A 115,343-nucleotide genomic window follows, 5' to 3' on the forward strand; every position below is an offset into this window, starting at 1 on the left:
CCGCCGACCAAGCGGTCGAGGACGCGGATGGGGTTGAGCAGTGACCATGGCCGCGGGAGCAGGGCCGTCCCCACGAACAGGGCGCCGAGCGCGCTCCAGTGCACCAGGCTCCGGGTGAACTCCGAGGCGATGCGGCCCGACAGCCAGGCTCCCCAGGCACCGGCTGCCGCGCCGACCGTCGCTGTGAGCACGCCCGCCCAGACCACGATCGCCAGCGCCGCACCGCGCAGCGCGACGGCGAACACCACCACGGGCAAGGCGATCAGCACCAGGTAGAGGGCGTACAGCGTTCCGGAGAGTGCCTTCCCGGCGGCGATGGTCCTGACGGGAAACGCCGAGAGCACGAGGTCGGGAACGCCCTTCTCGCCGTCGGCTGCGACCTCGCCCGAGGCGAACGCCGAGGTGAGGTAGGTCACCGCCACCAGCTGGGCCGCCAGCAACGCCAGCACAAGGTGGGCGTCGCGCAGCTCGAACCGTCCGACCTCCGGCGGCAGCGACAGGAACAGGAACGCGCTGCAGAGCACCAGGTAGAGCGTCTGCAGCGTGCGGCCACGGGACGAGCCCAGCCGGGCGCGCAGGTCGCCGCGGGTCACAGGATTCAGGTCTCGCGTGACGACCCCCCCGGCCCCGCCGGGCCAGCCGGCGCGGTCACCCGGCAGGCCCGCTGCGCAGGCGGCTCAGTCGGCCACACCCAGCGGCGCCAGCACGAGCTGCCAGGGCACCTCGACGCGGCCGTTCCACCGGAGGCTGAACGCCGGATCGCGCATCCAACCCAGCAGCCAGGCCGGGTGTGCCTTGAGTATAGCATCGGACTCCAGCAGGGAGAACGCCCACACCAGCAGCGCGTGGTTGGGCTCCGTGCGGGCCAACCGGTCCCGGGTGGTCCACCGGGATGCGTCGAGCGCGAGCACCGCGCGCCCCGCCACTGCCGGCAGGGGATGCACACGGCCGGTGGCATGGATCCATGCGCGCTCCAGCCGGAGGCCGTTGGCCAGTTGGATGACGGCGCGCGTGTACGCGCGATCGATGGTCCCGCGCACGCGCCCGGAGCCCATCGCATGCACCACCAGCCGCGCGCTGTCGGCCCCGATCACGTCGGCGCCGTCGGGACGCCTCACCACGGTCAGGCCGATCGGCGTCGCCGGTCGCACCAGTGCGCCGGCGGCCAGGTGCAGGACGTAGGTGCTCCCCGGCGCGGCCACGGTACGCACGACGGCGAGCACACGCGCGCTGTCGGTCCCGGGCAGGTGCTCCACCACGACCGACGCCACGGGGCCGGACGCGGCGCGGCGCGCGATCCCCGCCAGCACCAGGGCACCGGCGGCGGCCAGGAGCGTCACCGCGCACGCGGTGAGCAGTCCCAGTGCCCCGCGCCCTGCCGCCAGGGAGCTCAGCCGGCGCACCGCCACGATGTAGGCCAGCACGAGCGCCGCGGCGCCTACCTGGACCTGCAGCGGCAGCGGCCTGGCCGGGGGTAGCGTACCCTCCAGCTCTGGTGGCACCGCGGGGGCCGCCGCCTGCAGCATCGCCCCGGGCGCGCCACCCACAGCGTCCGCAGGCGTCGGGCGACTGCCATCCCACTCCCACAGGACCACGTGGCCACGGCCGCGCACGGCCCACACCACGCGGGCGCCGGGAGGCCCATCGACCCGCGCGCCGGCCACCGGCCGCACCACGATCTCGCCGCGCGGTCCTGTCCGGACCACCGCCGGCAGCAGCGGGCGCAGCGTGGGGCCCGCAAGCACCCGCACGTCGTCGTCCGACGGCATGGCCACCAGCCGCCCCCCGGCCAGCACCCACTGGTGCAACGCGCGGCGCTGGTCGTCGTCGACGCGGCGCTCGTCGAGGTCCCGCACGACGACGAGGCGCACCGCCTCGTAGGCCTGCCACACCGGCGGGAGGTGCTCGGCGGGCAGGTAGACCACCTCCGCGCGCGCCGCCCCGGCCAGCCATCGCGCGCCGTTCAGCGGCGCGCGGGACAGGGCCAGCACGACCTCGTCCACCGGACGCAGACGGGGCAGCGCAACGCGCGCGAGGTGACCGCCTCCGGCGTCGTCGAGGGTGAGGACGCCGGGCGCCCGCGCGTTGTGGAACACCGCGGGCAGGAACACGCGGACGGTAGCGCCGGGACCCGCGCGCACCGGCACGGCGTACCGCGTGGCCACCCCGCCGGCCGGCGACGCGGTCGTGACGGTGAGCGTGCCATCCAGCCCCTGCGCCGGCGCCACGACCTCGACCCACACCGGTGTCCACGCGCCGGTGCGTGCGCGGCCATCGAACCCGACCGTCACCGTCACGATGCTGCCACCTGCGGCCGCACGCGACGGCGCGGACGCGAGCAGCGCGACGGTGGCCGCCAGCACAAGGCGGCGCAGTACCGCCCTGCAGGCTGAGGGGCTCAGCGAGACGACGGCGCGGACGACGACGGTGCGCCGGTCGACGACGTCCCGGTGTCCTTGGCGGACCCGCCGGTCGACGTGGCGGACGCGCCGTCACCGTCGGCGCGGGCGGGCTTCCGGTAGTCGGTCGTGTGGAACCCGCTGCCCTTGAAGATCAGGCCCACCGACGAGTAGACCTTGCGGGTCTCCCCGCCGCACCGCGGGCAGACCGGTGCCGGTCCGCCCACGGGCTGGTACTGCTCGAATTGGTGGCGGCACTGGCTGCAGCGGTACTCGTACACGGGCATGGCGGATCCTCCAGCAGTGCACCTGCCCCGCCGGTAATAGCGGGTCAATCAACGGTACTTATTATGCGCGCCCCCGCACGGGCAGTGTCAATCCCGCGCGATGCGCGCCAGCCAGACCGGACCCGCCAGCGCGCCCGTGTTCGTGCCGTAGGCCAGGTAGCCGTCGTCGGGCGCCCACGCCAGCGCGAGCGCCGCCCCTGGATCGGGGAACTCGAGCCGGTAGGTGAGCAAACGGCGCGCGGGCCCACCGGGCGTGGTGACGAAGATCTCGGCGTGGCCGTCGTCTACCAGCACGGCGTAGGCCAGCTTGTCGCCGGCGCGCGCCCACGCCAGCCCGGCGATCCGCGGCGCGGGCGCCGAGACGGCGCGCATGGCCGATCCGTCCGGCCGTACCACGAACACCTGGTCCCCACGGTCGGCGGCGGCCACGAACGCCACCCAGTCACCGCCCGGGGCGAGCGCCACCTCGCGCGCTGGCGGGTCGCGCCGCTGCAGCAGCCGCACGTCGGGGTAGGCGATGCGCACCTTCCACCACTCGGCGCTGCCCCCGGTGCCCTCCAGCGGCACGAACAGGTACAGCGCGTCCGGGAACCACCCCAGGCCGGCGATCGGACGCGGCGGGGTCCACAGCACGTGCCGCAGGACGTTGCCGGCCGCCCCGGTCCACCACAGCTCGAAGCGCGGCGGCTGCCCCGGCACGCGCACCACAGCCGCCAGCCGGTCGCCAACCGGCGCCCACGCCACCGCGGTCACGGGACCGGGAAGCGTCACCCGGCGGCGGCCACTGCCGTCCGGGCGGACGACCCACAGGTCGCCACGGTCGACGTAGGCCAGCGCTTGCGCCACCGGCGCCCACGCCGCCGCGGTCACCACCTGGCCGGGCGCCACCCGCACGGCGGCGTCCCCATCGACGCGCTGCACCCACAGGCCGTCGCGCGCGCCGAAGGCGAACCGCCGGCCATCGGGCGCCCACGCGACGGGGCTCAACGCAGACTGCTGGGTGGCGCGGGTGACCCCCTCGACCCGCAGGAACGCCAGCCCCACGGGCGGGCGCTGCCGGCGCACCTCACACCCGGTGGCCAGCAGTGCCACCGCCGCCAGCGCCGCTGCGGCCCGGCGCACTGCCGGCCGGTCACCAGACCGGGTGCAGGCCGCTGGCGAGTTCCTGGGTGAGGGCGGTGATGTTGGCGAACTCGTCGTCGAGCACCTCGCGCACCCTGCGCTCGACGATCCGGCGTCGCGCGTGCCGGGCCAGCACCACCTGGGCGGCAGCGACCTTCGGCTCGTCGATGGGCGCGCCGATCTGGCTGAGCATCCAGACGTAGACCTCGCGGATGCCCGGCACCTCGCGGTGGATGCGCTCGGCCGCCTTCTTGGTGAGGATCGTGTAGATCTTGCCCACGTGCGAGACGGGGTTCTTGCCCGCTGCGGCCTCCGTCCCCATGGGCCGGTTCAGGGAGATCAGGCCGTTCACCCGGTTGCCGCGGCCCACCTGGCCCGAGTCCCCGCTCTCGGCAGAGGTACCCGTCACCGACAGGTACATGCCGCCCAGCCCGCGGCTGGGCGCATCCAGCGTGTTGAGGTCGAGCTGCACCGTCTTGAACTCGGTGCGGCCGTTGAGGAAGCTCATGATGGCGTCGCGCAGCATGCTCTTGCGCTGGAAGTATGTCTGCTCGCTGTCGATGAACCGATCCACGAACGCCACCGCGGCGGTCAGGTGCAGCGCGTCGCCCCGCCGGTAGCCCATCACCTTCACGTCCTCGCCCACCTCCGGGAACTCTTGCTTGAACTCGCGGCCGTTCAGCAGGCGCTCGACGTCCAGCACCACGCGCTCGGTGGGCGAGAGGGGGGCGAACCCCACGGCGGCGGACGTGTCGTTGGCCACGGGGCGATCCCGCTGGAAGATGTCCACCAGTTCGGGCGAGCCCGGCTTGATCTGCACGTCGTAGACCACGTGCCGCTCGGGGTCCACGAAGCGCAGGTTGTCGCGGATCCAGGCCTTGGCCGTGCGCACCGCGATCTCCTCCACCGGCACCCGGCGCCCGTCGCACACGGCCGTGGCGCGGTCGCCGAAGATCAGCCGCATCGGCTCGGTGACGACGCCCCCGCCCAGCCGCACGTCGGCGCTGCCCGCCACCAGGAACGCCTTGTCGATGTTGTGGTGGAGGACCCGCCCGCACGCCCGCAGGTACTCGCGGCTCAGCTCCACCGAGACCTGCTCCATGATCGCATCGCAGATGGAGTCGGGGTGGCCGATGCCCTTGCGCTCGACGATCTCCACCTGCTGCTCGGGCACCGGCGTCCTGGTCAGGATGTCCACCACGATGTTCCGCATGGGCCCCTCCTGTGCACCGTCCGCCACGCGCCACACTATAGCAGACCCCGCCGGGGCGTCCAAGCACCGTCCGCGGGCGCCCGTGCGGTCACCACCAGCGGGGCGTGCGCCGGCGCCGGGCGAAGACGCCCACCAGCGCCATGCCGGCGACGAAGCCGCCGATGTGCGCCCACCACGCCACCGTGGTCACCCCCGGCGCGCCCAGCGCGGCCATGCCCTGCACCAGCTGCAGCAGGAACCACAGCGAGAGCACCAGCAGGGCCGGGAGCTCCACGAACCGGATGAAGACCCCGACGACCATCAGCGACAGGATCGACGCCCGCGGGTAGAGCACCAGGTAGGCGCCCAGCACGGCGGCGATGGCGCCGCTGGCGCCCACCAGAGGCACCGGCGAGGTGGGCTGCGTCGCCACGTGGGCGAGCCCGGCGAGCACGCCACTGGTCAGGTAGAACACCAGGAACCGCCCGTGCCCCATGGCGTCCTCGACGTTGTCCCCGAAGACCCACAGGTAGAGCATGTTGCCGCCCAGGTGCATCCACGAGCCGTGCAGGAACATCGAGGTGACCAGCCCGCGGGCGCCCGCCAGGCCCGCCGTGACCTCCGCCGGCACCGCGCCGTAGCGGAGGAAGAAGGCCGTTCGCACCGTCTCGCTCTCCAGCCCCACCGTGTAGAGGAAGACGACGACGCACGTGGCGATGAGGGCGTAGACGACGATCGGCGTGGACCGGGACGGGTTCAGGTCTCGCAGGGGGAGCATCGCCTAGGCTTCCCAGCGGGCTTCGTCCACGCCCTCGATCTCCCCCAGCGCCACCAGGACGTCGCCCCGGGTGACCCTGGCCGGCAGGCGCAGCGTCATGTCCAGCGTCACCCGATCCTCGGTCTTGCCGGTGAACTCCACGCGGTCGATGTTGACGCCCAGCAGGCCCAGGGCGGTGCCGATCTTGCCCAGTTGCCCGGGGACGTCGGCCATCTGCACGACGCAGTGGCCGATCCCGCGCCGGGGCAGGAAGCGCTCGACGCTCTTCATCAGCGTGAGCACCACGATGACGATGGTGGTGGCGCCCAGCGCGCCGGCGTAGTAGCCGATCCCGCACGCCGTGCCGATGGCGGCCACGGTCCACAGCGTCGCGGCCGTGGTCAGGCCCTGCACGCCTCCGCCGGTGCGAAAGATGGTCCCGGCCCCCAGGAAGCCGATACCGACCACGACGTTGCTGGCCACCCGGGCCGGGTCGGCGCCTGTGCCGAAGAAGCCGGCGGTGGACAGCAGGGCGAACAGCGCGGCGCCGACGCAGACGAGGATGTTGGTGCGGAACCCGGCGGGCTTGTCGACGCTCTCCCGCTCGAACCCGATGACCCCGCCCAGCGCCACCGCCAGGACCAGGCGCGCCAGCGCTTCCCACCACGGGATCATGCCGGCCCCGAGCCTGCCGCGGTGGTGCCGGTGCCGCTCCCGGCGGCGGCGGGCGTCGGTGCGGCGACGCCGTACCGCTCCCGCGCCACCCGCCAGACGTGCGCCATCAGCTCGTCGACGAGCCGGTCCTCGGGCAGGCTCGCCACGATCTTGCCGTCCTGGAAGATCAGGCCCATGCCGCGGCCGCAGGCGATGCCGAGGTCGGCCATGCGCGCCTCGCCTGGCCCGTTCACCGCACACCCCATCACGGCGACCTTCACCGGCGCCGGCACGTCCCGCAGCCGTCGTTCCACCTCTCGCGCGATCTGGATGATGTCGACCTCGGCGCGCCCGCACGAGGGACACGCCACGAACTGCACCCCGCGGGTCCGCAGGCCGAGGCTCTTGAGGATCTCGTACCCGGCGCGCACCTCCTCGACGGGATCGGCGGCCAGCGAGACCCGGATGGTGTTCCCGATGCCACGCGCCAGCACGGCGCCGATGCCCACCGCCGACTTGATGCTGCCCGCCCAGGCGGTGCCCGCCTCGGTGACGCCCACGTGCAGCGGGTAGGGCACCAGCTCGCTGATCATCGTGTAGGCCTCGATCATCATGGGCACGTCCGAGGCCTTGACCGAGATGACGATGTCGTGGAAGCCCAGGTCCTCCAGGACCTTGACGTCCTCCATCGCCGAGTCCACCAGCGCCTCGGGGCACGGCCGCCCCCACTTGCGCAGCGTGGCCTTGGCGAGCGACCCGATGTTGGCCCCGATGCGGATGGGCACGCCGCGCGCGGCCGCTTCGCGCGCGACGATGCGCACGCGCTCGCGGCTGCCGATGTTGCCGGGGTTGAGGCGCAGCTTGTGGACGCCGGCCTCCAGCGCCGCCAGGGCCAGACGGTGGTCGAAGTGGATGTCGGCCACCACGGGCAGGGGGCTGCGCGGCGTGATGGCGGCCAGGGCCGCCGCCGCCTCCCGGTCGGGGACGGCCAGCCGCACGATCTCGCACCCCTCGGCGGCCAGCTGGTAGATCTGCGCCAGGGTGGCGTCCACGTCCCGCGTGTCGGTGATGGTCATGGACTGCACCGAGACGGGTGCCTGGCCCCCGATCTCGACCTTCCCGACCCTGACGGTGCGCGTCTGCGTCCGGTGCATCGGTCCGCTCCCCTACTCGAAGAGCCGCCGGAGGTCGCGCAGGGTCACGGTGGCCAGCAGCAGCAACAACAGCGCGAGGCCCACGGTGTGCACCAGCCCCTCGCGCCGGGCGTCCAGCAGCGGCCGCCGGCGCACGGCCTCGGCGACCAGGAACGCCAGCCGGCCGCCGTCCAGCGCGGGAATCGGCAGCAGGTTGAAGAACCCGATCAGGATGCTGAACTGGGCGGTGATGTGCAGGAAGACCTGGAACCCCAGCGCCGCAGCCTGCCGGAGCTGGTCGCCGGCGGCCAGCGGTCCGCCGAGGTGCTCGAGGAACCGGCCCTCGCGAATCAGGCGCTCGACGATCCCGGCCAGCACCACGATGTAGTGCCCCGTCTGGCGCACGCCCCACACCAGCGCGGCCGCAGGATGGAGGCGGGTGAAGATGGGGTCGGGCGCGAACCCGATGCGGCCTACGCCGCGCGCGGGATCCAGGCGGGGCGTGACCGCCACGGTCAGGGCCTGATCGCCCCGGTGCACGTCCAGCACCAGCGTCCGGCCCACGCTGCGGTTGATCGTCTCGATCAGCTGGTCGGTGCCCATGGGCTGACCGTCGATGCCGACGATGCGGTCGCCCGGCCGGAGCCCGGCGGCCTCTGCCGGCCAGCCCGCCTCGAGGCTGCGCACCCGGGTGCTGGTGGCGACACCACCGGTGACCGCCGCCAGCGTCAGGATCAGGACCGCCATGGCGAGGTTCATCAGCGGGCCCGCGGCGATGATGGCCATGCGGGCGCCCACCGGCTGAGCCTGGAAGCTGCCCGCCCCCGCGCCGCCCTCCTCACCCTCCATGCGCACGTACCCGCCGAAAGGCAGCAGGTTGATCGCATACCGCGTCTCGCCGCGGGTCCAGCTCGCCAGCGCCGGCCCGAACCCGATGGCGAAGGCGTGCACGCGCACGCCGGCACGCTTGGCCACCAGGAAGTGGCCCAGTTCGTGGAAGAAGATCATGGCGCCAAAGGCCGCCACCGCGGCCAGCACGTCGGGCACCGCCGTCACCTCGTCACGCGGGCGGTCCGGGCGGCCTCCTCCCGCGCCCAGGCGTCCGCGGCGACCACGGCGTCCAGGGTCGGCGCAGGGCGTGGGGTGTGCCGCGCGAGCACCGCGCGCACCGTCTCCACGATCTCAGGGAACCGAATGGTCCCGGCCAGGAACTGCGCCACGGCCACCTCGTTGGCCGCGTTCAGCACGGCGGGCGCGGTCCCCCCCGCGCGCAGCGCCTCCCGGGCCAGGTCGAGGGCGGGAAACCGCGCGGGGTCCGGCGCCTCGAAGGTCAGCGCCAGGCGGTGCCAGTCCAGCGGCGCCACCAGGCCGGGGCGGCGCCGTGGCCCGGTCAGGGCGAACTGGATCGGGCCGCGCATGTCCGGCCGGCTCACGTGGGCCAGGACCATGCCGTCGGCGAACTCCACCAGGGCGTGCACGATGCTCTGCGGGTGGATGAGGACGTCGATCTGTTCCGGGGCGACGTCGAACAGCCACCGGGCCTCGATGATCTCCAGCCCCTTGTTCATCAAGGTGGCCGAATCGATCGTCACCTTCTTCCCCATCTTCCACGTGGGGTGCGCCAGCGCCTCCTCCACCGTGACGCGCCACAGGTCGTGCGCGGGCCGCCGCAGGAACGGGCCGCCCGAGGCGGTCAGGATCAGGCGTCGGAGCCCGGCGCGGTCCTGGCCGAGCAGGCACTGGGCGATCGCGGCGTGCTCACTGTCCAGTGGGAGCAGCCGGGCGCCCGACCGCGCCGCGGCGGCAGCCACCAGGTGCCCGCCCGCCACCAGCGCCTCCTTCGTGGCCAGGGCCACGTCGCGCCTGGCACCCAACGCGGCCAGCGTGGGCGCCAGGCCGGCGATGCCCACCACCGCCACCAGCACCAGGTCGACGCCGTCCAGCAGCGCCAGCGCGGTGGCGGCCTCCGGGCCGCACAGCACGCGCGTGCCGGCCGGAACGGCGTCGCGCAGTGCCGCCCCCGCCGCAGGATCCTCGACCGCGACCGCCCGCACGCGGAACCGGCGCGCCTGCTCGGCCAGCAGCGCGTGGTGACGCTGCGCGCCCAGCCCGACGACCTCCACGTCGCCGAGCGCCGCGGCCACGTCCAGCGCGGCGCGGCCGACGCTGCCGGTGGAGCCGAGCACCACGAGCCGCCTCACCGCATCCACCCCACGAGATAGTACCCGACGGGAATCCCGAACAGCACCGCATCGAAGCGGTCCAGGACGCCGCCGTGGCCGGGCAACCAGGCACCCGAGTCCTTCACGCCCGCGGTGCGTTTCAGCGCCGATTCCCACAGGTCGCCGACCACGCCGGCGCCCGCCACCAGCAGGCCGCCCACGGCACCCATCGTGGCCGGCCATCCCACGAGACCGCTCGTCGCCACGGCCACGGCCGCGGCAACCGCCAGGCCGGCGACGAGCCCCTCGATGCTCTTGCCCGGGCTCAGCGCCGGCGCCAGACGCCGCCGGCCCCACCGCAGGCCGACCAGGTACGCCGCGACGTCGCCGGCCCACACCACGGCCAGCAGGCCGAGCACGGGCCCCGGTCCATAGGCCGCCCGGGCCAGCACGAGATATGCGAACAGCATGCCCACGTACACCGCGCCCAGCACCGCCGCGCCTGCGTGGGCGAGCACTGCGGTCCGGCGCGCTGGCACCAGCCCTGCCGCCGCGGCGGCGGCCAGCAACGCGACGACCAGCGTGCCCGCATGCGCCCACAGTCCCCACGCTGCCAGCAACGGAAACCCCAGGCCCCCGCCAAGCACGCTCCCGGGGGGATGCAACCCCGCGGCGCGCGCGAGCCGCGCGTACTCGGCCAGCGCTGCCGCCACCAGCACCAGCACCGTCGCCAGCAGGACGTGCCCCCCGGCCCAGACGGCCGCGACCAGAAGCGGCACGCCCAGGGCGACGGTGGCAACCCGCGCGGGCAGCGCCCGGTCGGGCCACGTCCGCGCGCTAGTCACGGAGGGCGCCGAAGCGGCGCTGCCGGTGCTGGTAGTCGGCAATGGCCGCCAGGAGGTGGTCGCGGTCGAAGTCGGGCCAGAACACGTCGGCAAAGTACAACTCGGCGTAGGCCGCCTGCCACAGCAGGAAGTTGGACAGGCGCTGCTCCCGGCCCGTCCGGATCAGCAGATCGGGGTCGGGCAGGCCGGCCGTGTAGAGCGCGCCGGCCACTGCCGCTTCGTCGATCTCGTCGAGGCGGCGGTGGCCCGCACACACCTCCGCCGCCAGCTGCCGCACGGCGCGCACGAGCTCGGCCCGGCCCCCGTAGTTCAGGGCGATGTTGAGCACCATGGCCTGGTTCTCGCGGGTCAGCTCCTCGACCTGCGCGATCTCCCGGCGCAGCGCCGGCGCCAGCCCGTCCAGGTCACCGACGACCCGGACGCGGATCCCGACCCGGTGCAGCTCGTCGGCCTCCTCCAGGAGCGCCTCGTGGAGCAGGCGCATCAGCGCCTCCACTTCCTCGGGCGGCCGCTGCCAGTTCTCGGTGGAGAAGGCGTACAGCGTCAGCACCTGCACGCCCAGCTCGCGACAGGCCTCGACGGTGCGCCGGATCGCCTCCCGGCCGGCACGATGGCCCTCGGACCGCGGCAGTCCCCGCGCGCCGGCCCACCGCCCGTTGCCGTCCATGATGATGGCGACGTGGACGGGCACCCGGGTCCGGTCGATCGCGACCGAGGTGGCGTCGGGGCGGGCGTGGCTCACGCGCCTCTGGGCCGCGGTACGTACCGCTCGTGGACGACCACGAGCCGCGCCGTCCCGCTGGCGAACGTCTGCCGCACCACGCGCAGCGGGCCCACCAGCTGCACGTCCGGACGCGGCGGCCGCGTCTCGCGCACCTCCACGGCGTAGCCCTCGGCCTCGAGCAGGGCGCGGGCCTGGTCCAGCGACTGGCCGAGCAGGTCGAGCATGCCCGCGGGTCAGACCTCCATGATCTCCTTCTCTTTAGCGGCCAGCAGGCGGTCCAGCTGCGCGATCATCTCGTCGGTGAGCTGCTGCAGGCGGTCGATGGCGCGGCGTGCCTCGTCCTCCGAGACGTCGCCCGCCTCTTCCAGCTCCTCCAGCATCTCCTTGGCTTCGCGCCGCACGTTGCGGATGGCCACGCGCCCCTCCTCGGCGTGCCGGCGGGCCACCTTCACCAGCTCGCGCCGCCGGTCCTCGGTGAGCGGCGGAATGGGCAGCCGGATCACCACCCCGTCGCTGCTGGGGGTCAGCCCCAGATCGCTCGTGAGGATGGCGCGCTCGATCGCCTTCACGATGCTCTTGTCCCAGGGCTGGATGACCAGCAGCCGCGGCTCGGGGACGGAGATGGTGGCCAGCTGGGTGATGGGGGTGGGCGTCTGGTAGTAGTCGACGCGGATGTGCTCGAGGAGTGCCGGGCTGGCCCGCCCCGTGCGCAGCGCGGCGAACTCGCGCCGCGTGGCCTCGATCGCCTTCTGCATCCGCGCGCGGGCATCGGCCAGGACCTCGTCGGTCATGGACCCGCGGCTCACCGCCGGCCGCCCCCCACCAGGGTCCCGATCGCCTCGCCCAGCACCGCCTTGGTGATGTTCCCGGGTCGGGTGACGTCGAAGACCACGATGTCCATGTTGTTGTCGCGACACAGCGCGGCGGCCGTGGCGTCCATGACGCGCAGGTCCCGGTTCAGGATGTCCATGTAGTCCAGGTGGGTATACATCACGGCGTCGGGATGCTGGCGCGGGTCCTTGTCGTAGACGCCCGAGACGCCCCGTTTGGCCATCAGCAGCGCGTCGGCCTGGATCTCGATGGCCCGCAACGCCGCCGCCGTGTCGGTGGTGAAGTACGGGCTGCCCGTGCCCCCCACGAAGATCACCACGCGGCCCTTCTCGAGGTGGCGGATCGCCCGCCGGCGGATGTAGGGCTCGGCCACCTGGTGCATCTCGATGGCGGACATCACGCGCACGACCAGGCCCAGGCGTTCCATGGCGTCCATGAGCGCCAGGCCGTTGATCACCGTGGCCAGCATGCCCATGGTGTGGGCCGTGACCTCCTCGATGCCGAGCCGCCGGCTGAGGTCGGCGCCCCGCACGATGTTGCCGCCGCCGACCACGATGGCCACCTGCACACCGCGGGCCTGCACGTCGCGCACTTCGGTGGAGACCAACTGCAGGACGGCGGGGTCGAGCCCCCCGCCGCCCTCGCCGGCGAGGGCTTCACCGCTGAGCTTCAGCAAGACCCGGGTGTAGCTCGGGCGCCCTGCCGCCGCGTCCATCGTCTCCCTCCGGCCGGTCCCGGCAGCCACCGGGGGCCGCGCCCGCAGCGCAGCCACGTCCCCGATCGATGCCGCTCACTCCCCCAGCTTGAACCGGGCGAACCGGCGCACGCGCACGTGCTCGCCGACACGGGCGGTCACGTCGGCCACGAGATCGCGCACCCGTCGCCCCGGATCGCGAATGTACGGCTGTTCCAGCAACGCCACTTCGGCGATCCACTGCGCCAGACGCGCCTCGACCTGCCCGGCGCCGTCCCCTTCCCGCGCGAGCTCGGCCCGCCGCGCGGCCAGGACCTCGGCGGGGATCTCGTCGGCCGACACCCACTGCGGCGTCGTCGCCGCCACCTGCATGGCGAGCTCGCGGGCCAGTGCCTTGAACTCGTCGGTGCGCGCCACGAAGTCGGTCTCGCAGTTCACCTCGACCAGCGCGCCCAGCCGCCCGCCGGCGTGGACGTACGCCTCCACCACGCCCTGGGAGGTCTCGCGGTCAGCCCGTTTGGCCGCGGCGGCCAGTCCCCGGGCGCGCAGCAGCTCCGCCGCCCGCTCGAGGTCGCCGCCGGTCTCCTCCAGGGCCCGCCGGCAGTCCATCACGCCCGCGCCCGTGCGCGCCCGCAGCGCCTTGATCAGCTCCGTCGTCACCGCCATCGCACTTACCCTCGCGCCTCCACGGTCGTCTGCCCGAACTCGTGCTCGCCCACCTCGGGCAATGCCCCTTCCTCCTCGTCCTCCTCCCCGGTGGCCCCGGTCGCGCCGACAGCCGCCGCGGCGGGCGCCTCCTCGACGACCTCGCGCTTGCGCCGCTCCTCCAGGCCCTCCAGGCAGGCGTTGGCGATCCGGTTGGTGATGAGGCGGACGGCGCGGATCGCGTCGTCGTTGCCCGGGATGGCGTAGTCGACCTCGTCGGGATCGCAGTTGGTGTCGAGGATCGCGATGACCGGGATGCCCAGCTTGCGCGCCTCGGCCACGGCGATGTGCTCCTTGCGCGTGTCCACCACGTAGACCGCCGCGGGCAACCGGGTCATCTGCTTGATCCCGCCCAGGTACTTCTCCAGGCGGGCGGCCTCGTCCAGCAGACGCGCCTGCTCCCGCTTGGGCAGCACCTCCAGCGTGCCGCGCGCACGCATGTCCTCGATCTCCTTGAGGCGCTCGACCCGCCGGCGAATCGTCTGGAAGTTGGTCAGCATCCCGCCCAGCCACCGCTGGTTCACGTAGGGCTGCTTGGCGCGTGTAGCTTCCTCCTGGATCGCATCCTGCGCCTGCTTCTTGGTGCCCACGAACAGGATGTCGCCGCCGTTGGCGACCGCCTCGCGGACGAACCGGTAGGCCTCCTCCAGCAGCGGCACGCTCTTCTGGAGGTCGATGATGTGGATGCCGTTGCGCTCCGTGAAGATGTAGCGCGCCATCTTGGGGTTCCACCGTCGGGTCTGGTGCCCGAAGTGGACCCCGGCCTCCAGGAGCTGCTTCATCGTGACGACTGGCACCACTGTCCTCCTCTGGGGCCGGGCCCGCCGGCCACCATCCGTGTTCGCCCTCCGCGCCCGTCACTCCCGCAACTCGGGCCGAGGTCCCGCAGGGGCACGCTCTCGGCGGGTCGGGGCGCGTGTGGACTCGCAGATCGCGCAGGACGCCCGGCATGCAAACCCCGCAAAATCGCGCACGACTTTGCGGGGGAACGAGCGCGGTATGCCGCGTTCCTGCGACAAATCCTGCGGTAGTATACCACGGGCCTTCACGCCAGGGAAACCCTGCGGCGCAGCCGCCGCAGGGCGGTGACGCGGGCGCGCCCTGCTATGCCCGGGGATGGGCCTGGGCGTAGACGCGCTGCAGGTGCGCGCGGGAGACGTGGGTGTACACCTGCGTCGTGACCAGGCTGGCGTGGCCCAGCAGCTCCTGGACCACCCGCAGATCGGCGCCGCCGTCGAGGAGGTGCGTGGCGAACGTGTGGCGCAGCACATGCGGGGTGACGCGCTGTTGCACCGCGGCGGCGCGCACCCAGCGGGCCACGACGAGCTGGACGGCGCGTGCCGTCAGCGGGGTGCCCCGCGCGCTCACGAAGACCCGATCGGTCGGTCGCCGCACCAGCCGCGGCCGGCCGTCGCGCAGGTAGCGGGCCAGGGCCTGCGCCGCCTGGGCGCCGATCAACACCACGCGGTCGCGCCCGCCCTTGCCGCGCACGCGGAGCTCGTCGCCCGCCAGGTGGCCCAGCTCGAGCCCCACGAGCTCGCTCACCCGCAGGCCGCCGGCGTAGAGGAGCTCGAGGATCGCCCGGTCCCGCAGGCCCGTCGGCCGGTCCAGCGGCGGCGCAGCCAGCAGCGCCGCCACCGCCTCTGGCGGGATCGCCCGGGGGAGGCGGCGCGGCACCCGGGGCGATGCCAGCAGCCGCAGCGGGCTCGCCGCGATCCGGCCGGTCCGCCGCAGGAACCGGAAGAATGTGCGCAGCGCGGCCGTCGTCCGCGCCACCGACGCGCGAGCGTGCGTGCGGTGCCGCGCCGCCAGGTACCGGCGGACGACGGCGAGGGTGACGTCTTCCCAGCGGCGGACGCCGTCCCCGACGAGGAACCGCGCCACGTCCTCCAGGTCGCGCCGGTAGGCCGCCAGCGTGTGCGGGGAGGCCGCGCGCTCGGCCTCCAGCGCCTGCAGGAAGGCCTCGAGGTCCCGCGCCAGCGCCGCAGCCACGGGCGGTGCGCCCGCCCCCTGCGCGCGCCGGCCCGTGCCCCGCCGCCTCACGGGACGCCGGCCGGCGCCGCGAGGGGCTCGGCGGCAGGCTCGCGGTGCCCGCACGCCTCGTTCGTGCACCGCAGCTCGTCGCCGCGCCGTGTGCTCTTGACGACCATCAGGCCGCCGCAGGCCGGACACCGGCGGGGGCTGGGACGGTCCCACGACGTGAAGTCGCAGGCGGGGTACGCGCTGCATCCATAGAAGATGCGCCCGCGCCGGGTCCGCCGCGCCACCAGCTCGCTGCCGCACACAGGACAGGCCACCCCCACGCCCAGCGGCCGCGTGTACCGGCAGGCCGGGAAGCCCGAGCACGCGATGAACTCGCCGAACCGGCCGTGCTTGCGCACCAGCGGCTGCCCGCACTGCGGGCAGGGCTCGCCGATCTCGACCGCGGGGAACTCCGTCACCGGGATCTTGGCCTCGGCGCGCTGCAGTGTGCGTTCGAACGGCTCGTAGAACTCGCGGACGATCTGCTGCCAGTCGGCCCTGCCCTCCTCCACGCGATCCAGCTGCTCCTCCAGGCTGGCCGTGAAGTCGATGTCCACCACCTCGGGGAAGTGCTCGACCAGCAGGTCGGTAACCATGCGTCCCAACGGCGTAGGCACCAGGCGCCGGTCGCGACTGGTGACGTAGCCGCGCTTCTTGATCGTCTCGATCGTCGGGGCATAGGTGCTGGGCCGGCCGATCCCCTTCTCCTCGAGGGCGCGCACCAGGGCCGCCTCGGTGTACCGCGGCGGTGGCTGGGTGAAGTGCTGCGCGGGTGCCACGTCCACCAGCGTCAGCGCCTCGCCCGCCGCCAGCGGCGGCAGCCAGCCCTCCGGGTCGGCCTCGCCATCGTCGCCGGCCTCCCGGTACAGGATCAGGAATCCGGGGAACTTCACCCGGCTGCCCGTGGCGCGGAACAGGAACGGCCCCCCGACGACGTCCACCGAGAGCGTGTCGAGCACCGCTGCGGCCATCTGGCTGGCCACGAACCGTTCCCAGATGAGGCGGTAAAGGCGGTACTGGTCCGGCCGGAGGAAGGGTTTGACGCGCTCGGGCGTGCGGGCGACGCTCGTGGGCCGAATCGCTTCGTGGGCGTCCTGGGCGTCGCGCCGCGACCGGTACTGGCGCGGCCGCTCGGGCACGTACGCGTCGCCGAAGGTCCTGGTCACGAACTCCCGGGCCTCGGCCTGCGCCGACGCCGCCACCCGCACCGAATCGGTGCGCATGTACGTGATCAGGCCCACGGTGCCCTCGTCCCCCACGTCGAGGCCCTCGTAGAGCTGTTGCGCCACGGCCATGGTCCGGGCCGCGGAGAACCCGAGCCGCCGGTTGGCCTCCTGCTGCAACGTGCTGGTGGTGAACGGGGGCGCGGGGTGGCGCAGCTGGTCGCGCCGCCGTACCTCGCCCACGGTGTAGCGCTGGGCCTGGACCTGGGCGACCAGCGCGCGGGCCTCGGCCTCGGTGCGGATGACCGTCGCGCCCTCGTCGGTCGGCGTGCCGATCCGCGCCCCATCGCGGGCCACGAGGCGCGCGGGAAACTCCTTCCCCTCCGCCGTCTGGAAGGTGGCGGTGATCGACCAGTACTCCTCCGGGGTGAAGGCTTCGATCTCGCGCTCGCGGTCGACCACCAGGCGCAGCGCCACCGACTGCACGCGGCCCGCCGAAAGCCCGCCGCGGACCTTGCGCCACAGCAACGGGCTCAACGAGTACCCCACCAGGCGGTCGAGCACGCGCCGGGCCTGCTGCGCGTTGACCAGGTGCTGGTTGATCTCCCGCGGGTGCTTGAGCGCCCGCTGCACGGCGTCCTTGGTGATCTCGTGGAACTCGATGCGCCGGATCGCGGGGTTCACCGGGCTCAGCAGCTCGGCCAGATGCCAAGAGATGGCCTCGCCTTCCCGGTCGGGATCGGTGGCCATGTAGATCGCCGAGGCCTTCCTGGCGGCGTCCTTGAGTTCCTTGATGATGGGGCCCTTGCCCTTGATGACGATGTACCGGGGAGCGAAGTTCTGGTCGACGTCGACGCCCAGCTGGCTCTTGGGCAGGTCCTTCACGTGGCCCATCGAGGCCTTGACCTCGTAGGACCGCGCAAGCAGCCTGGACAGGGTGCGGGCCTTCGTCGGTGACTCGACGACGACCAGCACTTTCTGCGTTGCCACTCGTCACCTCCGCACGCGTCGCTGGAGCGCTGCCTGCGCGCGAGGCTCCTTCCCGGCACTCTCCCAGTACCCGGCCGGCCCCGCGGCCAGACGTGGTGCGCCCCGCCGCGCACCGACGCCGCCGGGACCGTCAAGTTCATCCTTTACGTTAGCACGGGCTGTCAAGGCGGCCGGGGTTGACGTGCAGCGTCGGGGCCGACGCACACGGCCGCGGCCACGTGGGGCGCGCCCGCGGCCCGGCTTCCTCGGCCACTGCGGTCCTGCGCCCCGCCTGCCTCCCACCACGTCACGGGTCGCGCGGATCTGCTGCCGCGATGCGCTGCGGGGCTGGGATCGGTCACGATTCGCGCCGACGGTCTGCGCGCACTGTCACCACCTGTCCGGGATGCACCTCCACGGCTCCCTGCAGTTCCAGCGCTGTGATCGCCGCCGCCGCCTCTGCGGGCGAGAGCCCGGTGGCCGCCACCAGCACGTCCACGGTGGTCGGGCCGGCCGCAAGCACGCCCAGCACGCGCGCGGTCGGACTTCCCGTGCCCGTCGCGTCGTCTGGCGCACCGTGCGCCGGCATGGTGGGACCGCGCGGCACCTGCAGCTCGTCGAGGATGTCGTCGGCAGACGTCGCCATCTTGGCCCCCTCGCGCAGCAGCGCGAGCGGCGCGCGGCTCACAGGGCTGAAGATGCTCCCCGGCACCGCAAAGACGTCGCGCCCCTGGGCCAGGGCGCAGTCCACCGTCACCAGCGCGCCGCTGTCCTCCGTACCCTCCACGACCACCACGGCCAGGCTGAGACCGCTGATCACGCGATTGCGCCGGGGAAAGTGCCCGGGCTGCGGCACGGTGCCGGGCGGAAACTCGGAGACGAGCGCGCCGCGGCCCGTGATCGCCGCGGCCAGGGGTGCGTGTTCGGGCGGGTAGACGACGTCCACCCCTGCGCCGAGCACCGCGATCGTCCGCCCGCCGCCGTCGAGGGCACCGCTGTGGGCGGCGCCGTCGATGCCGCGAGCCAGCCCGCTCACCACCGTCACACCCGCCGCAGCCAGATCGCGGGCCAGGCGCGTCGCCGCCTGGAGCCCGTAGGGCGAGGCGCGCCGCGCGCCCACCACCGCCACGGCGGGGCCGACCGCGAGCACGCCGCGCACGAAGAGCACGGGCGGCGGATCGGGAATGTGCCACAGCCGCGGTGGATAGGCGGGGTGTCCTGGCACGACGAGATCCTGGCTGCGGCGCCGTGCCCGCGTCACGAGATCTGCGGGGCGCGCCGCACGCCAGGCCGCGACGATGGCCGCAGCGTCGGCCCGGCCGCGCACCAGGTGCGGCACGCGCCGCCAGACGGCCCAGGCCCGTCCCGCCGCCTGCACCCACGTCTTGATCGTCCGTGGGCCGATCCGCGGCAGCAGCGTCAATCCGACGTACGCCTCGATCTCGGCGTCCAGCGCGCTGCCGGCCAGCGGCCGATCGTACGGGGGCAGCCAAGGCGCGCGCATCGCCGGCAGGCTAGGCGCGCGTGGGCGCGGCCCGGTCGAACACCCGGTACCGGGCAGCCTCGGCGACGTGGCCGACCTGCACGGCCGCGGCGCCCTCGAGGTCGGCGATGGCGCGGGCGACGCGCAGCAGGCGGCGCGTCGCCCGCCCGCCCAGCAGCAGCCGGTCGGCACACTGGCGGACGAAGGCCAACGCCTCGGCGGCCATCGGGCCGGCCTCGGGCAGCGCGCCGTCGCCGATCCCCTGCCGTCGGCGATCCTGCGCCCGTGCGCGCGCAGCCACCACCCGGGCACGCACCGCCGCCGACCCTTCGCCCGGCTTCCCCGCAAGCACGGCGTCGGTGGGCGGGCGCGGCACCTCCACATGCATGTCGATGCGGTCGAGCAGCGGCCCCGAGAGCCGCGCCAGGTAGCGCCGGACCTGCGCGGGCGTGCACCGGCACGGCCGCTGGGGATCGCCGCGAAAGCCGCACGGACACGGGTTCATGGCCGCCACCAGCATGAACCGCGCGGGGAACCGGACCACGCCGTGCACGCGCGCCACGGTGATCACGCCTTCCTCCAGCGGCTGGCGCAGCACCTCCAGGGCGTCGTGCCGGAACTCAGGCAACTCGTCGAGGAAGAGCACGCCGTGGTGCGCGAGGGTCACCTCGCCGGGTCGCGGCATCACCCCACCGCCTGCCAGGGCAGACGCGCTGGCGGTGTGATGCGGCGCGCGGAACGGCCGCTCCCACACCAGGCCTGCGCCGGCCGGCAGGCGGCCGGCCACGCTGTAGATCCTGGTGACATCCACCGCTTCGTCGCGGCTCAGCGGCGGCAGGATCGTCGGGAGCCGCCGCGCCAGCATCGTCTTGCCGACGCCGGGCGGGCCGACCAGCAGCAGGTTGAGCCCGCCCGCCGCCGCGACCTCCAGGGCCCGACACGCGGCGGGCTGTCCGCGCACGTCGGCCAGGTCCAGCGGTGACGTCTGACGCACCCCGGCGCACACCGGCGGCGGGGCCGGCGGGACCGGGTGCACGCCGGTGAGGTGGTCGACGACGGCACGCAGGCTGGCGAGGGCATACACGCGCACCTCCTCGACGACCGCGGCTTCCCCGGCGCTCGCGGCAGGGGCGAGCAGCCCCCGCGCGCGGGTTCGCCGCACGGTCTCGGCCACGGACAGGACGCCGGGCACGGGACGCAGCGCGCCGTCGAGCGCCAGCTCGCCCAGCGCCACGTAGCCGTCCACGGCGTCGGCGGGCAGCTGGCCGGTGGCCACCAGCACGCCCAGGGCGATGGGCAGGTCAAGGGCGGGCCCCTCTTTCCGTCGATCGGCCGGTGCGAGGTTCACCACGATCCGCCGCGGGGGCATCGCGTAGCCGGAGTTGCGGATCGCTGCGCGCACGCGCTCCCGCGCCTCCTGCACCGCGGCGTCGGGCAACCCCACGATCGTGAACGTCGGCAGCCCGGGCCCGACGTCGACCTCCACCGCTACCGGCACCGCCTCCAGGCCGGCGAGCGTCGCGCTGCAAATCGTTGCCAGCATCGGTCGTGCCGATCCCCGTCTGGTGCATCGGCCGCAGACGCCCGGCTGTACAGCCCCACCGTGTCCGCGTGTGCCCCCACACCCGCCCGTACCCGCTGCCTTCCTCCACGTGCGAGGGCGCACGGTGCAAGGGCATACGCTGTGTATGAGCACCCGTCGCAGGCCGTGGCTGCCCGCCGCTGGGTTCGGTTTCTGAAGGATTACACAGACTTGTGTAGAATCACGCGGCGATGCCTGCGCGAATCGACCGTGCCCGCGAGGGTCGGTGGCTGCCCCTCGGTCAGGCCGCAGCGTTGCTCGGCGTGGACGAGGCGACGTTGCGCCACTGGGCCGATACCGGCCGTGTGCGCACGTTCCGCACGCCGGGTGGCCACCGCCGGTTCCGCGAGGGCGACCTGTACGCGCTGCTGCAGCACGAGGCGCCACGGGTCGACGATCTGGCGCACCTGGTGCGGCGGCGCAGCGCCCGGGTGCTGGCCGGCACCCCCGCTCGACCGCTCCAGCGGCGCCCGTGGTTCGCGGCGCTCGACCCCGCGCTGCGCGCGCGGGCACGCGAGCATGGCCGCCACCTGTTCGCCGCCGTCGTGCAGTTCATGGCGCAGCCCGAGGCGCGGCGGGCGCTGCGCCAGCAGCTGCTGGAGCGCGCCGCGCGCTACGGCGGCGAGCTCCAGCGCGCGGGGATCGGCCCGGCCGAGGCCGCCGAGGCGTTCGCCTACTTTCGCCACCTGGTGCTCACCATGGTGACCGCGCCGCGGGGCCGCGGCGGTCTGCTGGACGAACGGCAGGTGCGCACGCTGGTCGAGACCAGCGAGCTGCTCGACGCCGTCTTCGTCGCGATGCTGCGCGCCCACGACGCTGCGCCCGCACGCACCGGCCGCCGCGCGACCGCGACCGCGCACGACGCGACGGCGACGTCGTCCGAGCCGCACTGATGGCAGCGTTGCGTCGACAGGTCCGCGTGGGCACGCGCGGCAGCGCGCTGGCCCTGGCCATGACCGCGCGGGTCCTGACGGGGCTGCGGGCCCTGGGCCTGGAAGGTGAGCCGGTCACGATCCGCACGCGCGGCGATGCGCACCCCGACCGGCCGACGCGCGCGCTCGGCCCCGGGGCGTTCGTCAAGGAGCTGGAGGATGCCCTCGCGGATGGGCGGATCGACCTGGCGGTGCACAGCGCCAAGGACCTGCACAGTCAGACCACGCCGGGACTGGTCGTCGCCGCGTTCCTGCCGCGCGACGACCCGCGGGATGCGCTGGTGGCCCGCGACCGCCTGGGACTGCGCGCCCTGGCCGCAGGCGCCCGCGTGGGCACCGACAGCCCGCGCCGGCGCGCGTTCCTGCTGGCAGCGCGGGGCGACCTCGACGTGCGCGGCATCCGCGGCAACGTCGACACGCGGCTGCGCAAGCTGGATGCCGGCGAGGTCGATGCGCTGGTGCTGGCCGCTGCGGGCCTGCAGCGCCTCGGGCTGGCCGACCGCATCGCGGAGATCCTGCACCCGGAGGTCATGCTGCCAGCGGTGGGCCAGGGCGCCGTGGCGATCCAGGCACGCGCCGACGACCCGCTCGTCGCGCAGGTCGCCGCCCTCGACCACGCGCCGACGCGGCACGAGCACGATGCCGAGCGCGCGTTCGTGGCGGCCCTGGGTGGCACGTGCCACACCGCCATCGCCGGGCTGGCGCGGTGCCGCGCAGACCGTCTGACCGTGGAAGGCGCCGTGCTCGCCCCAGACGGCCGCAGCGTGCTGCGGGAGCGGGTGACGGGCACGCCGGAGGAGGCCAGCGCCCTGGGCGAGGCGCTCGGCCAGCGCCTGCTCGCCCGCGGGGCCCGGGCCCTGATGGTGGAGGTCGCGCCGTGACGGGTCGTGGCGCGAGCGCGCTCAGACAGCGCGGGAGACGTCCCGTGGTGCGTCCGCACGCCCCGCGGGCGGCCCGTCGCCAGCGGCCCGCTAGCGGGGCAGCGCAGCCGCTGGCGGGCCGGCGCATCCTCGTCACGCGGCCTCGGGCAGCCGCCCGGGCGCTGTGCGCGCGGCTGCGGGCGTTGGGCGCCACGGTCGTCGCGATCCCGACCGTCGAGATCCTCCCCGCGCCCGCGAAGAGCCTCGATCGCGCCCTGCGTCGCATCGGCCGGTACGACTGGATCGTGGTGACCAGCGCCAACGGCGCGCGCGTGCTCGTCACCCGCGCACAAGCGCTGGGGCTCGACCTGCGTCGCGCGCGCAGGCCGCGCTGGGCGGCCGTGGGCCCTGCCACCGCGGCGGTGCTGCGCGCTGCGGGCGTGCGGGTGGCCAAAATCCCCTCGCGCTACCTGACCGAGGCGCTGGGCCGCGAGCTGCCCGACGTCGCGGGCCGACGCGTGCTGCTGGCACGCGCGGACCTGGCCTCGCCGGACCTGGCCCGCCGCCTCGCGGCGCGCGGCGCGCACGTCGAGACCGTCGTGGCGTACCGCACCCGGGTGGCGCCGCGGGCGTCGGCGCTGCCACTGCGCCGTGCGCTGGCGCGCCCCTTCGACGCCATCGTGTGCACCAGCGCCTCGACGGTCCGGGGGCTGGTGCGCCTGGCCGGCCGTGCGCGCCTGCGCACGTCCACCCTGGCCTGCATCGGCCCGGTCACCGCGGCCGCCGCGCGGGCCGCGGGCCTGCGGCCGCAGATCGTCGCGCGCACCCACACGGTCGACGGCCTGCTGGACGCCCTGGTCGCGACCTTACAGACGAAAGGAGCCACAGATGTCGCCTCTTGCCGTGCGGGGTAACCTCATCCAGCGGCCGCGGCGCCTGCGCCGCACCGCGGGACTACGCGCCCTCGTCCGCGAGACGCGCTGGGAGGCCGGGGGCCTGGTGGCGCCGCTCTTCGTGCGGCCCGGCGTCGACGTCCGGGAGCCCATCGCCTCGTTGCCCGGACAGTACCGCTTCTCGCCCGACGCCCTGGAGCGCGAGGTCGACCGCCTGGTCGCCCTGGGCCTGCGCGCGGTGCTGCTCTTCGGCGTGCCCGCGGCCAAGGACAGCATGGCCCGGGAAGCCTACGCCGACGATGGGATCGTGCAGACCGCGCTGCGCCGGCTGCGGGCCCGCCATCCCGACCTGGTGCTGATCACCGACGTCTGCCTGTGCGCGTACACCGACCACGGGCACTGCGGGCTCGTGCGCGACGGCGAGGTGGACAACGACGACACGCTCACGCTGCTGGCGCGCACCGCGGTCTCCCATGCGGCGGCCGGCGCGGACATCGTCGCGCCCAGCGCCATGATGGACGGCCAGGTCGGCGCCATCCGCACGGCGCTGGACGACGCGGGCTTCCCCGACGTGGCCATCATGGGGTACTCGGCGAAGTACGCCTCGGTGTTCTACGGGCCGTTCCGGGACGCCCAGGGCTCGGCTCCGCAGTTCGGCGATCGTCGCGGGTACCAGATGGACCCGCCCAACGCCCGCGAGGCGTTGCGGGAGATCGCCCTGGACCTGGCCGAGGGTGCCGATATCGTGATGGTGAAGCCCGCGCTGTGCTATCTGGACGTCATCCGCGCTGCCCGCGAGACGACCACGGCGCCGCTGGCCGCCTACTGGGTGAGCGGGGAGTACGCGATGCTGAAGGCGGCCGCCGCGGCTGGCTGGCTCGACGAACGCAGGGCGGTGCTGGAGGTGCTCGCCGCCATCCGTCGCGCGGGCGCCGATATCGTCATCACCTACGCGGCCGCCGATGCGCTGGGCTGGCTGCGCGAGGAGGGATGAGGACCGCCATGGACGCGACCTGGACGACCGTCCACGTGCTGGCGTTGCAGCTCGACCCGGCGTGGCGGCGCCTGGGCGACGACGTCCGGCGTCAGGACGCCGAGGCGTTCCTGGCGGCGGCCGCCACCGCCGCCCAGCGCGTGCGGACGTACACCTACTCGATGATCGGCCTGCAGGCCGATGCCGATCTGCTGTGGTGGCGACTGGCGCCGTCGGTGGAGGTCGCCGAGGAGACGGCCGCCAGCCTGCTGCGCACCGGGCTGGGACGGTTCCTGCGCGTGGCGCACGCCATGGTGGGGCTGGTGCGGCCCTCGGTCTACGTCAAGCGGCCCACGGTGCAGGAACAGGCGATGTTCGTGGGCGAGCGCAACCGGTACCTGATCGTCTACCCGTTCGTGAAGACCACGTCCTGGTACCTGACCCCCCAGGAGGAGCGCCAGCGGATGATGGCCGAGCACATCCGCGTCGGCCACCAGTTCCCCATGGTGCGCCAGCTCCTGGCGTACTCGTTCGGGCTCGACGACCAGGAGTTCATCGTGGCGTACGAGACCGACGACCTGCAGGCGTTCCAGGACCTGGTGCAGGCGTTGCGGGCCACCGAGGCGCGCCGGTACACCGTGCGCGACACGCCGCTCCTTCTGGGCGTGCACCGGCCGCTGCGGGAGATCGTCGGGTTGCTGGGGGCGCCGCTGGAGGCGGCGGTGCCGCGGTCGGGATGATCGACAGGTTCCTGCGCGCGTGCCGGCGCGAGCCCACCGACCGCACGCCGGTGTGGTTCATGCGCCAGGCTGGCCGGGCGTTGCCCGAGTACCGGGCGCTGCGCGCCCGCCACACCCTGCTGGACCTCTGCCGCACGCCGGAGCTCGCCGCACAGATCACGCTGCTGCCGGTGGAACGCCTGGGCGTGGACGCCGCGATCCTCTTCGCCGACATCACCCTGCCGCTGGCCGGGATGGGCGTCGCCGTCGACCTCGTCGAGGGCGTCGGGCCGGTGATCGCCGAGCCGCTGCGTACCGCCGCCGACGTGGCACGCCTGCGCCCGTTCGTCCCTGAACGCGACGTGCCCTTCGTGCTCGAGGCGATCCGTCTCGTGCGGCGGGCCTGCCCCGTGCCCTTGCTCGGGTTCGCGGGCGGACCGTTCACGCTGGTGTCGTACCTGGTGGACGGCCGGGGCACGCGCGACCTGGTGCAGACCAAGCGCCTGCTGCACGGCGATCCGCCAACCTGGCACCGGTTGATGGCCCACCTGACCGACGCCACCCTCGCCTACCTGGAGGCGCAGGTCGCTGCGGGCGCGCAGGCGGTGCAGGTGTTCGACTCGTGGGTGGGCGCGCTCGCCCCGCGCGACTACGCGGCGGCGGTGCTGCCCCACATGCAGCGCCTCTTCGCCGGGCTGGCAGCCCTGGGGGTGCCGACGATCCACTTTGGCACCGGCACGGCGGGCCTGCTGCCCCTGATGGCGCACGCCGGGGGCGACGTGATCGGCGTGGACTGGCGCATCCGGCTGGGGGAGGCCTGGGCGCGGATCGGGCCGCGGGCGATTCAGGGGAACCTGGACCCCGCCGTCCTCCTGGCGCCGTTCCCCGTGGTGGCCGCGGCGGCCCGCGAGGTCCTGGACGAGGCTGCGGGCCGGCCGGGGCACATCTTCAACCTGGGGCACGGCGTGCTGCCGCAGACGCCGCCCGACCACCTCGCGCGGCTCGTCGAGCTGGTGCACGAGACCACGGCCGCCCCCGCACCCGCAGGCTGACCGCATGTCGCCGGGTGTGCCGGCTCCCCACGTGGTGGTGGTCGGCGGTGGGATCGCCGGGCTCGCCGCCGCGCATGCGCTGGCCACCGACGCGCAAGCTCGAGCCGCTGGCATCGCCTGCACCCTGATCGAGGCCGACGACCGGGTGGGCGGCAAGCTGCGCACTGAGGTCATCGATGGCTGCCTCGTCGAGTGCGGCCCCGACGCGTTCCTGGCGACCAAGCCCTGGGCCCGGGATCTGTGTGTGGCCCTCGGGCTCCAGGATCGGCTGGTGAGCACACGGCCAGGGCGCGGGGTGTACGTGGCCTACCGTGGCAAGCTTCGACGCCTGCCCGACGGCCTGGCGTTGGGCATTCCGACGCGACCGCTCGCCCTGGTCCGGGCGGGTCTGCTGTCGCCAGCGGACGCCCTGCGCGCCGCCGCCGACCTGGTGCTGCCGCGCCGCCGGGCAGCCGACGACGAGTCCATCGGTCGCCTGCTGCGACGCCGTCTGGGTGCGGCCACAGCCGACCGGCTGGTCGGCCCGCTTCTGGCGGGCATCTACGCCGGGGACGCGGAGGCGCTCAGCGTGCGGGCTACGTTCCCGCAGCTGTGCGAGTGGGAGCGCCACTACCGCAGCCTGATCCTGGCCGGACTGGCTCAGTCCAGGCGGCGCGCTGCCGCGCCGCGGACGGCGCCGTCTGCAGCCGGACCAGCACCGCAGCGGCAGGTCGTGCCGACCGGCGACAGCGGCGTTTTCCTGAGCCTGGCCGGCGGCATGGGGGAGCTGGTCGATGCTCTCCTGGCGTCGGTGCGGGACCGCGTGCAGGTGCTGCGCGGCGTTGCCGTGGCGCAACTCGTGGCGCCCGGAGGCCCGCAGCCCGTCTACACCCTGCGCCTGGAGGATGGCCGGGTGCTCCGCGCAGACGGGCTGGTGCTCGCCGCGCCGGCGTTCGTCGCCGCGGACCTGCTCGCTCCGCTCTGCCCCGCTGCAGCCGCGGCGCTACGCGCCGTGCCCTACGCCTCGACAGCCGCGGTGACGCTGGCCTACCGCCGCGAGGCCGTGGCGCATCCGCTCGACGGTCACGGGTTCGTCGTGGCACGCGGCGAGCCTCTGGCGATCACCGCGTGCACGTGGGTTTCGTCGAAGTGGCCCGACCGCGCGCCGCCGGACACCGTGCTGCTGCGGTGCTTCCTGGGCCGCGCGGGCGCCGATGCCATCGTCGCCGCAGACGACGCTACCCTCGTGGAGACCGCGCGCCGCGACCTGCGGGCTGTCATGGGACTCGACGCCGTGCCGCGTCTCGTCCACGTCGTCCGGTGGCCGCGCGCGATGCCGCAGTACGTCCCCGGCCACCTCGCCAGGCTATCGGCCATCGAGGCGGCGCTGGCGGGTCTGCCGCGGCTGGCGCTGGCCGGCGCGGGCTACCGTGGCATTGGGGTGCCCGACTGCATTCGCCAGGGGCAGGAGGCAGCGGCGAGGGTACTGGCTGCCCTCGTGGCACACTCTGGCGCCGCACCCGTGCCCGTCACCCCGACGCGCTGAACGCGTCGGGCAGATGCTCGATGGCCAGCACCCGACCGTCACGGGTCAGGTGCACGGCCACGGCGTCGAACCGCACGATGGCGTCGGCCAACCCCGCCTCCGCCAGGTAGCGCGCCGCCAGCCGCGCGAGCCGGCGCCGCTTGCGCGGTGTGACCGCGTCGGCAGGGTGGCCGAACCCGGAACCGGCACGGGCCTTGACCTCGACGACGACCACCACCTCGCCGCACCGCACGATAAGGTCGATCTCACCTCCCCGCCAGCGCACGTTGCGCGCCAGCACCTGGTAGCCCCGGGCCTCGTACCAGGCCGCGGCCGCCGCCTCGCCGATGACCCCCGCGCGCGCTGACATCGTCTCATCGGGATCATCGGCACAGCCCACGCGGGTGTGCGGGGGGTGCACACGCGGCGCACCGGACGCGGGCCTACTGGGCAGCCACGGCCTGCCCCCCCGTCTGTGTTCCAGGTCCGCGCGCCGTCACGCCGGACGCTGGCCCCACGAGGAACCGCGCGGCGCAACGGAGAATAAAGTCAACGCAACAAAGTTGCATCAATTATGGTCGCGGCGATCGCAGCGTCACGGTCGCGCGGCCGCACGTCGCTGCCTGCCCGTCGGCGGCGGAGGACGCCTGGCCGGGACGGCGGCGCGCACGCAACCGTGCGTGCGGCAGGGCGTCTTTCGTCGACGGATGGGGACGGCGGCCGTGGTCGGTGGCCGGCGTGACGTGCACGATCCCGCTGGCGCGTCCCGCTGCGGTCCGCGGTGGTTTTCAGATGGCGCCCACGGGCCGCGAGCGTACATAGAGTGGCAGGCGCCACTGGCGGCAGGAGTGCGGCACATGGTGGGACTCTCGATCGTCGAAGCGCTCTCGTCGGCACCCGACGGCCTGACGGTGAGCGAGCTGGCGCGCCAGCTCCGGGTCCACAAGGGCGTGGTCTCCCGCACGCTCCGCCACCTCGTGGCCCGCGGGTACGTGGTCGCCTCGCCCACCACACGGCGCTTCTCCCTGGCGTTGAGCATCCTCGCGCTGGGCCTGCGCTACGCTGACCGCCTGGGGTTCCCCGGCGTCTGCCTCCCGATCCTGCAAGACCTCGCCGACGAGACGGGCGAGCTGGTGCAGCTGGGCCTCGTGGACGGCGACCGCTTGCTGTTCGTCGCCAAGGCCGAGGGGCGCGACCAGCGGATCCGGATGGTGTCGATGCTCGGGCAGTTCGCGCCGCTCCACGCCACGGCCGCCGGCAAGGTCTTCCTGGCGAGCCTGCCCGAGGCGCAGGCCCTGGCCCTCGCGCGTCGCCAGGGGCTGCGGGCCTTCACGCGGCGCACCGTCACTTCGATCGCCGGCCTGCGCCGCGAGCTGGCGCGGGTGCGCCGTCTCGGGTACGCCGTCGTCGAGGAGGAGCTGTTCGAAGGCGCCGGCGCCATCGCGGCGCCGGTGCGGCTGGCGCGCCTGGGCGACCGGGTCGTCGGCACGGTCTCGCTGTCGGGCCCGACGTTTCGCCTGCCGGCGGCCCGCAAGCACGAGCTCGCACCGAAGGTCCTGGCCACCGCGGCGCGCCTCGCCGCGATCTGGCCGCTCCAGGCACGCGTGCCGTCGGGGACCACCGCGTTGGAGCAGGCGCCATGAGCCCATCCGCCGGACCTCTCCGGACCGTCTCCGTGACGCTGCGGGTCAACGGCGTCCACCACGCGGTGGTGGTCCCCGTGCACTACACGCTGCTGGACCTCCTGCGCCGCCAGCTGGGCCTGCCGGGCACCAAGCCCTCCTGCAAGGAAGGGGCCTGCGGCGCGTGCACCGTGCTGCTGGACGGCCGGCCCGTGACGTCCTGCCTCGTCCTGGCGGCGTCGGTCGACGACCGGACGGTGGTGACGATCGAAGGGATCGCCGCCGACGGCGGGCTGCACCCCGTGCAGGACGCGCTGGTCGAGTGCGGCGGGGTCCAGTGCGGGTACTGTACCCCTGGCGTCGTGCTCTCGGCCGTGGCGCTGCTGGCGGACGTGCCCGAGCCGACGCCAGACCAGATCCGGCGCGCGCTGGCCGGGAACCTGTGCCGGTGCACCGGGTACGCCAAGATCGTCGAGGCCGTGCAGGTCGCAGCCCGTCGGCTGGCCGCGCAGCGCGCGGCGGTGCGGCCGTGACCGTCGTCGGCCGATCGGTCCCGCGCCTCGACGGCCGTGCCAAGGTCACGGGCCGGTACCTCTACGCCGTGGACGTGGCGCTGCCAGGCATGCTCTGGGGCCACCTCGTGCGCAGCCCGCACCCGCATGCCCGCATCCGCGCCATCGACGTCTCGGCCGCCCGGGACGTGCCGGGTGTCGCCGCGGTCGTCACGGGTCGCGACGCGCCGGCGCGGCGGTTTGGCGGGCTGGTCAAGGACGAGACGATCCTCGCGGTCGACGTCGTCCGCTACGTGGGGCAGCCGGTGGCTGCGGTGGCGGCTGCCACCCCCGAGGCGGCGGCCGCCGCCGCCGAACGCGTCGCCGTCGACTACGAGGTCCTGCCGGCCATCACCGACCCCCTCGCCGCCATGGCCGACGGCGCGCCGCTGGTCCACGACGCGTGGGAGACGTACGCTGCCCATCCGCAGCTCGTGCGGTTCGGCAACGTGTGCGGCGAAGCCCAGGTGGTCCGGGGCGACGTGGCGCACGCCTTCGCCGTGGCCGATGCCGTCTTCGAGGATACGTTCACCACCGCCCCCGTCCACCAGGCGTACCTCGAGCCGCGCGCGGCGGTGGCGGTGTGGGAGACACCCGAGCGGCTCGTGGTCTACTCCAACACGCAGCTCCCGTTCGAGATCCAGCAGACGCTGGCCGACGCGTTCGGGCTGGCGCCGGGGCAGATCCGGGTGATCAGCGCGGGCATCGGCGGCGGCTTCGGGGGCAAGTTGCGGGTAGGCGTCGAGCACATCGCCGCGCTCCTCGCCCGGCGGGCCGGGCGCCCCGTGAAGGTGGCCCTGACCATGGACGAGGAGTTCCTGGCCGCCTACCCGCGCCACGGCATGCACATCCGGCTGCGCACGGCGGTGCGCCGGGACGGCGTCATCCTCGGCAAGGAGGCGCTGGCGGTGCTGGACGCCGGCGCCTTCAGCGGGTCGAGCCCGGGCCTGCCGTCGGTGGCGACGCTGGTGCTGGCCGGCCCGTACCGCATCCCGCACCTACGGCTGGTCGCCCGCGCCGTCTACACCCACAAGCAGAACTTCGGCTCCTACCGCGCGCCGACGGGCCCGCAGTGCGCGTTCGCGGTCGAGTCGCAGATGGACATGATCGCCCGACGGCTGGGGCTGGATCCCCTCGAGGTGCGGCTTCGCAACGTCGTGCGGGACGGCGATGCGGGCCCCACCGGCCAGGTGTTCGGACGGGTCAGCATGGACGCCGTGCTGCGCGCTGCCGCCGACGCGATCGGCTGGGGGCGGCCCGCCGGCCCGTACCGCGGCAAGGGACTGGCTTGCACCTGGTGGACGACCACTGGCGGCCCCTCGGGCGTGTACGTCAAGCTGCAGCCGGACGGATCGGCGACGCTGGTGACCGGGTGCGCCGAGCTGGGCACCGGAGCGCTCACCGCCGCGGCGCAGATCCTCGCCGACGAGCTGGGGCTGCCGGCCGACCACATCAGCATCGTGAGCGCCGATACCCAGGCCACGCCCTACGATCACGGCGCGCAGGGCAGCCGCACCGCCTTCAGCGTCGGCAACGCGGCGCGGGCGGCCGCCGCCGAGCTGCGGCGCCAGATCGTGGAGGTGGCGGCAGGCGCGCTGGAGGCCCATCCGGGCGACCTGGTGCTCCGCGACGGGCACGTGGTCGTGACGGGCGCGCCGGCCCGACGGATCGCCCTGGCGGAGGTGGCCCGGCTGGGTCTCCAGCGGGGCGGCCTCGTGGCCGCCGGAGTCTTCGCCGCGCCCCCCACACCCTACGACGCCACGTGCGTGCGCGGCCACGTGTACCCGACCTTCCACTCGCCGAGCTTCCACGCGCACGCGGCAGAGGTCGAGGTCGATCCCGAGACCGGCGAAGTCCGCGTGCTGCGCTACGTCGCCGTGCAGGACGTGGGCTTCGCCATCAACCCGCGGTTGGTGGAAGGGCAGATCGAGGGCGGCGTCGTCCAGGGCCTGGGGCAGGCGTTGGGAGAAGAGCTGCCCTACCAGGACGGGCAGCCGCTGGTGCACAACCTGAGCGCCTACGCCCTGCCGCGCACGACAACGGTCCCCCCCATCGAGACCCGCGTGGTGGAGGTGCCAAGCGAGGTGGGCCCCTACGGGGCCAAGGGCGTGGGCGAGCCGCCGATCATCGCACCGCCGGCCGTGGTGGCCAACGCGCTGGACGCGGCGGCGGGCGTGCGCCTGACCAGCCTGCCGATCACCGCGCCCAAAGTCTACGCCGCCCTGCGGCACCGAGGAGGAGGCTGATGCCTGTCGTGGTCTTCCTGGCGCGTCTACGCCCGGGCGTGGACCCCGCAGCCTACGAACGGTGGGTGCGCGAGGTCGACTACCCCACGGCCCGCAGCCTGCCCAGCATCGTCGCGTACACCAACTACCGGCTCGTGGCGCCGCTGCGCAAGGCCGACGTCCGGTACGACTACCTCGAGGTCATCCAGATCACCGACCTGGAGGCCTACCGACGGGATCTGGCCCGGCCCGAGCTGCAGACGCTGCGCGAGCAGCTGGCCGCGTTCATCGAACCCTCGGACAACTTCGTGGCGGAGCCGATCGAATGACGACGCCGGCGCTGGGACTCAGGACGGGCGTGCTGCTGCTGGGGCAGCACGCGCCGCACCGCCTGGTCGACCTCGCGACCCTGGCGGAGGCGCTGGGGTACGACGATCTCTGGTACGCCGACGAGCGCTTCTACCGGGAAGTCTACGGCGGGCTGACGCTGTGCGCCCTACGCACGACGCGGCTGCGCCTGGGCCCGTGCGTCACCGATCCCTACTCGCGCCATCCGGCCCTCACCGCCATGGCCATCGCCACCCTCGACGAGGTCAGCGGGGGGCGCGCCGTGCTGGGTATCGGCGCCGGGGTCTCGGGGTTCCGCGAGCTGGGCATCGTGCGCGACCGCCCGGCCCTGGCGATCCGCGAGGCGGTCCACGTGATCCGGGCACTGCTGCGCGGGGAAACGGTCACGTTCCGGGGTGCGCTGGTCTCGGTTGACGGCGCCAGGCTCGACTTCACGCCGCTGCGCCCGGCGATCCCCATCTACGTGGCCAGCAACGCCTCGCGGGGCCTCCAGACGGCCGGCCGCGTCGCCGACGGCGCGATGATGCAAGGATGCGTCGCCGATGCGGCGCTGGCGTACTTCCGCGCCCACGTCGCCCGGGGCGCCCGCGCGGCCGGCCGCGACCCTGCCGCAATCGAACTGGTCGCGCGCATCAACGTGTGCATCCACGACGACCCGGACGTCGCCCGCCACCTCATGCGCCGGTCCGTGGCCGTCAGTCTCATCGCCCAGCAGCCCGACTTCCCCGGCTTCGTCGCGGCGGGACTCGAGGTGCCGCCGCAGCTCCGCGAGGCGGTCCGCGGCCTCTCCTACGGCTACCTCAGCGAGGCCGCTACCCAGGTCGCGGCTCTGGTGCCCGATGCCTTCGTCGACGCGCTGACCCTGGCTGGACCCGTGGAGGTCGTGGCCGCCGGCGTGGCGCGCATGGCAGCGCGCGGCATCAGGGCGTTCGTCATGTACCCGATGGACCCCGACGGCCGCATCGAGCGCACCATCGAGCGGTTTGCCACCGAGGTCCTCCCGCGCGCCGCGCAGCTGCTGGCATCACCGGCCCGTCCGGTGGACGATCCCAAGACCCCCTGAAGGAGGCACGGCGATGCCGACCCGGTTCGTGCTGGTCCGGTTGCGTCCCGGCGTCACCCACGAAGCCTACCAGCGCTTCATCCGGGAGGACGACTACCCGGTGCTGCCCGAACTGCCGACGATCGTGCACTACCGCACCCACCGTATCCTGCAGGAGCACGGGGAGCGCCGGGCGCTGCCCTACGACTACATCGAGCAGATTGTGGTCACCGACCGTGAGGCCTACTGGAAGGAGCTGGACGCCTCGCCGGGGTTCCGGCGGTTCCGGGAGCGCAACCCGGCCTTCGTCGAGGACACGCTCGACTTCTGGGCCGAGGTGGTCACCCCGGCCCCTCTGGCGGCAGGCGGGGCCGCCCCGCCGGGGACGGTCTTCCGGTGGGACGAGGTGCCCGAGGAGGACGCACGGCCGGGTCTTCCGCTGCGTCGACGGCGGGGCCGCGCCATGACGGCGCTGCTCGTGCGCCTCTACCCGGGCGTGGTGGTGACGCCGCAACGGCATCCCGAGGAGCAGCTGGTGCACATGCTCGGCGGCCGCCTGCGCCTGCAGGTCGGTGATGACGTGCGGGTGCTGACACCGGGCGACGCAGCCCTGATCCCCCCGCAGGTGCCGCACACCGGCGAGGCGCTGGGCCCCGAGCCTGCGGTCTACCTGGAAGTGCTGGCGCGCGCGCCATGAGGTGTGGCAACGAGGCGTCGGCGGCGCGACGCCTGGATCTCACGCACGGGAGCACCGAGAGGATCGGACCAACAGGAGGTGCAGGAGCATGGCACACGATCGGCACCACCCCCTGACGCGGCGGGAGTTCCTGGCCCGCTCCGCCGCGGCCGCGGCCGGCACCGGACTGGCCGGCGGGCTGGTGGCGGGCGCGCTCAAACCCTTCGCGGTGGCCGCGGCGCCCGCCCGTGTCGCCACCCGCCCGCTGGTCTATGCGGTGCGCACCGAGACCCTCACGTTGGACCCCCACCAGAACGACTTCATCTACTCGCAGAACGCGCAGCGGCCCGTCTACGAGCCGCTGGTGGACTACGTCCCCGACGGCAGAGGCGGCGCGAAGATCGCGCCGGTCCTGGCCACCGAGTGGCGCGCGTCGCCCGACGCGCGGGTCTACACGTTCCGGCTGCGGCCCAACGTGCGCTTTTCCGACGGCACGCCGTTTGACGCGGAGGCGGCCAAGTGGAACTTTGAGCGCCTCAAGGCCGTGAACAAGGGTCCGGCGGCGCGCCTGCCGGCGATCGAGCGGGTGGACGTGGTGGACCGGCTGACCGTGCGGGTGACGCTGCGGAACCCGTTCGCGCCGTTCATCGAGGCCCTGGCAAAGGCCCCGTACATGATCAGCCCGGCCACCCAGGCCCGCGCCCAGGGCGGCGACCTGGCCCAGCGCTGGCTCAACGACAACGCCGTGGGCACCGGTCCCTACCTGCTGGAGAGCTGGGTGCGGGGCCAGCAGGTGACGTTCGTCCGCAACCCCACCTACTGGCGGGGCTGGCAGGGTCCCCACGCCGAACGCATCGTGGTGCGCCTGGTGCGCGAGTCGGCCACCCAGCGCCTGATGCTGGAGACCGGGGAAGCCGACCTGGCCGACGGCATCGTCATCACCGATGCCGACGCCCTCAAGAAGCGCCCGGACGTGGTCATCGAGGAGCACGACACCCCGGCGCAGATCCACATCATGATGCGCATGCGGGGCCCGTTCACCAACCCGAAGTTCCGGGAGGCGATGCGCGCGGTCTTCGGCTACAGCAGCTTCGTGGGCGGAGTGCTGCTGAACAAGGGTCGCATCCCCAACGGGCCGATCGCCCGGGGTATCTGGGCCCACGACCCCTCCCTGCCGCAGTTCCGCCGCGAGCTCACCCGGGCCAAGCAGCTGATCCAGGAGGTGGGGCCCAGCCAGCGGGCGTTCGTGCTGCAGACGATCTCGCCGTTCTTCCCCTACTACCCGCAGCTCGCGCAGATCTTCCAGCAGAACCTCGCCGAGGTGGGCATCACGCTCACCATCGACGACAAGCCGGACGCGGCCGGCTTCATCGGCGCGCTGACGGCGCTGGAGCGCGGCCCCGACATGTACGGCTGGGCCATCAACCCGGCCTACGACGACCCCCACGACATCCTGTTCCGCACCTACCATTCCACGGCGACACCCCCCGGCGCCCAGAACTTCACCTTCTACAAGCACGCCGAGGTCGACGAGCTCATCGACCGCGGGGTCGCGGTGCCTGACCGGGAGCGCCGCCGGCCGCACTACCACCGGGTCCAGCGGGTGCTGCGCGAGGATGGGCCGGCGATCTTCTGCGCCCAGTTCTTCCAGATCTTCGGGCGGTCGAAGAAGCTCCACGGGTTCGACTGGCATCCGTTCCTGTTCAACCTGCCGCCCGACTTCTACAATCTCTGGGTGGAGGCGTAGCGCGCCGCCATGCCTCGCGGGCGCATCCAGACCGTCACGGACGCGGAGGACTTCATCCGCGGCCTCACGCTGCTCGGCACCGGTGGGGGCGGGCGCCCCGACAAAGGGCGCGAGTACCTGGCCCCCCACGTGGCGGCGGCCACGGGCATCGGATGGGTGGACGTGGCCGAGGTGCCCGACGACGCGTGGGTATGCACGACCTTCGGCATGGGCTCCATCGCGCCGACCCCCGTGCTCACGGCGGCGGAACGGGCCGCGTTGGGGTACGGTGAGGTGACCGTGGAGCGGCCCCTCGCCGAGGCCGTCCGGGACCTGTCGGCGGCCACCGGGCGCCCGGTGGCCGCCATCGTGCCCTTCGAACTCGGCGCCGGGAACACCGCCGGCCCGCTGGATGCGGCCGCGCGGCTGGGCGTGCTCGCGGTCGACGCCGACCTGGCCGGCCGCGCGGTCCCCGAGCTCACCCAGACCACGGCCGCCCTGGCCGGCGTCCCGCTGTGCCCGGTGGCGATCTGCGACTCGTGGGGCAACCGGCTGGTGCTGCGGGAGGCGCACAGCCTGCCGGTGGCGGAGCGCATCGGCAAACTCCTCAGCATGGCCACGCGGTTGCCCGATCCCCGGCTCACGTGCGCGCACGCCGGCTACCTGATGACCGGCGCCGACCTGCGCCGGGTCGCGATCCCCGGCACCCTCAGCCGCGCGCTCGCCGTCGGCCGGGCGATCCGCACCGCGCGCGACGCAGGACAGGACCCCCTGGCCGCGGCGGCAGCGGCGCTGGGCGCGTGGGTGCTGTTCACCGGCGTCGTCACCGCGCACCCCTGGGAGAGCCGTGAGGGCTACATGGTCGGCGAGACCCTGATCGAGGGCCGGGACGCCTCCCGGGGCCGGCACCTGCGCATCTGGTACAAGAACGAAAACCACGCCGCCTGGCTCGATGGCCGCCCGGTGGCCACCAGCCCGGACCTGATCATGGTGGCCGACGCCCAGACGGGCGAGCCCTACACCAACACCGATCTCCCCGTGGGCGCCACCGTGGGCGTGCTGGTCGCGCCCGCCCCGGCGGTCTTCCGCACGCCCCAGGGGCTGGCGGCGTTGGGGCCGGCGCACTTCGGCCTCGAGGTGTCCTACACGCCCATCGAGGCGACCATGGCCGAGCGCCCCTCCTAGGCCGCATCCCCGTGCTCCGGTACCTGTTTCGGCGGCTGGTCAGCCTGGCGTTCGTGCTGTGGGGCATGTCGCTGCTGACCTTCACCATCTCCCACGTGATCCCCGCGGATCCGGCGGCGGCCGCTGCCGGCTTCAACGCTACCGCCGAGCAGATCGCCCAGTATCGGCGGGAGCTGGGGCTGGACAGCCCGCTGCACGAGCAGTACCTGCGCTACATGGCGGGCATCGTGCTGCGCTTCGACCTCGGCCGGTCCATCCTGAACCAGCGGCCGGTGCGGGACGACATCGCGACGTTCCTGCCGGCCAGCATCGAGCTCGCCCTGGTCTCCCTGGCCCTGTGCGTGCCGCTGGGCATCGCGCTGGGCACGTTCACGGCGGTGCGTGCGGGGCGCCTGTCCGACGCCCTCACGCGGGCGTTCGCCATCTTCGGCGTCTCGATGCCCGTCTTCATTGTCGCCCTCCTCTTCCAGCTGGTCTTCTACAAGGAGCTGCGGTGGTTTCCGTCGGGCGGGCGCATCAGCGACGCCGTGGCCCGCCCCCCGGTGGTGACCGGGTTCCTGCTGGTGGACAGTGTCCTGGCCGGCAACTGGCCGGCCTTCGTCTCGGCCCTCCACCACTTGGCCCTCCCGGCGGCCACGCTGGCGGTGGCCAACCTAGCCGTGATCACCCGCATGACCCGCAGCAGCCTGCTGGAGGTGCTGACCGCCGACTACGTCCGCACGGCCCGGGCCAAGGGGTTGAGCGCAGGCCGGGTGCTGGTCCACCACGCGTTGAAGAACGCCATGATCCCCGTGGTGACCGTCATCGGCCTCCAGGTGGCCTCGCTCATCGCCTACGTGTTCCTGGTGGAGTACATCTTCTCGTGGCCGGGCATCGGCTCGTATGCGGTGCGCGCCATCCTGGGGTTGGACTTCCAGCCGATCATGGGGATCACACTGCTGTTCTCGCTGGTCTACGTCGTCGTGAACTTCCTCGTGGATCTGAGCTACCTGCTGCTCGATCCGCGGATCCACTACTGACCCCATGGGGCAGGCGCGGCGCCCGTGATCTCGCTGCCGTCGGCCTGGCCGGCCGTGGGCCCGCGGCCGGTGACGCTGTGGCGCCGGCTGACCCGCAACGCGGGCGCCACGGCCGGGCTCGTGCTGCTGGGCGCCATCGCGACGGTCGCGGTGGTGAGCGCGGCCTACGTGCCCCACGACCCGTACGCCATCGCCGTCGAGCGGCGCTTCCAGCCCCCCAGCGTCGTCCATCCTTTCGGGACCGACGACCTGGGTCGGGACGTGGCCAGCCGCGTCATGGTCGGCGCCCGGATCTCGCTGGCCGTGGCGAGCGTGGTGTTGCTGGTGGCCTCAGGGGTGGGCGTGCCGCTGGGCGTGGTGGCCGGCTACCGCGGCGGCCTGGTCGACGAGGCCATCATGCGCGCCTGCGACATCTTCCTGGCGTTCCCGTCGTTTCTGCTGGCCATGGCCATCGTGGCCGCCCTGGGGTCGAGCATGGCCAACGCCGTCCTGGCCGTGGGCCTGGCCTGGTGGCCCCGCTACGCGCGGCTGATGCGCGGGCAGGTGTTGGCCCTGGCCCACCTGCCCTACGTCGAAGCCGCACGGGCGCTGGGGGCCGGCGAGGCGCGCGTGCTGGCCCGTCACCTGCTGCCCAACTGCCTGGCGCCGCTCCTGGTCCAGCTGGCCACCGACGCGGGCAACGCCATCCTGATCACCGCCAGCCTGAGCTTCGTGGGCCTGGGCGCGAAGCCGCCCATGCCCGAGTGGGGCTTCATGGTGGCCCAGGGTCGGCAGTTCCTCCTGACCGCCTGGTGGGTGCCCATCGCGCCGGGCCTCGCCATCGGCGCCACCGTGGCGGCCTTCACCTTCGTGGGTGACGCCCTGCGGGATCTGCTGGACCCGCGGCTGCGCGGCCGGCGCGCGTAGTGACCCGGGCCGGGCCCCCGGCCTCACCCCACGGGGTCGTGTGCGGACGGGTCGGGCCACAGCGCGTGCTGGCGCAGGGCGGCGGACACGAACGCACGGCGGTGTGCCGGACACGGCCCCCACCGGCGCAGCGCCGCCAGGTGCGCGGCCGTGGCGTAGCCCTTGTGGTGGGCGAACCCGTACTGCGGGTAGCGCGCGTCCAGCGCCTCCATGAGCCGGTCGCGCGTGACCTTGGCGACGATCGACGCCGCCGCGATCGACGCGCACTGGGCGTCGCCCCGCACGATCGGCCGCTGCGCCACCGCCACCGGCGCGCGCAGGTGCCCGTCGATGAGGACCAGCGCGGGAGCCACCGGCAGCGCGGCCAGCGCGCGGGTCCAGGCCAGGGCCGTGGCGCCCAGGATGTTGTGCCGGTCGATCTCGTCCACCTCCGCCACCCCGATCCCCACGGCGGCGCCGCACGCCAGCAGCCGCTCGTAGACCGCCAGGCGTGCTGCGGGCGTCAGGCGCTTGGAGTCCCGTAGCTGTGGCACCGGCAGCTCCTCGGGGAACACGACCGCGGCGGCCACCACCGGGCCGGCCAGCGGACCACGGCCGGCCTCGTCCACCCCCGCCACCGGCGCGATGCCCGCGGCCCACGCCGCCCGCTCGTGCGCGAACATCGCTGCCAGGCGCGCGCGCTCGGCCTCGGCCCGGGCTTGGCGCCGCGCCCACTGCGCCGCGAGCCGACGCGCACCGGCACGGGGATCCCGGGCGAGCTCGGCCGCCGCCACCGTGCCCGCTGCCAGCGCGGCGGCGAGCGCCGCCAGGGTCGGCCGGGAACTGCGGTCTGCCTGTCGGGGGGCAGCCCGCGGGGCCATGGCGCCGTCAGCGGACGAGCCCGATGCGATCCGGCGGCCAGTAGACCACGAGCGCACGCCCCACGATGTTCCGCATGGGGACGAAGCCGAAGAAGCGGCTGTCCTCGCTGTTGCAGCGGTTGTCGCCCAGCACGAAGACGTGCTCCGGGGGCACGACCTCGGGGCCGTAGGTGCTGGCACACGCGCGGTCGCCGCCCGGGAGCGCCGTGGGGTACACCTCGGAGAGCGGGCGGCCGTTGATGCGCACCAGCCCGTCCTTCATCTCGATGCGCTCGCCCGGCAGGCCGACCACGCGCTTGACGAAGTCCTTGTTGGGATTGAGCGGGTACCGGAAGACGATGATGTCCCCCCGGCGGACCTCCCAGATGCGGTAGGCGAACTTCCCCACCAGGATCCGGTCGCCCACCCGCAGCGTGGGCTCCATGGAGCCCGAGGGGATGAAGAACGCCTGCACGACGAAGACGATGATGACCAGGGAGAGCAGCGCGGCGAAGATAGTGGCGTCCAGCGTCTCGACGATCGACAGCCGCACCGTCGGCGGCAGCCGGTAGCTGCGGCGGACTACCGTCCGCAGCAGCAGCAGCCCGGCGGCGAGCAGCAGGATGAACGTTGGAATGCCGAACGGCAGCCGCTCGACAACCGTCAGGAGGTCGCGAGTCATGCGCTACAGGGCAGCGGGCTAGCGCTGCTCCTTGATGCGGGTCTCCTTCCCCACCCTGCCGCGCAGGTAGTGCAGCTTGGCGCGTCGGACGCGGCCGCGGCGGACGACGTCGATCTTCTCCAGCCGCGGCGAGTGCAACGGGAAGATACGCTCGACGCCCACGCCGTGGCTGATCCGCCGCACCGTGAACGTGGCGCCCGTGCCACCGCCGCGGCGGGCGATGACCGTGCCCTCGAACACCTGCAGTCGCTCCCGGCCCCCTTCGGTGACCCTGACGTGCACCCGCACGGTGTCGCCGGGGCGAAACTCGGGGATCTGCGTGCGCAGCGACGCAGCCTCGACGGCCCTGACCTTGTCCATCCTTCTCGCTCCTCGCCCGGCGTGATCTCCCGGCCCGGCGCGCACGTCGCGGCGCCGGTCACGGTTGAGAATTCTAACACAGGTCGCCGCGCCCGGCCAAGCGCGGCGGGCGACGGCGGCCGCGCGGGAGCCGGCGCGCCGCCGGCTCAGCGCTCGCCGGCCGCCTCGGCCTGGAGGGCGGCCAGCAGCGCCCGATCCTCGTCGCTGAGCGTCGCCTGGGCCAGCAGGTCGGGCCGCCGTGCCAGGGTGCGCCGCAACTGCTCGCGGCGCCGCCAGCGCCGGATCTCGGCATGGTGGCCGCTGAGCAGCACCTCGGGCACCCGCAGCCCGCGGAACTCCGCCGGCCGCGTGTAGTGCGGGTAGTCCAGCAACCCGGTGGTGAACGACTCGGCCGCCACCGACTGCGCGTCGCCCACGACGCCCGGGAGCAGCCGCACCGTGGCGTCCACGATGACGAGCGCCGCCAGCTCCCCGCCGGTGAGCACGTAGTCGCCGATGGAGATCTCCTCGGCGCCCAGCCCAATGACGACCCGCTCGTCGACGCCCTCGTAGCGCCCGCACAGGATGATCAGGTGGGGCGCGCGGCTCAGCTCCTCCGCCAGGCGCTGCTCGAACCGGCGGCCCTGCGGCGAGGTCAGGATCACGCGCGGGCGCGGCCCTCCCGGTGGGGTCAGGGCCTCGACGGCCGCGAAGAACGGCTCGGGCTTCATCACCATCCCGGGCCCGCCGCCGTAGGGCACGTCGTCGACCTGGCGGTGCCGGTCGGTGGTGTAGTCGCGCAGGTCGTGCACCGCGATGGTCACCAGGCCGCGCTGGCGCGCCCGCCCCAGCAGCGACACCTCCAGCACGGGCCGCACGGCCTCGGGGAAGATCGTGACGATGTCGATCCGCACGCTAGGCCTCCAGCCCCGGGGGCAGACGCACCACCATCTCCCCGGTGGCCCGGTCCACCCGCCGCACCACCTCGCGCAGCGCCGGCACCAGCACGTCCCCCTGGGGCCCCCGCACCACGTACACGTCGTGAGCCGGGCCCCGTGCGACCTCCGTGACCACACCCACCAGACGGCCCTCCTCGGTGCGCACGCGCAGGCCGACGATCTCGAACAGGTAGTACGTGTCAGGGCCCAGCGGCGGCAGCGCGCGCCGCGCCACCACCAGCTCGGCACCCCGCAGGCGTTGTGCCGCCTCGACGCTGTCCACGCCCCGCAGCGTCACCAGCAGCGCCCCGCCGTGGGGCCGCACGCCCGTGATCTCGGCGGGGGTCAGCGCGCCCGCCCGGCGCAGGTACACTCGGCGTCGCCGCGCGAATCGCTCGGGGAAGTCCGTCTCCAGCTGCACCCGCACCTCGCCCCGCAGCCCGTGCGGCCGCACGATGCGGCCGACGACGATCCACGCCGGCGGCGCGGGCCGCCTGCCGTCCGGCTCACCCTTCCCGGATCTCGACGACGATCCCATCCTTGACGACGATCTCGGTGCGCGTCAGCCGTGCGAAGAAGTTGTCGCCGACGTTGACCTCCACCAGGCTCTCCACCGTGCCCTGGGAGAACTCCGAGTGCAGCTCGAGCGCCTCGGCCTCGCGCAAGCGCGCGCTCAGCTCGGCGCGGGCGGCCTCCTGGCGGGACCGCTCGAGCTCCAGCTGCTGGCGGATCGCCCGCGACTGCGGCGTGATCTGCCGCTCGAGCTCCGCGCGTCGAATCTGGCTGTCGATCTGCCCGATGACGGCGTCCAGGCGTTTGATCATGTCCTCGAGCTCGCTCAGGTACTGTCGCTTGAACGCCTCGGTGACGATGGCCTTGACGACCACCGGCCGGACGAGGGTGATGCCCATGCGCTCCTCCTTGGTGTGGTTACTGCACGATCTCCACGTGCACGCGCCGGCCGGTCCGTGCCGCCGCGGTCCGGGCCACGGTGCGCAGCGCGGCGATCACGCGCCCCCGCCGCCCGATCACCTTGCCCACGTCCTCGGGCGCGACCCGCACCTCGACCACCAGCATGCGGGCGCGCTCGACGGCGTCCACGCGTACCGCGTCGGGCTGGCCCACGAGCCCGCGCACCACGTCCTCGACCAACGCGCGCACGTCGGCGCCAGCCACGGCCTACCCCGGCCGGGTGCGGCCGGCCTCCCACCGTTGCAGGATGCCGGTCTTCTCCAACAGCACCCGGGCGGCGTCGGAGGGGCGCGCCCCCCGGTCCAGCCACTTGCGGACCCGCTCCTCGTCGATCCGGATCGTCGACGGCTCGGTGCGCGGGTTGTAGAACCCCAGGGCCTCGAGGTACTTCCCGCCTCGGGGCGCACGGGCGTCGGCCACCACCATCCGGTAGACGGGCTGGTGCTTGGCCCCCATGCGCATCAAGCGAATCTTGACCGCCATCGTCTCCCTCCTCGCGTCGCGTTGCCCCTCCCGGGCCGGCGTGCCGTCCGCAGCCGCGTCCCGGTGCTCTCAGCGGGGGGCGAACGGCCACCCGCGGCCGCGCCCCCGCTCCTCCATGTGTCGTAGCAGGCGACGGGTCTCCTCGAACTGTTTCAGCAACCGGTTGACGTCGTGCACCGTGGTGCCGCTGCCCCGCGCGATCCGCCGGCGGCGACTGCCGTCGATGATGGACGGATCGGCGCGCTCGGCCGGCGTCATCGACTGGATCATGGCCTCGACGCGCTTGAGCTGGCGTTCGTCGACCGTCAGGCCCGCGGTGCGCGCGCGGGCGAAGCCCGGGATCATCTCCAGCAGCTGGTCGAGGGGACCCATCTGGCGCACCTGCCGCAGCTGCTCGAGGAAGTCCTCAAGGGTGAACCGCGCGCGGCGCAGCTTGCGCTCGAGCTCGGCAGCGCGCTCCGCCGAGACCGCAGCTTCCGCCTTCTCGATCAGGGTGAGGACGTCGCCCATCCCCAGGATGCGTCCTGCCATGCGGTCGGGATGGAAGGGTTCCAGCGCGTCGAGCTTCTCGCCCACCCCCACGAACAGGATGGGCCGCCCCAGGGTGGCCACCACCGAGAGCGCGGCACCGCCCCGCGCGTCGCCGTCGAGCTTGGTCAGGATCACGCCGTCGATCGGGAGCCGGGCGGCGAAGCGCTCGGCCATAGTCACCGCATCCTGCCCGGCCATAGCATCGACCACCAGCAGGGTCTCGCGGGGATGCAGCGCCGCATGCATGGCGGCCAGCTCGGCCATGAGGGCGTCGTCGGCGTGCTGGCGTCCCGCGGAGTCCACAATCACCACGTCGTGCCCCGCGGTTCGGGCATGGGCCACCGCCGCCAGGGCGACCGCCACAGGGTCGGTGGCGCCATCCTGCGCGAAGACCGGGACGCTGGCAGCCGCGCCGACCACGCGCAGTTGCTCGATGGCCGCCGGCCGCTTCAGGTCGGTGGCTACCAGCAGCGGCGCCCTGCCGCGCCGCCGCAACCAGCGGGCGAGCTTGGCCGCCGACGTGGTCTTGCCCACGCCGTTGAGCCCCACTAGCAGCACCACCGCGGGCGGGGGCGGCGCCAGCCGCAGGTCGCGGGCGCCGCCGCCCAGCAGCCGGGTGAGCTCGGTGTGGACGAGCTTGACCACCTGCTGACCCGCGTTGAGGTGCTTCCAGACCTCTTGGCCCACCGCCGCCTCGCGCAGGCGCGCGGTGAAGTCGCGGACGACCTTGACGTTGACGTCGGCCTCCAGCAACGCCAGACGGACGTCGCGCAGCGCGGCGTCGACGTCCGCCGCCGACAGCACGCCGCGCCCGGTCAGCTTCCGAACGATCTCGCCCAGGCGCTGCTGCAGGCCGTCAAACACCGGCAGGCTCCTCGCCGCGGGTCGCTTCGTAGACGCGGTAGCCACCGCGCAGCGCCACCTGCCGCACGCCGCCGAACCGCGCCGCGATCAGCCGCGCCAGCGTCCGGGCCCCCTGCGCGGTGCGCGCCACCAGGTAGAAGCGGCCACCCGGCCGGAGCACCCGGTGGGCATCGTCGATGAAGCCCGCCACCACCCGGCGACCCGCGCGGATGGGCGGGTTGGTCACCACGACGTCCATGGAGGCGTCCCGGATCGCTGCGGCGCGATCGCCCACCAGCACCGCCACGTTGTCCAGCCGGTGGGCGAGGGCGTTGTCGCGGGCCAGCGCCGCGGCGCGCTCGTTGGCGTCCACCAGCCACGCGCCTCCTGCCGGCGCGAGCGCGGCGGCCACCAGGCCGACGGCCCCGTAGCCGCAGCCCAGGTCCAGCACGCGGTCGGTGGGCTCGATCCGCATCGCCTCGATCAGCAACCGGGTGCCGGGGTCGACGCCGCGCCGGGCGAAGACGCCCCGCGCCACCGCGAACGCCCACTGGCGTCCCCGCAGCGTCGCGTGCACGGTGCGCGTCTGGGGCGCCGACCGCGGGCGCCGCGTGAAGTAGTGCTCGCCCCCGGCGCGTGGGCCATCGCCCACCAGCCCCAGCGCCGCCTCGAACCGCTCCAGCGCGCCAAGCGCCCGGCGCAGGCCGTCGTGCACGGCCTGCCGCGAGATGCGCAGCTGCGCGGCGATCTCGCCCAGCGAGAGGTCGTCCTGGTAGTAGCGCACCAGGAACTCCCGCTGCCGTGCGGTCAGCAGGCGGCCGTAGCGATCCAGCAGGCGGTTCGCGCGGTCACGTCCTGCGAGCTCCCGGTCCATCGTTCCTCACCTGTGCCTGGCGATTGCGTGGCGATGCAGGGCACCCGGCAGCCGCGCCGGGCGCCGCATCGACGGTCATCTGTAAAGGAAATCGCCTTGACACATGGAATCCTTCTTACCTTACCGCGGACGTGCGCCGCCGTCAACGGCAGTGCCAGGCCACGCGCAGCTGGCCGGGCCCGCGAAGGCGGGCGCCTGCGGTCCTCCTGGCCGCCGCGCGGCCGCCTCTCCCGGGCCCTGGGCCGCACGCTCCCACGCCCGGATGCCCCGGGCCCGCGGCCGCCACGCTACGACCGGCTGCCGTCCTGAGCCAGCAGCGCCTCGGCGAACGCGCCAGGGTCGAAGGGGTCGAGGTCGTCGAGCCCCTCGCCGGTCCCGAGGAACACGATGGGCACGCCCAGCGTCTGGGCGATGGCCACCGCGATGCCCCCCTTGGCCGTTCCATCGAGCTTGGTGATGACGACGCCGGTGAGGCGCACGGCCTCGTGGAAGGCGCGCGCCTGCGCCAGGCCGTTCTGGCCCGTCGTGGCGTCGAGCACCAACAGACGCTCGACAGGCGCCGCGGGCAGCGTGCGGGCCACCACCCGGTCGACCTTCTTCAACTCCTCCATCAGGTTGACCCGCGTGTGCAGGCGGCCGGCGGTGTCCACCAGCAGGACGTCGACGCCGCGCGCCTGCGCGGCCTGGGCCGCGTCGAACACCACCGCTGCGGGGTCGGCACCCTCCCGGTGATGGATCACCGGCGCACCGACGCGGGCACCCCAGACCTCGAGCTGCGCGATCGCCGCGGCGCGGAACGTATCGGCTGCCGCCAGCAGCACGCGGCGCCCCTCGCGGGTCAGCCGGTGCGCCAGCTTCCCGATCGTCGTGGTCTTGCCCGACCCGTTCACGCCGAGCACGAGCACCACGGCGGGAGGCGGCTCGAGCCGCAGCCGCCCCGGCGGCCCGAGCCGATCGCGCAGGATGGCGGCCAGCGCCGCCCGGACCTCGGCCGGCGCCGCGCTCCCCACCGTCCGTGCGCGCAGGTCCTCGACGATGGCGCGCGCAAGCGGCGCGCCGAGGTCGGCCTGGATCAGCACTTCCTCCAGGTCGTCGTAGAAGGCGGGGTCGATCGGACGGGCCAGCAGAGCGTCCAGGCGCGCCCCCAGCGCCTGGCGGGTACGCGCGAGGCTCTGCCGCAACCGGCCGAGCCAGCCCGGTCGGTCCTCCACGCCGGTCCGCCTCCGTCAGTCGCCCGGCGCCGCCACGGGCTCGCGCACGCGCGCCGCGACATCCGCGGGCGCCGTCTGGCCGTTGGTCTCGGGGGGTACCAGCCGCACCGAGACCAGCGATGACACGCCGGGTTCCTGCATCGTCACGCCGTACAGGACGTCGGCGGCGGCCATGGTGCCCTTGTTGTGGGTGATGATCAGCACCTGGGTCCGCTCGGCCAGATCGCGCAGCAGGGTGACGAACCGCTGGGTGTTGGCGTCGTCCAGGGCCGCTTCCACCTCGTCGAAGATGCAGAAGGGGCTGGGGTGTACACGCAGCATGGCGAAGATCAACGCCAGCGCCACCAGCACCCGCTCGCCGCCCGACAGCGCCACCAGCGGGCGGCGCATCTTGCCCGGCAGCTGCGCGATGACCTCCAGGCCGGGCTCGCCGCCGTCGTCGGCCTCCACGAGCTCGAGGTGGCCGTTCCCGCCCTCGAACAGGCGCTGGAACAGCCGGCCGAACTCCGCGTTCACGTCCTCGAAGGTCTGCCGGAAGCGCACGCGCAGGGCGGCGTTGATCTGCCCGATCACCTCCCGCAGCAGCGCCGAGGCGCGGTCCAGGTCGTCGACCTGGGCGCGCAGGGCCTCCAGGCGCGCACAGATCGCGGCATGCTCGTCGGCCGCGCGCAGGTTGACCGGCCCCAGCTCCCGCAGCGCCTCGCGCAGAGCGGCCAGCTGGCGCTGCGCGTCCTCGCGGCTGCCCTGCAGCCGGCGCGTCGCGGCGTCCTCCAGGGTCACCCCGAACTCGGCCGCCAGGCGCGCGCGGGCAGCGTCCAGCTCCGCCTCGACCTGCGCCGCGCGCACCTCGGTCCGGTGCACCGCGGCGTCGGCCGCCGCCAGCGCCTCGCCGGCCGCACGGTGCTCCTCCTGCCGCGCTGCCAGCGTCTCCCGCAGCGTCCCGCGCTCGGCCTGGAGGCGCTCGAGCTCGGCCTTGGCGGCAGCCTGGCGCGCTACCAGCGCGTCGTACGCCGCGGCGGCCGCGCGCTGGCGGCCCTCCACCTCGGCCGCGGCGTCTGCGGCCGCGCGCCGGGCTGCCTCGAGCTCGGCCATCCGCCGGACGAGGTCTGCCGCGCTGGCGCGTCGGTCGGCAGCGCGCGCCGCCACCGTCTGCACGCGGCCCTCGACCTCGGCCAGCCGCAGGCGCGCCGCCTGCAGGGCGGCGGCCGCCGCCTCGTGCGCGGCCTCAGCGCGCGCCAGCTCGGCCTGCCCGGCCGCCTGCGCCGCGTCCAGACGGCGCGCCTCCTCCTCGAGCCGGCGCACGTCGGCGTCGAGCGCCTCCGCTTGGCGCGCGAGGCGCGCGCGCTCGTCGTCCCGTGGCCCGCGCTCGTCTTCCAAGGCCTGCGCCTCGGCCGTCAGGCGCGCGGCGTCCGCCGCCAGGCGCTCGACCTGCTGGCTGCGCGCGAACACCTCTGCCTGCGCGTCCTCGGACACGGCGCGCGCGCGGGCCAGCGCCTCCTCGGCGTCGCGCACGCCCTCGGCCGCGGCCGCGCGCCGCACCACCAGCGCCAGGCGCGTCCGCTCGATCTCCTCGAGGGCCTGCCGCATCGCGGCGATCGTCTGTCCCCGGCCCAGCGGCGCCAGGTCGCCCGCGGGCCAGCCGCCTAGTGCCAGCACACCGTCGGGCTCCAGCACCAGGCCGTCTCGGGTCACCGCGCGGCCCGCGAAGCCTGCGGCGCGAAGCGCCCAGGCCGCCGCCAGGTCCTCCACGATCATCGCATCGCCCAACAGCGCCTGCGCGAGGCGCCGGGCCAGGAGCTCGTCCCCGCCCGCGGGCTGCACCGCGCGGTCCGCGCGCAGGCCATCGGGCGCCTCACCCTCCGGGAGGCGCGCAGGCCGCAGGTCCTCCAGGGCGACCACCGTGGCGGCACGCGCCCCGTCGGCGGCCAGGAAGGCCAGCACGGGCTCGAGCTGGGCGCGGCGCTCCACGACCAGACAGTGCAGGCGGCGCCCCAACGCTGCGGTGACCGCGGGACGCAACGCCTCGGGCGCATCCAGCAGCTCGGCCACCGCGCCCCGCAGCCCCGGAAAGCGCTCCGGGTGGTCACGCGCGGCGAGCAGCACGGCACGCGCGCCCTCGTCGAACCCGGCGTGCTGCCGGTGGGCCTCCTCGATCGAGGCCAGGCGCGCACGCAGCCGGTGCTCCTCCAGTTCCACCGCGTGCACCTGCTCGATGAGCGCGGCCCACTCCGCGCGCCGGGCCTCCAGGGCCGCGGTCGCCGCCGCCACGTGCGCGGCGGCCGCGGCGGCGGCGGCGCGGGCCTGGGCCAGCGCGTCCTCCGCTGCGGCCCGGTCCGTGGCCGCGCGGTGCGCCGCCTCCCGCGCAGCCTGCGCCTTCTGAGCCGCGGTCTCCGCCGACTGGGCCAGCACGGCCGCGCGGGCCTGCGCCGCGGCTAGGTCACGCCGGGCCTGGGCGAGCGCGCGCGCCACCTCCGCCGCCTCGTCACGGGTCGCGCGCAGCGCGGCCTGCTGCGCGGCCAGCGCGTCGCGGGCCGCCGCCAGGGCCGCTTCGGCCGCAGTCGCCTCTGCAGCCAGCCGGGCGCGCTCGGCCTGCCCGGCCGCGGCGTCCTGCTCGAGCGCGGCCTCCTCCGCGCGCAGCCGCTCCAGCGTCTGGTCCAGCCGGGCCCGCTCGTCCGTCAGATGCTCGCACCGGGCGCGCAGCGCGTCGGCCTCCGCGGCCAGCGTCTGCGCCTCCATGGCCAGCCGCGTGGCCTGCTCGGCGCCATCGAGCAGCGTCGCCTGCGCGCGTTCGACCGCTGCGGTGGCCGCGGCCAGCGCGGTCTCGGCGTCGGCGACCGCGGTGGCGGCGGCGGCGTGGCGCTGGGCGGCCGCCTCCCGCGCCGCCCGCTCGGCCGACAGCTGGGCGGCCAGGCGGCGCGCGGCGGCCAGCAGCCGCCTGGCCTCGTCGGCGAAGAGCGCCAGTTCGAGCTCGCGCACGTCGTCGGTGAGGCGCTGATGGCGCGCGGCGGCCTCGGCCTGGACCGCCAGGGCCTGCCGCTGGGACTCCAGCCCGGCGACGAGATCCGCCAGCCGCTCCAGGTGGGCCTGCGCGTGGGCCAGACGCCGCTCGGCCTCCACGCGCTGCCGCTTGTACCGCGCCAGACCGGCTGCTTCCTCGAGCCACTGCCGGCGTTCGACCGGCGTCGCGCGCAGCACCGCGTCCACCTCGCCCTGCCCGATCAGCGCGTAGGAGCGGCCGCCCAGCCCCGTGCCGAGGAAGAGCATCTGCACGTCCCGCAGCCGACAGTCCACGCCGTTGATGGCGTACCGTCCTTCCCCCCCGCGGGTGACCGCGCGGGTCACGGTGACCTCGCTGAACGCCAGCGGCAGCAGGCCCGCGCCGTTGTCCAACGTGAGCGACACCTGCGCCATCGCGTGCGGCTTGCGCCCGGCGCTGCCGGAGAAGATCAGGTCGTCCATGCGGCCGCCACGCAGCAGCCGGGCGTTGGTCTCGCCCAGCGCCCAGCGGATGGCGTCGAAGATGTTGCTCTTCCCGCTGCCGTTGGGACCGACGATGGCCGTGACCCCCGGGTGGAACGCGAGTTCCGTGCGGGTCACGAACGTCTTGAACCCCATCAGCTCGAGGCGTCGGAGTTGCACGCTGGGTCTCCTCCTCGATTCGGGCCGCCGACGCGACCCGCCCGTGGTGTGATCGCCGCCTGGGGCGGCCTGGGCTCAGTCGGGTGCGGTGTCGATGGGTCCATCGGTGCTCACGTGGCGGTACAGCGCAACCAGTCGGCGTGCCAGCGCGTCGATCGCATAGGCGCGCGCCACCTGCCGGCCCCGGGCGGCCAGCCGGCGGCGCAGGGGCGCATCGTCGAGCAGGCGACGGATGGCCGCGGCCAGGGCTGCGGGGTCCGGGTCGACCAGCAGGCCGGTGTCGCCGTCACCGACGGCCTCGGCCACCCCACCAGCCCGCACGGCCACCACCGGCAGCCCGGCGGCCATGGCCTCGATCACCACCAGGCCCTGCGTCTCCGTTGGCGAGGCGAACGCGAACAGGTCGGCCGCGGCATAGCAGTCCAGCACGCGGTCGTGGTCCAACGGCCCCGTGAAGACCACCTGGGTGCCCACGCCGAGCTGGGCGGCGAGATGGCGCAACACGGGCGCTTCCGGACCCCCGCCCACGACCAGGAGGCGGGCGGGACTGCCCCGGGCCGCGTCGGCGAACGCGGCTAGCAGCACGTCGAAGCGCTTTTCGGGGGCCAGGCGGCCCACGGTGATCACCAGCGGCGCATCGGACGGAATCCCGTAGCGCGGCCGGACCCACGAGGGCTCGAGTCGGTCGAACCGCGCGAGCTCGAAGCCCGCGGTGGGCAGGACCTCGATGGGCGCCGTGACCCCGATGGACCGCAGCCACGCGCGGACCGCCTGTGAGGGCGCGATCACGGCCGTGCAACGGTTGCAGTACCGCGCCGTGTACCGCGTCACCACGCGACGCGACAGCGGCGGCGGAAACAGCGGCACGTAGTGCACGTACTCGGCGTACATGGTGTGGTGCGTGAACACCAGCGGGAGCCCCAGGCGCCGCGCCGCGTAGCGCCCGGCCGCGCCCATGAGGAAGGGCGAATGGGTGTGCACCACCGTCAGCCGCCGCGCCGCCAGCGTGGCCACGAACCGGCGGTGGAGGGGAATCGCCAGCGGGAAGTCGGGGTGGCCGGGCGGGCGCACCGAGGGAAACCGCACCACGTCCGGATCGGTGTCCACGAACCCCCGGTAGCCGGGCGCGAAGATCGAGACGTGGTGGCCCTGGCGGCGCAGCTCGGCCACGAACGCCTCGATCGACCGCACCACGCCGCTGATGCGGGGCAGGTACGAGTCGGTGAACACCCCCACGCGCACCGGGGCGTCGTCGGCCCGTGCCCTGATCGCCGGCGACGGCCTCACGTGGGGAATGCCACGCGCCACGCGCATCGCATGGTGGCCTGAGGTTCGCGTCGGGGTCGCCAACTCCTCCACCCGGGACCTCCCCGGCGGTCGATCCGTCGCCCGCAGCTGGCGCCCGCGCCCCCGCGTCGAGCACCGAATCCCCTGCGCGCGGCCGCGCGCCCACGGCGTGCGATCGCCGAAAAAGACAAAGACGGCGCACCCGCGCCGCCCCGCGCGTTTCCCCACATTCCTGCCGTGTTCGCACGACGCGGCGCCCCTCGCGGCACCGCATCGAGCCCTAGTCTACCGTGTCAGATCCCTGGTGACAAGCCGCGCACCGCGGCGTGTGGTACGACCGCAGGCGACCACCCGCCGCCCACCTGGTCGGGGAGGGGGGATTTGAACCCCCGACCTCAGCGTCCCGAACGCTGCGCGCTACACCAAGCTGCGCCACTCCCCGCGGTCACACCCATTGTAGCCGCCGTCGTCGCGGGCGACAAGGCGATCCCGGCGGCATGCGTCAGGACGTGCCGGGCTCGTGCTCCGGCGTCGTGGGCGAAGGCGCCTCGGGGTCGGGCGCCCCGGGGCGCGATGTCGTCACCTGCCGCAGCAGCGCGCCCACCGCGTCGCCGATGGTCACCCGGCCTTCGTCCTGTTGTTCCCGCAGGTACTCCTTCACCCGCTTGCGCTCGGCCTCGCGCGCCAGCCGCCGCACGCTCACGATCATGCGGCGCTCCTCGGGTCGCACTTCGACCACCATGGCCTCGACCGTCTGGCCGACCTGCACGACGTCGTCGACCTTGGCGACCCGTTTCTCGGCCAGCTCGCTGATCGGCAAGAACGCGTCGATGTCCCGCAGCCGCACGAACGCGCCGGAGGCGACCAGGCGCACCACCTTGCCGCGCACGACGTCACCGGCCCGGTAGCGTTCGTCGACGGTGGTCCAGGGGTCTTCCAGGATCTGCTTGAGGCCCAGCGAGATCTTGCCGGCCTCCCGGTCGATCTTCAGGACCTGCAGCCGCAGGTGCTGGTTGCGCCGCACGACCTCTGAGGGATGGCGGATGTAGGTCCAGGCCATCTCGCTGATGGGCAACAGGCCGTCGACGCCGCCCAGGTCCACGAACGCCCCGAAGTCGGTGATGCGCTTCACGACGCCCTCGACGACGGCGCCCTCCTCCAGCGTGGCCAGCACCTGTTCCCGGCGACTCTTCCGTTCTTCCTCCACGGCCAGCTTGTGCGAGAGGATGACGCGCCCCTTGCCGCGGTCCACTTCGATGACCTTCAGGGGAATCGACTGGCCGACGAACCACTCGAAGCGCCGGCCCTTGGCCTGCGTGAGGTCGACGTGCGATCCCGGCACGAAGCCGCGCAGCCCCAGGTCCACCACCAGACCGCCCTTCACCTTGTCGACGACCATGGCGTGGATGATGCGCCCGTCCCGATGCGCCTCGAGCACACGCTCCCAGGCGCGCACGAAGTCCGCGCGCTTCTTGCTGAGGATGATGTTGCCCTCCTCGCCGTCGACGCGCATCACCATCACATCGATTCGGTCTCCGACGTGCACCGCCTCGAGCTGCTCGCCCCGGCGGGCCAGCTCCTTGGGCGGGATCAGTCCTTCCGACTTGGCCCCGACGTCGACCAGGACGCCCTCGGTGTCGACGCGCACCACCGTGCCCTGCACGATCTGGCGCTCCCGGAGCCGGGGCACCGCCTCCGAGAGGTCCACGGCCTCGCTCTTCGGTGCCTGCTCGTCCGCCCCTGCCTGCTCTGCTGCCATCTGGCCCGTCGCCTCCACTGCCGTGCCCTGCGCATGCTGCCGGCGCGTGGCCCCGCGCTCCGCCTGCGGCGATGTGCCCGCAGCGACGTCGTCCGTCGCAGATGCTGCTCCGGCCAGCGCTGCGCACTTCGCCGCCTGTCGCGGGTTTCCTCCCCGGGCCGCAGGCCGGCCCCCGGGTGCACCGGACGCAGCCGTGGGCCGCGTGCCGATCGTCTCCGGGTCCTCGTGCGGCACGCCACGGGCCCCGCGCCGGCCGAGCCCTGACGCCGTGCCCGTCCCCAGGGGAGCGGCCGCGGCGCTAGAGCCGCCAGTAGGTCGCCAGCAGGCGTCGCACCGCGCGCACGCGGCTGCCGATCGCGGACGGGGGGGTCTCCCGCCCCGGCCGCCGCGCGCCCAGGCCCGCAGGGGCGGGCTCGCGCCAGGCTGCGGGATCGGTGGGCCGTCCTGTCAGCGCCTCGAGCGTGGCCACCACCGACGTGGCCAGCGCGTCGAGGTGGTAGCCGCCCTCGAGCACGGCCAGCAGCGGCACGTCGAGCGTGCGGGCCACCTCGTCCATCAGGCGGGCCAACTGCCGGAACCCGGCGGCGCTGACGACCATCCCGCCCAGCGGATCGGCGAAGTGCGCGTCGTATCCGGCCGAGACGACGATGAACTGGGGTCGGTAGGCGTAGGCCAGCGGGAGCACCACTTCGGTGAAGACGTCGGCGTACCCGCCATCGCCGGTCTCCGCAGGCAGCGGGACGTTCACCGTACACCCCTCGCCCGGCCCTTCCCCGAGCTCCTCCATGGCGCCGGTTCCCGGGTACCAGTACTCCTGGTGGACCGAGACGACCAGCACCGACGGGTCGCGCCAGAACACCGCCTGCGTGCCGTTGCCGTGGTGCACGTCCCAGTCCACGAGCAACACGCGCTCGCGGCCCGCCCGTCGTGCGGCCGCGGCGGCCACGGCGGCGTTGTTGAACAGGCAGAAGCCCATCCCGCGGTCGGGTCCGGCATGGTGTCCCGGTGGGCGGGCGGCCACGAAGGCCCGCCGGACCTGCCCGGCCAGCAGCACCTCGGTGGCCCGCTGCGCCGCGCCCGCGGCCAGGCGCGCGGCCCGCGCCGACTCGGGCCCCACGACGGTGTCTGCGTCCAACCAGCCTCCGCCGGCGCGCGCCAGCGCCTCCACGGTCTCGATGTAGGTGCGGCGGTGCACGCGTTCCAAAAGGTCGGGGTCGACCTCCGGCGGCTGCTCGTCCCAGACCAGCACGCCCTCCAGCCCGCTCGTCTCCACGGCGCGCCGGACGGCCTGCAGACGCTGGGGGCGCTCCGGGTGCCCCGGGCCGGTGACGTGCCGCTCGCACGCGGGGTGGGTCACGAACACAAGGCTCATCCCTGCACGGCCGTCCGCAAGCGCGCCACCGCCGCGTCCACGCCGTCGGGCGCCCCGAAGATGGCCGACGCGGCCACCACCACGTCGGCACCCGCGGCCACCGCCAGCGGGGCGGTCTTTGGCGAGATGCCGCCGTCGACGGCGATCCAGCACCGGTCGCCCACCAGGCGTCGGATGCGGGCGATCTTGGGCAGCACGCCCGGCTGGAACGCCTGGCCGGCGTAGCCGGGATCGACGGTCATGACCAGCACGAAGTCCAGGACGTCGACGAGCCACTCGCACGCGTCGGGCGGCGTGCCGGGGTTGAGGGCGACGCCGGCCTGCACGCCCAGGCGCCGCAGCTGCGCCAGCGTGCGGTGCGGATGGACGACCGCCTCCAGGTGCACCGCGATGCTGGCCGCTCCGGCGCCGACGAAGGCTTCGAGCTGACGTTCCGGCTCGCGCACCATCAGGTGGACGTCCAGGGGCAGCCGCGAGACGCGGCGCACGGCGTCGACGACCACCGCGCCCATGGTGATGGGCGGCACGAACTGTCCGTCCATCACGTCGATGTGGAGCAGGTCGACCCCGGCGCGCTCGGCGGCCCGGACCGCATCCCCCAGGTGCGCGAAGTCGGCGGCCAGGAGGCTGGCGGCGATGCGCACACGGCCGGAGGTCACGGCCGCAGTTCCTGCACGAGGCGGTTGTCGATGTAGACCTGGATGATCGTGTACCCCTGCGTGCTCACGAACTGCTCGACGCGGTCGCCCGGCGCATGGGCGGCCTGATAGACCGTCCGCACGCCCTTCTCGTCGATGACGACGATCTTCACCTCCTGGGCGGCGGGACCCTCCGGCACTACGACCTGCACGCGCGTCCGACGCGCCAGCCCCGGCGAGGGCGCAGCGGCTGGCGGCGCGCCCGGCGTCGCCGCCGGGGACGGACGGCCCGCGGACGTCGGCGGAGCCGGTGAGGGCACGGGCGTCGGCACCGGCTGAGGCTCGACGGTCACCACGGGCGCCTGGGGCGGCGCGGCCTCCTGGCCGGGCCGCGCGGCCACCGCGACCGTGATGGCGGTCTGGCCGGGACGCACCAGGGCGCCCGCAACGGGCGACTGCTCGACGATCACCCCCGGCGCCACGTCGACCACCGGAACGGTCCGCGCATGGGCGATCACCAGACCGCGATCCTCCAGCAGCCGGCGGGCCTCTGCCAGCGTGCGCCCCACCAGGGCCGGCATCTCCACCTGCGCCGGCCCCCGGCTGATGACCAGCGTGACCGGTGAGTCCACCTGGACCCGCGCGCCCGCCGGCGGATCCTGTCGGATCACGAACCCCGGTTTGACCACGTCGTCGTAGCCCTCCTGCAGGGCGCCCACCCGCAGGCGCGCGGTCTCCAGCGCCAGCTGCGCGGCCTGCACGGGCTGGTGGACCACGTCGGGCACGGTGACGAGCTGCGGCCCGAGGCTGACGACCACCCCGATCCGGCGGCCCTGCTTGACGCGTTTGCCCGGGGGTTCGTGCTGCGCCAGGATCACATCCTGCGGCACCGTGGCGCTGTAGGCGCGCTCCGCGACCTCCAGGATCACGCCCTGCTGCCGCGCGATCTGCTCCGCCTGTAAGAGCGACCGCCCCACCAGGTCGGGCACCTCCACCTCGGGGACGTTCAGATAGGCGCTGACCGCCTGCCAGCCGGCCCACAGCCCGGCCAGCACCGCCACCAGCACCGCCGCCGCCAGCGGCACGACCGGCCGCAGCCGGCGGCGCCGGTGCGCCTCGAGCGCGAACGTGCGGGTAGGGTCGTCGTCGCCGAGGACCTCCTCCCATCGAGCGGTCTCCCCGCGGAGGTCGGCGGCCATCTCGCGGGCGGTCGCGTACCGGTCCTCGCGCCGTTTGGCCATCGCCTTCCGGATGATCCCATCCAGCCGGCGGGGCACGCGCGGGTGCACGGCGCGGGCCGATGGCGGCGGCTCGTGCAGGTGCTTGAGGGCCACGGCGATCGGGCTCTCGCCCTCGAACGGCAGGCGGCCGGTCAGCATCTCGAAGAGCACGACCCCCAGCGCGTAGAGGTCCGAGGCGCGGCCCACCGGCGCGCCCCGCGCCTGCTCGGGCGAGAGGTAGTGTACCGTGCCCAGCACGGTGCCCGTCTGGGTGAGGGTGACGGCCGCCAGGGCGCGCGCGATGCCGAAGTCCGCCACCTTGACGGTGCCGTCGCGGGTCAGGAGGATGTTCTGCGGCTTCACGTCGCGGTGGACGATGCCCTGTCCGTGGGCGTAGTCGAGGGCTTCACACACCGCCAGGGCGATGCGTTCCGCGTCTGCCGGCTCCAGCGGGCCCACGCGCCGCAGGTAGCTTTTCAGGTCCTCGCCGTCCACGTACTCCATGGCGATGAAGTAGACGTCGCCGTCGCGGCCGCTGTCCAGCACGCGCACCACGTGGGGATGGTCGAGGGCCTGCACGGCCCTGGCCTCGCGGACGAAGCGCTCGACGAACTCCCGGTCGGCGGCGTAGGCGTCGCGCAGCACCTTGAGGGCGACCACCTGGCCCTCGGGCGTGCGCGCACGGTAGACGCGGGACATCCCGCCCTCGGCGAGGAGCGCCACCACCTCGTACCGTCCGGCCACGCGCGTGCCGACGTCGACGGTCACGGCGCGCTCCCCGTCGGCCCGGCCGGCGCCGGGATCGGCCGTGTGCGCCGCAGCTGCCCGCAGGCCGCGTCGATCTCCACGCCGCGCTCCACGCGGACCGTGACCGGTACGCCGGCCGCCCGCACGGTCCGCGCGAACCGCCGCACCGCGTCCTCCGACGGCCGCCGGTACTGCAGCCCGAAGACCGGGTTCCACGGGATCACGTTGACGTGGAAGGGGCCACCAGCCAGCAGGCGGCCCAGCGCGCGGGCGTGGGCGTCGGCGTCGTTGACCCCGGCCAGCAGCACGTACTCGAACGTCACCCGGCGTCCGGTGGTGGTCGCATACGCCCGAGCGGCGGCCACCAGCTGCGCGATGGGCCATCGGCGGTTGACGGGGACCAGCTGCGTGCGCAGCGCATCGTCGGGCGCGTGCAGGGAGATCGCCAGGGTGAGCTGGAAGCGCTCCGCGGCGAGCCGGTGGATCTGCGGCACCAGCCCCACCGTCGAGATCGTGAGGTGCCGCCCGCCGATGCCCACGCCCCAGGGCGCGGTGAGGATGCGCACGGCGCGCACCGTCGCCTCGTAGTTCGCCAGCGGCTCCCCCATGCCCATGAAGACCACGTGGGTGGGCCGCGCGCCGGTGGCCTGCGCGATCAGCAGGACCTGGTCGATGATCTCGCCGGCGGTGAGGTTGCGCTGCAGGCCTGCCAGGCCCGTGGCGCAGAACGTGCAGCCCATGCCGCAGCCGACCTGCGTCGAGATGCACGCCGTCCGCCGGCCGTCGGCGTAGCGCATCAGGACGGCCTCGACGGCCTGCCCGTCGGGCAGGGCGCAGAGGAACTTGGTGGTGGACCCGTCGGGGGCCTCCTGCCGCGCCACGACCGCCAGCCGCGGCAGCCGCGCGACGGCGGCCAGCCGCGCGCGCAGCGGCCCGGGCAGGTCGGTCATCTCCTCGAACGTCGCAGCCCGGTGCCGGTAGATCCACCGGGCCAGCTGGCGGCCGCGGTACGCCGGCTCGCCCAGCGACCGCGCGAACGCCTCGAGCTCGTCGAGTCCAAGACCCGTCAGGTCGGTGCGCGGGGCCGCGGTCACATCGGTCGGCATGGACAGCCTCCCACCGGGCGCGCGAGTGCCCGACGGGATCGATTATAGGTCACCCCCGGACCAGTCGGGCCACGTAGAACCCGTCGGTATCGTGCCGGTGCGGCAGCAGCACGATCTCGCCGGCGTCCGCGCCGGCCACCGGCTGCCCGTGGAGGAGGCGGGGGACGGCCGGCGGCAGGGACGCAAACGCAAACGCGCGATGCGTCCGCAGGAACTCCCGGACGACGTCCGGACCTTCTTCGGGTTCCAGGGTGCAGACGCTGTAGACCAGCACCCCCCCGGGCCGCACGGCCCCGGCCGCCCCGGCCAGGAGCTCCCGTTGCAGCGCGGCGCACCGCGCCAGCGCGTCGGGGGCGATGCGCCATTTCACGTCGGGTCGGCGTCGCACCACGCCCAGCCCCGAGCACGGCGCGTCCACCAGCACCGCGTCCGCCTGGCCGGGGAACGTCCGGCCCAGCGTGCGCGCATCCAGGTGATGGGCCTCCACGTTGGTGACGCCCATGAGGGCGCACCGGTGCGCCAGCGCGGTCAGCTTGCCGGGGTGGACGTCGCAGGCGATCAGCCGTCCGGTATTGTGCATCAACGCGGCCAGGTGGGTCGTCTTCCCGCCGGGTGCCGCGCACGCGTCGATGACCACCCCGTCTGCCGGCGGGGCGACCGCCCGGGCCACCACCATGGCGCCCTCGTCCTGCGCCATGCACAGGCCGCGCGCGTACAGGGGCAGACGCGCGGTCAGCGACCCCTGCACCCGCAGGGCTTCGGGCAGCAGGCCGGTGGTGGCACGCACGCCGCGCGCGGCGAGCGCCAGGCGCACCTCGCTGGGCGTCGCCAGCAGCGTGTTGACCCTGACCACGGACGGCGCGGGCTGCAGGCACGCGGCGGCCAGCGCCGCGGTCTCGTCCACGCCCCAGCGCGCCAGCCAGCGCTCAGCGAGCCACCGGGGCAGCGAGTACACCACTGCCAGATGCCCGGCGGGATCGACGGCGACGTCGGGTGGCGGCGGTGGCCCCTCGGCGCTCAGGCGCCGGAGGACGGCGTTGACGAGGCCCGCCGTCCCCGGATGCCCGTGCCGGCGTGCCAGGGCCACGGCCTCGTCCACCGCCACGGGCGGAGGGATACGCGGGAGATCCAGCAGCTGATAGGCGCCCAGGCGCAGAACGGTGCGGATCGCCGGCGGCAGCGTGGTCAGCGGACGCCGCAGGAACGCCGCGAGCGCCCAGTCGAGGCGCCCGCGGTGTCGCAACACGCCCAGCACCAGCGCCGTCGCCAGCGCCCGGTCGGCCTGCGACAGCCCCGACCGCTGCAGCGCGCGAAACAGCAGGACCGTGGCGAACGCCCCTGCGGTCTCGGTCCGCAGGAGGACGGTATAGGCGACCTCCCGGGCGGACGCCGGCGCGGTGCGGGCGGTGTTACTCGTTGTCACGCATGTTGCGCAGGGCCACCAGGCGGACGAGCTGCAACACGGCCATGGCCGCGGCCGCGACGTAGGTGAGGGCCGCGGCGTTCAGCACCTGCCGGGTGCCGTCGGCCTCTACCGAGGTCACCAGCCCCTCACGCTGCAGGGCCGCCACCGCACGCCGGCTCGCGTCGAACTCCACCGGGAGCGTGACCAGCGCGAACGCGATGTAGCCCAAGAACAGCAGGATGCCAAGGTCCATCAGGGGCCGCAGGCTCGCGACCAGCCCGATCATGAACAGGATGATGGCCGCCTGGGTTCCCAGCGTCGCCACCGGCACGATGGCGGAGCGCAGCGCCAGCGGCGCATAGCCCTCGTGGTGCTGGAGCGCGTGCCCGCACTCGTGGGCGGCCACGCCCACGGCCGCGACCGACGCGCTGCCGTACACCGCCGGCGACAGCCGCAGCGTCTTCGTCCGCGGGTCGTAGTGGTCGGCCAGCAGGCCGTCCACGGGCTCGACCGCCACGTCCCGGACGCCGCGCCGGCGGAGCAGTTCCACGGCGACCTCCGCACCGGTCCGGCCGGCTACGGTGGGTACCTGGCTGAACCGCTGGAACGTGCTGTGGACCTTCCACTGGGCGTACAACGCCAGGAGGATCCCCGGCAGCACGATGACGTACGAGCTGTCGAAGACCATGTTCCCCCTCCTTCGCTCCTGCGAGGCGTCCCCGAACCCGCGCCCGAGCGCAACGGGCGGTGGTTACCCCGTGCGTGCCGCTCACATTCTAGCATCCCCGGCCGGCTGGGGAAGACCAGCCAGGCGGTCGCCCGGACGGATCGGGTGTCCGCGCGCAAACGCATCGGCGGCCATGCGCACACCGCCGGGCAGCTGGACCTCCTGCACCAGCACCGCCCCTGCGCCCGCCGCGACGACGATGCCCTCCGGGGTCACCGCGACCACGCGGCCGGGCTCCGCGCCCGGCGCGGCGTCCGTAACACGTGCGCGCCAGATCCGCAGCGGCATCCCCCGCCAGGTGGTCCGCGCGCCAGGCCAGGGCGTCATCGCGCGCACGTGGTTGACGATGGCCTGGGCCGGCCGGGTCCAGTCGATCATGCCGTCGGCCTTCGCGAGCCGGCCGGTGTACGTGGCCTGCGCGTGATCCTGGGGACGCCGCGGTGCGCGCCCCTCCGCCAGCAGGCGCACCGCCTCCACCAGCAGCGCGGCACCCTCCTGTGCCAGCCGTTGCTCGAGCTCGCCGGCCGTCTCCTCGGGGTGGATGGGCACCTCCCGCTGGAGGATGATGTCCCCCGCATCGACCTCCTCGCTCATGTAGAGCACCGTGACGCCGGTCGTGGTCGCCCCGTCGGCGATCGCCGCCTGGATCGGCGAGGCGCCGCGGTAGCGCGGCAGCAACGAGGGATGCAGGTTGATGCAGCCAAGCGGCGGCAGGGCCAGCACCGCGGGCGGCACGATCCGACCGTAGGCCACGGCCACGCCGAGCTCCGGGGCGAGCGCCCGCAGCGCGTCCAGCACCGCGGGGTCTCGCAGCCGGACGGGCTGCAACACCGGCAGACCCAGCCGGCGCGCCGCCAGCGCCACCGGGGGCGGCGTGAGCCGGCGGCCGCGGCCGGCGGGTCGGTCGGGCTGGGTCACCACGCCCACCACGGTCGCCGCACGCGCCAGGGCGTCCAGCGACGGTAGCGCGAACGCCGGGGTGCCGAAGAACAGCACCCGCAGCCGTCGTGCGGGGGCCTCGGTCATCCGGTGGCGGTGCGCACGTCGCTCCGTGCAGTGGCACCCGCCGTGGCGGCAGGGGCGCCCCGGTCCTCCGCGCCAGTCAGGTGGCGGATCGTGGTCGGGTCCCGCACGCGGTCGAGGAACAGCACGCCGTCCAGGTGGTCGACCTCGTGCTGGATCACGCGCGCCAGCAGGCCGTCGGCCTGGATCGTGACGCGGCGTCCGCGACGGTTCTTGCCCCGCACCGTGACGCTGGCCGCGCGGGGCACCTCGGCGATCACCCCGGGCACCGACAGGCACCCCTCCGTATCGACCACCTCGCCCTCGGCCCGCACCACTTCGGGATCCGCAAGCGCCAGCGTGCGGTCCTCGACCCGGGCGACGAAGACCCGCACGCTCTCTCCCACCTGGGGCGCGGCCAGGCCGAGGCCACCCGCCGCCTCCATGGTGGCGAGCATCGCGTCGATCAGTTCCGTCACTTCACGTGTGACCCGGCCGACGGGCCTGGCCTTCCGACGCAGGATCCCCGCCCGCGGGCTGTCCACGGTGACGATCTCGAGGCGCCGCGCTGCTGGCATTCCGTCCCTCACCATACCACGCGCAGGGGGCCGACTGTCTACAGCTCGTGGGGATCCACGTCGGCCACCACCCGCACGCCGCGCGGCGCGCCGCCGGTAAGCAGCGGCCACACCAGCGCCCGCGCCGCCTCCCGGTCTGCGGCCTTCAGCACGACCTGCATTCGCGGCGGATCCCCTGGCACGGGCGCAGGGCCCAGCACCTCCACCCCGGGCGGTGGATCGGCAGCCAGTCGCGCGGTCAGCGCATCGACGGCGGCCGCAGGGCCGAAGAGCGTGAGCAGGAGCAACGTGCGCGCCGGCGGATACCCCAGGGCAGCACGTTGGGCGAGCTCATCCGCATAGAAGGCGCGAAGCGTGGGCGCGACGGCGGCCCGCAGCGCCGGGTGTGCGGGGTCGGACGTCTCGACCAGCACCAGCGCGCCCGACGCCAGGCCGACCGCACGCAGCAGCGCCAGCGCCCGCTCGGCAGCCCGAAACTCCGGGCGGTGCAACATCCGGTCCGCATCCACGAGCGCGACGACCTGCGGCCGCAGCACCTCGAGCCAGGGCACGACCAGGGGCGTGGCGACCAGCACGCCGCCCTCCCTGAGGAACGGCGCCAGGACCGTGGGCGAGGCGACCCCCCGGGGTGCGATGTCGCGATCAAACCGCCACACGCGGATCGCCATGCTGCGCAGCACCGCCGCCACCCGTTCCGTCCCGACGCCCAACGGGCGCAGGTGCGTGCCGCCGCAGGTGACGCAGGTGGCGGGCACCGGCGCCAGACGCCCGCATACGCCGCAGCGCAGCTGGCGGCGCGCGCGTTCGTACCGCAGCGCCACCCCGCACGTCGGGCAGCGCGTCACGCGCCCGCACTCGGTGCACTGCAATCCTCCGGCGTACCCCTTCCGGTCGACGATGACGACGGCCCGCCCGCGTCCTTGCACGGCGCGTCGCACGGCCGCTGCCACGGGCGCGCTGAGCGGCGCCGGGGAGGATCGACGCCGCAGGTCGACGACGCCCAGCCGCGGACGGCCCGGCAGGGCCACCAGGCGGTAGCGCCCTTCCTGTACCGCCGCGTACGTGGCGACCGTGGGCGTGGTGCTGCCCAGGAGCAGGAAGCCGCCATCGGCGGCCCGACGGGCCGCCACGGCTGCAGTGCGGTACCGCGGCGACCGCTCTTCCTTGTGGCCCGCGGCGTCCTCCTCGTCGACGATGAGCAGCGCCGGGTCGCGCACCGGCGCGTACACGGCGGCCCGCGTCCCCACCACGAGCCGCGCCTCGGCGGCTGCGCGCCAAGCGGCCAGGCGTCGGTCCGGAGGCAGACCCGCGTGCAGCACCACTGGCATCAGTCCAGCACTGGTTGCAACCCCGGCGAACGTCTCCGCTGCTTCGATCGAGGGGAACGCCACGATGCAGGAAAGCCCGGCGGCCAGCGCGACCTCGATGGCCGTCAGGTAGGCTGGCGTCCGCCCCCATCCCGCCAGCACCATGCCCGGCGCGCCGCGCGCCAGCGCCTCGCGCAACGGACGCTCCAGTTTCGGCCAGCGCGCCGCTGCGGGCTGCCCCAACGGGCCGCCAGCCGCCGGCGGGAGCGCCGTCGACGGACCGGCCGGGGAGGCGCCGCGGGAGACGGCCGGTGGGCCGGGAAGGTGCACGCGAATCGCCCGCTGTGCAGCCAGCGTGTCTACCGTTCTCGGGTCGCGCAGCAGGATGCTGGCGGCACGGGCGAGCGAGACGCGACGGGGAGCCGACCCGTGATGGGACCGCCGCCCGGTCCCCGGGAGGACCGCGGGCAGGTCCAGCGCCACGCCGTACCAGAGCGCATCCCAGGGCGTGGCGATGGCCAGCGCTTCGCCCACCGTGGAGAGGAACTCGCGCGCCGTCCATGTCGCGAGGGCCAGCACCGACGGCGGCACGAGGGGCGCCCCGTCTACCCGCGCCAGCACCGGCCGCAGGTCTCCCCGCGGCATCCCCGGCCCCAGCACGATCCCCGGGAGCAGGCGCGCGCCGAACGGCACGATGACGCCGTCGCCCGCGCGCGCGCCCAGAGCCGCGCCGGCGCTGTAGGTAAACGCCACGTCGCCGGCCCGTAGCGGCACGTCGATGGCGATCAGGAGCGCTTCAGCGGATGTGGCGGTAGCCGCGTCCACTACCGGTAGACAGGAGCGCCCCCGCCCGGGACGACGCGCGCGCCACGACCGCCGAGGGGTACCGGGCCGTCCCGACGTCCCACCGGGCGCGAGCGGCGGCGCGCGTGCGCGGGGGAGCGCACGGCCGGACTACCGCGCCTGCCCTGCCGGCCGCAGCGCTCGTACCAAACGCTCCAGGACGTCGACGATCACCTCGGGGTCCCAGCGGCTCGTGTCGATGACCAGGTGGTAGGGCGTGCGATCGCCGAACTCGATGCCGTAGAGGGCCTTGTAGCGCGACCACTCGCTCTGCTCGCGCTCGAGCAACGCCTGGCGTGCGCGGTCGGGGGGCTGCCCCTCACGCATGGCCACCCGCGCCGCGCGCACCGCCAGCGGCGCATCCAGCCAGACCTTGAGGTCCGCGTCGACCATCCAGCCCGACAGCCGGGACTCGACCACACACGGCCCCGCCCGGGCCAGCTCGCCCTGCAGGCGGTCCAGATCACGGTCAATGGACGGATCGTCCTCGGCCAGGCGGTTCAGGTCGACGACCGAGACGCCCCGCCGCCGTGCGACCTCGCGGAAGACGCCCCCCGCCGAGATCAAGGGCACCCCGAGCCGCTCGGCCAGCAGGCGCGCCACGGTGGTCTTGCCGACACCAATGGGACCGCCGACGGCGACGGTCACCCGCGCGCCGTTCACTCCGCCGCGTCCCCGGCGTCGTCGCGCGCGGCGTAGCGGTGGGCGACGGTCTCGGGCTGGACGGCAGCGAGCACCACGTGCCCGCTGTCGGTGATGACGACCGCCCGCGTGCGGCGGCCGTAGGTGGCGTCGATCAGCGTACCGCGCTCGCGCGCTTCCTGGATGATGCGTTTGACCGGCGCCGAATCAGGGCTGATGATGGCCACGATGCGATTCGCCGCGAGGATGTTGCCGAATCCGATGTTGATGAGGCGCGGCTCCATGGGTCCTGCGTGCTCCTCACTCGACGTTCTGCACCTGTTCCCGCAGGCTCTCCAGCTCCGCTTTCATGGCGATGACCTGCCGGGTGATCTCCAGATCGTTGGCCTTCGCCCCCAGGGTGTTCACCTCGCGCCCCATCTCCTGGAGGAGGAACTCCAGCTTGCGGCCGAGCGCCCCATCCTCCCCCAGCACGGTCTCCCGGAACTGGGCCAGGTGGCTGCGCAACCGCACCAGTTCCTCGGTGATGTCGGCACGATCGGCCACGATGGCCAGTTCCATCGCGATCCGCGCTTCGTCGACGGGTACCTCGCCCAGCAGCTCACCGAGACGCGCCCGCAGCCGGTCGCGGTACGCCTGCACCACGACCCGGCTGCGCGCAGCGACGGTCTCGGCCGCCCGTTCGAGGACCTCCAGCCGCGCCAGCACGTCGTCGGCCAGCCGCCGGCCCTCGGCCGCCCGCATCGCCACCAGGGCGTCCAGCGCGGTCCGCACGGCCTCCTCCAGCGGGGGCCAGACGGCGTCCAGGGCCGGGCGGTCCTCGTCCACCCTGATCACGTCGGGCAGGGCCGTCAGGTGGTCGATGGTCACCTCGCCTGCGGCCCCGACCGCGTGCGCCAGGTCCCGCAACGCCCGGGCATACGCCGCGGCCAGGTCGACGTCCGCCCGGACCACGCGCGCCCGGCGGCCCGCATCCTCGCGGGTGACGCTGACCTCGACGCGGCCGCGGAGGATCCGCGCCGTCACCAGGGCGCGGATCCGGTCCTCCAGCCCCGCCAGCTCCCGGGGCAACCGGATCTGGATCTCGCTGAAGCGGTGGTTGATCGAGCGCATCTCCACCGCCAGCCGTCCGCCGGGCACCGACACGGCGGCGGCGCCAAATCCGGTCATGCTGCGGATCACGGGCTCACACTTCGGCCCGCCGAAAGACACCTCCTGCCCGCGCGCCGCCGCGCCGGGCGATCCACGGAGCGCCGGCGCGTGGCGACCGCGCGCCGCGCCCCGGCGAGGGTGCGGGCGCGGTGGCCCCACGCCGGTTGCCGGGCGTCGCAGGAGGCCGTATCGTGCAAGACGGCATGGGCGGCGTCCTGACCTCCCCCTCCGCGTCCTTCGACAGCGTGGTGCTGGCCGCGGTCATCGCCGAGCTGCAGGATGTGGTGGGCACCCGCATCCAGCGCGTCCTGGGCGCCGGGCCGGGCGCGCTGGTGCTGGCCGTGCGCGGGGGCGGGCGCACCCGTCTGCTGCTGGCGTGCGCACGACCGCGGTGGGCCAGACTGGTCGAGGTGACCACACCACCTCCGGGCGAGGCCGATGCGTTCGCCGGGCTGGTGCGCAGCCGGCTGGTCGGGGCGATCGTCCGCAGCGTGACCGCCGCGCCCTTCGAGCGCCTGGCGACGCTGGCGCTCGATACGCTGGAGGGTCCGGCACAGCTCCACGCCGAGCTCGCGGGGCGCCATCCCAACCTCGTGCTGGCGTGCAACGGCCTGGTGGTAGGGGTCCTGCGTCCGGTGGCGGGTCCCGGTCGCGAGGTGCGCCCGCAGCGGCCCTATGTTCCGCCGCTCCAGACGCGCCCGACCCCTGCCACGCTGACCGCACCCGCGCTCGCGGCGGTCGCCCGACAGCGCCCCGAGGCCCCTGCGTGGCGCACGCTGCTGGAGGCGGTGGCCGGCATCGGTCCCGCGCTGGCGCACGAGCTGTGCCTCCGCGCGGACGTGGCCCCCGACGCACCACTCGACCCCGCGCGTGCTCACGCCGTGGTGGCGGCCACGACGACGCTGGCGGCGGACGTCGCCGCAAGGCGGTTCGCGCCGGTCCTCTACAGCGACGCCGCGACGCCCGTGGCGTACGCCCCGTTCCCGTTCCGCCTCTACGCGCGGCTCACCGCGTCTCCGACCACGATGAGTGCGGCCGTCGAGGCCGTGACCGCGCGCGCCGAGGCGGCTGACCGCCTCGACCGCGCACGCCGGGCAGTTGCGACTGCCGTGGCACGGGCCAGGGCGCGGGTCGAGCATGCGCTCGCCGCTCTCGCCCGCGAGATGGACGAGGCGGCGACCGCCCCACGCCTGCGGCAGTGGGGCGAACTGCTCCTTGCCTACCAGGCGCACGTGCCGCGCGGCGCGGCATCGGTGGAGGTCCCGGGGTTCGACGGGACGCCCACCGTGATTCCCCTCGACCCCGCGCGCACCGCGGTCGAGAACGCCCAACAGTATTTCCGCCGCTACGCCAAAGCCCAAGCTGCGGCGCGCCACGTCCCGGCCCGGCGCGCCCAGCTGGAGGCCGAGCGGGCCTGGCTGGAGCGCGTGGCCACGGCCATCACCCGGGCCCAGCACGAGGACGACCTCAAAGCGCTGGCGCAGGAGCTACGAGAAGGAAGACCGCACCTGCCACACCGGCCGGCGGCCGCTTCGAGCGGGCCGGGGCGCGTCTACACGCTTGGCGACGGTTTTTGCGCGCTGGTCGCGCGCAGCGCGCGCGAGGGCGACCGCCTTGTGTTTCAGGTGGCGCGTCCCGACGACCTGTGGCTCCACGCCAGGAACGCGCCGGGGGCCCACGTGATCGTCCAGGGCCCGGCCGACCCGCCCGAGGCCGTGGTGGAAGCCGCCGCCCGCCTGGCCGCCTACTACAGTCGCGGGCGGCATGCCGGGCACGTGCCGGTGGTGGTGACCCGCCGCCGCTACGTGCGGCGGGTGCGTGGCGGGCGCCCCGGACAGGTCACCTACAGCAACGAGCGCACGCTGGTGGTCTCACCCGCACTGCCCGGCGGCGAGCCAGACCGCCCGCCGCCCTGAGGCGCAGGTCCGTGATCGCTGGCCTGCTCGCCAACGCGGCGGCCGAGCGGCTCCGGTTGCCACGTGCCCACCCACAGGCGCATCGGATCGTCGCGGTGCTCGACCATCGCAGGATCCCTCCGTGAAAAACGGCACGACGCCCGCACCTCGTCAGGAGGTGCGGGCGTCGCGGCCCGCATCCAACAGCTCGTCGACACCCACGATAGCACACCGCGCTTTGCTGTCAAGCGCGGCCGCCCGGCCCGCGCGGGCCTGTCATCGGTCCGTGCGTGGTCGCGCCACCGCGCGTGGCCCGCGCGACCACCGGACGCAGGACGATCATGCCGGCTCTTCGATCACGACCTCGTCCCGCCCATCCTCCTCGACGAGCCGGACCGCGACGTGCTCCCGGCGACTGGTGGGCACGTTCTTGCCCACGTAGTCGGCCCGGATGGGCAGCTCGCGGTGTCCCCGGTCGATCAGCACCGCCAGCTGGATCGTGGCCGGCCGGCCGGCATCCACCAGGGCGTCCATCGCGGCGCGGGCGGTGCGGCCGGTGTACAGCACGTCGTCCACCAGCACCACGTGCCGGCCCTCGACCGGGAAGCCCGCCGGTTCCAGGGCACTCGCCAACGCGCGCGCTGCATCGGACGTCTCGTCCGGCGCACCGGCATCCGCGGCCAGCGCCGTGCGGTGCGGCCGGTCGTCGCGGTACCGCGTGACGTCCAGCACGCCCACCGGCGGGGCGACCTGCTCGATGCGCTCGATGGCCGCGCCCAGCCGCGCCGCCAGGTGCACGCCGCGCGTGCGGATGCCGACCAGCACCAGGCGCTCGGCGCTGCGATGGCGCTCCAGGATCTCGTGCGCCATGCGCACGAGCGCCCGGCGGATGTCCGCGGCGTCCATCACCCGCGCCTTCTCGCGCCGGGTCGTCACGGCGCACCCTCCGGGCACCGCAGCCGCCTGGCGACCGGCACCACTCGCATGGCCCGGGCGTCGGGAGCCACCGCGCAGCGCACCAGCGCCCTCACGGCGCCGTCGGCGCCCCGGCCGCGCCCTTGCGCAGCGCCTGCAGGACCCTCACCAGGTCTTCCGGCAGCGGCACCTCGAACTGCATGGCCCGGCCGTCCCGCGGGTGGGCGAACGCCAGCCGGTAGGCGTGCAGCGCCTGGCGACGCAGCCCCCAGGGGTTGCGGCGTCGGCCGTAGACGGGATCGCCCACCACGGGGTGGCCGATGTGGGCGCAGTGGACCCGGATCTGATGGGTGCGTCCCGTGACCAGACGCACCTCCAGCAGGGCGAACTCCGGAAAGGCCTCGACCACACGATACCGTGTCACCGCGGGGCGGCCGTCGGGGCGCACGGCCATGCGGGTGCGGCGGCGCGGATCCCGACCGAGAGGCGCCTCGATCGTGCCGGCCGCCGGCGCAGGTACGCCCCAGACCAGGGCGAGGTAGTCGCGGGTCGCCCGCTTCGCCGCGATCTGCGCCTGGAGGGAGCGCAGCGCGGCCTCGGTCTTGGCGACGACCAGCAGCCCCGAGGTGTCCTTGTCCAGCCGGTGCACGATGCCCGGCCGGTGCACGCCGCCGATCCCCGGCAGGTCCGGACAGTGCGCGAGCACGGCGTGCACCAGCGTGCCCGACGTGCGCCCCGCGCCCGGATGCACCACAAGCCCTGCGGGCTTGTTGACCACCAGCACGTCGGCATCCTCGTACACGATGTCCAGCGGCAGGGGCTCGGGCTGCAGGATCGCCGGCGCAGGCGGTGGGACGACCAACACGACCACGTCGCCGGCCCGCAGGCGCGCGGCAGGGCGGAGGCGCCGCCCCGCCAGACGCGGGACGGTGACGTGGCCGGATGCGATCAGCGCCTGGATGCGTGCCCGCGACAGCGCAGGCGCTCGCGCAGCCAGGAACGCGTCCAGGCGCTGCCCGGCGGCCGCCGCATCGACCACGTAGGTGTACCGCTCCTCGATACCGTCCCCGCGCCGGCTACGGCGGCGTCTGCGGCGCGGGCTCCACGCGTACCGCGGGCCCGCGGCGCTGCAGCCAGCCCAGCAGCAGGCCACTGGCCACGGCGACGGTGCCGCTGGCGAGCTGGCCGAGGGTCAACGGCCCGGCCACCGCCGGCGCCTCGACGAAGACGTCCACGAAGAACCGGGCCACCGCCTGCAAGAACAGTGCCAGCACGAAGAGGGTGCCGTCGGCCAGGGCCTGGTCGCGCTGGCCCCGCAAGATCACCAGGATCGCTGCCGCGGCCAGGGCCAGGTAGATCTGGGTCGGGTGGCGCCGCTCGAGGAACAGGTCGATCGCCCAGGGCACCCCTGTTGGCTTGCCGGGGAACAGGCCGTGCAGCAGCGCCCCGATCATGGCGATCCCGTAGCCGATGATCAGCGCCGGCGCATAGGCGTCCAGCAGCGCGCCAAACGACACCTGCCACCGGCGGGTATACAACCGTGCGAGCACCAGGCCCGCTGCGAGCGCCCCGTAGTAGACCAGGCCGCCGTCCCGCCAGATCGTCAGCATGCGCCGCGGCTCGCCGGCGAACGCCTCGAGGTTGGCCAGCACGAACCCGATGCGGCCGCCGACGATCCCCGCCACGATGGCGTAGAGGGCCAAGTCCAGGGTGTGGGTGGGGTCGATGCCAAGCCGCGCGTACGCCGACCGGCGCGCGACGACGATGGAGGCGCCGAAGGCCAGCAGCAAGAACAGCCCGAAGGCCGAGATCGGCACGCCCCAGACGTCGTACAGGATCTGTTGCACCGGTCACCTCCCGGGATGTCCCTGGCGAGGGTTCCTGCTCCCGGCCGCTGCACGGGTGGTCCCAGTCCCGCCGAGCAGCCCGGTGGCGAGGAGCACACCGCCTGCGACGATGGCCGCATCGGCCAGGTTGAACACCGGCCAGCGGTGCAGGTCGATGTAGTCGATGACGTAGCCCCAGCGCAGGCGGTCGACCAGGTTCCCTGCCGCCCCGCCCAGCACGAGGGCACTACCCGCCCCCACCTGCCAGCGCTCCAGGGGGTCGCCGCCCCTCCACACGACCAGAAGCACGAGGCAACCGGCGACGAGCCCGAGGACCAGCGGGGGCAGGCCGGGCAGCAGCCCGAACGCCACGCCGCGGTTGTGCACGTGGGTCAGGGTCAGGACGCCCGGGACGACCGGCACTTCCACGCCGGCCGGCAGCGTCGCCGCAACTGCCGCCTTGATCGCCTGGTCCGCGATGGCCAGCAGGCTTGCGGCGAGCAGGCGCCCGGGCCAGCGCCGATGTCGGGACGACGGCTGCAACAGTGCGCGGTCGACCTCGGTCGGCCTCCCGGTAGACAGGCTGCACCGATCCCAGGTGCGAGGAAGCCGGAAGCGTCCCCGAGGGTGCGCTAGCGCGCGTTGGCCTGCTCTTCGCGCGCCTTGCACTGGATGCACAGGCGAGCGTACGGGATGGCGCGCAGGCGCTCGATGTGGATCGGCTGACCGCACAGCTCACAGGTGCCGTAGGTGCCCTCGTCGATGCGGCTCAGCGCTTCCTCCACCTGGGTCAGCAACGCCTGCACGCTGTTCTCGATCGCGAAGCCCTTCTCCCGCTCGAAGGTGTCGGCGGCCACGTCGGCGATGTCCTCGTCGTAGCCGCTGGAATCCACGCTGATCTGCTCGACCTCGGGCAGGTGCTCCTCGATCGCCTCCAGCTCCTGCGTCAGCCGGTCGCGCTCCTCCTCCAACAGCTGGCGGAACTCCTCGAGCTCGCGCTTGGTGAGGGGCCGTGCTGCCGTCACGACCCGCGGTGCTGGCTTGATCGACGTCGGGGCGCGCGAAGCACGGACGGGGGCCCGCGACGCGCCAGCCCGCGGGGCCTGGGCCCGACGAGACGCCTTGGCCTGGCCCTTCTTCGTGGACGAGGCCGCCTTGGTCGCCTGGCGCTGCGCGGTACGGGCCCGAGCGGCCTTATTCGGCATGATACGGCCCTCCTTACCCGCTGTGGGGGCTTGAGACCGCGCCTATCTTACTCAAGAGCCTCTGCACTGGCAAGGGGGACTGGACGACGCGCAGGCGGCCAGTCCGCCTCGCCCAGCGCCAGGGCCACCGCCCGTCGGGCCAGCACCTCGGTGGCATCGAGCACGGGGACCGGGGCCGCAGCCAGCGCGTCCGCCGCAAGGACGATCGGCAGCTCCGTGCACCCCAACACGACAGCCTCCGCCCCCTGCGCCGCCAGCGTCTGGACCAGCGCCGTCGCCTGGGCGCGGTGCTCTGGCCGCGGACCGGCCTTGACGGCGGCGATGAGCGCGTCGGTGGCCGCCTGGTCTGCCGCCGCAGGCACCACGACCTCCACGCCGTAGCGCGCAAACGCCCGGGCATACAGGCCGGCACGCACCGTGCCGGCGGTGGCCAGCAGGCCGACGCGGCGCACCTGCGGGTAGGTCCCGGCCGCGGCCGCGGCCGTTTCCTCCATCATGTGCAACACCGGGATCGCCACGCTGCCGGCGATGGCCGCGTAGAACGCATGAGCCGTGTTGCAGGGGATGGTCAGGAAGTCGGCGCCGGCGGCAGCGAGCCCCCGGGCGCCAGCGACCAGCCACGGCGTCGGATCCTCGCCGCATCCCAGGAGGAACGCGCTCCGATCCGGGACCGCCGGGTTGTTGTCGATGAGGATCCGGAGGTGGTCCTGATCCCGGGCCGCGGGCGTCAGGCGCAACAGGCGCCCGAAGAAGTCCAGGGTGGCCCAGGGCCCCATGCCCCCCAGCACGCCGATCGTCCGCCGGGGTGCGCTCACGCCCGCACCACGGCCACCCGGGCGACGGCGCCGTCCAGACGGATCTCACGGGCGCCGGGCTGCTCGGCCGCGCCCGATCGCACGTCGACGGCCAGCGTCTCGCCCATCACGTAGGCACGGTGGGCCACCAGCGTGGCCTGCACCTCGGCGTCGCCGTCCACGTAGAGCACGATGCGGTCGCTCACCTCCAGACCCAGCTCCTTGCGCAGCTGCTGGATGTGGTGCACGAGCTCACGGGCCCATCCCTCGCGGGCCAACGCGTCGTCAATGGCGGTCTCGAGCACGACCAGGTGGGCGCCGGCGCCCTCGGCGGCGTACCCGGGCGCCGCGCGCACGCGCACCTCCAGGTCGTCGGGGGCGAGCTCCACCCGCTCGCCGTCCACGGTCACGGCCACCGCCTCGCCGCGCTGGACGGCCGCGGCGGCCGTAGCGGGTGAGAGTGTGCGCAGGGCGCCCGCCACGGCCTGCACCCGCGCCCCAAGCCGCGGACCCAGCCGGTCGAACCGCGGCTTGACCTCGAACGTCACGTACGGCGCGGCGTCGTCGAGGACGCGCACCTCCTTGACGTTGAGCTCGTCGGCCAGCAGCTCCCGCAGCTCGGGGTCCTCGACGATCCCGCGCTGGGTCGTGGCCACGAGCACCGCCGGCAGGGGCTGGCGCACCCGGATCCGGGCGGCGCTGCGGGCCGCCCGGCCCAGCCGCACCAAGTCCCGCACGGCGTCCATGGCGGCCTCCACAGCCGGCTCGCGCCAGGCCGCGGGCAGCACCGGGTAGTCGCAGAGGTGGACACTCTCCGGGGCCTGGGGCTCGACGGTCCGCACCAGGTTCTGGTAGATGGCCTCGGTCAGGAACGGCATGAAGGGCGCCAGCGCCTGCGCCAGCGTCTTCAACACCGTGTAGAGGGTGTAGTAGGCCGCGCGCTTGTCCTGGTCGTCCTCGCTCTTCCAGAACCGCCGCCGGCTGCGCCGGACGTACCAGGTGGAGAGGTCGTCGACGAACGCCTCGGCCACCCGACAGGCGCCGGCCGGGTCGTAGTCATCCAAACGCGCGGCCACGGTCTGGACCAGGTGGGCCAGGCGCGAGAGGATCCAGCGGTCGAGCAGGCGCAGCGGCGGCGGCGCGGCCAGCAGGCCGGCCAGGTCGAGGCCGCGCTCCAGCGAGGCGTAGGTCACGAAGAAGGCGTACACGTTCCACCAAGGCAGGACGAACCGCCGGCGCACGTCGTCGGCCGGCCCGTAGCCGAAGTTGGTGTTCACCGCGGGGTTCTGGGCGGCGAAGACCCACCGCACCACGTCGGCGCCGATGCGGTCGGCGGCCTCCTCGAACTCGATGGCGTTGCCCCACGACTTGTGCATCTCGCGGCCGTGCTCGTCGCGCACCAACGCGTGGCCCAGACAGACCCGGAACGGCGCCGTGCCCTCCAGCACCGTGCTCATCACCAGCAGGGAGTAAAACCAGTTCCGGTACTGCCCCGGGAACGCTTCGGTGATGAAGTCGAACGGGAACCACTCGCGCCAGTAGCGTCGATCGTCCAGGTACGACACCTTGCCGGTGGCCGGGTCGATCAGTGTGGAGAACGGCACGATGCCGGCGTCCAACCACGGGTTGCCGACGTCGGGGATGCGACTGGTGACCGCGCCGCAGGCACGGCAGCGGATCTTCACCGCGTCCACCCACGGTCGGTGGGGCGAGTGGCCCTCGAACGCCTCCCATCCCTCCACGGCCCGCGCCCGCAGCTCCTCCCGGGAGCCCAGCACCTCGAACGCCCCGCAGGCCTGGCACTCGTAGATCGGCAGCGCCAGGCCCCAGTAGCGCTTCTTGCTGATCATCCAGTCGTGCATGTTGCGCAGCCAGTCCAGCTCGCGCTCCAGCCCGAACTCGGGAATCCAGCGCACCTGCCGCGCCGCGTCCATGATCGCCTCGCGGATCGGGTCCATAGCGATGAACCACTCGTCGACGACGCGGAAGACCAGCTCGGTGCCGCAGCGCCAGCACACCGGGTACCGGTGGGTGTAGGGGTCGGCACGGTAGAGCAGCCCTCGCGCCCGCAGGCGCTCCTCGATCGGCCCCGCCACCTCGGCCGCCGTCCGGCCCGTGAACTCGCCGAAGCCGTCGACGAACACGCCGAACTCGTCCAGCGGTGCCAGCACCGCCAGGCCAAACCGCTTCCCCAGCGCGAAGTCCTCGGCACCGGCGCCCGGCGCGATGTGCACGATGCCGGTCCCCTCCTCGGCGCTGACGTCCTCCCAGGGGATCACCCGGTGCTCCACGCCCTGCTGGGCGGGGAGGTCGTCGAACGGCCCGCGGTACCGCCAGCCCACCAGGGCCCGGCCCGGGAGGGTCTCCACCACGGTGTAGCGGCCGGTCAGGATCTCCAGGCGGGCCTCCATCACGTAGAACTCCTCGTCACCCTGCCGGACCCGCACGTAGGGCTGATCGGGGTGCACGGCCGCGGCCACGTTGCTGGTCAGCGTCCAGGGGGTGGTGGTCCAGACGAGCAACGACCGGCCCGGGGCGTCCACCAGCGGCAGGCGCACCACCAGCCCCGGGTGGGTCACCTCGCGGTAGCCTTCGGTGACGATCTCGTGTTCCGAGATGCCGGTCCCACAGCGCGGGCACCACGGCATCGCGTCGTGCCCCTTGTAGATCAACCCGCGCTCCCAGCAGCGCTTGAGGAAGTACCAGATCATGTAGTTGTTCTCGTCGGCCATGGTGTGGTAGGAGTTGTCCCACCGCATCCAGTAGCCCAGCCGCAGCGACTGCTGGGTGATGATCTCGGCGAAGCGGCGCACCCGCGCCTTGCACAGCTCCACGAACGGCGCGATGCCGTACACCTCGATGTCCCGCTTGCTGGTGAAGCCCAGCTCCTTCTCGACCTCCACCTCGACCCACAGCCCCTGGCCATCGAACCCGTTCTGGTAGCGCTGTCGGTAGCCGGCCATGGTCTTGTAGCGCTGGAACAGGTCCTTGTAAGTCCGTCCCCAGGCGTGGTGGATCCCCATGGGGTTGTTGGCGGTGATGGGCCCGTCGAGGAACGCGAAGCGGCGCGGGGAGGTCTCGTTGCGGCGCAGGTACTGGCCGAGGATGTCCCGCTCGAGCCACCACCGCAGCAGCTCCCGCTCCTGCGCCGGGAAGTCGATCTTGACGGGCACGGGGCGAAACGACGGCATCGCGTTTTCTCCTTATAGCACGCGGCCCGCGCGGCCGTCCAGCGGCCTGCGGCCGGGCTGCCGCGGCGCCCCGACGGGCAGGGGACGCGCGGGCGGCGGCGAATGCATGCATGTGTCCGGGCATGCGGCCGCCGGACGCCGCTCCCGCGTGCCCCGGGAGGCGGGAACGGCATCCCGACGACGCCGGGGGACCGCGTGAAAGTCTGCGTGTATCTCGAGCACGCCCAGCCCTCCTCCTGGAGCAGCGGGGTCCGTCAGGCCTACGACAACCAGCTGCGCGCCCTGCGGGCGGCGGGTGTCACGGTCACCAGCGATCCCAGCGAGGCGTTCGACCTGCTGCACCTCCACCAGCTCGGTCCGCGCTCGCTGTACCTGGCCGAGAAGTGCAGCGGCCGGGTCCCGGTGGTCATCTCCGCGCACACCACCGCCGAGGACTTCGCCAACTCGTTCGTCATGAGCGATTCGCTGGCGCCGTACCTGGGACGGCTCCTGACCTATTTCTACAACAAGGCTGACCTGGTCATCACGCCGTCTGCCTACACCAAGCAGGTCCTGGAGCGGGCAGGCGTCGTCCGGCCCATCGAGGTGGTGAGCAACGGCGTGGACCTGCAGCGCTTCCACTCCCTCTACCGGGCGCGGCGGCTGGCGCGGGGCCGGCACTTCCTGCGGGGCGTCGTGGCCTTCGCCGTGGGGCTGGTGTTGCTGCGCAAGGGCGTCGACCTGTTCTGTGAGGTCGCCCGGCGGCTACCTCACCTGACGTTCGTCTGGTTCGGCCGTATCCCCAAGGCCGTGAAGCCCGAAACGTTGCGGGTGATCGACGAGGCCCCTCCCAACGTCCGCTTTCCCGGCTACGTCGAGAACGTCACCGAGGCCTATGCGGCCGGCGACATCTTCTTCTTCCCCAGCAGCGTGGAGAACGAGGGCATCGCGGTGCTGGAAGCGGCCGCGGCCGGCCGCCCGCTGGTGCTGCGCGACGCCGAGTGCTTCGCCGGCCGCTTCGTCGACAACGAGAACGCGCTGCTGGCCGCCGACGCCGACCAGTTCTCCCTCCAGCTGCGGCGGCTGGTGGAGGAACCCGACCTGCGCGCCCGCCTGGCCGCCGCGGCCCGACGGTACGCCGCCGCGCACTCCCTCGAGCGCGTGGGCGCGCGCCTGCGGGAGGTCTACGCCGGGCTGCTGTAGACCGCTCAGCCCGCCCCGCCCTCGTGGGCGGTCTTGCGCCAGTCCCGCACGCCGGTCAGGGCGGCGTGGACGTAGCGGCGGATCGCCAGCGGCACGATCACCAGGACGTGGAACGAGAACAGCGTCCACCGGGCCACCACCCCCAGCAGCCGCAGGGGATGGTACCCCACCTCGGTGGCGAGCGCCGCCAGCGTCGCCGCGGTGAGCAGCGCCGAGGCCCAGGCCACCAGCGGGCCCGGCAGCTGCACGTAGACCACCGCCTCCAGCAGCGCCCCCACCAGCGCGTAGGCGTACCCCGTGAGGGCGGCCAGCGCGCCCATCAGCGACCCCGCGAGGAAGAAGAGCATGTCGACCTTGCGCACCAGGGGAAGGCCGCTGCGCAGGATCGCCGGCAGGTACTCCCCCAGGCACTGGAGGGCGCCCTCGAACCACCGCTCGCGCTGCCGGAGGAGGTCGCGCAGCGTCACCACAGCCTCCTCCCAGATCTGCGCCTCGTAGCAGTACCGGATCTGCCAGCCTGCCAGGTGCAGGCGCACCGACAGATCGATGTCCTCGGTGAGCGCGTCGGCGTTCCAGCCGCCGACCGCCTCCAGCGCCTCCCGCTTGACCAGCAGCCCGTTGCCCGCCAGGCAGACGAAGCCGCCCAGGGCCTGGCGGGCCCGCTGCATCAGCGTCTGGAAGATCCGGTACTCGTCGTCCTGGAACCGCGTCAGCAGGTTGCGGCCGGCGTTGTAGACGAGCCGGCGGCCCTGCACTGCGGCGACGCGCGGGGCGGCCAGCAGCGGCACCATGGTGGCGATCACGTCGGGCGCGATGCGCGCATCGGCGTCCAGGACCGCGAGGACCTCGCCGCGGCTGGCCCGCACGCCCGCCCGCAGCGCCCCGGCCTTGCCGAAGCTGCCTGGCCGGGTCTGCACCACGGTGATCGGCAGCTCCGCCTGCAGGCGCTCCAGCAGCGCGCCGGTCCCGTCCGTCGAGCGGTCGTCGACCACGATGACCTCGAGGCTGCCGGCGTAACGCTGGGCGCATGCCGCGCGCACCGCCCCTTCGATCACCCGCACCTCGTCCTTGGCGGGAATGATGATGCTGACCGAGGGCAGGGACGCCCAGGTCCCGGCGGGCGGCCGCGGGCGGCTGCGACCGGCCAGCAGGATCAGCGCGCTCAGCGCCCCCAGCGCCAGGACCACGTCCTGGAGCCAGACCACGTTGACCACGTAGTACCGAAACCACAGCGCGTCGCGGTACGTGATCCCCTGCACCACGACGGCCAGCCACCCGACGGCCACGGCGGCCAGCACCAGGTGGCGCACCATCGCCGGGCGCCGCGCCGTCATCGCCGGCCCACCCCCGCGCGCACCAGCGCGGCCAGGCTGACGTCGAACGGCGGGCGCGCCACGCCGGCCTCGGTCACGATCATGGTGACCAGCGTATGGGGCGTGACATCGAACGCCGGGTTGCGGGCCGGCACGTCCGCGGGCGCCAGCGGCACACCGCCGATGCGGAGCACCTCGTCGGCCGGGCGCTCCTCGATGGGGATCCCGGCGCCGCTGGGCGTGGCGAGGTCCACGGTCGAGGTGGGAGCCGCGACGACGAACGGCAGGCCGTGGGCGCGCGCCAGGACCGCCAGGGTGTACGTCCCGATCTTGTTGGCGACGTCGCCGTTGGCGGCGATCCGGTCGGCCCCCACGACGACGCGGTCCACCTCCCCGCGCGCCATCAGCGCGCCCGCGGCGTTGTCGGTGATCAGCGTGACGGGAATGCCCAGCGCGCGCAACTCCCACGCCGTCAGCCGCGCACCCTGCAGCACCGGGCGCGTCTCACAGGCCAGGACCTGGATGCGCTTGCCGGCCTCCCAGGCCGCGCGCAGGATCCCCAGGGCGGTGCCGTAGCCGGCAGTGGCCAGCGCCCCCGTGTGGCAGTAGGTGAGCACGCGCTCGCCGTCACGGATCTCCGCGGCGCCCAGTCGGCCGATCGTCTCGTTGGCGGCACGGTCCTCCGCAGCGATGCGCTCGGCTTCCTCCCGCAGCGCCCGGGCGCGGGCCGCGGCGTCGACCCGGCGGGCCACAGCCAGCATCCGCTCGACCGCCCACCGGAGGTTCACCGCCGTGGGACGGGCGGCCGCCAGGCGCGTGCCCGCCGCCTCGAGCCGCGCCATCGCCGCCTCCGCCGGCTGCCCGGCGGTCTGCGCCGCGGTCAGGGCCAGACCGAACGCCGCCGCCACGCCGATGGCCGGGGCGCCCCGCACGCGCAGGGTACGAATCGCCTCGGCCACCTCGTCGGCGCTCTGACAGGTGAGGACCACGACCTCGTGCGGCAACCGGGTCTGGTCCACCAGGCGCACGCCCTGCTCGTCCATCCAGACGGCCCGTAGCACGGTCCTCGCAGGGGTGGACGCCGCGCACCGCCTGCGCACCCGGCACGTCCTGAGGCCGACCGGCTACCCGTCCGGCCGACCGGCTACCCGTCCGCGGCAGACGCGGGCCGGTGGCTCTACCGGGTGCGCCGCCTGCCGGGTGTGGGCGTCATGGGAGCGGGAACAGCCCCCGCGGATCCTCGCGCGGCGCGTCGGCCACGACCGTGACGGTGCTGGGCGTGAACAGGAAGATCTCCTCGCCCACGCGCTGCATCTGCCCGTCCACGGCGTACGTGACGCCGCAGGCGAAGTCCACGATGCGCCGGGCCAGTTCCCGGTCCGTCCCCCGGAGGTTGACCAGCAGGGGGCGCCGCGCCTTGAGGTGGTCGGCTCCGGCGCGCGCCTCCTCGAAGCTGCGCGGCGCCAGCACCACGATCTCCATCGGGCGCGCGGCGTGCAGGCTGAACACCGGCGCGCGGCGCCGCCGCCCCTCGCCCTCGTCGGGCGGCGCAGGCTCCGCCTCCTCGTCGCCAAACCCCAGGAACGCCCACAGGCGCTGCATCGCGCTCACCTCACACCTCCTGCGCTCCCTCCTCTCCCTGGACGCCTGGCCTCTCCCGTGGCCCCGTCCCGCGTGGTCCGAAGATCGCGCGGCCCAGGCGCACCAGCGTGGCGCCTTCCTCGACCGCGACCTCGAAGTCGTCGCTCATCCCCATGGACAACTCGACGAAGGCCGGACCGCCCGGTCCCTCCCGGAGGCGATCCCGAAGCGCCCGCAACGCCCGGAAGATCGGCCGCACCTGCTCGGGCGACGCCGCGACCGGCGCCACGGTCATCAGCCCCACCGGCTCCAGGTGCGCCCGGGCCCGCACCGCTGCCACCAGGGCCGCGGCCTCCTCGGGCGCGACGCCGGCCTTGGTGGGCTCGCCCGCCACGTTCACCTCGATGAGCACAGGCAGCCGTCGCCCTGCGCGTGCGGCGGCCCGGTCCAAGGCGTCCGCCAGGGGGACCGAGTCGACCGAGTGGACCATGGCGAAGGACGCGGCGGCCCACCGGGCCTTGTTGCGCTGCAGCCGTCCGACGAAGTGCCACCGCGGCCCCGGGCCCAGCGCGGCGATCTTGGGCAGGGCTTCCTGGATCCGGTTCTCCCCGAGGTCGCGCAGCCCCGCGGCGAGCGCGTCCCGGATCCGCGCGACGTCCACGCCCTTGGTCACGCCGACGATGGTCACCGCTGCCGGATCGCGTCCGGCGCGCGCGGCCGCGGCGGCGATCCGGGCCCGCGCGCGGTGCAGCCTCTCGTCGATCCCGGACACGCCGCACCAGTATTCGCCAGCCGCCGGACAATCCCTGGTGGGCGCCGGCCGGCGCCCGACGTCACCCGCAGCGCTGCGCCTGCCGCGGCTTATCCCACGGGCGCGATCAACGCCGCCATGTGCCCGGTGCGGCCGTCGCGTCGGTGCGAGAAGAACAGCGCGGGGTGGTGGGCGGTGCACAGGCGTGCGGTGACCACGGCGTCCGCCGGCACGTCGGCGCCATGCAGCTGCTGGCGCGTCGCCTCCCAGAGGTCCAGGGCCCAGTGGCCGGGGCGCCGGCGCACGAACACCGTCTCGTGCCACGGCCAGGAGGCGAACTGCTGGCGCACCGGCGCGTCCACCTCGTAGCAGCACGGCCCGATCGCCGGGCCGATGGCCGCGACGAGGTCCCCGGGGGCTGTCCCGAACGCGGCGCGCATGGTCGCCACGGCAGCGGCCACCACGCCCGCGGCCAGCCCGCGCCAGCCCGCGTGCACCGCCGCGGCCGCCCCGCGCCGGCGGTCCCACAGCAGGACCGGCACGCAGTCGGCGCAGTGCACCGCCAGCACCACGGCGGGATCCTCACACGCCACGCCGTCGGCCCGCCCGACGGTGCGGCCCCGGTCGGTGGCCGTGGCGACGACGACGTCGCGCCCGTGCACCTGGGCGACCTCCACGTGGTCGCCGGGATCGCGCCCCAGGGCGGCGAGGACCGCGGCGCGGTTGGCCGCCACGGCCGCGCCGTCGTCGCCCACGCCCCGGCTGAGGTTGAGGGTGTCGTAGGGGGCGCGGCTGATCCCGCCGTGGCGGGTGGTGAACGCGTGGCACACCCCGGCGGCGGCCAGGACGTCGGCCCGCAACAGCACCAGCCCGTCGCGGGACCACCACGACCATCCCGCGGGGAGCGCGGGCACCACGGCCGGGACCATCGGCTCAGACGATGCGCTCGCGGACCCTGGCGCTCAGGTAGTCCATGCCCGCCACCACCAGCGTGATCGCCCACACCACCGTCGCCGCCTGCTTCCACTGCAGCAGGTTGATGTACTGCTGGAGCAGGAACCCGATGCCGCCCCCGCCCACGAAGCCGATGACGGTGGACATGCGGACGTTGATGTCCCAGCGGTAGATCGTGAAGGCGATGAACGGCGGGACGATCTGCGGCACCACCGCGTAGCGCACCACCTGCAACATCGTCGCGCCGGTGGCGGTGATGGCCTCGATGGGTCCGGGATCGATCGATTCGATCTGCTCCGAGTAGAGCTTGCCCAGCGAGGCGATGGAGTGCACCCCCAGGGCCAGGACGCCGGCGAAGGGGCCGATCCCCACCCAGACCGCGAACACGGTGGCCATGATCAGCGGCTCGATCGACCGCGCGATGTTGAAGACCGTGCGGATCAGGTAGTACACGCCGGTCCCCAGGGGGGTGCGCGCCATCAGGTTCTTGGCCCCGAGGAACGACAGCGGCACGGCGAAGACCACCGCCATCGTGGTGCCCATCAGGGCCAGGAAGACGGTCTCCAGCATGCGGTAGGCGGTGAGCGCCAGCGTGTTGCTGGGGCGCAGGACCGTGCCGCCGAGGTGGACCTGCGCGACCACGTGGTGGCTGACCCCGATGACGTCGGGCACGGGCACGGTGACCCGAAACGCTCCGGTGGCGTCGGTGGTGGTCCGGGCCAGCGGCGCCGTGGATCCCGCCTGATCGCGCCAGAGCAGCTCGACGGGACGCTGCGGCGCGAACCCTTCGCCGACGATGGTCACCGGCTGGCCGATGGTCGCCCGGGCCGGGTCCACCGTCAGCCGGCCCGGGCCCGCCACCCGTGGGGCGGGCGGGGCGGCGCCCTCCAGGCCGACCCCGGCCTCCGCCACCTGCAGCCGGGGCCGCCGCTCCAGCACGTCCGGGCGCACCAGATCCAGCAGCAGGGGCCGCACCAGGTGCGCCTTGCGCAGCAGTTCGCCCAGGTTGATCTGGGTGACCCGCCACCCGTAGACGTAGATCACGAGCAGGGCCAACAGCCACGCGGCCGTGCGCAGCGCGCCCTGCCCCCCACGCGGGAGCTCCGGCGCGGACGGCGCGCGGGCCGTGGCGTTACGGCCCACGGCGGCCTCCCGCCCCCGCGCACCGGGGCCCGCCGTAGCGCGTCGGCCTAGCGGATCTCGACCTCGACCGCGTCCTCACCGAAGATCTCCTTGAAGCGCCGCTCGTCGACCTCTGCGGGTTCCCCCTCGAAGACGATGCGCCCGGCCTTCAGCGCGATCAGCCGCGTCCCGTAGCGCCGGGCCAAGCTCAGGAAGTGGAGGCTGCAGATCACCGTCACGCCGTCGCGCCGGTTCAGGGCCTCGATGTACTGCAGCACCGAGTGGGACGTCGCCGGGTCGAGGCTCGCCACCGGCTCGTCGGCCAGGATCAGCTTCGGGCTTTGCATGAGGGCCCGGGCGATGCCCACGCGCTGCTGCTGGCCGCCCGACAGCTGGTCGGCACGGGTGTGCGCCTTCTCGGGAATCCCCACGGTCTCCAGGTGTGCCAGGGCCCGCTCCCGCAGCTCCCGCGGCCAGTAGTTGACCAGCGCCCACCACGACGGGGTGTAGCCCAGCCGGCCCGTGAGCACGTTGGTCAGGACCGTCTCGCGCTTGACCAGGTTGAACTGCTGGAAGATCATCCCGATCTGGCGGCGCAGGACGCGCAGCTGCTCGGGCGACAGCGCCGTGACGTCGACGTCGTCGACGTAGACCTTGCCGCTGGTGGGCTCGATGAGGCGGTTGATGCACCGCATCAGCGTGGACTTGCCCGACCCCGACAGCCCGATGACGATGAGGAACTCGCCCGGGCGGACGGCGAAGGTGACGTCGGTCAGGGCCCGGGTGCCGTCGGGGTAGACCTTGGTCAGGTGCTCGACGCGGACCGCCGCCCCGGCCATGGGCGCTCCTCATGCGGCGGGGGAGAGGTCCGCCCCTCTCCCCCGCCTGTCCCAGCCCGCACGCCCGAGGGTCACCGCGGCCGTACGAGCTCCTCCAGGTTGAGCCCGAGGAACTTGGCCGCGTCGCGGATCGGCTGGAAGTACTCGTCGAACGTCTTGAGCTTCGTCATCTTGTAGGTCGTGGTCAGCGCCTGGAAGTCGGCGAACCCCTGGATCTGGTACAGGCGGTCGATCGTCTCCTTCCCCGGCGCGGTCTCGGCGATCCGCAACAACGCCTTGGCGGTGCGCTCCTTCACGTCCTCGGCCAGGCCGCGCCGGAAGGCGACGGTGTCGTTGGGGATGGGGTCGGTGTACATCAGCACCCTGACCTTGTCCTTGACGTCCCGGTACTGGGCCTCCACGCGGGTCCGCGCGTCGCTGAAGACCTCGTCACCGAACGTGGCGCCCGCGTCCACCGATCCCGTGTAGATGGCCAGGACCACCTTGTCGTGTCCGCCCGCGAAGACGACCTGACTGAAGAAGCGGTCGGGGTCGATGCCGTGTTTCTTGAGCAGCGCGGCCGGGAACAGGTACCCCGACGCCGACGCCGGGTCGACGAACGCGAAGCGCTTCCCGCGCAGGTCCTGCAGGGACTTCACGTTGAGGTCGGCCCGGTAGAGGATCTGCGACTTGTAGAAGGGCAGATTGGCCCGAATGCTCACCAGGCGGACGTCCGCCCCGCAGCGCTGGTTGGCCAGCACGTAGGCGAACGGCGCGAGGAACGCCACGTCCACGCGGTTGGCGCACATCGCCTCGATGGTGGCCGCGTAGCTCGTGGGCACCTCCGCCCGCACCCGGTAGCCGGTCGCCACCTCCAGCATCTTCGCCAGCGTGCTGCCCGTGGCCAGCACCCGTTGCGCGTCCAGCGACGGGACGAACGCCAGCACCAGGCTCGTCTGCCCTGCTGCCGGCGACACCGGACCGGCGGCGCCGACCGCCAGCCCGACCACCAGCGCCACCACCATGCTGCCCATGCGACGCGTCACGGCGACACCCCCATCGGGACGGCGCCTGCCGTCCCGCGCTCCCCCCACGGCTAGCATACCAGCCGGGTCGGGCCGCGGCTACTTGCGGGGCACGACGGTTACGGCGCTCACGCGACCCTGGTCGCCCTCGATGCGAAAGCGGATCCCCTCCGCCTCGTACGACAGCAACACCGCGCCCCGGCCCACGCCGGAGAGCCGCTCGGGCGGGCCGTAGTGCGTGAAGACGTCGCGGAAGGTCGACTGCCCCAACGCCACGCCCTTGCTCGTGACGAATCGGGCGTGGTCGGTGAAGATGAAGTCCACGCCGCCGGCCTCGCCCTGCCGCTTGGTCCACGAGACGACCAGCACCGACCGGTCGCCCTGCGGGTAGACCCAGTAGACGTTGAGCCCGCCGTCGGCGGCCCGATCGTTGGAGATCTCGTCGGGCATGCCCAGCCGGTTCAGCACCTGTTGCTGCGTCATGCCCAGCTGGATGTCGCCCACGGCATGTCCCGGCACGATGATCCAGTTGGCCGGCCCCTGCGGCTGGGTGCGTGTCTGTGCGCTCCCCCCGACGGCCGTTGTCAGCACCAGCAGTACCGCCGCACCTGCGATGATCCCGCGCATCCCTGCTCCCTCCGATTTCGCCTCGACGCCCCGCTGCCGGCTCGCCGGATGACCCCATGGCGCCGGCGGCCGGCTCCCGGCGTCCGCGGTGTGCCATGGTTGCCCTTCAGTGTAGCACGTTCCCGCAGGCGTGGAGGGGTGCCCGGAGGCGAGCGCGCGACCGCACGGCGCTCATCGCACGGCGCCCGCCCGACGCGGGCGGACGGGCGGCCGTCAGCCCCCTGCACACGCGTAGAGATCGGGCGCGAACGGAGCGCACGGCCGGCCTGGGGCCGCGCCCCGGAACGCGATCCGACCGGAGAGCGCGGCCTGGGGCCACGGGCCCGGGCTCAGCGGCCCGGGCTCAGCATCGTGAGTACCCGCACTGCCGGCAGGTCGCGCAGCCGTTCTCGTGGACCAGCGAGCTGCCGCAGTCGGGGCAGATGCCGATGAACTCCAGGGCCATGTCACCCATGCCCCGGACCTGCTGCGCCTCCGCCACCCCCTCGCCGGTCCCCCCGGCCACGGGCGCGAGCGGCGACGCCGCGGCGGACGGGGCGAAGCGCAGCGTCTGCTGGCGGGCCCGCGGGCCGGGGTCGGGCAGCGCGTCGGCGCGCGGGAAGGCCTTGTCCGGGCGGAACCCGTCGCCGTAGAGCGCGCGGCCCAGGGCCAGGGCCACCGCCTGGGCGATGGTCGTCACGCGGACCACCGTGCCGTCGGCCGAGCGATCGAACGCCACCTCACGGCTCTGCACGCGCCAGAGCTGCTCGATGACGTCGCGGGGGTCCAGCCCGCCGCGCAGGGCCAGCGACGCCATGCGGCCGATCGCCTCGGCCTCCACGTCCAGCGAGTGCACGAACACCTCGCAGATGCCCAGCTCGTCCTCGTTGATGACCACGTAGACGCGACCCCGCGGCGTCTCCACGCGCTCGGTCCGACCGGTGGTCACCTTGGGGCGGGGCCGCGGCGTCACCGACAGCCGCGCCGGGGCCACCGGGGCGACGGTGGCGACGACGGGTTGACTCCGCGCGTGCTCGTCGGTGATCAGGATCCCCTCGCGGCTCCCCTCGCGGTACACGGTGATGCCCTTGCACCCCAGCTTCCACGCCAGCAGGTAGATGCGCTCGACCTCCTCGGGCGGCGTGTCGTGGGCCAGGTTGACGGTCGAGGAGATGGAGTGGTCGATGTGGCGCTGGATCGTCGCCTGCATCCGCACGCGCCCCTCGGGCCGGATCTGGTGGGCGGTCACGAAGTAGTCGGGCAGGTCCTCCTCGCGCTCCACCCCAAACCGCGCCATGTACTCCCGCACCAGCGGGTGGTACACGCGGAACACGTCCTGGGACAGCGACTCGCTGCGCCGAATGTACGACAGGTCGAAGATCGGCTCGATCCCGCTGGTCACGCCCGCCAGCGCGGCGCCCGAGCCGACCGGTGGCACCGTGAGCAGCGCGACGTTCCGCAGCCCGTGGCGCTCGATCCGCTGCCGCACCCGTGGCGCCAGCCCCTGGATGAACGGTGAGGACAGGTGCGCGTCGCGGTCGTAGCCCGGGAAGGGACCCTTCTCGGCGGCCAGGGAGACGCTCTCGTCGTAGACCGTGTTCTTGATCCGGTCGAACAGGCCGTCGACGAACTGGATCGCCTCGTCGCTGTCGTAGCGCAGGCCCAGCTTGATCAGCATGTCGCCCAGGCCCGTGAACCCCACACCGATGCGCCGCGAGTACAGGCTGGCGGCCTTCTGCGCGGGCAGGGGGTGCTTCTCGGCGTTGTAGTCCAGGACGTTGTCCAGGAACCGCGTGGCGTACCGCAGGGCCCGCTCCAGCGGGTCCCAGTCCACCCGGGCCTGGCTGGTGAACTCGTCGCGGACGAAGCCCGCCAGGTTGACGTTGCCCAGGCAGCAGCAGCCGTAGGGCTCCAGCGGGATCTCACTGCACGGGTTGGTGGTGATGACCCCCATGCCGTTGTACTCGGAGGTGGACCAGCGCTTGACGGTGTCCCAGAAGATGACGCCCGGCTCGGCGTAGTCGCGCGCCCCGCGGATCAGCTCCGTCCAGACCTCCCGGGCCCGGACCGTGCGTCGCACCGTGGCCCGCTCGTTCTCGAAGACCAGGTCCCAGGTACCGTCCTCCTCCACAGCCCGCATGAAGGCGTCGGAGACGCGCACGCTGATGTTGGCGTACCGCACCTTGTCCAGGTTCCGCTTCACCTTGATGAAGTCCAGGACGTCGGGGTGCGAATCGGCGATGGTGATCATGAGGGCGCCGCGGCGCCCTGCCTGCCCGATGGTGCCGGTGGTCAGGGAGAACAGCTCCATGAACGACACGGCGCCGGTGCTGCTGCGGGCGGCGTTGTTCACCGGCGCCCCCCGGGGCCGGAGGATCGAGATGTCGGTCCCCACGCCGCCGCCCAGGCTGTAGGTGCGCGCCGCCTCCTTGGTCCACTCGAAGATGGCCTCGATGGAGTCGTCCTTCACGGGGAGGACGTAGCAGTTGAGCAGGGTGACGCGCTTGGGATTCCCCGCCCCGTGCATGATGCGGCCCCCGGGGATGAACCGGAACGCGTCGAGCAGCCAGTAGAAGCGCCGCTCCCACTCCTCCCGCAGCGCCGGCGTGGCCTCCACCGACGCCAGCTCGCGGGCGATGCGCCGCCACATCTCCTGCGGCGTGTGCTCCAGGACCCGGCCCTCGCGGTCCCGCAGGGCGTACTTGTCGTGGAAGACGCGCGCCCGGAGCTCGTCGCCGCCGAACGCGGCAAGGGTCTGGGCTGGCAGGTCCGGTGCGGCGGCTGCGGCGAGGCGGGGCGATGCCAGCGGCTGCGAGAACGACGACGCGCCTTCCATCAGGGCACCTCCATGGGCTGCGGTCGACCTACCGGGGTCGCGTGTCAGGGATGGGGAGCAGCGGCACCTGCGCGCGCGCGGCTTCCTCGCGCCGCTTGCGTTCCTTGAGGGTCTCGATCTCCTCGGCAATCGAGTCGACGTCCCGGAAGCGGCGGTGCTCGGACGCAAACCGCACGTAGGCGACGTCGTCCAGCCGGCGCAGACGCTCCATGACCAGGTCGCCGATGGCGGCGGACGCGACCTCCTGGGCGCCCATCTGCCGGACCTCCCGTTCCACGTCGTCCACCAGCTGCTCCAGCGCCTCCATCGAGATGGGCCGCTTGCCGCACGCGCGCAGCAGGCCGTTCAGGATCTTCTGCCGGTCGAACGGCTCGCGCCGCCCGTCGCGCTTCACCACCATGAGCGGGGCCAGGTCGGGCCGCTCGTAGGTGGTGAACCGACGCCCGCAGGCCTTGCACTCGCGCCGGCGCCGCACGGCCCGGCCCTCCAGGACCGGCCGGGAGTCCAACACCTTACTGTCCTCGTGGCCACAGAGCGGGCATCGCATAGGGGGCCCCCACCGGTAGAGGCACCGTTGATTCTAGGAGCCCAAGATCTAGCGTGTCAACGTCGCCCAGCGCCGCTGGGACGCGCTGGGCGCGCGCGGGCGCCCGTTTTCGGGCCCGGGCTGGCCCCTGGCGTCAGTTCGTTCGCCGGTCCGCCTCGAGCAAGCGCGCCCCCAGGGCCAGCACCGGAACGGCCGCAAGCCCCAGCGACCCCACCGTCACCGCCAGGGCCCACGGCCGGGCATCCCCCAGCAGGACCCCGCGGAACGCCCCCACCGCGTTCAGCACGGGCACCAACGGCGCCCACCAGGAGGCCGCCCAGTGGCCGAGGAACGGCTCCAGGGCCACCGGCACCGCCACGAGCAGGTAGAGCGCCGTGAACGCCTGCTGCGCTTCCCCGAGCGTGCGTGCGCCCAGGCTGGCGGCGAGCTGGAGCGCCGAGAGCAGGGCCGCCAGGGACATCCCCACGACGAGCAGAAGGCCGGCAGCTGGTAGGGGCAGCGTCACCTCCACAGGCCCTGGTGAGAGCAACCGCGCGCCCAGCCGGGCCGACGCCACGCCCGCGGCCACCATCACCACCAGCGCGAGGGTCGCCGGCGCGAGGACCGCCAGGAACTTCCCGAGCACGATCGCCGACCGGGGTGCGGGCGCGGTCAGCAGCGCGTCCAGGCTGCCCCGCTCGCGCTCCCCCACCCCTACGTCGAGGGCGGCGTACTGCCCGCCCAGCAGCAGCCACACCGCCAGGAAGAAGGGCAGGGCCGTGGCCAGCAGGTGCGCGCCCACGCGATGCGGCGGCGCGACGTTTCGGGGCTCGAGGCCGATCGTGACCAGCGCCGCGGGGTCCAACCCCCGTGCCCGCGCCGCCGTCTCGAGGTCGTGGAGGGCCCGGCGCGCCACCAGCCTCGTCAGCCGCTCAAGCGCCGCGCGCGACGCCGGCCGACTCTCGTCGTACAGAATGACGACCCGGCGCGGCCCGCCGGGGCGCGGGCCGGTGTCCACCAGGACGGCGTCCACCTCGCCCCGCAGGAGGGCGTCCTGCGGATCGGAGACGGTCACCGGGTGCAGCACGCCTTCGGTGAGCCCATCGGCGACCAGCCCCCCGGCGTCGCCACCGGTGAGCGCTACCCGCACCGGCCGACGTTCCAACGCTGTCTGCTGCTGGCGCGCGAGCATCGGGAGGACGAAGACCGCAACGGGCATGAGCAGGGCCGGGAGGAGCACGGCTGCGACCACCGTGCGCCGATCGCGGCGCGTCTCGGCGAGCTCCTTGGCCGCCACGGCGCGGGCCGCCCGCCACCACCGGCGCGGGTCCCGGCCTGCGCGGCCACCGGCCCGGGATCCCATCACCACCCGAGCGGCAACCGGACCGCGCTCAGCATGAAGATCACCAGCAGCACCCCGCCCACGAGCCAGCGCGACCGGCTGATGGGGGTGACGTCGTCCAGGGGACCCACGTGGCCACGCCGCATCAGAAGGAGGATCAGCAGCGCCATGGGCAGGAAGCCCATGACCGCGGCCAGAGCGGCGCCAGCATACGAGACCACCAGGTGCACCCGTGGGCCGAACAACGCTCGCACGGCGTGCCCACCGTCCAGCATCCCGGCCGGCAGCAGGTTGATGCTGGTGACGATCAAGCCGATCCAGCCAGCGAACAGCACGGGGTGGCCGAGCACGACCGCCTCGGGCGGACGCGGGAGCAGCCAGTCGACGAGCCAGCGGATGAGCAGCGGGTCGGGAATCGCCAGGAACCCTTCCAGGCCGGTCGGGGTCACCACGTACGAGCGCGAGATCCCGTAGAGGAGCACGGGAATGGCGGCCAGGAAGCCGGCCACGGGTCCGGACGCGCCCAGGTCCATGAGGCTGTCGCGGTCGGGCGCAGGGGTTCGCGTGACGATCACCGCGCCCATGGTGCCCACTGGCGGCAGCATCGGCAGGAAGTAGGGCAGGCTGGCGTCGATGCCACGGCGGATCGCCACAAGCTTGTGCCCCATCTCGTGCGCTCCCAGGATGAACATCACCGAGGCCGAGAACAGCACCCCGCCGGCCACGGGCGCGTCCAGGAACCCGGCGCGCACCAGCGCCTGCGACTGCAGGTAGCCCGCGACGAACGTCGTGGCCACGGTCGCCAGCAGCAGGAGGAGGTTGACCTGCCAGGCCCAGCGACCGCGTGGGGGCCTGGGCAGCAGCAGGAGCGCCAGCCGGCCGTCGCGCCGCCGCAGCAACGGGAGGAAGCCCAGCGGCTCCAGCCGGCGTCGCAGGTCCACGAACCGCACGCCGGGCGCGTCCATCGCCGGCAGGAAGAACAGGGGGGGCGCCTGGTCCGCCGGCACCGCGCCGGGGAAGAGCACCTCGACGATCCGGCGCGCGACCTCCAGACGCTCGGCGAGCGCCGGTCCGTCTCCTCCGACCGCTGACACGTCGTCCACGATGCTGGCCTGGCCGGGACCGATCCGCCAGCGGGCGCGTGCGCCCGCCCGGCCGCGCGGATGGCGCCGGGACGCGCGGGCCCTAACGCCGCCGCAGGAACGCCGGAATGTCCAGGTCGTCGATGAGCTTCACCGGCTCGCGGGCGCGTTCCTGACCGGGCGCCGGCACCGCGTCGTCCCGCCGGGCCGCCTCGAAGCCGGTGGCGATCACCGTGATCCGCACCTCGTCCCGCGCCTTCTCGTCGATCACCGCGCCGAAGATGATGTTCGCCTCGGGATCGGCGGCGTCCCGCACGATCTGGGCCGCCTCGCTCACTTCCAGCAATCCCAGGTCCAATCCGCCCGTCACGTTGATGAGCACGCCGCGGGCACCGTCCATCGAGGTCTCCAGCAGCGGGCTGCTGATCGCCGCCTGCGCCGCGCGCACGGCCCGGTCCTCGCCGGTGCCGACCCCGATCCCGATCAGCGCCGAGCCCGCCTCCGCCATGATGGTGCGGACGTCGGCGAAGTCCAGGTTGATCAACCCGGGGATGGTGATGAGATCCGCAATGCCCTGGACCCCCTGGCGCAGCACGTCGTCGGCCGTGCGAAACGCCTCGATCACCGTGGCCTGCCGGTCGATGATCTGCAGCAGCCGGTCGTTGGGGATGGTGATGAGCGTGTTGACCTTCTGCTTGAGGGTCCGAATGCCCTCGTCGGCCACGGCGGCCCGGCGCTTACCCTCGAAGCCAAAGGGCCGGGTCACGACCCCGATGGTCAGGGCGCCGTGCTCGCGGGCCAGCTCGGCGATCACCGGAGCGGCGCCGGTCCCGGTGCCGCCGCCCATGCCGGCCGTAATGAAGACCATGTCCGCCCCTGCCAGCGCGTCGTGGAGCTCTTCGCGGCTCTCCTCGGCCGCCTGCCGACCGACGGCAGGATCCCCGCCCGCCCCCAGCCCCTTCGTGAGCTTGGCGCCCACGTGGATCTTGCGGTCGGCCGACGAGAGCGCCAGGGCCTGGGCATCGGTGTTGATGGCGATGAACTCCACGCCGCGCAGGCCGGTGGCGATCATGCGGTTGACCGCGTTGCTGCCACCTCCGCCGACGCCCACGACCTTGATCGCGGCGGCATATCGACGAAGATCACGCTCCGGGTTGGCCATCGGCGCTCCTCCTCCTGATCCGCGCGTTCCTCCTGGACCCACACGTCCCTGCACTGACCCGTGCACCGGGTGACCCGCGGTCATCCGCCCTGCAGCACGTCGCGCAACCACGCCCGCGCACGCGCCCAGAACGACGCCGCGCCGTTGCGCGCGCCCCCGGCGGTGTAGGCGCGGCCGCGGGCGCCGTAGAGGACCAGCCCCACCCCGGTGGCGAAGGCGGGCGACCCCACCGCTTCCACCAGGCCGGCGATGTGGCTGGGCGCTCCGATGCGCGCCGGCATGCGCAGGCGCTGTTCGGCGTAGCCATCGATGCCCTCGAGCTGCGCGGTCCCGCCCGTCAGCACGATGCCGGCGGGCACACGGTGCAGGAACCCGCTGCGTCGGATCTCGTCCTCCACCAGCGCGAAGATCTCCTCCAGGCGCGGCTCGATGACCTCGGCCAGGGCCCGCCGCGGCAGGATCCGCGGCTGACGGCCCCCGACGGCGTACACCTCGATCATCTCGCCCTCGCTGACGTACGCCGGCGCCGCCGCGCCCCACCGCACCTTGAGCTTCTCGGCCTCGGGCATGGCCGTGCGCAAGCCCACGGCGATGTCGCCGGTCAGGTGCTGGCCGGCCACCGGGAGGATCGCCGCGTGGCACAACCCGCCGTTGGCGAAGACCGCCACGCTGGTCGTGCCGCCGCCGATGTCGGCGACCACCACACCGAGCTCGCGCTCGTCGGGGGCCAGCACCGCCTCCGCGGAGGCCAGCGGCTCGAGGACCATGGCGTCGACCTCGACCCCGGCGCGCTGCGCGCACTTGGCCACGTTGGCCAGCGCCGTAGCGACGCCGGTGACGATGTGGGCCTCCACTTCCAGCCGCGTGCCGTACATCCCGACCGGCCGCTTCACCCCGTCCTGCCCGTCGACGATGAAGTCGCGCGGCAGCAGGTGGATCACCTCACGGTCGGACGGCGGCAGCGCGGCCATGCGGGCGGCGTCGATCACGCGCGCCACGTCCCCGTCGCCGATCTCGTGGTCGGTACGCGCCACCGCCACCACGCCGCGGGCCTCGGCCGACGCGATGTGCTCGCCGGAGACCGCCACGTAGGCCGTACGCACCTCCACGCCGGCCATCCGCTGGGCGCGCTCCAGCGCCTGCCCGATGGCCGCCGCCGTCCCGTCCAGGTCGACGACCACGCCGCGGCGCACCCCGGGCGACGGGGCCGTCCCGACGCCGACGATGTGGACATCGCCGTCGTCGTCGGCCTCTGCCACGATGGCCGCGACCTTCGTGGTCCCAATATCCAGGCCCGCGATGGAGCCTCGTCGCGCCATATGCTACCTGTAGTAGGCGAATGGCTTCGGCTGCCCCCAGATCTAGGCGGCTATTCCACGCCTACCGGACATCTCCTCCTCGTACCGGCACCACGACCAGCGACCCCGCGTACCGGAGGTCGACGATCCGCGGCACGATGCCGCGGGCGACGAGCGCCTCCAGCATCTCGGGAAGGCGCGCCAGGCGGTCGGGGAGGTCCTCCCGCAGCGTAGCGCGGACGACGAGGTCCGGGGCGAACGCCATGGCGACATCGCCGCCCTCGCGCACGACCACCCGCGCCAACCGCGCCGCCATGGGGGCGGGGAGCGCGTCCAGGGCCCCCAGGGCTGCGCGCACCGCCCCGGTGGCCACGCGGGCACCCGGAACCAGCACCTGTGGCGGTGCCACGCGGTCGTCCACCACGGGCAGTCCGGCCGGGTCGGCGGCGACGGCGACCACGATCCCGTCGTCCCCGACCAGGGCGAACTGCCCGCCGCTGCCCACCGCCACGCGGGGGATCCGCTCGGTCACCTCGATCTCGACCGCGTCCGGCCACCGCACGCGCACGCGGGCCGCGCTGATGCGCGGGTGGGCCTGGAGCCGCGCCTGTGCGTCTGCCGGCCGGACGGTGATCAGTGGGCGGCCCGAGGCGATCCCGGCGACAGCCGCGACAGCGTCGGGCGACAGGACGCGGGCCCCGGTCACCTCCAGACGCCGTACCTGGAAGAACGCCGACCCCGGGACCGACACCACCGCCAGGAGCCAGGCCATGACGACGCCAAAGCGGAGGATCCGAAGGACCGAAGCCGGGGACCCTGCCGCGACGGGAGCGGTGCCTGCCCCGGAGGGGGCTGCCTGCGGGGACCGCGCAGGGCGGTGTGGCGCCTGCGCGAGACGCCGACGGCGCCATCGGGCAACCGACGATGCTGCGTGCGAGGTGTGCGAGGTCAGAGGCATGATCACGATCCAGGTGCGACGGCGTCGTCTCGATCGTCTCAGAAGTCGCCCAGCAGCTTGACCTCCAGGTCGAGGTGTACCCCGGCGTGCACGGCCAGCCGCGTGCGCACCTGCTCGATGAGCGCCAGCACGTCGGCCGCCGTCGCCCCGCCGGTGTTCACGATGTAGTTCGCGTGCACCTCCGAGATCCGCGCGCCCCCCACCGCCAGCCCCTTCAGGCCCGCCGCGTCGATCAGGCGACCGGCGTGGTCCCCGGGCGGGTTGCGAAAGATGCACCCGGAGCTGGGCGGGCCGATCGGCTGGGTGGCTCCCCGCAGCGCCAGCCACGCCTCCATCCGGCGCATCACCGCCGCAGGCTCGTCGGGCTGCAGCACCAGCGTGGCCGACGCGACGATCCAGGGCTCCGTCTGCAGCACCGACGTCCGGTACCCGAACTGCAGCGCGGCCCGGTGCAGCCGGCGCGGGCCGTCGGGGGTGAGGAGGTCGACCGCGTACACCACCTCACCCATGGCGTGGCCATGCGCGCCGGCGTTCATGACCACGGCCCCCCCCACCGACGCGGGAATGCCCGCGGCGAACTCCAGACCGGCAAGCCCTGCTCGTGCCGTGCGCAACGCCAGGGCTGGCAGGCCCGTGCCGCCCTCCGCGACCACCCGCGTACCGTCGATGTGCACGCGGTCGAGCCCTTTCCCGAGCTTGACGACGACGCCGCGGATCCCGCGGTCGCCGATCAGGACGTTCGAGCCCGCGCCCAGCACCACCGGACGGACGCCTTCGGCGAACAGGACGTCGCAGGCCGCCCGGAGTTCCCGCATCGACCGCGGAATGACCAGGAGGTCGGCCGGGCCGCCGATGCGGAACGAGACGTGGCGCGCCAGCGGCGCGTTGCGCCGCACGTCGCGCACGACGGCCCGGAGCCGTTGCTCGAGGGCGGCCAGCGGCCGCGCCACCGTCGTCACGACCGCTCCTCCGCGCCGGCCGGCGCCGGATCGCGCAACCGCAGGCGCCCCAGCAGCGCGTCCGCCACTGCGCCGATGTCGCCCGCGCCCAGCGTCAGCACCAGGTCGCCCGGCCGCACCAGCCGCTCCAGCGCGGCCAGGACGTCCTCGGCGGTGGGACAGTAGGTCACCGCGCGGTGCCGGCCGACGGCGTCCACGATCAGCTGCGCGCTGACCCCCGGGACCGGGCGCTCGCCGGCGGGGTAGATCTCCGTCACGATCACCTCGTCGGCCAGCGCGAACACCTCGCCGAAGGCGCGGTGCGTCGTCCGCGTGCGCGAGAACCGGTGGGGTTGGAAGACGGCCACCAGGCGCCGCCCGGGCCACCCCTCCCGCGCGGCCTGCAGCACCGCCGCCAGCTTCACCGGGTTGTGCGCGTAGTCGTCGACGACCAGCACGCCGGCAGCCTCGCCGCGAATCGCGAACCGGCGCGCGGCCCCCCGGTACCCCCGCAGGGCTGCCAGCGCGGTCTCCAGGGGCACTCCCACCGCGCGGGCCGCGGCCAGGGCCCCCAGGGCGTTGGCGACGTTGTGCCGGCCCGGTACCTGCAACTCCAGCTCCCCTGCCGGCCGCCCGCCCACGGTCAGGCGCGCGCGGGTGTGTGTTCCGTCCACGCGCACCGCGTCGCCGCGCACCTCGGCCTTCGGATGAAAGCCGTAGGTGACCACGGCGCGCCCGAGCCCGGCGACGACCGCGCGCACCGCCGCGTGGTCGATGCAGGCCGCCACGAAGCCATCATGCGTCACGCCCCGCAGGAAGCGCGCGAACACACCCACCAGGTGCGCCGCCGACGTGTAGAAGTCCCGGTGGTCGGTGGCGTCCAGGCTGGTCAGCACCGCCGCCGCGGGCCGCACGTGGACCAGCGACCCGTCGCTCTCGTCGACTTCGGCCACGATCCACTCGCCGCGGCCAGCCCGCGCGTTCCCATCGTAGTCGGGCACCTCGGCGCCGATGAGCGCCGTCGGGTCGAGCCCGGCCGCCGTGAGCACCCGCGCCAGCATCGCCGCGGTCGTGGTCTTGCCGTGCGTTCCGACGACGGCGACGCCACGGCCGGCCGCCATCACGGCCCCCAGCAGCTCGGCCCGATGGTAGACCGGCAAGCCGCGCCGCCGCGCCGCGTCCACCTCGGCGTTGCCCTCCCCGATGGCCCGCGAGACCACCAGCGCGTCGGCGCCGTCTACGTGCGTCGCGTCGTGCCCGCACGCGATGCCGACCCCGAGCCGGCGCAGGCGCGCCGTGGCCTCGGACTCGCGCAGGTCGCATCCCGAGACGCCGTAGCCGCGGTGCAGCAGCACCTGGGCCAGCGCGCTCATGCCGGCGCCGCCGATCCCCACGAAGTGCAGGTGTGCGCCCCGCGCGATCACGCTGGCGCCTCCCGGGCGACGGCGCGCTGCGCGGTCCGCGCCACCAGCGTCGCCACCACCTCGGCGGCGTCGGGCCGCCCCAGCTGGCGGCTCGCCCTCGCCATCGCCGCGCGCCGGGCGCCATCCGCGATCAACGCGCGCACGACCTCGAGCAACGCGCCGTCACCCAGCGCCGCGTCGGCGATGCGCACCGCGGCGCCGGCGGCCACCAGGACCGCCGCGTTGTCCTCCTGGTGTCCGTCGGCGGCGTGTGGATACGGCACCAAGATGGCCGGCAGGCCCCATGCGGTGACCTCGGCCAGCGTCGCCGCGCCTGCGCGGCAGAGCACCAAGTCCGCGCAGGCGTAGGCGTCGCCGATCGGATCCAGGTACGGCACCGCCACGTGGCGGATCGCTCCAGGGCCACGGTCACGCCGGTCGATCGCCTCGCGGACCCACTGAACGTGGGCCGCGCCGGTCTGGTGCAGCAGCTGCAGGCCGCCCTCGCCCATCAGGAGGTCGGCGAGGCGGCAGGCCGCGCGGTTCAGGCTGTCGGCGCCCTGGCTGCCACCGAGCACGAGCAGCGTCAGCCGCTCGGGGTCGAGCCCCCAGCGGGCCAGGCCACGGGCGCGCTCGCCCTCCAGTGCCCTTTGGCGGACCGGGACGCCGGTGACCTCCACGCGCCGCGCACCGAGGCGGGCACCCGCCGCAGGATGGGGCACCGAGACCCACCGCGCCCAGCGGGCCAGTACGCGGTTCGCCAGTCCTGGCCGCATGTTCTGTTCCTGCAGCACCAGCGGTCGCCCCAGGGCGACGGCCGCCACGCCCACGGGCACGCTCACGTACCCGCCGGTGGCGACCACCACGTCGGGCCACAGGCGGGCCAGTACGGCCAGCGCCTGGGCCGCGCCCACGCCGGTGGCGACCAGCGCGCCGACCATGGCGACGCCGCGGCCCCGCACCAGCGGCCGGGCGCGGATCCTGCGGTACGGCCACCCTGCCTGCGGCACGATCTGCGCCTCCAAGCGGTCGCCGCCGATGAACACGATCCCCGCGTCCGGGTGCCGCCGCCGCAGCGCCTCCGCAATGGCCAGGCCGGGGTACACATGCCCGCCGGTGCCACCGCCCGTGATGACGACCTTCATGGCGCCACGAGCGCGCGAACGCCGCCCGTCCGGGCAGGCTGGTGCCCGGGCCGGGCAGGCGCCCGCTCGGCCGGTCGGGCACGCTGCGCGTACCGCGAGATGTTCAGCAGCACCCCGACCTGGAGCATCGTGGTGACCATGGACGAGCCACCGAAACTGACGAACGGCAGCGGGACGCCGGTCACCGGCAGGCTGCCGGTCGCCACGCCCATGTTGAGCAGCGCCTGCCCCGTCACCGATATCGTGATGCCGGCCGCGAGCAGACTGCCGAACCGGTCGGGCGCGTACGCCGCGATGCGCAACCCGCGGTACGCAAACACCGCGAACAGCACCAGCAGCCCCAGCGTGCCCACCAGCCCGAGCTCCTCCCCGAGGATGGCGAAGATGAAGTCCGTGTGCCGCTCCGGAAGGTAGAAGAACTTCTGCCGGCTGGCGCCCAGTCCCAGGCCGACGATGCCGCCGGAGCCGAACGCCAGCAGCGCCTGGATGATGTGGAAGCCCGCCCCCTGCGGATCGCGCCACGGGTTCAGGAACGCCACGATCCGCGCCATCCGGTAGTCGGCCACCACCACGGCTGCGGCCACCAGCGGGAGCGCGGCGCCCGCGATCAGCCCCAGGTGCAGCGGTCGCGCGCCGCCCAGGAACAGCATGACGAACACCGCCGCCCCCAGCACCAGCGCCGAGCCCATGTCGGGCTGGCGCAGCGCCAGCGCGCCCAGCAGCCCGGTGATCAGCAACGGTGGGACCACGCCGCGCCGGACATCCCCCATGCTCAGCCCGCGCCGGGTGGCGAACTGCGCGACGTAGAGCAGCACCGCCAGCTTGGCGAGCTCGACCGGCTGCAGGCGCAGCGGCCCGACGACGAGCCAGCGCCGGGCGCCGCCCGCGACGACCCCGATCCCCGGGATCAGGACCAGTCCCATGAGCACCACCGCTACCAGCAGCACCGGCACGGCCAGACGCCGCCAGTGGAGGTAGTGCACGTGCCACGCCACGCCCAGCGCCGCCAGTCCCAGCGCCGCCCACAGGGCCTGGCGCTTGAAGAAGTACGCGCTGTCCTGCACCCGTTCGAGCGCCACGATGCTGCTCGCACTGTACACCATCACCAGGCCCACGGCCACCAGGGCCAGCACGCACGCGAAGAGCGCCACGTCGCCGGTGCGTCGATGCAGGGCCGCGACGGTGCCCACTAGCGCCCCGCCTCCTCGACGGCCATCGCAGGCAGCGACGCGACCAGCTGGCAGAACCGGTCGCCGCGCTCCCGATAGTCCGCGAACTGGTCGAAGCTCTCGCAGCCGGGCGACAGCAGCACCGCCTCGCCGGGACGCGCCGCAGCCCGCGCCGCTGCCACGGCGCGCTCCAGCGTCTGCACCTGGACCACGGCCAGCCCGCGGGCCCGCGCCAGCGGGGCCAGCGCCGCAGCCAGCACGGGCGCCGTGGCACCGATCAGGTAGACGCCACGCGTCGCGATCGCGGCCAGAGCATCGACCATCGGCTCGAACTCCTCCGCGCGCGGCGTCTGGCGGTACCCGCCCGCGATCAGGTGGACCGGCCGGCGCATGCTGCGGATCGCCGCGGCGGCCGCCGCCGGGTTGGTGGCCAGCGAGTCCTCATAGAAGGCGACGCCGTCGCGCTCGGCCACCAGCCGGCATCGATAGGGAAGCCCCCGGAAGGCGCGCAGGGCTTGCGCCATGGCCTCGGGCGGCACTCCCACGATCGCCGCTGCCGCCATGGCGGCCAGGGCGTTCTCGACCACGTGGTCCCCGGGCACTGCCAGCGCCGCAGCATCCAGCACGCGCACTGGCTGCCGACCCGCCAGCACGAGCCAGCCGTCCGCGAGGTACGCGCCCCGGGGGACCACGCGACGACGGCTGAACCAGTGGACCTGCGCGCCCAGTCCCGAGGCCATGCCCGCCACCAGCGGATCGTCCGCGTTCAGCACCGCGCAATCTGAGGGGCGCTGCCAGCGCACGATCGTCCGCTTGGCCTCCACGTACGCCTCCAGGCTCCCATGGTCGTCCAGGTGGTGCGGGGCGATGTTGGTGACCACGGCGACGTGGGGGCTGTAGGGCAGGCCAACGAGCTGGCGATTGCTGATCTCCAGCACCAGCCACGTCTGCGGTGTCAACCGCTCCAGCGCGTAGACCGCCGGGACGTGCGTGCGGTCGTTCCCCGAGACCACCGCCGGGATTCCCGCGGCTTCCAGCATGGCACCGAGCAGGGTGACCACCGTGAACTTCCCGTTGGTGCCGGTGACGCCCAGCACCGGCCCCGGGTGCACCTCGAAGTACAGACGCGTCAGGCTCCACAGCGGGATCCCCCGCGCCACCACCTCGCGCACCGGCGCGTTCTGCGGATAGCGGAACCACGACTGGGGCGCGAAGACGAGCTCGGCCTCTTCCAGCCCCTCAAGGTACCGCGCGCCCTGCCGCCACGTCACCGGGCCGGCCCACAGGCGTGCCACCAGCGCGGCGCGGCCCGCCGCATCCAGCCAAGGATGGGTGCGGTCCACCGTGGCGGCGAACCGCTCCGCGGGCTCCACGTCGTGCGCGGTGATCGTCGTGATGCCGTGGGCCAGCAGGAAGTCGAGCACCGCCGAGCCCTCGGTCCCCGACGGCCCGAGCACGTGGATCCGCCGGCCGCGGAGCCGGGCCAGAACCGCCTCGAGGCGTGCGGCTGCCGCAGTGTTCATCGGGCGGCGATGACGCCGAGCACCAGGCAGACTCCGCCGGCGGCGTAGAACCGCCGGACCACCTGGGGCTCCGACCAGCCCACGAGCTCGAAGTGGTGATGCAGTGGGCTCATGCGCAAGATGCGCCGGCCTCCGGTCGCCTTGAAGTAGGCCACCTGCGCCAGCACCGACGCCGCTTCCGCCACGAAGACGCCGCCGATGATCGCCAGGGGGAGTTCCGTGCCCGTGGCCATCGCCAGCGCCGCCAGGCCTCCGCCCAACGCGTTGGACCCCACGTCACCCATGATGAGGCGCGCAGGGTACCTGTTCACCGACAGGAAGCCCGCTGCCGCGCCAGCGATGGCGGCGGCCACCACGGCCGCGTCGGGTGCCGCGCGCCTGGCGGCCACGAGCGCCAGCCCCGCCGCGGCCGCGGCCGACAGCCCTGCGGCGAGCCCGTCGAGCCCGTCGGTGAGGTTCACGGCGTTAGCGAACCCCGTGAGCCACAATGCGGCGACGACAGCGTAGGCGCCGCCCAGGTCGATCGCGGCACCGCCGGGCAGCCGCACCGCAGACCCCAGCGTAGCGGCCGTGACGCTGCCCAGCAGCAGGCCCAGCCCCAGTTGCAGGGTCAGCCGCTCCCTGGCCCGCAGGCCCAGATTGCGCCCCCGGCGCACCTTCTGCAGATCGTCGAGGAATCCGATGGCCCCAAACCCCAAGAGGCCTGCCAGCCCCAACCCGACCCGTGCCGTCCAGCCGCCCGTGATCGCTGTCGCCAGCACCACGGCAGCCACGATCAGCACGCCGCCCATGGTCGGCACGCCGGCCTTGGCCCGATGGCGCGCGGGGGCATCCTCGCGGATCTGCTGCCGCGACCCCAGGGCCGACAGCCACGCCACCGCCCGCGGTGCCGTCACCAGCACCGCCGCAGCCGCCAGCAGGGCTGCCGCGCCCGCCTGCGCCCACAGGGGCCACGTCGCCACCGCGGTCACAGCGAGCCCGCCGGCGCTCCTGCGCCCAATCCGGCCACGAGGCGCTCCATCGCCACGGCGCGCGACCCCTTGATCAGCACCGCATCGCCGGCCCGCACCATGCCGCGTACCACCGGCAGGGCAGCCTCGACGTCGGGCACCCAAACGAGGGCGTCGGCCGGCATCCCGGCGGCCATCGCTCCCTCCACGTAGCCGCGCGCCGCGGGTCCCACCGCCAGCAGCACCGCGGGACGCACGGCCGCGGCTGCCCGGCCGACGTCGCGGTGCAGCTCGTGCGCCTGTGGCCCCAGCTCGCGCATCTCCCCCAGCACCAGCACCCGTCGCCGCGCGCCGCTCACCTGATCCAGCACCTCGAACGCCGCCCGCATCGACTGGGGGCTGGCGTTGTACGAGTCGTCGACCACGAGCACGTCGTCGATCAGCACCACCTGCTGGCGCATCGCGGGTGGACGCGCCTGGCGCAGTCCCGCGGCCACCTCGGCGACCGGCAGCCCCAGCGCCACACCCACGGCCGCCGCCAGCACCGCGTTCTGGACCTGGTGACGCCCGGGCAGCGGCAGCAGCACCTCCGCCTGCTCGCCGCCGCCGTGGAGCACGAAGCGCATGCCGTCGCCCGCCGGCGCGACGGCGGTGGCGCGGACGTCGGCGTCTGGCCCCAGGCCTGCGCGCAGCACCCGACTGCGGACGTCGCGAAGCACGCGCGGGGTCCACGGGTCGTCGGCGTTCACGATGGCGAGGCCATCGTCGGGCAGGCTCTCGAGCAGCTCGGCCTTGGCTGCCGCGATCGCCTCGTGGGAGCCCAGCAATTCCAGGTGCGTGTCGCCGATGAGGGTAACGACGCCCAGCTGGGGCCGCGCCATGGCGGCCAGGGCGCGAATCTGCCCGCGGCCACGCATCGCCATCTCCAGCACCGCCACCTCGTGGTGTGGTCGCAGCCCCAGCAGCGCCAGCGGCACACCGAGCTCGGCGTTCCACGACTCTGCGGTACGCGCGACCCGCCAGCGCCGCGCGAGCACGTGCGCCGTCAGGGCCACCGTCGTGGTCTTCCCCACGCTGCCGGTGATCCCCACGACGACCGGTGCCAGCTGTCGCCGCCACAGCGCCGCCACCGCCCCCAGGGCCCGCAGCGTATCGTCGACCACGATGGCCGGCAGCCCGCGGGCTGCCGGCGGCTCGCTGACCAGCGCCAGCACGGCGCCCCGCGCGGCCGCATCGTCCACGAACCGGTGCCCGTCGGTGGTGGTCCCCCGCAGTGCAACGAACAGATTGCCGGGCGCGGCCGTGCGACTGTCGATGGTCACGCCGGTCACCGCCGCGGGCACCGCGCCCCCCGGCGGCACCACGAGCCGGCCGCCGGTGGCTGCCACCAGGTCGTTGACCATCAGGCGGACGCTCACGGCGTGGCCGTCCTTCCCGCCGGCATCCCGGCCCGGAGGAGCGCGCGGGCAACCTGCCGGTCATCGAAGGGGTGCTTCACCCCGCGAATCTCCTGGTACGGCTCGTGTCCCTTGCCGGCGATCAGGACCAGATCGCCGGCCCGCGCCGTCGCCAGAGCCAGGGAGATCGCCCGGCGCCGGTCCGGCTCGACCATGACCTCCACCGCGCGCCCTGCGGCACCCTGCACCACGCCCGGCCGGATCTCCTCGATGATCGCCAGCGGGTCTTCCCCGCGCGGGTTGTCCGATGTGACGACGACGACGTCGCCCCACTCGGCCGCGATGCGGCCCATCAGCGGCCGCTTGGTGCGATCGCGATCGCCACCGCACCCGAACACCACGATGAGCCGACCGGCGGTGATCGCCCGTGCGGCGCGCAGCACGTTCTCGAGCCCGTCGGGCGTATGCGCGTAGTCCACCACGACCCCAAACGGCTGTCCTTCGTGCAGCGCCTCGAAGCGCCCCGGGATGCCCGGCATGGCGCCGAGTGCCTCGACCATCGTGGCCAGGGGCACACCCTGCGTGAGGCCGACGGCTACGGCCGCCAGCGCGTTGGCGACGTTGAAGGCGCCGACCAGGCGCAGGCGGACACGCGCCGTGCCCTGCGGCGTCTCGATCACGAACGTGCTGCCGCGCTGATCCAGCTCGACGTCGCGGCCCCGAACGTCGGCGGGCGCCCGCAGGCCGTAGGTGACGACGGGCGCCCGACTCACGCAGCGCATCACGGCCGCGGCCGGGTCGTCGGCGTTCAGGACGGTCCAGCCCGACGGCGGGACCATGGCGAACAGCCGCGCCTTCGCTGCGCGGTACGCCTCCAGGCTGCCATGGAAGTCCAGGTGGTCGCGGGTGAGGTTCGTGAAGACCGCAACCTCCACGCGCGTGCCGGCGACCCGCTCCAGCACCAGCCCGTGGGACGCCACCTCCAGGGCGGCGTAGCTGCACCCCCGGTCCACCATCTGCCGCAACGCGGCCTGCAGCGCCGGCGCCTCCGGCGTCGTGCGGTCACCGGGCATCGTCGCGCCGTCCACCACGACGCCCATGGTCCCGATGATCCCGCACCGCTGCCCGGCGTGGCGGAGGATCGCCTCGACGAGGAACGTCGTCGCCCCTTTCCCGTTGGTGCCGGTCACGCCGATCACCCGCAGGTGGCGCGACGGATGTCCGAAGAACGCCGCAGCCAGCAGTCCCAGGGCGCGACGGCTGTCGGCGACACGGATCCACGTCACGCCGGGCCGCGGCGGCACCGGGCGGTCCACCAGCACGGCGGCCGCGCCGCGCGCGATCGCCTCGTCGATGAACGCATGCCCGTCGTGCTGCTGACCCCGAAGGGCGGCGAACAGGAAGCCGGGGCGCACCTCCCGGGAGTGGTACGCCAGGCCCGCGATCTCCCGGTCCGCGTCGCCGGCCACCGACGGCGCGTCGAGCTCCGCCAGCAGCGCGCGTACCCGCATGCGGACGACCTCCCGAAAGCCCCCGCCCATTATAGCAGCCGCCCCCAGAGCCGACCGCCGCGCGTCTCAGCGATCCACCGCCGCTGCGGGCGCCACCCGCAGGTGCCACAGCGTCTGCGCCGCGATCGCCCGGAAGACCGGCGCGGCCACCACCCCACCGTAGTAGGCCCCGCGGGGCTCGTCGAGCAGGACGAACACGGCCAGGACCGGCCGGTCGGTGTGCACGATCCCCAGGAACGACGCGATGTAGGCGTCGGCCCGATACCCGCCGCCCGGCGCCGGCTTCTGGGCCGTTCCGGTCTTGCCCGCCACGCGGTAGCCGTCGAGCTTGGCCAGTGTGCCGGTTCCGCGCTCCACCACCTCGTCCATCATCGCCAGGACCTGCCGCGCCACCTGCGGGCTCGTGACGGCTCGCGCGGGCTCGGCCGCGGGCACGCGGATCGTGCGGCCCGCCGGGTCCCGGACCTGGCGCAACACGCGGGGACGCACCCACACGCCCTCGTTGGCCAGCGCGGCCCCGGCGGCCAGCATCTGCAGCGGCGTGACCGAGATCCCCTGCCCGAACGCGATCGTCTGCAGCCCCGGGCCCAGCCAGTGGTCCGGCGGGGGCACGAGCCCCACGGCCTCGCCCGGGAGCTCCACCCCGGTCGCGGCCCCGAAGCCAAAGCGGCGGATCGTGGCGTAGAAGCGCTCCTTGCCCAGCCGCGTGGCCACCATGGCGACGCCGACGTTCGACGAGTTGGCGATGATGTCGGTCAGCGTCTGCCGGCGGTAGACGCGCCCGTGCGCCTCGCGAATGAGGTGGCCGGCGACGCGGTACGTGCCGTCGCTGGTGAAGACGTCCTGCAGGCTCACCACACCGTGCTCCAGCGCCGCCGCTGCCAGGACCACCTTGAACGTCGACCCCGGCTCCACCACCGCCGCGATCGCGGGGTTGCTCCAGCGGGCGGGCGGCACCGCGTCGAAGCGGTTGGGGTCGAAGCCGGGCGTGGCGGCCACGGCCAGCAACTCGCCGGTCGTCGGGTCCATGACCAGGACGACCCCTGCCCGCGCCCGCGTCTGCGCCACCGCCAGGTCCAGTTCGCGCTCGGCGATGTGCTGCACCACCTGATCGATGGTCAGCACCACGTCCGCACCGTCCCGGGGTGGGCGGACGATCCGCTGGGTCTCGACCAGGGGGCGGCCCATCGCATCCCGCTCGACCGTGGCGCGCCCTTCAACCCCGCGCAGTTCCTGGTCGAACGCCAGCTCCGCGCCGGCGAGGCCCTGCGTGTCGAGGCCGGCGAAGCCCACGACGTGGGCTGCGAGAGGGCCGTTGGGGTAGACCCGACGGTACTCGGTGCGCAAGCCCAGCTGGGTGCCAAGGCGCAACGCCCGCACACGCTCGGCGACGGGCTGCGGCACCTTTCGGGCCAGCCAGACGAAGTGCTTGCGCCCGTCGAGCCGGGCGGCCACGTCCGCGACCCGCAGGCCCAGGATGGGTGCGACCGCGCGGGCGAAGGCCTGAGGGTCTGGGATCGCGGACGGGACGGCGTAGACGGACGGGGCCTCGACGGTCACCGCCAGCGGACGCCCGGCGCGATCCAGCAGCCGGCCCCGGACCGGCGCCAGCACCACCGTCTCCTGCTGCTGACGCTCGGCCAGCGCCTCGAGCTGGCCGGCGTCGAGGACGTGCAACGTGATCAGCCGCACCGCCAGCGCCAGCATGGCGACCGCCATGGCGCCGCCCACCACCACGGCCCGGGTCCGAATCAGCCGGTGGTGCGCGCGCTCCTCGCGGGCGACACGAAACGAGCGACTTCCGGACCGCTCACCCGCCCCAGGCGGCCGCCGATGACGGTGGCCGGTCATCGCCGCCGCGCGCGCGCCTCGGCCTCACGGTCCGCGAGGAGCCCGACCAGCCGGCGCAGCGTGCTGGGTGGCGCGGGCGCCTGGGCCCGTGCCGTGGCCGGCCCGATGGTGATGGCGGCGAGCTGCGGCTGGCGGGGCGGCACCATGCCCAGCTCTGTGGTGGCGATCCGTTCGATCCGTTGCGGGGCCCGCAGCGCCGAGGCCATCGCGGCCAGCCGCGCCTGTTCGGCGCGCAACTGCGCGACCTCCCGCTGGAGCCGCAGGATCGCATAGCCCGTCTCCGCTCGCTGGGCCCGCTGGGCGACCAGGAACAGAGCGGGCAGGGTGCAGAGCACCGCCATCACCATCGCACCGGCCACCGGCGACAGACGCCGTCGGCGTCCCCGGCTGCGACGGATCGGCCGGTCGGGGATCCAGACCGGGTAGACCCGGGCGTGCTGCGCAGTGGCGTTCATGACGGCGGAACATCGCGCCGCCAGGGACGAGAGCGCCGGAAGCCGGGTGCCGGAGGGGAAGCGTCAGGCAGGATGGAGGGGAGGGTGGGATCAGCGCTGTGTTGCCCGGCCTCCGGCGCATCTGTCGAACCGTCGTGGGGCAAGCGTTCCGCAACCCGCAGCTTCGCACTGCGCGCCCGCGGGTTTCGCGCGAGCTCGTCGGCCGACGGCGTCTGGGGCCGGCGCGTCAGCACGCGCAGCCATCGCCGTCCGCCGCAGGTGCAGGTGGGGCTCCCGGGAGGGCAGGTGCAGCCACGGGAGAGACGCAGGAAGGTGTGTTTGACGAGACGATCTTCCAGGGAGTGGAAGGTGATGACGCAGAGTCGACCGCCCCCCCGGAGAGTCCCCACCGCATCGGGCAGTGCGCGTTCGAGGTGTTCGAGTTCCCGATTGACCGCGATCCGCAGGGCCTGGAACGTGCGCGTCGCCGGGTGCGTCCCGGGTGGCCACGCGCGCCGGGGAATCGCCGCGGCGACGACCGCCGCCAGCGCGTCGGTGGTCGCCAGAGGCCGGTGCGCCACGATCGCCCGCGCGATCCGCCGCGCCCACCGTTCCTCGCCGTACCGCCAGATGAGGTCGGCCAGGGCGTCCTCCGACAACGTGTTCACCAGCTCGGCAGCCGTGTGCGGCTCACTGCGGTCCATGCGCATGTCGAGCGGCCCCGACCGGAGGAAGCTGAACCCGCGGTCTGGCGTCTCAAGCTGCAGCGACGAGACTCCAAGGTCCATCACGATCCCGTCCACCGCCTCTATCCCGAGGTCCGCGACCACCTGGCGTATCGCCGCGTAGTTCGCGTGTCGAAGCTGGACTGCCGCGCCAAACCGCGCGAGCCGACGCGCCGCCACCGCCAGGGCCTCGGGATCGCGATCGATCCCGATCAGCAGCCCGCCGGGCACGATCCGCGCCAGGATCGCCTCCGCGTGGCCGCCACCGCCGACCGTGGCGTCCACGAACACCCCCCCTGGCCGCGGGGCCAACCAGGCGAGGACTTCCTCGAGCATCACCGGAACGTGTCCGGTGGCGTCAGCGGTCCCCGCCGCCATCCGTCCTAGATGCTCAGTTCCTCGATCTGCTCGGCGATCTTCGGCGCCGACTTCCTGGCCTGCTCGAGGTAGGTCTGCCAGGTCGCGAGGCTCCAGATCTCCACCCGGCTGACCAGACCTACCACCACGACCTCCCGCTCGATCCCCGCGTGCTGCCGCAGGTGTGGCGGCAGCGTGATCCGCCCCTGGCGGTCCAGGTCCAGGTCAACGGCACCGGCCAGCAGGTACCGCATCACGTCCCGTTTGCTGGTCGAGAGCCGTTTCAGGGCCTCTTCGACCCTGGCCCACTCCGTGGGCGAGTACACCGTGACGCACGGGTCGATGCCCCGGGTGGCGATCACCTGGTCGCCCAGCGCGCGCCTGAACCTGGGGGGCAGCACGACGCGGCCCTTCTCGTCCAGGGCGTACTGGAACTCTCCTCGGAGCATCCCCACTCCTCACCACTTTGTCCCACGCTATTCTCCAGGTTCCCACAAACTCCTCCTGGTAGACGCGAACCAACTCGGAAATTTTTCCGCCGGCGTCGACATGCAGCCCTCGGCCAGCCGCAGCACGGCCGCCATGGACGTGTCGGGTCCTGCTGGCGGCTGTGCGCCGGTCGGACCTAGATGTCGTTGCTCCTAGCCACGGCTCGCCCACATCTAGCAACGGCGATACAGCGAAACTGTGAGCGCGGATGTGCCGTCCTGCTGACCAGGACACCGCGCGGGCGCCGTGGAGCCGCCAGGTTGGGGGACACATCCTTGTGACACGCGGGCGTACCGGTGAGAGCACGTGGGTCGCGCGCCCGGCGTGCGCTGAACGTCACCTGCCGGTGCAGGGGCGTTCGGGGTTAGGCCTGGCAGTCTCCCCTGTGGCCCGTACTCGCGTTCGGTGGGGAGCTCGTGCCGAAGGGTCTTCGGAGTACGATTGGCAGGTCCTGACCGCTGCCGGACGCCGTGTGCGCCTCATAGCCCGTGCCGGAGGTTCTTCGGGTTAGGTTGACAGTCTTCGGCGCTCGTGGGCTACGACGGGGTGCAGACGCCCGTGCCGGGTTAGGATTGACGGAGGACTGGCGGCGGCCAGCTGCTGCCCTGCGCGCCCCCGGACGGGATCGTCAGGAGAACGGGATCGTCAGGAGCGGTAGGTCAACCCCGAAGTGCGGCCGGGGCGCTGGTGGTATCGCGACGTTGGGGGCCCGGACCGGATCGCTGCCACCGAGACTACAACCCCAACTGAGCGGCCGGTGGGTGGTGGCGTCGTGGCACCACCGAGGCGCTGCTTGTCAGTCGCGTGGCCTGGACCGTGCGCGGGCCTCTCCCGGTGCTGGCGGCTGTAGCCGTCCGATGCGGCCTCGTACCCTGCGCAACAGCCACTGGGCCTGCTCTCCCAGACCGAGCACGCCGTCCAGTTCGTGGCGGAGCGCGATCCCTTCGGGCGTGTCGGCGATCGCGGGGCTCGGGTGCGTCACCACCATGATGCCGCCGTCTGGCAGGATCTCGACCATGAACGCCAGCGAGGTGAGCACGCGGGCCGGCCCCACTCTGGCCACAAGCTCAGGTCCAAGGAAGTTCGCCCACTGGAGCAGTGGGGGCTCCACCTCCCCCGCCCCCCCGAGGCCCTCCCACTCCCCGGACCCGACAGCGCCCCAGGGAGCCTCGAGAAAGAGGTAGAGCCCCTTGCACACCCCCAGCAGCCGCTCGACTTCCTGACTGGAGGACAGCGTGTCCGCCGGCACGACAAGCCCTACGCGTGTCGGGCTGGTCCGCGGGTTCGGGCTGATCGCAAGCGAGAGCACCGGCTCCGGCGTGTTCTCGGCCACGCGTAGAAAGGTGGCCTCCCCGGCGGCCCCCAGCTGCTCGAGGAGCGCGGCGGACCGCGTCCCGGTCAGCCGATGCAGGGCTCCGTCGGCGGCCCGCCGGACCAGCTGCGGCGCGTAGGGGCCGCCCTGCGCCTGCAGGGTGTCCAGAATCGCTCTCACCATACCCGGCTGGATCGGACGGTCGACGACGAACCGGGCCACCACCTGTCCCGGCACCTTGCCCCACCTCGCCTTCGCTTCCGGCTGGTGAGATACAGGTGTAGCGCCCCGATCTCTCCGCGGTCTCTCACGCCGTTGCAGGGCGGCATGATGACACCCCGTGGGCGCCCGCCCGCGTAGGGGGCAACCGCGGCGCTGCGGGGACGCTGGGGGGCTCTGGGCTTTCAGGTGCAAGCTCGCAGGAAGCCCTGCCTGCTCCCTGGAAGCTTGCAGGAGTCTGAACGAAAAGCGCGTATTTCAATAAAGTAACCGGACCGACAGCGCAGCAGGTGCGGCACTCCACGCCGCCGAGCCGCCTCGTCGCGAGAAGCTCGTGGAAGTCCACGATTACGAGGCGCGCGTCATCGTAAGCGATCCATAGCGCCGCCTGCACGAGAGCGTACCCGCCGAGGTGGGGAATGAGGATTATACGCGCTCTCAGCAATGCGATAGCGCGTGGGTTGTTAGTGTACAACGATCGCGAGATCTAAGACCGTCGGTCTGGTTCTTCTTTTTTGAGATGATGCAGACGATCTCGCCACCCGTCCAATGGTTCACGTTGGCCGTCATTGCGACAGCTGAAGTAGTTCTGGCATTTTCTTTGCATCAAGTATCGTGGCAGCTGTGGCACGAATTGTTGCTTTTCTACATCGTGACCGTAGTAGCGTACTCAGTACGTGTACCCGATCCTAGAGGTGGTGCTGTCACACCTAGCGATGTCCTCTCATATCTCGCGACCTACCTTTTCAATCCCCCTACAGCTCTGCTGGTCGTTGGGACGGGGCGTACGTTGGGTTACGTGGTTTCCCGAGGATGGATACCGTGGCGGGCGCTGTTGAACGGCGCACAGATGGGAATCAGCGTTGCAATCGGTGCACTAGTATTCTCTGCGTTGGGTGGCACGCCCGGCCACATCGACTTGGAAAAAGGACACCTGGCGCTGGTTGCGGCGCCGCTCGCGCACCAAGCGGCGAACAACTTTTTCTACGCGTACAGCTTCAGCAGATGGCGCGGAACAAGTCTGTCAGCTATTTGGCTCGTCGGGATCCGGGATCTTTTTTGGCCCAACCTACTGCATATTCCGACTGCCATATTTTTAGGGATCCTCACCACAAGAGTGACAGCCTTTGCGATTGTGCTGTACATGCTTTTGCTCCCGTTTCAGTGGCGGGCGTTGCGGCTTTATCTCGGAAGAAGACAGCTCTATGCTCAGATCGTAGACAGGCTTGTAGTGGCGATGGATGTCGACTTTCCTTCGAGCGGAGCGCACGCGAGAAGGGTCGCGGCCATCGCAGTGGCAATTGCAGAAGAAATGCGCTTGGGTGAGACTCACGTCGAGGCCATTCAGTTTGCTGCCCTATTACACGACGTAGGGCTAATTGGGAAGGTGGATCTGTTGCAAAAGCATCGATTTGATTCGGAAACGAGTAGGAACTTCGAAGAGCACGTATACGTGGGTGCGAGCATCGCACAAGAACTGCCACGCAAGGATATCGGACTGTTGGTGCTCCACCACCACGAGCGCTACGACGGGCAGGGATACCCGAAGGGGCTCAAGGCAGACGCGATCCCCTTGGGGTCACGGGTGATTGCTGTGGCTGAGTATGTAGATAGTATGAGGTTCGGTCTCCCCCCCTATACCGTTGCGTCCGAGGAATCAGATGTGATTGCTGCCGTTCGAAACGAGAGCGGGCGCGCATTCGACCCGGAAGTCGTTGATGCTTTTTTGCGGGCCGTTGCCAAAGGACTGTTCGTGCGATTGGGAGAAAAGACAGCGTTCATCCCGTAGCACTCTGGAGCTGCGCATGACGATAGATTGGGTTACTCATTTCGGATCCTCGCTGTGGAGCGCCAGTTTGGCTGTAGCGGGCGCTGGTTTTTCGGCCGGTGTAGCTCTCCTGGCGGTGACCACATCGCAAGCGTGGGTACCCTTGCTACTTCTCTTGGCTCTTGGGGTTATTGGGGACATTTTCCGCATACGTTTGAGTCACCATAGTGAGATTGCGCTGCGGTCTGTTCCTGCTTTCGTTGCGCTCTGGAGTATTGGGGTGCCGGCGTACTTGCTCGTCGGCTTGTCGCCGCTAGCCGTCCTTGGAGCGATCCGCAGGGATAGGGAATGGGCGCAAACCTTTGCACGCGAGGCAACATCTCTTTGGGTCGGGCTGGGCACCCAGGGCATCGTGGAGTCAGTCATCTTCCACGTGTCCTCCTCCGAAACGACGGAGAGCCTTTTGGTGCACATGTCTGGCCCACTAGCTTACTGGGTGTCGACCTTGGTGATGCAGGCGTTCGCTATTCACCGCCAAGAAGGCGTGGCGTATCGTTCACTCGCGCGCGGACTTAGCCGCGAGGCCTTACCCCACATTTTCGTGCTGAGTGCCGCCGCAGTCACGTTAGGGTACTTGCTGGATAGGTTTGGAGCCGCAGCGATGGCCGTTGCGGCCGTGGTCCTAGTCGAAGGCTACTATCCATGGAAACTTGTCGGTGAGCAGAGTGGGCTGCTTCTCACCAGCCTTCAGATGATGGCGCAAGCCGTAGACCTCAAGGATCCTTACACGTCCAATCACTCGCAGCGAGTGGCGCGCCTTGCAGTTCGGCTTGCGCGGGAACTGGATTTGTCAGAGGCGGAGGTGGAGCGCGTTAGGATCGGTGCTTTGCTACATGACTTAGGCAAGATAGGAGTGAGCAACGAGATCATTCGGAAGCCAGGGAAACTAACCTTAGAGGAATATCGTGCCGTCATGAAGCACTCAGAAGTCGGTGCGGACATTATCGAACCCCTTGAGATTCTTGGGGACTCCGCAGCCATGGTGCGACACCATCACGAGCACTGGGACGGATCGGGGTATCCAGATGGCCTAGCTGGGCGAGCTATTCCACTGGGCGCAAGAATCATACTTGTGGCCGACGCGTTCGACGCGCTTACGACGGACAGGCCCTATCGCAAAGGTACGAGTCCGGAGAAAGCCCTAGAGGTAATTCGAGCAAACGCGGGCGTGCAATTTGATCCAGACGTAGTAAGGGCTCTTGAGCGTATAGTCACGCGGCACGGATCGAGTAGCGTGACGTTGTGAAAGGACAGCTGGAAATCGTGAGATAGTGCACGGGAGCGTAGGCATATGAAAAGCGCTGCCCTGAGGCTGTTTGGCCGCTTTTCGTTAACAATGTCCTCGCATCAAGTTTCTCTGGGTGACAAAGAAGAAGCGTTGCTTGCCGTTCTTGCCCTGGGAGACGGAGGCGCCACTCCAAGATCTCGTGTGGCAGGGATGCTTTGGCCCGACCACTCAGAGTCTCGGGCACGGGCAAACCTGAGCACCGTTATCTGGCGGGTAAGAGCCGCAGTTAAGCGACACGACCTACGGGGCGATCTACTTTTGTCAGATGCGTCTCGCATTTGGTTAGACACGTCACGTATTTGGGTGGACGTTCAGGAGTTTAGGAAGGGAGCAATTGCCAAGCCCGGACAGTTACTAGACCTAGAGGCGTTGGGGCGCGCGGTAGCCAGTATGGAGCTCTATGTTGGAGACCTGTTACAAGACTGGGACTATGAGTGGTGCGTGTTGGAGCGGGAGTCACTCCGCGAACTCTACCTTTGCACCGCCGAGGCGGTCATCGACGGTTTCGAGCAACGGCATAGATGGGACGTTGCGCTTAGATGCGCCCGCAAGGCGATACAGATGGATCCCTATCGGGAGCGGCTCCAGCGTGCGCTAGTGCGTCTCTTGCTGCGAAGTGGAGACCGGGCAGCGGCTTTGGCACAGATCTCTAGATTCGCCAGACTGGTAAGACACGAATTTGGTGTCGAACTCGACAACAGCATTCTCGACCTTTCTCGTGCGATGCGAGGGTCTCATCCGTGGCTGTCCCGCACGGAGGGCAATCCAATTGCACAGAGCCACTTTCCTCCTGCGCGAGAGCTTCCTTTGATTGGACGTCTTGTCGAGAGACAATGCCTCCTTGCCGCTCTTGAGAGAGCAAGAAACGGCAAGGGCACTGGGATCTTCATCACAGGTGACGCCGGTATGGGCAAGACGAGGTTGCTCAACTGGTTTTTGGAGGAGTGGGCTGCTTTCGGTGGCATCACGAAGCGGGGCCGGTGCATCGAATTTTGTCAACCGGTGGCTTATCATCCGGTCAAAGACCTCCTCGGGCTTGAACTCTCTGGCCAGCATGAAGCGCACTCAGTTGAAACCGGTGTAGGAACCAGCCCCAACGACAATTACTCTGGGCCTGCCAAGAGCGGTGCTCGGCTACACTTCACGCAGGTGATGTCGAAAGTTGAGGCGCTTACGACTCAGCGGCCGGTCCTATTAGTCATCGAGGACGTACAGTGGGCCGACGCCTATACCGTTGACCTCGTCGCATTCCTCCTGGAGAGGGCCAATGGTCTTCGCCTTGTCGTAGCAGTTAGCGCGAGCTTGCCGCTGACTTCGTCCCAGGTCGCGCTGCACTATCGCCTGCAGCGCTGTGCGGACATTGCATTGAGACTGGCACCCTTGACAAGGTCAGAAATTGCCGAGCTGGTTAGCAATGTTGCGGCAGGTCTGGAGGATCCGGCTCGGGCTATTGATCGAGTTTGGCTCGAATCGGAAGGCAACCCTTTTATCGCCTTGGAGGTTCTTAAAGTCATTGGCACCCGGAACAAAACCTCCGATCGACGCATGAGGGTCTCGGTACTACCAGGGAATGCTGCGTCATCCGATGCAATGCCTGATGCAGTCCGTTCACTCCTACAGCGGCGCCTGTGTGGGCTTCCTCCGGACGCACGGACGGTTGCCGAGGTCGCCTCCGTGCTAGGGCGAAGTTTTGATTTGGAGGTACTCACCGGACTCGCAGGTATAGAGACACGTGAACTGCAGGCTGCAGTGGAACTGCTAGATGCTGCCGGTGTGTTTCAGCGCGAACAGTCAACCATTAGGTTTTCGTTAGAGCAATACCGCCTCCTGTGCTACGAGCGCCTGCCTCCGCGCGACCGCGTGACGTATCATCAAAGAGCTTACAAGATTCTGCTACCGCGTGGCGACGCCGCGGCTACAGAGCTAGCTTGGCATCAGTATGCATCAGGATGCCTTAAGAGAGCCGCACGGTGGTGGGAGGCGGCGGGTGATCGGGCGGCTGCCGCGTACCAGTATGAAGTGGCAGACCGGGCTTACAGCATGGCAGCGGAGTGCTGGAAACGAGTTAGTCGCCGAGGTGCAACTGAGAGTGTTACTTGTAGCGAGTTTCGAGTACTGAGCAAACTCGACGAAGTAATGACAGTGATGGGACGAACTCGAGAGCGGCGTGAAGTACTTGATGAGATGAGAGCGCTGGCTTCGCGGGATCCCTCCAAGAAGCTTTTGGCTTCCTGGTATCTCCGCGCCGCATGTTTTGACGAGCACGTAGGCAATTTTGATACAGCAGTGCGACTCGCAAGGAGAGCCTGGCATCTGGCTGGTAGTCTCA

Annotated in this window: 105 protein-coding genes, 1 tRNA gene and 1 pseudogene (2 of these 107 running past the window's edge); 22 read left to right on the forward strand and 85 right to left on the reverse strand. The window is 73.1% G+C overall.

Annotation, left to right across the window (positions count from 1 at the left end; genetic code table 11):
- The 21 genes from QN157_13880 to QN157_13980 all read right to left on the reverse strand — a co-directional run.
- On the reverse strand, positions 1 to 593 hold the 5' portion of the coding sequence (locus QN157_13880) for a hypothetical protein (protein MDR7556679.1). Its footprint begins 118 nt before the window's first position; the window shows 593 of its 711 coding nt (coding positions 1-593); it begins with the start codon at positions 591 to 593; the stop codon falls past the left edge of the window.
- Positions 594 to 677: 84 nt separating this feature from the next.
- The gene (locus tag QN157_13885; protein MDR7556680.1) at positions 678 to 2,297 is read right to left on the reverse strand and encodes a hypothetical protein; all 1,620 of its coding nucleotides are present in this window, start codon (positions 2,295 to 2,297) and stop codon (positions 678 to 680) included.
- A gap of 101 nt (positions 2,298 to 2,398) precedes the next feature.
- A complete protein-coding gene (locus QN157_13890; GenBank protein ID MDR7556681.1) occupies positions 2,399 to 2,686 on the reverse strand; it encodes a zinc ribbon domain-containing protein in 288 nt (95 codons plus the stop codon).
- An 87-nt stretch (positions 2,687 to 2,773) separates the two neighbouring features.
- Positions 2,774 to 3,808: a hypothetical protein gene (locus QN157_13895; protein ID MDR7556682.1), complete on the reverse strand. Its 1,035-nt coding sequence runs from the start codon at positions 3,806 to 3,808 to the stop codon at positions 2,774 to 2,776.
- Positions 3,809 to 3,818: 10 nt separating this feature from the next.
- The gene (locus tag QN157_13900; protein ID MDR7556683.1) at positions 3,819 to 5,021 is read right to left on the reverse strand and encodes a methionine adenosyltransferase; all 1,203 of its coding nucleotides are present in this window, start codon (positions 5,019 to 5,021) and stop codon (positions 3,819 to 3,821) included.
- Between the two features lie 88 nt (positions 5,022 to 5,109).
- Positions 5,110 to 5,778, reverse strand: coding sequence for a rhomboid family intramembrane serine protease (locus QN157_13905; protein MDR7556684.1), 669 nt, complete (start codon positions 5,776 to 5,778; stop codon positions 5,110 to 5,112).
- A 3-nt stretch (positions 5,779 to 5,781) separates the two neighbouring features.
- Positions 5,782 to 6,432 (reverse strand): MgtC/SapB family protein, encoded by a 651-nt coding sequence (locus QN157_13910; protein MDR7556685.1) that lies wholly within the window; start codon positions 6,430 to 6,432, stop codon positions 5,782 to 5,784.
- Positions 6,429 to 7,565 carry a flavodoxin-dependent (E)-4-hydroxy-3-methylbut-2-enyl-diphosphate synthase gene (gene ispG, locus QN157_13915; GenBank protein MDR7556686.1) on the reverse strand — a complete coding sequence of 379 codons (1,137 nt, stop codon included), beginning with the start codon at positions 7,563 to 7,565 and terminating at the stop codon, positions 6,429 to 6,431. The genes QN157_13910 and ispG overlap by 4 nt, the downstream gene beginning before the upstream one ends.
- A gap of 12 nt (positions 7,566 to 7,577) precedes the next feature.
- A complete protein-coding gene (locus tag QN157_13920) occupies positions 7,578 to 8,591 on the reverse strand; it encodes a M50 family metallopeptidase (GenBank protein MDR7556687.1) in 1,014 nt (337 codons plus the stop codon).
- A 5-nt stretch (positions 8,592 to 8,596) separates the two neighbouring features.
- Positions 8,597 to 9,745, reverse strand: a complete 1,149-nt coding sequence (gene dxr, locus QN157_13925) for a 1-deoxy-D-xylulose-5-phosphate reductoisomerase (protein ID MDR7556688.1) — start codon at positions 9,743 to 9,745, stop codon at positions 8,597 to 8,599.
- The gene (locus tag QN157_13930) at positions 9,742 to 10,551 is read right to left on the reverse strand and encodes a phosphatidate cytidylyltransferase (protein MDR7556689.1); all 810 of its coding nucleotides are present in this window, start codon (positions 10,549 to 10,551) and stop codon (positions 9,742 to 9,744) included. The genes dxr and QN157_13930 overlap by 4 nt, the downstream gene beginning before the upstream one ends.
- A complete protein-coding gene (locus tag QN157_13935; protein MDR7556690.1) occupies positions 10,544 to 11,293 on the reverse strand; it encodes an isoprenyl transferase in 750 nt (249 codons plus the stop codon). Before QN157_13935 ends, QN157_13930 begins: the two co-directional genes overlap by 8 nt.
- Positions 11,290 to 11,499, reverse strand: a complete 210-nt coding sequence (locus tag QN157_13940; protein ID MDR7556691.1) for a hypothetical protein — start codon at positions 11,497 to 11,499, stop codon at positions 11,290 to 11,292. The genes QN157_13935 and QN157_13940 overlap by 4 nt, the downstream gene beginning before the upstream one ends.
- Before the next feature lie 9 nt (positions 11,500 to 11,508).
- Positions 11,509 to 12,066 carry a ribosome recycling factor gene (frr, locus tag QN157_13945; protein MDR7556692.1) on the reverse strand — a complete coding sequence of 186 codons (558 nt, stop codon included), beginning with the start codon at positions 12,064 to 12,066 and terminating at the stop codon, positions 11,509 to 11,511.
- 11 nt (positions 12,067 to 12,077) lie between these two features.
- A complete protein-coding gene (pyrH, locus tag QN157_13950; GenBank protein ID MDR7556693.1) occupies positions 12,078 to 12,821 on the reverse strand; it encodes a UMP kinase in 744 nt (247 codons plus the stop codon).
- Positions 12,822 to 12,896: 75 nt separating this feature from the next.
- Positions 12,897 to 13,466: a translation elongation factor Ts gene (gene tsf / locus QN157_13955; GenBank protein MDR7556694.1), complete on the reverse strand. Its 570-nt coding sequence runs from the start codon at positions 13,464 to 13,466 to the stop codon at positions 12,897 to 12,899.
- Positions 13,467 to 13,471: 5 nt separating this feature from the next.
- Positions 13,472 to 14,302 carry a 30S ribosomal protein S2 gene (gene rpsB / locus QN157_13960; GenBank protein MDR7556695.1) on the reverse strand — a complete coding sequence of 277 codons (831 nt, stop codon included), beginning with the start codon at positions 14,300 to 14,302 and terminating at the stop codon, positions 13,472 to 13,474.
- 307 nt (positions 14,303 to 14,609) lie between these two features.
- Positions 14,610 to 15,548 (reverse strand): tyrosine recombinase XerC, encoded by a 939-nt coding sequence (locus QN157_13965; protein ID MDR7556696.1) that lies wholly within the window; start codon positions 15,546 to 15,548, stop codon positions 14,610 to 14,612.
- On the reverse strand, positions 15,545 to 17,680 hold the full coding sequence (gene topA / locus QN157_13970; protein MDR7556697.1) for a type I DNA topoisomerase: 2,136 nt from the start codon (positions 17,678 to 17,680) through the stop codon (positions 15,545 to 15,547). Before topA ends, QN157_13965 begins: the two co-directional genes overlap by 4 nt.
- Before the next feature lie 337 nt (positions 17,681 to 18,017).
- On the reverse strand, positions 18,018 to 19,163 hold the full coding sequence (dprA, locus tag QN157_13975) for a DNA-processing protein DprA (protein MDR7556698.1): 1,146 nt from the start codon (positions 19,161 to 19,163) through the stop codon (positions 18,018 to 18,020).
- 10 nt (positions 19,164 to 19,173) lie between these two features.
- Entirely contained in the window at positions 19,174 to 20,685 is a 1,512-nt protein-coding gene (locus tag QN157_13980; protein MDR7556699.1) for a YifB family Mg chelatase-like AAA ATPase, read from the reverse strand.
- 230 nt (positions 20,686 to 20,915) lie between these two features.
- Here QN157_13980 and QN157_13985 point away from each other — a divergent pair, with 230 nt between their 5' ends.
- From QN157_13985 to hemG, 7 genes are read left to right on the forward strand one after another with little or no spacing between them, the layout of a single operon-like run.
- Positions 20,916 to 21,617: a helix-turn-helix domain-containing protein gene (locus QN157_13985; GenBank protein MDR7556700.1), complete on the forward strand. Its 702-nt coding sequence runs from the start codon at positions 20,916 to 20,918 to the stop codon at positions 21,615 to 21,617.
- Positions 21,617 to 22,537, forward strand: a complete 921-nt coding sequence (gene hemC / locus QN157_13990; GenBank protein MDR7556701.1) for a hydroxymethylbilane synthase — start codon at positions 21,617 to 21,619, stop codon at positions 22,535 to 22,537. Before QN157_13985 ends, hemC begins: the two co-directional genes overlap by 1 nt.
- 44 nt (positions 22,538 to 22,581) lie before the next feature.
- Complete coding sequence (locus QN157_13995) at positions 22,582 to 23,430, forward strand: uroporphyrinogen-III synthase (GenBank protein MDR7556702.1); 849 nt, start codon at positions 22,582 to 22,584, stop codon at positions 23,428 to 23,430.
- Positions 23,405 to 24,403, forward strand: a complete 999-nt coding sequence (gene hemB / locus QN157_14000) for a porphobilinogen synthase (protein ID MDR7556703.1) — start codon at positions 23,405 to 23,407, stop codon at positions 24,401 to 24,403. The genes QN157_13995 and hemB overlap by 26 nt, the downstream gene beginning before the upstream one ends.
- 8 nt (positions 24,404 to 24,411) lie before the next feature.
- Entirely contained in the window at positions 24,412 to 25,122 is a 711-nt protein-coding gene (locus QN157_14005; protein ID MDR7556704.1) for a chlorite dismutase family protein, read from the forward strand.
- Positions 25,119 to 26,153: a uroporphyrinogen decarboxylase gene (gene hemE, locus QN157_14010; GenBank protein MDR7556705.1), complete on the forward strand. Its 1,035-nt coding sequence runs from the start codon at positions 25,119 to 25,121 to the stop codon at positions 26,151 to 26,153. The genes QN157_14005 and hemE overlap by 4 nt, the downstream gene beginning before the upstream one ends.
- 4 nt (positions 26,154 to 26,157) lie before the next feature.
- Positions 26,158 to 27,678 carry a protoporphyrinogen oxidase gene (gene hemG / locus QN157_14015; GenBank protein ID MDR7556706.1) on the forward strand — a complete coding sequence of 507 codons (1,521 nt, stop codon included), beginning with the start codon at positions 26,158 to 26,160 and terminating at the stop codon, positions 27,676 to 27,678.
- Here the strand turns inward: hemG and QN157_14020 are convergent.
- A complete protein-coding gene (locus tag QN157_14020; GenBank protein MDR7556707.1) occupies positions 27,662 to 28,027 on the reverse strand; it encodes a YraN family protein in 366 nt (121 codons plus the stop codon). The two genes, hemG and QN157_14020, sit on opposite strands and share 17 nt — an antisense overlap.
- A 487-nt stretch (positions 28,028 to 28,514) precedes the next feature.
- Between QN157_14020 and QN157_14025 the strand changes: the two genes are divergently transcribed.
- The 10 genes from QN157_14025 (at position 28,515) to QN157_14070 (ending at position 38,957) form a co-directional block, all read left to right on the forward strand.
- Positions 28,515 to 29,300: an IclR family transcriptional regulator gene (locus QN157_14025; GenBank protein ID MDR7556708.1), complete on the forward strand. Its 786-nt coding sequence runs from the start codon at positions 28,515 to 28,517 to the stop codon at positions 29,298 to 29,300.
- On the forward strand, positions 29,297 to 29,812 hold the full coding sequence (locus QN157_14030) for a (2Fe-2S)-binding protein (protein MDR7556709.1): 516 nt from the start codon (positions 29,297 to 29,299) through the stop codon (positions 29,810 to 29,812). The genes QN157_14025 and QN157_14030 overlap by 4 nt, the downstream gene beginning before the upstream one ends.
- Positions 29,809 to 32,076, forward strand: a complete 2,268-nt coding sequence (locus tag QN157_14035; protein ID MDR7556710.1) for a xanthine dehydrogenase family protein molybdopterin-binding subunit — start codon at positions 29,809 to 29,811, stop codon at positions 32,074 to 32,076. Before QN157_14030 ends, QN157_14035 begins: the two co-directional genes overlap by 4 nt.
- Entirely contained in the window at positions 32,076 to 32,384 is a 309-nt protein-coding gene (locus tag QN157_14040) for a hypothetical protein (protein MDR7556711.1), read from the forward strand. The genes QN157_14035 and QN157_14040 overlap by 1 nt, the downstream gene beginning before the upstream one ends.
- Positions 32,381 to 33,466 carry an LLM class flavin-dependent oxidoreductase gene (locus QN157_14045; protein ID MDR7556712.1) on the forward strand — a complete coding sequence of 362 codons (1,086 nt, stop codon included), beginning with the start codon at positions 32,381 to 32,383 and terminating at the stop codon, positions 33,464 to 33,466. Before QN157_14040 ends, QN157_14045 begins: the two co-directional genes overlap by 4 nt.
- Before the next feature lie 13 nt (positions 33,467 to 33,479).
- Positions 33,480 to 34,142: a cupin domain-containing protein gene (locus QN157_14050; protein MDR7556713.1), complete on the forward strand. Its 663-nt coding sequence runs from the start codon at positions 33,480 to 33,482 to the stop codon at positions 34,140 to 34,142.
- Positions 34,143 to 34,230: 88 nt separating this feature from the next.
- Positions 34,231 to 35,868: an ABC transporter substrate-binding protein gene (locus QN157_14055; protein ID MDR7556714.1), complete on the forward strand. Its 1,638-nt coding sequence runs from the start codon at positions 34,231 to 34,233 to the stop codon at positions 35,866 to 35,868.
- 9 nt (positions 35,869 to 35,877) lie between these two features.
- The gene (locus tag QN157_14060; protein MDR7556715.1) at positions 35,878 to 37,032 is read left to right on the forward strand and encodes a DUF917 domain-containing protein; all 1,155 of its coding nucleotides are present in this window, start codon (positions 35,878 to 35,880) and stop codon (positions 37,030 to 37,032) included.
- Between the two features lie 11 nt (positions 37,033 to 37,043).
- Complete coding sequence (locus tag QN157_14065; protein ID MDR7556716.1) at positions 37,044 to 38,051, forward strand: ABC transporter permease; 1,008 nt, start codon at positions 37,044 to 37,046, stop codon at positions 38,049 to 38,051.
- Positions 38,052 to 38,075: 24 nt separating this feature from the next.
- On the forward strand, positions 38,076 to 38,957 hold the full coding sequence (locus QN157_14070; GenBank protein MDR7556717.1) for an ABC transporter permease: 882 nt from the start codon (positions 38,076 to 38,078) through the stop codon (positions 38,955 to 38,957).
- A 23-nt stretch (positions 38,958 to 38,980) separates the two neighbouring features.
- Here the strand turns inward: QN157_14070 and QN157_14075 are convergent, their stop codons facing one another.
- The 27 genes from QN157_14075 to QN157_14205 all read right to left on the reverse strand — a co-directional run bounded on the left by QN157_14075 (position 38,981) and on the right by QN157_14205 (position 66,111).
- Positions 38,981 to 39,817, reverse strand: a complete 837-nt coding sequence (locus QN157_14075; protein MDR7556718.1) for a ribonuclease HII — start codon at positions 39,815 to 39,817, stop codon at positions 38,981 to 38,983.
- Positions 39,818 to 39,824: 7 nt separating this feature from the next.
- On the reverse strand, positions 39,825 to 40,478 hold the full coding sequence (gene lepB, locus QN157_14080; protein MDR7556719.1) for a signal peptidase I: 654 nt from the start codon (positions 40,476 to 40,478) through the stop codon (positions 39,825 to 39,827).
- Between the two features lie 18 nt (positions 40,479 to 40,496).
- A complete protein-coding gene (gene rplS / locus QN157_14085) occupies positions 40,497 to 40,838 on the reverse strand; it encodes a 50S ribosomal protein L19 (protein MDR7556720.1) in 342 nt (113 codons plus the stop codon).
- A gap of 146 nt (positions 40,839 to 40,984) precedes the next feature.
- Positions 40,985 to 41,731 (reverse strand): tRNA (guanosine(37)-N1)-methyltransferase TrmD, encoded by a 747-nt coding sequence (gene trmD / locus QN157_14090; protein MDR7556721.1) that lies wholly within the window; start codon positions 41,729 to 41,731, stop codon positions 40,985 to 40,987.
- A 1-nt stretch (position 41,732) separates the two neighbouring features.
- On the reverse strand, positions 41,733 to 42,293 hold the full coding sequence (gene rimM / locus QN157_14095) for a ribosome maturation factor RimM (GenBank protein ID MDR7556722.1): 561 nt from the start codon (positions 42,291 to 42,293) through the stop codon (positions 41,733 to 41,735).
- Positions 42,262 to 42,666, reverse strand: a complete 405-nt coding sequence (locus QN157_14100) for a YlqD family protein (protein ID MDR7556723.1) — start codon at positions 42,664 to 42,666, stop codon at positions 42,262 to 42,264. Before QN157_14100 ends, rimM begins: the two co-directional genes overlap by 32 nt.
- Positions 42,667 to 42,685: 19 nt before the next feature.
- Positions 42,686 to 42,931 carry a KH domain-containing protein gene (locus tag QN157_14105; protein ID MDR7556724.1) on the reverse strand — a complete coding sequence of 82 codons (246 nt, stop codon included), beginning with the start codon at positions 42,929 to 42,931 and terminating at the stop codon, positions 42,686 to 42,688.
- Between the two features lie 3 nt (positions 42,932 to 42,934).
- Entirely contained in the window at positions 42,935 to 43,210 is a 276-nt protein-coding gene (gene rpsP, locus QN157_14110; GenBank protein MDR7556725.1) for a 30S ribosomal protein S16, read from the reverse strand.
- Positions 43,211 to 43,279: 69 nt separating this feature from the next.
- Positions 43,280 to 44,605, reverse strand: coding sequence for a signal recognition particle protein (gene ffh, locus QN157_14115; GenBank protein ID MDR7556726.1), 1,326 nt, complete (start codon positions 44,603 to 44,605; stop codon positions 43,280 to 43,282).
- The gene (locus QN157_14120) at positions 44,598 to 45,458 is read right to left on the reverse strand and encodes a methyltransferase (GenBank protein MDR7556727.1); all 861 of its coding nucleotides are present in this window, start codon (positions 45,456 to 45,458) and stop codon (positions 44,598 to 44,600) included. The genes ffh and QN157_14120 overlap by 8 nt, the downstream gene beginning before the upstream one ends.
- A 287-nt stretch (positions 45,459 to 45,745) precedes the next feature.
- A complete protein-coding gene (gene ftsY, locus QN157_14125; GenBank protein MDR7556728.1) occupies positions 45,746 to 46,669 on the reverse strand; it encodes a signal recognition particle-docking protein FtsY in 924 nt (307 codons plus the stop codon).
- 15 nt (positions 46,670 to 46,684) lie between these two features.
- The gene (gene smc, locus QN157_14130) at positions 46,685 to 50,308 is read right to left on the reverse strand and encodes a chromosome segregation protein SMC (protein MDR7556729.1); all 3,624 of its coding nucleotides are present in this window, start codon (positions 50,306 to 50,308) and stop codon (positions 46,685 to 46,687) included.
- Between the two features lie 75 nt (positions 50,309 to 50,383).
- Positions 50,384 to 51,622 carry a glycosyltransferase family 4 protein gene (locus QN157_14135; protein MDR7556730.1) on the reverse strand — a complete coding sequence of 413 codons (1,239 nt, stop codon included), beginning with the start codon at positions 51,620 to 51,622 and terminating at the stop codon, positions 50,384 to 50,386.
- 336 nt (positions 51,623 to 51,958) lie between these two features.
- Positions 51,959 to 52,037: transfer RNA gene (locus tag QN157_14140), tRNA-Pro, on the reverse strand.
- A 60-nt stretch (positions 52,038 to 52,097) separates the two neighbouring features.
- On the reverse strand, positions 52,098 to 53,354 hold the full coding sequence (locus tag QN157_14145; GenBank protein MDR7556731.1) for a S1 RNA-binding domain-containing protein: 1,257 nt from the start codon (positions 53,352 to 53,354) through the stop codon (positions 52,098 to 52,100).
- A 298-nt stretch (positions 53,355 to 53,652) separates the two neighbouring features.
- Positions 53,653 to 54,726 (reverse strand): histone deacetylase, encoded by a 1,074-nt coding sequence (locus QN157_14150; protein ID MDR7556732.1) that lies wholly within the window; start codon positions 54,724 to 54,726, stop codon positions 53,653 to 53,655.
- On the reverse strand, positions 54,723 to 55,385 hold the full coding sequence (gene rpe, locus QN157_14155; GenBank protein MDR7556733.1) for a ribulose-phosphate 3-epimerase: 663 nt from the start codon (positions 55,383 to 55,385) through the stop codon (positions 54,723 to 54,725). The genes QN157_14150 and rpe overlap by 4 nt, the downstream gene beginning before the upstream one ends.
- A complete protein-coding gene (locus QN157_14160) occupies positions 55,382 to 57,352 on the reverse strand; it encodes a protein kinase (GenBank protein MDR7556734.1) in 1,971 nt (656 codons plus the stop codon). Before QN157_14160 ends, rpe begins: the two co-directional genes overlap by 4 nt.
- Positions 57,349 to 58,437 carry a 23S rRNA (adenine(2503)-C(2))-methyltransferase RlmN gene (rlmN, locus tag QN157_14165; GenBank protein ID MDR7556735.1) on the reverse strand — a complete coding sequence of 363 codons (1,089 nt, stop codon included), beginning with the start codon at positions 58,435 to 58,437 and terminating at the stop codon, positions 57,349 to 57,351. Before rlmN ends, QN157_14160 begins: the two co-directional genes overlap by 4 nt.
- A 49-nt stretch (positions 58,438 to 58,486) precedes the next feature.
- A complete protein-coding gene (gene rsmB, locus QN157_14170; protein ID MDR7556736.1) occupies positions 58,487 to 59,860 on the reverse strand; it encodes a 16S rRNA (cytosine(967)-C(5))-methyltransferase RsmB in 1,374 nt (457 codons plus the stop codon).
- Positions 59,847 to 60,530 (reverse strand): zinc metallopeptidase, encoded by a 684-nt coding sequence (locus tag QN157_14175; protein ID MDR7556737.1) that lies wholly within the window; start codon positions 60,528 to 60,530, stop codon positions 59,847 to 59,849. Before QN157_14175 ends, rsmB begins: the two co-directional genes overlap by 14 nt.
- A gap of 81 nt (positions 60,531 to 60,611) precedes the next feature.
- Positions 60,612 to 61,595, reverse strand: a complete 984-nt coding sequence (gene fmt / locus QN157_14180; GenBank protein MDR7556738.1) for a methionyl-tRNA formyltransferase — start codon at positions 61,593 to 61,595, stop codon at positions 60,612 to 60,614.
- Complete coding sequence (gene def, locus QN157_14185) at positions 61,592 to 62,149, reverse strand: peptide deformylase (GenBank protein MDR7556739.1); 558 nt, start codon at positions 62,147 to 62,149, stop codon at positions 61,592 to 61,594. The genes fmt and def overlap by 4 nt, the downstream gene beginning before the upstream one ends.
- 38 nt (positions 62,150 to 62,187) lie before the next feature.
- Positions 62,188 to 64,281, reverse strand: a complete 2,094-nt coding sequence (priA, locus tag QN157_14190; protein MDR7556740.1) for a primosomal protein N' — start codon at positions 64,279 to 64,281, stop codon at positions 62,188 to 62,190.
- A 129-nt stretch (positions 64,282 to 64,410) separates the two neighbouring features.
- Entirely contained in the window at positions 64,411 to 64,962 is a 552-nt protein-coding gene (locus QN157_14195) for an AAA family ATPase (GenBank protein ID MDR7556741.1), read from the reverse strand.
- A complete protein-coding gene (locus QN157_14200; GenBank protein ID MDR7556742.1) occupies positions 64,959 to 65,225 on the reverse strand; it encodes a DUF370 domain-containing protein in 267 nt (88 codons plus the stop codon). Before QN157_14200 ends, QN157_14195 begins: the two co-directional genes overlap by 4 nt.
- A 16-nt stretch (positions 65,226 to 65,241) precedes the next feature.
- On the reverse strand, positions 65,242 to 66,111 hold the full coding sequence (locus QN157_14205; GenBank protein ID MDR7556743.1) for a YicC/YloC family endoribonuclease: 870 nt from the start codon (positions 66,109 to 66,111) through the stop codon (positions 65,242 to 65,244).
- A gap of 173 nt (positions 66,112 to 66,284) precedes the next feature.
- Between QN157_14205 and QN157_14210 the strand changes: the two genes are divergently transcribed.
- On the forward strand, positions 66,285 to 68,009 hold the full coding sequence (locus QN157_14210) for an NFACT family protein (GenBank protein MDR7556744.1): 1,725 nt from the start codon (positions 66,285 to 66,287) through the stop codon (positions 68,007 to 68,009).
- 318 nt (positions 68,010 to 68,327) lie between these two features.
- Here the strand turns inward: QN157_14210 and pyrR are convergent, their stop codons facing one another.
- The 7 genes from pyrR to ileS all read right to left on the reverse strand — a co-directional run bounded on the left by pyrR (position 68,328) and on the right by ileS (position 75,919).
- Positions 68,328 to 68,924, reverse strand: a complete 597-nt coding sequence (pyrR, locus tag QN157_14215; protein MDR7556745.1) for a bifunctional pyr operon transcriptional regulator/uracil phosphoribosyltransferase PyrR — start codon at positions 68,922 to 68,924, stop codon at positions 68,328 to 68,330.
- 91 nt (positions 68,925 to 69,015) lie between these two features.
- Positions 69,016 to 69,942, reverse strand: coding sequence for an RluA family pseudouridine synthase (locus QN157_14220; GenBank protein ID MDR7556746.1), 927 nt, complete (start codon positions 69,940 to 69,942; stop codon positions 69,016 to 69,018).
- 37 nt (positions 69,943 to 69,979) lie between these two features.
- Positions 69,980 to 70,750, reverse strand: coding sequence for a prolipoprotein diacylglyceryl transferase (locus QN157_14225; protein MDR7556747.1), 771 nt, complete (start codon positions 70,748 to 70,750; stop codon positions 69,980 to 69,982).
- A 3-nt stretch (positions 70,751 to 70,753) separates the two neighbouring features.
- Positions 70,754 to 71,272, reverse strand: a complete 519-nt coding sequence (gene lspA, locus QN157_14230; protein ID MDR7556748.1) for a signal peptidase II — start codon at positions 71,270 to 71,272, stop codon at positions 70,754 to 70,756.
- Between the two features lie 89 nt (positions 71,273 to 71,361).
- Positions 71,362 to 71,934: a TraR/DksA C4-type zinc finger protein gene (locus tag QN157_14235; GenBank protein ID MDR7556749.1), complete on the reverse strand. Its 573-nt coding sequence runs from the start codon at positions 71,932 to 71,934 to the stop codon at positions 71,362 to 71,364.
- 47 nt (positions 71,935 to 71,981) lie between these two features.
- Entirely contained in the window at positions 71,982 to 72,749 is a 768-nt protein-coding gene (locus QN157_14240; protein MDR7556750.1) for an amino acid racemase, read from the reverse strand.
- Positions 72,746 to 75,919, reverse strand: a complete 3,174-nt coding sequence (gene ileS / locus QN157_14245) for an isoleucine--tRNA ligase (protein ID MDR7556751.1) — start codon at positions 75,917 to 75,919, stop codon at positions 72,746 to 72,748. The genes QN157_14240 and ileS overlap by 4 nt, the downstream gene beginning before the upstream one ends.
- Before the next feature lie 102 nt (positions 75,920 to 76,021).
- Between ileS and QN157_14250 the strand changes: the two genes are divergently transcribed.
- Positions 76,022 to 77,101, forward strand: a complete 1,080-nt coding sequence (locus tag QN157_14250) for a glycosyltransferase (protein MDR7556752.1) — start codon at positions 76,022 to 76,024, stop codon at positions 77,099 to 77,101.
- Positions 77,102 to 77,106: 5 nt separating this feature from the next.
- Here the strand turns inward: QN157_14250 and QN157_14255 are convergent, their stop codons facing one another.
- From QN157_14255 to QN157_14395, 29 genes and pseudogenes are all read right to left on the reverse strand, one after another.
- Complete coding sequence (locus tag QN157_14255) at positions 77,107 to 78,435, reverse strand: glycosyltransferase family 2 protein (GenBank protein ID MDR7556753.1); 1,329 nt, start codon at positions 78,433 to 78,435, stop codon at positions 77,107 to 77,109.
- Positions 78,432 to 79,475: an S-methyl-5-thioribose-1-phosphate isomerase gene (gene mtnA / locus QN157_14260; GenBank protein ID MDR7556754.1), complete on the reverse strand. Its 1,044-nt coding sequence runs from the start codon at positions 79,473 to 79,475 to the stop codon at positions 78,432 to 78,434. Before mtnA ends, QN157_14255 begins: the two co-directional genes overlap by 4 nt.
- 148 nt (positions 79,476 to 79,623) lie before the next feature.
- Complete coding sequence (locus tag QN157_14265) at positions 79,624 to 80,016, reverse strand: cell division protein SepF (GenBank protein MDR7556755.1); 393 nt, start codon at positions 80,014 to 80,016, stop codon at positions 79,624 to 79,626.
- 10 nt (positions 80,017 to 80,026) lie between these two features.
- Positions 80,027 to 80,767 carry a YggS family pyridoxal phosphate-dependent enzyme gene (locus tag QN157_14270; protein MDR7556756.1) on the reverse strand — a complete coding sequence of 247 codons (741 nt, stop codon included), beginning with the start codon at positions 80,765 to 80,767 and terminating at the stop codon, positions 80,027 to 80,029.
- An 89-nt stretch (positions 80,768 to 80,856) separates the two neighbouring features.
- On the reverse strand, positions 80,857 to 81,663 hold the full coding sequence (gene pgeF, locus QN157_14275) for a peptidoglycan editing factor PgeF (GenBank protein MDR7556757.1): 807 nt from the start codon (positions 81,661 to 81,663) through the stop codon (positions 80,857 to 80,859).
- Positions 81,664 to 81,679: 16 nt separating this feature from the next.
- Positions 81,680 to 82,843, reverse strand: coding sequence for a phosphonate ABC transporter, permease protein PhnE (gene phnE / locus QN157_14280; protein MDR7556758.1), 1,164 nt, complete (start codon positions 82,841 to 82,843; stop codon positions 81,680 to 81,682).
- Positions 82,844 to 82,890: 47 nt separating this feature from the next.
- The gene (phnC, locus tag QN157_14285) at positions 82,891 to 83,661 is read right to left on the reverse strand and encodes a phosphonate ABC transporter ATP-binding protein (protein MDR7556759.1); all 771 of its coding nucleotides are present in this window, start codon (positions 83,659 to 83,661) and stop codon (positions 82,891 to 82,893) included.
- 71 nt (positions 83,662 to 83,732) lie between these two features.
- Positions 83,733 to 84,686: a phosphate/phosphite/phosphonate ABC transporter substrate-binding protein gene (locus tag QN157_14290; protein ID MDR7556760.1), complete on the reverse strand. Its 954-nt coding sequence runs from the start codon at positions 84,684 to 84,686 to the stop codon at positions 83,733 to 83,735.
- Positions 84,687 to 84,764: 78 nt separating this feature from the next.
- Complete coding sequence (locus tag QN157_14295) at positions 84,765 to 85,292, reverse strand: hypothetical protein (GenBank protein MDR7556761.1); 528 nt, start codon at positions 85,290 to 85,292, stop codon at positions 84,765 to 84,767.
- Between the two features lie 343 nt (positions 85,293 to 85,635).
- Positions 85,636 to 88,107 (reverse strand): adenosylcobalamin-dependent ribonucleoside-diphosphate reductase, encoded by a 2,472-nt coding sequence (locus QN157_14300; GenBank protein ID MDR7556762.1) that lies wholly within the window; start codon positions 88,105 to 88,107, stop codon positions 85,636 to 85,638.
- Positions 88,108 to 88,135: 28 nt separating this feature from the next.
- Positions 88,136 to 88,654: a transcriptional regulator NrdR gene (gene nrdR, locus QN157_14305; protein MDR7556763.1), complete on the reverse strand. Its 519-nt coding sequence runs from the start codon at positions 88,652 to 88,654 to the stop codon at positions 88,136 to 88,138.
- A 133-nt stretch (positions 88,655 to 88,787) separates the two neighbouring features.
- Positions 88,788 to 89,996: an ABC transporter permease subunit gene (locus QN157_14310; protein MDR7556764.1), complete on the reverse strand. Its 1,209-nt coding sequence runs from the start codon at positions 89,994 to 89,996 to the stop codon at positions 88,788 to 88,790.
- Entirely contained in the window at positions 89,996 to 91,078 is a 1,083-nt protein-coding gene (locus QN157_14315) for a site-2 protease family protein (protein MDR7556765.1), read from the reverse strand. Before QN157_14315 ends, QN157_14310 begins: the two co-directional genes overlap by 1 nt.
- An 82-nt stretch (positions 91,079 to 91,160) precedes the next feature.
- Complete coding sequence (gene ftsZ / locus QN157_14320) at positions 91,161 to 92,219, reverse strand: cell division protein FtsZ (GenBank protein MDR7556766.1); 1,059 nt, start codon at positions 92,217 to 92,219, stop codon at positions 91,161 to 91,163.
- Between the two features lie 80 nt (positions 92,220 to 92,299).
- A complete protein-coding gene (gene ftsA / locus QN157_14325; protein ID MDR7556767.1) occupies positions 92,300 to 93,538 on the reverse strand; it encodes a cell division protein FtsA in 1,239 nt (412 codons plus the stop codon).
- 61 nt (positions 93,539 to 93,599) lie between these two features.
- A complete protein-coding gene (locus QN157_14330) occupies positions 93,600 to 94,289 on the reverse strand; it encodes an FtsQ-type POTRA domain-containing protein (protein ID MDR7556768.1) in 690 nt (229 codons plus the stop codon).
- Between the two features lie 224 nt (positions 94,290 to 94,513).
- Positions 94,514 to 95,434 (reverse strand): UDP-N-acetylmuramate dehydrogenase, encoded by a 921-nt coding sequence (murB, locus tag QN157_14335; protein MDR7556769.1) that lies wholly within the window; start codon positions 95,432 to 95,434, stop codon positions 94,514 to 94,516.
- Positions 95,431 to 96,837, reverse strand: a complete 1,407-nt coding sequence (gene murC, locus QN157_14340; protein ID MDR7556770.1) for a UDP-N-acetylmuramate--L-alanine ligase — start codon at positions 96,835 to 96,837, stop codon at positions 95,431 to 95,433. Before murC ends, murB begins: the two co-directional genes overlap by 4 nt.
- A complete protein-coding gene (gene murG / locus QN157_14345) occupies positions 96,834 to 97,961 on the reverse strand; it encodes an undecaprenyldiphospho-muramoylpentapeptide beta-N-acetylglucosaminyltransferase (GenBank protein MDR7556771.1) in 1,128 nt (375 codons plus the stop codon). Before murG ends, murC begins: the two co-directional genes overlap by 4 nt.
- Positions 97,958 to 99,151: a putative lipid II flippase FtsW gene (gene ftsW, locus QN157_14350; protein MDR7556772.1), complete on the reverse strand. Its 1,194-nt coding sequence runs from the start codon at positions 99,149 to 99,151 to the stop codon at positions 97,958 to 97,960. Before ftsW ends, murG begins: the two co-directional genes overlap by 4 nt.
- Entirely contained in the window at positions 99,151 to 100,653 is a 1,503-nt protein-coding gene (gene murD, locus QN157_14355) for a UDP-N-acetylmuramoyl-L-alanine--D-glutamate ligase (GenBank protein MDR7556773.1), read from the reverse strand. Before murD ends, ftsW begins: the two co-directional genes overlap by 1 nt.
- Positions 100,650 to 101,615, reverse strand: a complete 966-nt coding sequence (mraY, locus tag QN157_14360) for a phospho-N-acetylmuramoyl-pentapeptide-transferase (GenBank protein ID MDR7556774.1) — start codon at positions 101,613 to 101,615, stop codon at positions 100,650 to 100,652. Before mraY ends, murD begins: the two co-directional genes overlap by 4 nt.
- Before the next feature lie 5 nt (positions 101,616 to 101,620).
- The gene (gene murF, locus QN157_14365; protein MDR7556775.1) at positions 101,621 to 103,021 is read right to left on the reverse strand and encodes a UDP-N-acetylmuramoyl-tripeptide--D-alanyl-D-alanine ligase; all 1,401 of its coding nucleotides are present in this window, start codon (positions 103,019 to 103,021) and stop codon (positions 101,621 to 101,623) included.
- Positions 103,018 to 104,511, reverse strand: a complete 1,494-nt coding sequence (locus tag QN157_14370) for a UDP-N-acetylmuramoyl-L-alanyl-D-glutamate--2,6-diaminopimelate ligase (GenBank protein ID MDR7556776.1) — start codon at positions 104,509 to 104,511, stop codon at positions 103,018 to 103,020. Before QN157_14370 ends, murF begins: the two co-directional genes overlap by 4 nt.
- A gap of 66 nt (positions 104,512 to 104,577) precedes the next feature.
- Positions 104,578 to 106,230 carry a penicillin-binding protein 2 gene (locus QN157_14375; protein ID MDR7556777.1) on the reverse strand — a complete coding sequence of 551 codons (1,653 nt, stop codon included), beginning with the start codon at positions 106,228 to 106,230 and terminating at the stop codon, positions 104,578 to 104,580.
- Between the two features lie 128 nt (positions 106,231 to 106,358).
- Positions 106,359 to 106,817: a cell division protein FtsL gene (locus QN157_14380; protein ID MDR7556778.1), complete on the reverse strand. Its 459-nt coding sequence runs from the start codon at positions 106,815 to 106,817 to the stop codon at positions 106,359 to 106,361.
- Positions 106,818 to 106,957: 140 nt separating this feature from the next.
- Positions 106,958 to 107,899: pseudogene (rsmH, locus tag QN157_14385) on the reverse strand (16S rRNA (cytosine(1402)-N(4))-methyltransferase RsmH).
- Positions 107,900 to 107,904: 5 nt separating this feature from the next.
- Positions 107,905 to 108,327 carry a division/cell wall cluster transcriptional repressor MraZ gene (gene mraZ, locus QN157_14390; GenBank protein ID MDR7556779.1) on the reverse strand — a complete coding sequence of 141 codons (423 nt, stop codon included), beginning with the start codon at positions 108,325 to 108,327 and terminating at the stop codon, positions 107,905 to 107,907.
- An 836-nt stretch (positions 108,328 to 109,163) separates the two neighbouring features.
- Positions 109,164 to 109,916, reverse strand: coding sequence for a hypothetical protein (locus tag QN157_14395; protein ID MDR7556780.1), 753 nt, complete (start codon positions 109,914 to 109,916; stop codon positions 109,164 to 109,166).
- A gap of 502 nt (positions 109,917 to 110,418) precedes the next feature.
- Between QN157_14395 and QN157_14400 the strand changes: the two genes are divergently transcribed.
- From QN157_14400 to QN157_14410, 3 genes are all read left to right on the forward strand, one after another.
- On the forward strand, positions 110,419 to 111,687 hold the full coding sequence (locus QN157_14400; protein ID MDR7556781.1) for an HD domain-containing protein: 1,269 nt from the start codon (positions 110,419 to 110,421) through the stop codon (positions 111,685 to 111,687).
- Between the two features lie 259 nt (positions 111,688 to 111,946).
- Positions 111,947 to 112,972: an HD-GYP domain-containing protein gene (locus QN157_14405; GenBank protein ID MDR7556782.1), complete on the forward strand. Its 1,026-nt coding sequence runs from the start codon at positions 111,947 to 111,949 to the stop codon at positions 112,970 to 112,972.
- 192 nt (positions 112,973 to 113,164) lie between these two features.
- Positions 113,165 to 115,343, forward strand: partial view of an AAA family ATPase gene (locus QN157_14410; GenBank protein MDR7556783.1) — the 5' portion only. Its footprint extends 1,304 nt past the window's final position; only the first 2,179 of its 3,483 coding nucleotides appear in the window; the start codon lies at positions 113,165 to 113,167; the stop codon falls past the right edge of the window.

It is taken from the genome of Armatimonadota bacterium (assembly GCA_031459855.1).
GTDB lineage: Bacteria > Sysuimicrobiota > Sysuimicrobiia > Sysuimicrobiales > Humicultoraceae > Fervidifonticultor > Fervidifonticultor primus.

Excerpts from the sequence above, each read along its gene's own strand:
- QN157_14045 (MDR7556712.1), top strand. The coding sequence starts at position 32,381 with ATGACGACGCCGGCGCTGGGACTCAGGACGGGCGTGCTGCTGCTGGGG.
- QN157_14120 (MDR7556727.1), bottom strand. The coding sequence starts at position 45,458 with ATGGACCGGGAGCTCGCAGGACGTGACCGCGCGAACCGCCTGCTGGAT.
- ftsA (MDR7556767.1), bottom strand. The coding sequence starts at position 93,538 with ATGGCGCGACGAGGCTCCATCGCGGGCCTGGATATTGGGACCACGAAG.
- QN157_14025 (MDR7556708.1), top strand. The coding sequence starts at position 28,515 with ATGGTGGGACTCTCGATCGTCGAAGCGCTCTCGTCGGCACCCGACGGC.
- ileS (MDR7556751.1), bottom strand. The coding sequence starts at position 75,919 with ATGCCGTCGTTTCGCCCCGTGCCCGTCAAGATCGACTTCCCGGCGCAG.
- QN157_13980 (MDR7556699.1), bottom strand. The coding sequence starts at position 20,685 with ATGCTGGCAACGATTTGCAGCGCGACGCTCGCCGGCCTGGAGGCGGTG.
- ispG (MDR7556686.1), bottom strand. The coding sequence starts at position 7,565 with ATGCACCGGACGCAGACGCGCACCGTCAGGGTCGGGAAGGTCGAGATC.
- QN157_14330 (MDR7556768.1), bottom strand. The coding sequence starts at position 94,289 with ATGGCCTGGCTCCTGGCGGTGGTGTCGGTCCCGGGGTCGGCGTTCTTC.
- QN157_13890 (MDR7556681.1), bottom strand. The coding sequence starts at position 2,686 with ATGCCCGTGTACGAGTACCGCTGCAGCCAGTGCCGCCACCAATTCGAG.
- QN157_14250 (MDR7556752.1), top strand. The coding sequence starts at position 76,022 with ATGCATGCATGTGTCCGGGCATGCGGCCGCCGGACGCCGCTCCCGCGT.
- QN157_13905 (MDR7556684.1), bottom strand. The coding sequence starts at position 5,778 with ATGCTCCCCCTGCGAGACCTGAACCCGTCCCGGTCCACGCCGATCGTC.
- murG (MDR7556771.1), bottom strand. The coding sequence starts at position 97,961 with ATGAAGGTCGTCATCACGGGCGGTGGCACCGGCGGGCATGTGTACCCC.
- QN157_14375 (MDR7556777.1), bottom strand. The coding sequence starts at position 106,230 with ATGGCGGTCGCCATGCTGGCGCTGGCGGTGCGGCTGATCACGTTGCAC.
- rlmN (MDR7556735.1), bottom strand. The coding sequence starts at position 58,437 with ATGCCGACCGATGTGACCGCGGCCCCGCGCACCGACCTGACGGGTCTT.
- rimM (MDR7556722.1), bottom strand. The coding sequence starts at position 42,293 with ATGGGATCGTCGTCGAGATCCGGGAAGGGTGAGCCGGACGGCAGGCGG.
- rplS (MDR7556720.1), bottom strand. The coding sequence starts at position 40,838 with ATGGACAAGGTCAGGGCCGTCGAGGCTGCGTCGCTGCGCACGCAGATC.
- QN157_14175 (MDR7556737.1), bottom strand. The coding sequence starts at position 60,530 with ATGGTCTTCGACAGCTCGTACGTCATCGTGCTGCCGGGGATCCTCCTG.
- QN157_14200 (MDR7556742.1), bottom strand. The coding sequence starts at position 65,225 with ATGGAGCCGCGCCTCATCAACATCGGATTCGGCAACATCCTCGCGGCG.
- QN157_14050 (MDR7556713.1), top strand. The coding sequence starts at position 33,480 with ATGCCGACCCGGTTCGTGCTGGTCCGGTTGCGTCCCGGCGTCACCCAC.
- QN157_14255 (MDR7556753.1), bottom strand. The coding sequence starts at position 78,435 with ATGACGGCGCGGCGCCCGGCGATGGTGCGCCACCTGGTGCTGGCCGCC.
- hemE (MDR7556705.1), top strand. The coding sequence starts at position 25,119 with ATGATCGACAGGTTCCTGCGCGCGTGCCGGCGCGAGCCCACCGACCGC.
- QN157_14310 (MDR7556764.1), bottom strand. The coding sequence starts at position 89,996 with ATGGGATCCCGGGCCGGTGGCCGCGCAGGCCGGGACCCGCGCCGGTGG.
- pyrH (MDR7556693.1), bottom strand. The coding sequence starts at position 12,821 with ATGGACGCGGCGGCAGGGCGCCCGAGCTACACCCGGGTCTTGCTGAAG.
- QN157_14145 (MDR7556731.1), bottom strand. The coding sequence starts at position 53,354 with ATGGCAGCAGAGCAGGCAGGGGCGGACGAGCAGGCACCGAAGAGCGAG.
- QN157_14060 (MDR7556715.1), top strand. The coding sequence starts at position 35,878 with ATGCCTCGCGGGCGCATCCAGACCGTCACGGACGCGGAGGACTTCATC.
- QN157_14020 (MDR7556707.1), bottom strand. The coding sequence starts at position 28,027 with ATGTCAGCGCGCGCGGGGGTCATCGGCGAGGCGGCGGCCGCGGCCTGG.
- lepB (MDR7556719.1), bottom strand. The coding sequence starts at position 40,478 with ATGACTCGCGACCTCCTGACGGTTGTCGAGCGGCTGCCGTTCGGCATT.
- QN157_13900 (MDR7556683.1), bottom strand. The coding sequence starts at position 5,021 with ATGCGGAACATCGTGGTGGACATCCTGACCAGGACGCCGGTGCCCGAG.
- QN157_14400 (MDR7556781.1), top strand. The coding sequence starts at position 110,419 with ATGATGCAGACGATCTCGCCACCCGTCCAATGGTTCACGTTGGCCGTC.
- frr (MDR7556692.1), bottom strand. The coding sequence starts at position 12,066 with ATGACCGACGAGGTCCTGGCCGATGCCCGCGCGCGGATGCAGAAGGCG.
- QN157_14055 (MDR7556714.1), top strand. The coding sequence starts at position 34,231 with ATGGCACACGATCGGCACCACCCCCTGACGCGGCGGGAGTTCCTGGCC.
- hemC (MDR7556701.1), top strand. The coding sequence starts at position 21,617 with ATGGCAGCGTTGCGTCGACAGGTCCGCGTGGGCACGCGCGGCAGCGCG.
- murD (MDR7556773.1), bottom strand. The coding sequence starts at position 100,653 with ATGAACACTGCGGCAGCCGCACGCCTCGAGGCGGTTCTGGCCCGGCTC.
- QN157_14235 (MDR7556749.1), bottom strand. The coding sequence starts at position 71,934 with ATGCCGAATAAGGCCGCTCGGGCCCGTACCGCGCAGCGCCAGGCGACC.
- QN157_14370 (MDR7556776.1), bottom strand. The coding sequence starts at position 104,511 with ATGCGGGTACGCGCGCTGCTGGCGGAGCTCGACGCGCCGTCGGTGGCC.
- QN157_14030 (MDR7556709.1), top strand. The coding sequence starts at position 29,297 with ATGAGCCCATCCGCCGGACCTCTCCGGACCGTCTCCGTGACGCTGCGG.
- QN157_14150 (MDR7556732.1), bottom strand. The coding sequence starts at position 54,726 with ATGAGCCTTGTGTTCGTGACCCACCCCGCGTGCGAGCGGCACGTCACC.
- mraZ (MDR7556779.1), bottom strand. The coding sequence starts at position 108,327 with ATGCTCCGAGGAGAGTTCCAGTACGCCCTGGACGAGAAGGGCCGCGTC.
- QN157_13940 (MDR7556691.1), bottom strand. The coding sequence starts at position 11,499 with ATGCTCGACCTGCTCGGCCAGTCGCTGGACCAGGCCCGCGCCCTGCTC.
- QN157_14075 (MDR7556718.1), bottom strand. The coding sequence starts at position 39,817 with ATGGCCCCGCGGGCTGCCCCCCGACAGGCAGACCGCAGTTCCCGGCCG.
- def (MDR7556739.1), bottom strand. The coding sequence starts at position 62,149 with ATGCCAGCAGCGCGGCGCCTCGAGATCGTCACCGTGGACAGCCCGCGG.
- nrdR (MDR7556763.1), bottom strand. The coding sequence starts at position 88,654 with ATGCGATGCCCGCTCTGTGGCCACGAGGACAGTAAGGTGTTGGACTCC.
- QN157_14380 (MDR7556778.1), bottom strand. The coding sequence starts at position 106,817 with ATGAACGCCACTGCGCAGCACGCCCGGGTCTACCCGGTCTGGATCCCC.
- QN157_14135 (MDR7556730.1), bottom strand. The coding sequence starts at position 51,622 with ATGCGCGTGGCGCGTGGCATTCCCCACGTGAGGCCGTCGCCGGCGATC.
- fmt (MDR7556738.1), bottom strand. The coding sequence starts at position 61,595 with ATGACCGAGGCCCCCGCACGACGGCTGCGGGTGCTGTTCTTCGGCACC.
- hemG (MDR7556706.1), top strand. The coding sequence starts at position 26,158 with ATGTCGCCGGGTGTGCCGGCTCCCCACGTGGTGGTGGTCGGCGGTGGG.
- QN157_14295 (MDR7556761.1), bottom strand. The coding sequence starts at position 85,292 with ATGCGCGGGATCATCGCAGGTGCGGCGGTACTGCTGGTGCTGACAACG.
- rpsP (MDR7556725.1), bottom strand. The coding sequence starts at position 43,210 with ATGGCGGTCAAGATTCGCTTGATGCGCATGGGGGCCAAGCACCAGCCC.
- QN157_14100 (MDR7556723.1), bottom strand. The coding sequence starts at position 42,666 with ATGGGCATCACCCTCGTCCGGCCGGTGGTCGTCAAGGCCATCGTCACC.
- QN157_13985 (MDR7556700.1), top strand. The coding sequence starts at position 20,916 with ATGCCTGCGCGAATCGACCGTGCCCGCGAGGGTCGGTGGCTGCCCCTC.
- QN157_14205 (MDR7556743.1), bottom strand. The coding sequence starts at position 66,111 with ATGACCGGATTTGGCGCCGCCGCCGTGTCGGTGCCCGGCGGACGGCTG.
- tsf (MDR7556694.1), bottom strand. The coding sequence starts at position 13,466 with ATGGCGGTGACGACGGAGCTGATCAAGGCGCTGCGGGCGCGCACGGGC.
- QN157_14265 (MDR7556755.1), bottom strand. The coding sequence starts at position 80,016 with ATGCAGCGCCTGTGGGCGTTCCTGGGGTTTGGCGACGAGGAGGCGGAG.
- QN157_14005 (MDR7556704.1), top strand. The coding sequence starts at position 24,412 with ATGGACGCGACCTGGACGACCGTCCACGTGCTGGCGTTGCAGCTCGAC.
- phnC (MDR7556759.1), bottom strand. The coding sequence starts at position 83,661 with ATGGCCGGGGCGGCGGTCCGCGTCGAGCACCTGACCAAGGTCTACCCC.
- QN157_14040 (MDR7556711.1), top strand. The coding sequence starts at position 32,076 with ATGCCTGTCGTGGTCTTCCTGGCGCGTCTACGCCCGGGCGTGGACCCC.
- QN157_13910 (MDR7556685.1), bottom strand. The coding sequence starts at position 6,432 with ATGATCCCGTGGTGGGAAGCGCTGGCGCGCCTGGTCCTGGCGGTGGCG.
- hemB (MDR7556703.1), top strand. The coding sequence starts at position 23,405 with ATGTCGCCTCTTGCCGTGCGGGGTAACCTCATCCAGCGGCCGCGGCGC.
- ftsZ (MDR7556766.1), bottom strand. The coding sequence starts at position 92,219 with ATGGCCAACCCGGAGCGTGATCTTCGTCGATATGCCGCCGCGATCAAG.
- QN157_14300 (MDR7556762.1), bottom strand. The coding sequence starts at position 88,107 with ATGGAAGGCGCGTCGTCGTTCTCGCAGCCGCTGGCATCGCCCCGCCTC.
- dprA (MDR7556698.1), bottom strand. The coding sequence starts at position 19,163 with ATGCGCGCGCCTTGGCTGCCCCCGTACGATCGGCCGCTGGCCGGCAGC.